94 protein-coding genes and 21 pseudogenes (1 of these 115 running past the window's edge) are annotated in these 113,704 nt (G+C 60.8%); 73 read left to right on the forward strand and 42 right to left on the reverse strand.

From position 1 onward, the window contains the following. Nucleotides 1–240 precede the first annotated feature (240 nt). From ACE10X_RS03465 to ACE10X_RS03475, 3 genes and pseudogenes are all read right to left on the reverse strand, one after another. Entirely contained in the window at nt 241–774 is a 534-nt protein-coding gene (locus ACE10X_RS03465; protein WP_011082845.1) for a transposase, read from the reverse strand. 334 nt (nt 775–1,108) lie between these two features. After that, nucleotides 1,109–1,492: pseudogene (locus ACE10X_RS03470) on the reverse strand (recombinase family protein); the annotation flags it as partial. 140 nt (nt 1,493–1,632) lie between these two features. Further along, on the reverse strand, nt 1,633–1,821 hold the full coding sequence (locus tag ACE10X_RS03475) for a recombinase family protein (RefSeq protein WP_231088716.1): 189 nt from the start codon (nt 1,819–1,821) through the stop codon (nt 1,633–1,635). Nucleotides 1,822–1,980: 159 nt separating this feature from the next. On the opposite strand from ACE10X_RS03475, the pseudogene ACE10X_RS03480 reads away from it, so the two are divergent. The 6 genes and pseudogenes from ACE10X_RS03480 to ACE10X_RS03505 form a co-directional block, all read left to right on the forward strand. Continuing rightward, nucleotides 1,981–2,184: pseudogene (locus ACE10X_RS03480) on the forward strand (ATP-binding protein); the annotation flags it as partial. 1,268 nt (nt 2,185–3,452) lie between these two features. After that, a complete protein-coding gene (locus ACE10X_RS03485; RefSeq protein ID WP_043900134.1) occupies nt 3,453–4,094 on the forward strand; it encodes an N-acetyltransferase in 642 nt (213 codons plus the stop codon). Between the two features lie 435 nt (nt 4,095–4,529). After that, nucleotides 4,530–4,676 (forward strand): annotated as a pseudogene (locus ACE10X_RS03490) (transposase); the annotation flags it as partial. A gap of 400 nt (nt 4,677–5,076) precedes the next feature. After that, a complete protein-coding gene (locus ACE10X_RS03495) occupies nt 5,077–7,020 on the forward strand; it encodes a ribonucleoside-diphosphate reductase subunit alpha (protein ID WP_014490246.1) in 1,944 nt (647 codons plus the stop codon). Continuing rightward, nucleotides 7,011–8,084, forward strand: a complete 1,074-nt coding sequence (locus ACE10X_RS03500; protein ID WP_014490245.1) for a ribonucleotide-diphosphate reductase subunit beta — start codon at nt 7,011–7,013, stop codon at nt 8,082–8,084. The genes ACE10X_RS03495 and ACE10X_RS03500 overlap by 10 nt, the downstream gene beginning before the upstream one ends. Nucleotides 8,085–8,371: 287 nt before the next feature. Then, complete coding sequence (locus tag ACE10X_RS03505; RefSeq protein WP_014490244.1) at nt 8,372–8,629, forward strand: hypothetical protein; 258 nt, start codon at nt 8,372–8,374, stop codon at nt 8,627–8,629. Nucleotides 8,630–9,373: 744 nt separating this feature from the next. Here ACE10X_RS03505 and ACE10X_RS03510 read toward each other — a convergent pair. The 3 genes and pseudogenes from ACE10X_RS03510 to ACE10X_RS03520 form a co-directional block, all read right to left on the reverse strand. Further along, nucleotides 9,374–9,967 (reverse strand): outer membrane protein, encoded by a 594-nt coding sequence (locus ACE10X_RS03510; RefSeq protein WP_011082835.1) that lies wholly within the window; start codon nt 9,965–9,967, stop codon nt 9,374–9,376. 1,293 nt (nt 9,968–11,260) lie between these two features. Continuing rightward, on the reverse strand, nt 11,261–11,512 hold the full coding sequence (locus tag ACE10X_RS03515; RefSeq protein WP_014490241.1) for a hypothetical protein: 252 nt from the start codon (nt 11,510–11,512) through the stop codon (nt 11,261–11,263). Between the two features lie 3,239 nt (nt 11,513–14,751). Next, a pseudogene (locus ACE10X_RS03520) lies at nt 14,752–15,048 on the reverse strand (integrase core domain-containing protein); the annotation flags it as partial. A 767-nt stretch (nt 15,049–15,815) separates the two neighbouring features. On the opposite strand from ACE10X_RS03520, the gene ACE10X_RS03525 reads away from it, so the two are divergent. After that, nucleotides 15,816–16,097, forward strand: coding sequence for a DUF3892 domain-containing protein (locus tag ACE10X_RS03525; protein ID WP_370057846.1), 282 nt, complete (start codon nt 15,816–15,818; stop codon nt 16,095–16,097). A gap of 597 nt (nt 16,098–16,694) precedes the next feature. Then, on the forward strand, nt 16,695–18,041 hold the full coding sequence (locus tag ACE10X_RS03530; protein ID WP_026191834.1) for an IS5 family transposase: 1,347 nt from the start codon (nt 16,695–16,697) through the stop codon (nt 18,039–18,041). Nucleotides 18,042–19,380: 1,339 nt separating this feature from the next. Here the strand turns inward: ACE10X_RS03530 and ACE10X_RS03535 are convergent. Then, nucleotides 19,381–19,789: pseudogene (locus tag ACE10X_RS03535) on the reverse strand (IS21 family transposase); the annotation flags it as partial. Between the two features lie 140 nt (nt 19,790–19,929). Between ACE10X_RS03535 and ACE10X_RS03540 the strand changes: the two are divergent. From ACE10X_RS03540 to ACE10X_RS03560, 5 genes are all read left to right on the forward strand, one after another. Further along, nucleotides 19,930–21,441, forward strand: a complete 1,512-nt coding sequence (locus ACE10X_RS03540) for an ISNCY-like element ISBj12 family transposase (RefSeq protein WP_011084703.1) — start codon at nt 19,930–19,932, stop codon at nt 21,439–21,441. 1,292 nt (nt 21,442–22,733) lie between these two features. Continuing rightward, nucleotides 22,734–24,110 (forward strand): group II intron reverse transcriptase/maturase, encoded by a 1,377-nt coding sequence (gene ltrA, locus ACE10X_RS03545; protein WP_028144467.1) that lies wholly within the window; start codon nt 22,734–22,736, stop codon nt 24,108–24,110. A gap of 574 nt (nt 24,111–24,684) precedes the next feature. Beyond that, complete coding sequence (ltrA, locus tag ACE10X_RS03550) at nt 24,685–26,010, forward strand: group II intron reverse transcriptase/maturase (protein ID WP_375763020.1); 1,326 nt, start codon at nt 24,685–24,687, stop codon at nt 26,008–26,010. 393 nt (nt 26,011–26,403) lie between these two features. Further along, nucleotides 26,404–27,750 carry an IS5-like element ISBj5_B family transposase gene (locus tag ACE10X_RS03555; protein WP_011084757.1) on the forward strand — a complete coding sequence of 449 codons (1,347 nt, stop codon included), beginning with the start codon at nt 26,404–26,406 and terminating at the stop codon, nt 27,748–27,750. 237 nt (nt 27,751–27,987) lie between these two features. Further along, nucleotides 27,988–28,266, forward strand: a complete 279-nt coding sequence (locus ACE10X_RS03560) for an HU family DNA-binding protein (RefSeq protein WP_011091019.1) — start codon at nt 27,988–27,990, stop codon at nt 28,264–28,266. Here ACE10X_RS03560 and ACE10X_RS03565 read toward each other — a convergent pair. After that, on the reverse strand, nt 28,263–28,418 hold the full coding sequence (locus tag ACE10X_RS03565) for a hypothetical protein (protein WP_018646329.1): 156 nt from the start codon (nt 28,416–28,418) through the stop codon (nt 28,263–28,265). The two genes, ACE10X_RS03560 and ACE10X_RS03565, sit on opposite strands and share 4 nt — an antisense overlap. A gap of 1,318 nt (nt 28,419–29,736) precedes the next feature. Between ACE10X_RS03565 and ACE10X_RS03570 the strand changes: the two genes are divergently transcribed. The 3 genes from ACE10X_RS03570 (at nt 29,737) to ACE10X_RS03580 (ending at nt 33,006) form a co-directional block, all read left to right on the forward strand. After that, nucleotides 29,737–31,212 carry a coproporphyrinogen-III oxidase family protein gene (locus ACE10X_RS03570; protein WP_016842696.1) on the forward strand — a complete coding sequence of 492 codons (1,476 nt, stop codon included), beginning with the start codon at nt 29,737–29,739 and terminating at the stop codon, nt 31,210–31,212. Next, nucleotides 31,209–32,420 carry a hypothetical protein gene (locus ACE10X_RS03575; protein WP_011091015.1) on the forward strand — a complete coding sequence of 404 codons (1,212 nt, stop codon included), beginning with the start codon at nt 31,209–31,211 and terminating at the stop codon, nt 32,418–32,420. Before ACE10X_RS03570 ends, ACE10X_RS03575 begins: the two co-directional genes overlap by 4 nt. Nucleotides 32,421–32,502: 82 nt before the next feature. Beyond that, nucleotides 32,503–33,006 carry a GNAT family N-acetyltransferase gene (locus tag ACE10X_RS03580; RefSeq protein ID WP_011091014.1) on the forward strand — a complete coding sequence of 168 codons (504 nt, stop codon included), beginning with the start codon at nt 32,503–32,505 and terminating at the stop codon, nt 33,004–33,006. 413 nt (nt 33,007–33,419) lie between these two features. Here ACE10X_RS03580 and ACE10X_RS03585 read toward each other — a convergent pair whose 3' ends face one another. Further along, a complete protein-coding gene (locus tag ACE10X_RS03585) occupies nt 33,420–33,797 on the reverse strand; it encodes a transposase (RefSeq protein WP_223154118.1) in 378 nt (125 codons plus the stop codon). Between the two features lie 126 nt (nt 33,798–33,923). Here ACE10X_RS03585 and ACE10X_RS03590 point away from each other — a divergent pair. Together ACE10X_RS03590 and ACE10X_RS03595 are read left to right on the forward strand one after the other, a co-directional pair. Beyond that, a pseudogene (locus ACE10X_RS03590) lies at nt 33,924–34,152 on the forward strand (ISL3 family transposase); the annotation flags it as partial. 174 nt (nt 34,153–34,326) lie between these two features. Beyond that, nucleotides 34,327–34,779, forward strand: a complete 453-nt coding sequence (locus ACE10X_RS03595) for an RNA polymerase sigma factor (RefSeq protein WP_018646330.1) — start codon at nt 34,327–34,329, stop codon at nt 34,777–34,779. Between the two features lie 324 nt (nt 34,780–35,103). Here the strand turns inward: ACE10X_RS03595 and ACE10X_RS03600 are convergent, their stop codons facing one another. The 7 genes and pseudogenes from ACE10X_RS03600 to ACE10X_RS03630 form a co-directional block, all read right to left on the reverse strand. Next, the gene (locus ACE10X_RS03600) at nt 35,104–36,033 is read right to left on the reverse strand and encodes a DUF2493 domain-containing protein (protein ID WP_011091010.1); all 930 of its coding nucleotides are present in this window, start codon (nt 36,031–36,033) and stop codon (nt 35,104–35,106) included. 723 nt (nt 36,034–36,756) lie between these two features. Then, nucleotides 36,757–37,659 carry a transposase gene (locus ACE10X_RS03605; RefSeq protein WP_018646331.1) on the reverse strand — a complete coding sequence of 301 codons (903 nt, stop codon included), beginning with the start codon at nt 37,657–37,659 and terminating at the stop codon, nt 36,757–36,759. Between the two features lie 361 nt (nt 37,660–38,020). Then, a complete protein-coding gene (locus ACE10X_RS03610; protein WP_011091007.1) occupies nt 38,021–39,088 on the reverse strand; it encodes a toprim domain-containing protein in 1,068 nt (355 codons plus the stop codon). Further along, entirely contained in the window at nt 39,088–41,148 is a 2,061-nt protein-coding gene (locus tag ACE10X_RS03615; RefSeq protein WP_354267522.1) for a strawberry notch C-terminal domain-containing protein, read from the reverse strand. The genes ACE10X_RS03610 and ACE10X_RS03615 overlap by 1 nt, the downstream gene beginning before the upstream one ends. Nucleotides 41,149–41,253: 105 nt before the next feature. Beyond that, nucleotides 41,254–43,414, reverse strand: a pseudogene (locus ACE10X_RS03620) (strawberry notch-like NTP hydrolase domain-containing protein); the annotation flags it as partial. 272 nt (nt 43,415–43,686) lie between these two features. Further along, nucleotides 43,687–44,100: a hypothetical protein gene (locus tag ACE10X_RS03625; protein WP_011091004.1), complete on the reverse strand. Its 414-nt coding sequence runs from the start codon at nt 44,098–44,100 to the stop codon at nt 43,687–43,689. Nucleotides 44,101–44,198: 98 nt separating this feature from the next. After that, nucleotides 44,199–45,935 carry a hypothetical protein gene (locus ACE10X_RS03630; protein WP_011091003.1) on the reverse strand — a complete coding sequence of 579 codons (1,737 nt, stop codon included), beginning with the start codon at nt 45,933–45,935 and terminating at the stop codon, nt 44,199–44,201. Between ACE10X_RS03630 and ACE10X_RS03635 the strand changes: the two genes are divergently transcribed. Together ACE10X_RS03635 and ACE10X_RS03640 are read left to right on the forward strand one after the other, a co-directional pair. Then, a complete protein-coding gene (locus ACE10X_RS03635) occupies nt 45,892–47,049 on the forward strand; it encodes an ABC transporter ATP-binding protein (RefSeq protein ID WP_223153799.1) in 1,158 nt (385 codons plus the stop codon). The two genes, ACE10X_RS03630 and ACE10X_RS03635, sit on opposite strands and share 44 nt — an antisense overlap. A gap of 112 nt (nt 47,050–47,161) precedes the next feature. Then, complete coding sequence (locus tag ACE10X_RS03640; RefSeq protein WP_016847010.1) at nt 47,162–47,458, forward strand: hypothetical protein; 297 nt, start codon at nt 47,162–47,164, stop codon at nt 47,456–47,458. Between the two features lie 401 nt (nt 47,459–47,859). On the opposite strand, the gene tnpB (ACE10X_RS03645) is transcribed toward ACE10X_RS03640, so the two are convergent. Both tnpB (ACE10X_RS03645) and ACE10X_RS03650 read right to left on the reverse strand, forming a co-directional pair. After that, a complete protein-coding gene (tnpB, locus tag ACE10X_RS03645; RefSeq protein ID WP_011091000.1) occupies nt 47,860–48,213 on the reverse strand; it encodes an IS66 family insertion sequence element accessory protein TnpB in 354 nt (117 codons plus the stop codon). Continuing rightward, a pseudogene (locus ACE10X_RS03650) lies at nt 48,194–48,309 on the reverse strand (IS66 family insertion sequence element accessory protein TnpB); the annotation flags it as partial. The gene tnpB (ACE10X_RS03645) and the pseudogene ACE10X_RS03650, both read right to left, overlap by 20 nt. Nucleotides 48,310–48,387: 78 nt before the next feature. Between ACE10X_RS03650 and ACE10X_RS03655 the strand changes: the two are divergent. Further along, nucleotides 48,388–49,340: pseudogene (locus ACE10X_RS03655) on the forward strand (IS481 family transposase). A 119-nt stretch (nt 49,341–49,459) separates the two neighbouring features. On the opposite strand, the pseudogene ACE10X_RS03660 reads toward ACE10X_RS03655, so the two are convergent. Beyond that, nucleotides 49,460–49,697, reverse strand: a pseudogene (locus tag ACE10X_RS03660) (transposase); the annotation flags it as partial. 241 nt (nt 49,698–49,938) lie between these two features. Between ACE10X_RS03660 and trbB the strand changes: the two are divergent. From trbB to ACE10X_RS03740, 16 genes and pseudogenes are all read left to right on the forward strand, one after another. Continuing rightward, on the forward strand, nt 49,939–50,937 hold the full coding sequence (gene trbB, locus ACE10X_RS03665; protein ID WP_011090996.1) for a P-type conjugative transfer ATPase TrbB: 999 nt from the start codon (nt 49,939–49,941) through the stop codon (nt 50,935–50,937). Further along, a complete protein-coding gene (locus tag ACE10X_RS03670; protein ID WP_011090995.1) occupies nt 50,934–51,275 on the forward strand; it encodes a TrbC/VirB2 family protein in 342 nt (113 codons plus the stop codon). The genes trbB and ACE10X_RS03670 overlap by 4 nt, the downstream gene beginning before the upstream one ends. Next, nucleotides 51,275–51,550 (forward strand): VirB3 family type IV secretion system protein, encoded by a 276-nt coding sequence (locus ACE10X_RS03675; protein ID WP_026312513.1) that lies wholly within the window; start codon nt 51,275–51,277, stop codon nt 51,548–51,550. The genes ACE10X_RS03670 and ACE10X_RS03675 overlap by 1 nt, the downstream gene beginning before the upstream one ends. A gap of 7 nt (nt 51,551–51,557) precedes the next feature. Continuing rightward, entirely contained in the window at nt 51,558–53,996 is a 2,439-nt protein-coding gene (gene trbE / locus ACE10X_RS03680) for a conjugal transfer protein TrbE (RefSeq protein WP_011090993.1), read from the forward strand. Continuing rightward, nucleotides 53,993–54,751 carry a P-type conjugative transfer protein TrbJ gene (trbJ, locus tag ACE10X_RS03685; RefSeq protein ID WP_011090992.1) on the forward strand — a complete coding sequence of 253 codons (759 nt, stop codon included), beginning with the start codon at nt 53,993–53,995 and terminating at the stop codon, nt 54,749–54,751. Before trbE ends, trbJ begins: the two co-directional genes overlap by 4 nt. 10 nt (nt 54,752–54,761) lie before the next feature. Next, complete coding sequence (gene trbK-alt, locus ACE10X_RS03690; RefSeq protein ID WP_011090991.1) at nt 54,762–55,082, forward strand: putative entry exclusion protein TrbK-alt; 321 nt, start codon at nt 54,762–54,764, stop codon at nt 55,080–55,082. After that, the gene (trbL, locus tag ACE10X_RS03695) at nt 55,079–56,440 is read left to right on the forward strand and encodes a P-type conjugative transfer protein TrbL (RefSeq protein WP_018646333.1); all 1,362 of its coding nucleotides are present in this window, start codon (nt 55,079–55,081) and stop codon (nt 56,438–56,440) included. The genes trbK-alt and trbL overlap by 4 nt, the downstream gene beginning before the upstream one ends. Nucleotides 56,441–56,443: 3 nt before the next feature. Next, nucleotides 56,444–57,133: a conjugal transfer protein TrbF gene (trbF, locus tag ACE10X_RS03700; protein WP_011090989.1), complete on the forward strand. Its 690-nt coding sequence runs from the start codon at nt 56,444–56,446 to the stop codon at nt 57,131–57,133. After that, nucleotides 57,130–58,209, forward strand: a complete 1,080-nt coding sequence (gene trbG / locus ACE10X_RS03705) for a P-type conjugative transfer protein TrbG (RefSeq protein WP_011090988.1) — start codon at nt 57,130–57,132, stop codon at nt 58,207–58,209. Before trbF ends, trbG begins: the two co-directional genes overlap by 4 nt. Next, nucleotides 58,200–59,402 (forward strand): TrbI/VirB10 family protein, encoded by a 1,203-nt coding sequence (locus ACE10X_RS03710; RefSeq protein WP_011090987.1) that lies wholly within the window; start codon nt 58,200–58,202, stop codon nt 59,400–59,402. Before trbG ends, ACE10X_RS03710 begins: the two co-directional genes overlap by 10 nt. Continuing rightward, the gene (locus ACE10X_RS03715) at nt 59,399–59,623 is read left to right on the forward strand and encodes a DUF2274 domain-containing protein (RefSeq protein ID WP_011090986.1); all 225 of its coding nucleotides are present in this window, start codon (nt 59,399–59,401) and stop codon (nt 59,621–59,623) included. Before ACE10X_RS03710 ends, ACE10X_RS03715 begins: the two co-directional genes overlap by 4 nt. A 122-nt stretch (nt 59,624–59,745) precedes the next feature. Next, nucleotides 59,746–60,687 (forward strand): alpha/beta fold hydrolase, encoded by a 942-nt coding sequence (locus ACE10X_RS03720; RefSeq protein WP_011090985.1) that lies wholly within the window; start codon nt 59,746–59,748, stop codon nt 60,685–60,687. Between the two features lie 8 nt (nt 60,688–60,695). Then, entirely contained in the window at nt 60,696–61,292 is a 597-nt protein-coding gene (locus ACE10X_RS03725) for a ribbon-helix-helix domain-containing protein (protein WP_161170741.1), read from the forward strand. A gap of 100 nt (nt 61,293–61,392) precedes the next feature. Beyond that, nucleotides 61,393–61,857, forward strand: a pseudogene (locus tag ACE10X_RS03730) (MFS transporter); the annotation flags it as partial. Between the two features lie 61 nt (nt 61,858–61,918). Beyond that, complete coding sequence (locus ACE10X_RS03735; protein ID WP_011090982.1) at nt 61,919–62,620, forward strand: MFS transporter; 702 nt, start codon at nt 61,919–61,921, stop codon at nt 62,618–62,620. A gap of 246 nt (nt 62,621–62,866) precedes the next feature. Beyond that, the gene (locus tag ACE10X_RS03740) at nt 62,867–62,962 is read left to right on the forward strand and encodes a hypothetical protein (protein WP_301309069.1); all 96 of its coding nucleotides are present in this window, start codon (nt 62,867–62,869) and stop codon (nt 62,960–62,962) included. Here the strand turns inward: ACE10X_RS03740 and ACE10X_RS03745 are convergent. The 5 genes from ACE10X_RS03745 to ACE10X_RS03765 all read right to left on the reverse strand — a co-directional run bounded on the left by ACE10X_RS03745 (nt 62,926) and on the right by ACE10X_RS03765 (nt 68,095). Next, nucleotides 62,926–64,047, reverse strand: coding sequence for a LysR substrate-binding domain-containing protein (locus ACE10X_RS03745; RefSeq protein ID WP_011090981.1), 1,122 nt, complete (start codon nt 64,045–64,047; stop codon nt 62,926–62,928). The two genes, ACE10X_RS03740 and ACE10X_RS03745, sit on opposite strands and share 37 nt — an antisense overlap. 683 nt (nt 64,048–64,730) lie before the next feature. Further along, nucleotides 64,731–64,949, reverse strand: coding sequence for a hypothetical protein (locus ACE10X_RS03750; RefSeq protein WP_125459388.1), 219 nt, complete (start codon nt 64,947–64,949; stop codon nt 64,731–64,733). A 41-nt stretch (nt 64,950–64,990) separates the two neighbouring features. Continuing rightward, nucleotides 64,991–66,544: a phosphomannomutase/phosphoglucomutase gene (locus ACE10X_RS03755; RefSeq protein WP_049801880.1), complete on the reverse strand. Its 1,554-nt coding sequence runs from the start codon at nt 66,542–66,544 to the stop codon at nt 64,991–64,993. A 196-nt stretch (nt 66,545–66,740) separates the two neighbouring features. After that, nucleotides 66,741–67,310, reverse strand: coding sequence for a helix-turn-helix transcriptional regulator (locus tag ACE10X_RS03760; RefSeq protein WP_016848068.1), 570 nt, complete (start codon nt 67,308–67,310; stop codon nt 66,741–66,743). A 359-nt stretch (nt 67,311–67,669) separates the two neighbouring features. Then, nucleotides 67,670–68,095 (reverse strand): hypothetical protein, encoded by a 426-nt coding sequence (locus tag ACE10X_RS03765; RefSeq protein WP_223153798.1) that lies wholly within the window; start codon nt 68,093–68,095, stop codon nt 67,670–67,672. Between the two features lie 483 nt (nt 68,096–68,578). Here ACE10X_RS03765 and ACE10X_RS03770 point away from each other — a divergent pair, with 483 nt between their 5' ends. The 6 genes and pseudogenes from ACE10X_RS03770 to ACE10X_RS03795 all read left to right on the forward strand — a co-directional run bounded on the left by ACE10X_RS03770 (nt 68,579) and on the right by ACE10X_RS03795 (nt 71,213). Further along, complete coding sequence (locus ACE10X_RS03770; protein WP_161170744.1) at nt 68,579–68,929, forward strand: hypothetical protein; 351 nt, start codon at nt 68,579–68,581, stop codon at nt 68,927–68,929. 21 nt (nt 68,930–68,950) lie between these two features. Then, nucleotides 68,951–69,085 (forward strand): hypothetical protein, encoded by a 135-nt coding sequence (locus tag ACE10X_RS03775; protein ID WP_016847164.1) that lies wholly within the window; start codon nt 68,951–68,953, stop codon nt 69,083–69,085. 291 nt (nt 69,086–69,376) lie between these two features. Then, nucleotides 69,377–69,607 carry a hypothetical protein gene (locus tag ACE10X_RS03780; RefSeq protein ID WP_016847165.1) on the forward strand — a complete coding sequence of 77 codons (231 nt, stop codon included), beginning with the start codon at nt 69,377–69,379 and terminating at the stop codon, nt 69,605–69,607. 762 nt (nt 69,608–70,369) lie between these two features. Beyond that, on the forward strand, nt 70,370–70,651 hold the full coding sequence (locus tag ACE10X_RS03785) for a hypothetical protein (RefSeq protein ID WP_011090974.1): 282 nt from the start codon (nt 70,370–70,372) through the stop codon (nt 70,649–70,651). 181 nt (nt 70,652–70,832) lie between these two features. Beyond that, nucleotides 70,833–71,022 (forward strand): annotated as a pseudogene (locus ACE10X_RS03790) (hypothetical protein). Further along, complete coding sequence (locus tag ACE10X_RS03795) at nt 71,019–71,213, forward strand: hypothetical protein (protein WP_011090973.1); 195 nt, start codon at nt 71,019–71,021, stop codon at nt 71,211–71,213. Before ACE10X_RS03790 ends, ACE10X_RS03795 begins: the two are co-directional and overlap by 4 nt. A gap of 724 nt (nt 71,214–71,937) precedes the next feature. Here ACE10X_RS03795 and ACE10X_RS03800 read toward each other — a convergent pair. From ACE10X_RS03800 to ACE10X_RS03810, 3 genes are all read right to left on the reverse strand, one after another. Beyond that, on the reverse strand, nt 71,938–72,180 hold the full coding sequence (locus ACE10X_RS03800) for a hypothetical protein (RefSeq protein WP_016847170.1): 243 nt from the start codon (nt 72,178–72,180) through the stop codon (nt 71,938–71,940). 232 nt (nt 72,181–72,412) lie between these two features. Then, a complete protein-coding gene (locus ACE10X_RS03805) occupies nt 72,413–72,649 on the reverse strand; it encodes a hypothetical protein (RefSeq protein WP_011090972.1) in 237 nt (78 codons plus the stop codon). Between the two features lie 1,766 nt (nt 72,650–74,415). Beyond that, nucleotides 74,416–75,545, reverse strand: a protein-coding gene (locus tag ACE10X_RS03810) for an IS3-like element ISRj2 family transposase (RefSeq protein WP_085967575.1) whose coding sequence is annotated in 2 segments (ribosomal slippage) — nt 74,416–75,293 and nt 75,293–75,545 — 1,131 coding nt in all. Because the reading frame shifts where the segments join, the coding sequence is not laid out codon by codon here. Nucleotides 75,546–75,648: 103 nt separating this feature from the next. Here ACE10X_RS03810 and ACE10X_RS03815 point away from each other — a divergent pair. The 10 genes and pseudogenes from ACE10X_RS03815 to ACE10X_RS03860 all read left to right on the forward strand — a co-directional run bounded on the left by ACE10X_RS03815 (nt 75,649) and on the right by ACE10X_RS03860 (nt 82,101). After that, a complete protein-coding gene (locus tag ACE10X_RS03815; protein ID WP_016846393.1) occupies nt 75,649–75,807 on the forward strand; it encodes a hypothetical protein in 159 nt (52 codons plus the stop codon). Nucleotides 75,808–76,041: 234 nt separating this feature from the next. Continuing rightward, entirely contained in the window at nt 76,042–76,260 is a 219-nt protein-coding gene (locus ACE10X_RS03820; protein WP_129964954.1) for a hypothetical protein, read from the forward strand. A gap of 76 nt (nt 76,261–76,336) precedes the next feature. Then, the gene (locus ACE10X_RS03825; protein ID WP_231088587.1) at nt 76,337–76,915 is read left to right on the forward strand and encodes a bifunctional DNA primase/polymerase; all 579 of its coding nucleotides are present in this window, start codon (nt 76,337–76,339) and stop codon (nt 76,913–76,915) included. A gap of 13 nt (nt 76,916–76,928) precedes the next feature. Further along, nucleotides 76,929–77,264 carry a hypothetical protein gene (locus ACE10X_RS03830; protein WP_161536874.1) on the forward strand — a complete coding sequence of 112 codons (336 nt, stop codon included), beginning with the start codon at nt 76,929–76,931 and terminating at the stop codon, nt 77,262–77,264. A gap of 14 nt (nt 77,265–77,278) precedes the next feature. After that, the gene (locus ACE10X_RS03835) at nt 77,279–78,706 is read left to right on the forward strand and encodes a phage/plasmid primase, P4 family (protein ID WP_011090968.1); all 1,428 of its coding nucleotides are present in this window, start codon (nt 77,279–77,281) and stop codon (nt 78,704–78,706) included. A gap of 401 nt (nt 78,707–79,107) precedes the next feature. Further along, the gene (locus tag ACE10X_RS03840) at nt 79,108–79,659 is read left to right on the forward strand and encodes a hypothetical protein (RefSeq protein ID WP_014498619.1); all 552 of its coding nucleotides are present in this window, start codon (nt 79,108–79,110) and stop codon (nt 79,657–79,659) included. Nucleotides 79,660–79,856: 197 nt separating this feature from the next. After that, a complete protein-coding gene (locus ACE10X_RS03845) occupies nt 79,857–80,390 on the forward strand; it encodes a hypothetical protein (RefSeq protein ID WP_011090966.1) in 534 nt (177 codons plus the stop codon). An 8-nt stretch (nt 80,391–80,398) separates the two neighbouring features. Continuing rightward, a complete protein-coding gene (locus ACE10X_RS03850; RefSeq protein ID WP_223153797.1) occupies nt 80,399–80,947 on the forward strand; it encodes a hypothetical protein in 549 nt (182 codons plus the stop codon). A 196-nt stretch (nt 80,948–81,143) separates the two neighbouring features. Next, nucleotides 81,144–81,634, forward strand: a pseudogene (locus ACE10X_RS03855) (HK97 family phage prohead protease). A 101-nt stretch (nt 81,635–81,735) separates the two neighbouring features. Further along, complete coding sequence (locus tag ACE10X_RS03860; RefSeq protein WP_014498622.1) at nt 81,736–82,101, forward strand: hypothetical protein; 366 nt, start codon at nt 81,736–81,738, stop codon at nt 82,099–82,101. Between the two features lie 3 nt (nt 82,102–82,104). On the opposite strand, the gene ACE10X_RS03865 is transcribed toward ACE10X_RS03860, so the two are convergent. After that, nucleotides 82,105–82,350, reverse strand: coding sequence for a DUF3892 domain-containing protein (locus ACE10X_RS03865; RefSeq protein WP_309248086.1), 246 nt, complete (start codon nt 82,348–82,350; stop codon nt 82,105–82,107). Here ACE10X_RS03865 and ACE10X_RS03870 point away from each other — a divergent pair. Continuing rightward, complete coding sequence (locus ACE10X_RS03870; RefSeq protein WP_011090961.1) at nt 82,262–83,668, forward strand: hypothetical protein; 1,407 nt, start codon at nt 82,262–82,264, stop codon at nt 83,666–83,668. The two genes, ACE10X_RS03865 and ACE10X_RS03870, sit on opposite strands and share 89 nt — an antisense overlap. Nucleotides 83,669–83,684: 16 nt before the next feature. Beyond that, on the forward strand, nt 83,685–83,888 hold the full coding sequence (locus ACE10X_RS03875) for a cold-shock protein (protein WP_011090960.1): 204 nt from the start codon (nt 83,685–83,687) through the stop codon (nt 83,886–83,888). 385 nt (nt 83,889–84,273) lie between these two features. On the opposite strand, the gene ACE10X_RS03880 is transcribed toward ACE10X_RS03875, so the two are convergent. The 3 genes from ACE10X_RS03880 to ACE10X_RS03890 form a co-directional block, all read right to left on the reverse strand. Continuing rightward, a complete protein-coding gene (locus tag ACE10X_RS03880) occupies nt 84,274–84,504 on the reverse strand; it encodes a hypothetical protein (RefSeq protein ID WP_014498624.1) in 231 nt (76 codons plus the stop codon). 551 nt (nt 84,505–85,055) lie between these two features. Further along, nucleotides 85,056–85,280 carry a hypothetical protein gene (locus ACE10X_RS03885; RefSeq protein WP_154694125.1) on the reverse strand — a complete coding sequence of 75 codons (225 nt, stop codon included), beginning with the start codon at nt 85,278–85,280 and terminating at the stop codon, nt 85,056–85,058. A gap of 871 nt (nt 85,281–86,151) precedes the next feature. Next, nucleotides 86,152–86,436, reverse strand: a complete 285-nt coding sequence (locus ACE10X_RS03890) for a DUF3892 domain-containing protein (RefSeq protein ID WP_011090958.1) — start codon at nt 86,434–86,436, stop codon at nt 86,152–86,154. A gap of 307 nt (nt 86,437–86,743) precedes the next feature. Here ACE10X_RS03890 and ACE10X_RS03895 point away from each other — a divergent pair, with 307 nt between their 5' ends. From ACE10X_RS03895 to ACE10X_RS03905, 3 genes are all read left to right on the forward strand, one after another. Beyond that, on the forward strand, nt 86,744–87,022 hold the full coding sequence (locus ACE10X_RS03895) for a hypothetical protein (RefSeq protein ID WP_014498626.1): 279 nt from the start codon (nt 86,744–86,746) through the stop codon (nt 87,020–87,022). A 542-nt stretch (nt 87,023–87,564) separates the two neighbouring features. Then, entirely contained in the window at nt 87,565–88,911 is a 1,347-nt protein-coding gene (locus ACE10X_RS03900) for an IS5-like element ISBj5_B family transposase (protein ID WP_011084757.1), read from the forward strand. A gap of 58 nt (nt 88,912–88,969) precedes the next feature. Further along, nucleotides 88,970–89,113, forward strand: a complete 144-nt coding sequence (locus ACE10X_RS03905; protein ID WP_196238411.1) for a hypothetical protein — start codon at nt 88,970–88,972, stop codon at nt 89,111–89,113. 3 nt (nt 89,114–89,116) lie between these two features. On the opposite strand, the gene ACE10X_RS03910 is transcribed toward ACE10X_RS03905, so the two are convergent. From ACE10X_RS03910 to ACE10X_RS03920, 3 genes are all read right to left on the reverse strand, one after another. Continuing rightward, nucleotides 89,117–89,356, reverse strand: a complete 240-nt coding sequence (locus tag ACE10X_RS03910; RefSeq protein WP_016846398.1) for a hypothetical protein — start codon at nt 89,354–89,356, stop codon at nt 89,117–89,119. Then, on the reverse strand, nt 89,353–89,586 hold the full coding sequence (locus ACE10X_RS03915; protein WP_223153795.1) for an AlpA family transcriptional regulator: 234 nt from the start codon (nt 89,584–89,586) through the stop codon (nt 89,353–89,355). The genes ACE10X_RS03910 and ACE10X_RS03915 overlap by 4 nt, the downstream gene beginning before the upstream one ends. Nucleotides 89,587–89,700: 114 nt before the next feature. Beyond that, nucleotides 89,701–89,943 (reverse strand): helix-turn-helix domain-containing protein, encoded by a 243-nt coding sequence (locus ACE10X_RS03920; protein WP_011090956.1) that lies wholly within the window; start codon nt 89,941–89,943, stop codon nt 89,701–89,703. Nucleotides 89,944–90,010: 67 nt separating this feature from the next. Between ACE10X_RS03920 and ACE10X_RS03925 the strand changes: the two genes are divergently transcribed. From ACE10X_RS03925 to ACE10X_RS03935, 3 genes and pseudogenes are all read left to right on the forward strand, one after another. Beyond that, the gene (locus tag ACE10X_RS03925; RefSeq protein ID WP_014498629.1) at nt 90,011–90,268 is read left to right on the forward strand and encodes a hypothetical protein; all 258 of its coding nucleotides are present in this window, start codon (nt 90,011–90,013) and stop codon (nt 90,266–90,268) included. Between the two features lie 647 nt (nt 90,269–90,915). Continuing rightward, on the forward strand, nt 90,916–95,241 hold the full coding sequence (locus ACE10X_RS03930; protein WP_178372642.1) for a Ulp1 family isopeptidase: 4,326 nt from the start codon (nt 90,916–90,918) through the stop codon (nt 95,239–95,241). 362 nt (nt 95,242–95,603) lie between these two features. Beyond that, a pseudogene (locus ACE10X_RS03935) lies at nt 95,604–95,925 on the forward strand (DDE-type integrase/transposase/recombinase); the annotation flags it as partial. 50 nt (nt 95,926–95,975) lie between these two features. Here the strand turns inward: ACE10X_RS03935 and ACE10X_RS03940 are convergent. Beyond that, the gene (locus ACE10X_RS03940; RefSeq protein WP_011084508.1) at nt 95,976–96,233 is read right to left on the reverse strand and encodes a WGR domain-containing protein; all 258 of its coding nucleotides are present in this window, start codon (nt 96,231–96,233) and stop codon (nt 95,976–95,978) included. A gap of 569 nt (nt 96,234–96,802) precedes the next feature. Between ACE10X_RS03940 and ACE10X_RS03945 the strand changes: the two genes are divergently transcribed. Continuing rightward, nucleotides 96,803–97,024, forward strand: a complete 222-nt coding sequence (locus ACE10X_RS03945; protein WP_014497999.1) for a hypothetical protein — start codon at nt 96,803–96,805, stop codon at nt 97,022–97,024. Nucleotides 97,025–97,548: 524 nt separating this feature from the next. On the opposite strand, the gene ACE10X_RS03950 is transcribed toward ACE10X_RS03945, so the two are convergent. After that, on the reverse strand, nt 97,549–97,893 hold the full coding sequence (locus tag ACE10X_RS03950; RefSeq protein ID WP_011084509.1) for a hypothetical protein: 345 nt from the start codon (nt 97,891–97,893) through the stop codon (nt 97,549–97,551). Nucleotides 97,894–98,169: 276 nt separating this feature from the next. Here ACE10X_RS03950 and ACE10X_RS03955 point away from each other — a divergent pair, with 276 nt between their 5' ends. Both ACE10X_RS03955 and tnpB (ACE10X_RS03960) read left to right on the forward strand, forming a co-directional pair. Then, nucleotides 98,170–98,424: a transposase gene (locus tag ACE10X_RS03955; protein ID WP_253574536.1), complete on the forward strand. Its 255-nt coding sequence runs from the start codon at nt 98,170–98,172 to the stop codon at nt 98,422–98,424. 19 nt (nt 98,425–98,443) lie between these two features. Then, complete coding sequence (gene tnpB / locus ACE10X_RS03960) at nt 98,444–98,800, forward strand: IS66 family insertion sequence element accessory protein TnpB (RefSeq protein WP_011090953.1); 357 nt, start codon at nt 98,444–98,446, stop codon at nt 98,798–98,800. Nucleotides 98,801–99,203: 403 nt separating this feature from the next. On the opposite strand, the gene ACE10X_RS03965 is transcribed toward tnpB (ACE10X_RS03960), so the two are convergent. Next, nucleotides 99,204–100,333 (reverse strand): IS3-like element ISRj2 family transposase gene (locus tag ACE10X_RS03965; protein WP_085967575.1). Its coding sequence is split into 2 segments (ribosomal slippage): nt 99,204–100,081 and nt 100,081–100,333, totalling 1,131 coding nucleotides; the frame shifts between segments, so codons are not numbered across the junction. 88 nt (nt 100,334–100,421) lie between these two features. Between ACE10X_RS03965 and ACE10X_RS03970 the strand changes: the two are divergent. Next, nucleotides 100,422–100,661: pseudogene (locus ACE10X_RS03970) on the forward strand (transposase domain-containing protein); the annotation flags it as partial. Nucleotides 100,662–100,790: 129 nt separating this feature from the next. Here the strand turns inward: ACE10X_RS03970 and ACE10X_RS03975 are convergent. After that, a pseudogene (locus ACE10X_RS03975) lies at nt 100,791–101,628 on the reverse strand (helix-turn-helix domain-containing protein); the annotation flags it as partial. 6 nt (nt 101,629–101,634) lie between these two features. After that, nucleotides 101,635–102,697, reverse strand: a pseudogene (locus tag ACE10X_RS03980) (IS630-like element ISRj1 family transposase). Nucleotides 102,698–103,117: 420 nt separating this feature from the next. Here ACE10X_RS03980 and ACE10X_RS03985 point away from each other — a divergent pair. The 5 genes and pseudogenes from ACE10X_RS03985 to ACE10X_RS04005 all read left to right on the forward strand — a co-directional run. Further along, entirely contained in the window at nt 103,118–104,170 is a 1,053-nt protein-coding gene (locus ACE10X_RS03985; RefSeq protein ID WP_016848546.1) for a KamA family radical SAM protein, read from the forward strand. A 7-nt stretch (nt 104,171–104,177) separates the two neighbouring features. After that, nucleotides 104,178–105,800 (forward strand): gamma-glutamyltransferase family protein, encoded by a 1,623-nt coding sequence (locus ACE10X_RS03990; protein ID WP_014498635.1) that lies wholly within the window; start codon nt 104,178–104,180, stop codon nt 105,798–105,800. Further along, a complete protein-coding gene (locus ACE10X_RS03995; protein ID WP_014498636.1) occupies nt 105,797–106,660 on the forward strand; it encodes a 7TM domain-containing protein in 864 nt (287 codons plus the stop codon). Before ACE10X_RS03990 ends, ACE10X_RS03995 begins: the two co-directional genes overlap by 4 nt. Then, complete coding sequence (locus ACE10X_RS04000) at nt 106,651–107,697, forward strand: ATP-grasp domain-containing protein (protein WP_011090946.1); 1,047 nt, start codon at nt 106,651–106,653, stop codon at nt 107,695–107,697. Before ACE10X_RS03995 ends, ACE10X_RS04000 begins: the two co-directional genes overlap by 10 nt. Before the next feature lie 552 nt (nt 107,698–108,249). Continuing rightward, nucleotides 108,250–108,501, forward strand: a pseudogene (locus tag ACE10X_RS04005) (IS5/IS1182 family transposase); the annotation flags it as partial. Here ACE10X_RS04005 and ACE10X_RS04010 read toward each other — a convergent pair. Further along, nucleotides 108,489–109,086: pseudogene (locus ACE10X_RS04010) on the reverse strand (transposase); the annotation flags it as partial. The pseudogenes ACE10X_RS04005 and ACE10X_RS04010 overlap by 13 nt on opposite strands. A gap of 524 nt (nt 109,087–109,610) precedes the next feature. On the opposite strand from ACE10X_RS04010, the gene istA reads away from it, so the two are divergent. The 3 genes from istA to ACE10X_RS04025 all read left to right on the forward strand — a co-directional run bounded on the left by istA (nt 109,611) and on the right by ACE10X_RS04025 (nt 112,824). Further along, nucleotides 109,611–111,161, forward strand: coding sequence for an IS21-like element ISBj11 family transposase (gene istA / locus ACE10X_RS04015; protein WP_080586188.1), 1,551 nt, complete (start codon nt 109,611–109,613; stop codon nt 111,159–111,161). Next, a complete protein-coding gene (istB, locus tag ACE10X_RS04020; RefSeq protein WP_016842034.1) occupies nt 111,158–111,967 on the forward strand; it encodes an IS21-like element ISBj11 family helper ATPase IstB in 810 nt (269 codons plus the stop codon). Before istA ends, istB begins: the two co-directional genes overlap by 4 nt. Nucleotides 111,968–112,497: 530 nt before the next feature. Further along, nucleotides 112,498–112,824, forward strand: coding sequence for a hypothetical protein (locus ACE10X_RS04025; RefSeq protein WP_162130962.1), 327 nt, complete (start codon nt 112,498–112,500; stop codon nt 112,822–112,824). Here ACE10X_RS04025 and ACE10X_RS04030 read toward each other — a convergent pair. Together ACE10X_RS04030 and ACE10X_RS04035 are read right to left on the reverse strand one after the other, a co-directional pair. Continuing rightward, nucleotides 112,733–113,367, reverse strand: a pseudogene (locus tag ACE10X_RS04030) (transposase); the annotation flags it as partial. The gene ACE10X_RS04025 and the pseudogene ACE10X_RS04030 overlap by 92 nt on opposite strands. Nucleotides 113,368–113,514: 147 nt before the next feature. Next, nucleotides 113,515–113,704: pseudogene (locus ACE10X_RS04035) on the reverse strand (integrase core domain-containing protein); its annotated part runs 56 nt beyond the window's last position; the annotation flags it as partial.

Here is a 113,704-nt window from a genome sequence, read left to right on the forward strand (position 1 = left end):
CGCCGCGCCCTTGACTTGGGGATGTTCCAGATCAACCGCTTTGACCATCCACGGTGCGCCTTTGCACAGCTGCTGCGCAGGCAAGCTCTGTTCTTCGATCAGACGGCGAGCCGTCGAAGGACTGACTTTCAACGCAGCTGGGCGCGCTCGTCCTCTCGGTAGGCCGCGATGGCGTGTTGGTTGCGCAGACTGCGAACGCGGACGCGGACGCGGGCCCAACTGTTGCCACGCCCTGTCGACCTACTGGCGCGGTTGAGAACCGCGGCGATGATGCTGTCGGGCATCTGACGCGCGAGGACACGAACGAGATCGACCACATCCGCCGCGGTGCTCGCCGGTGCGGTTCCTCCTCACCTGCAATGCCGTGTGATCGCCGCCATGCCAGTGGACAATCAAGTCCAGCACCTCGTCGCGCATGCGCACAACGATCTCATTGATGAAGCTTCGGATGATCCTGTTGCGCGTCGCAGCTGTTGCACCCGGACTTTCCCAAGCTCTCTTGAGTTCGGAATCAAGCGCAAGTAACCGATCGCGATCGATGTCGCTCAACGTCATCTCCGGCGTAGCCAACAACGTGTCGCGCTTGCCCTCAAGCTCGCGGACAGCGACCAGGCGTTCGTTCCAGCGCCGCTCCAGCTCGCCGGCAACAAGGCGATTGTCCGAATCGACAGCCTCGTATCGCCGAGGAGCGCGAGTTGCCTCGTAGCGTGCCTGCTCCAGAGTCAACTCGAGCTGACGCAGCTTGTCGGCGTGTTCACAGCCGCGCGCTTCCATGGCCGCCAGCGCTGCCTGTATACCCAGCGGCTGCAGCCGCGCGATGACCTCCGCGCTGATCGCGCGATCCGCGCGCAGACCGCCTAATGAGATGCACGGGTCTCCACCATGGTTGATCTGGCTACCGCGGCAATGATACCGCCCGACAGTACTGTGCGTACCGCTGTAGGTAACGTGAAGTTTGCGGCCGCAGTGGCCGCAACGAAGAACCCGCGAGCCGGCCTTCGCCGCTGCGAACCGAGCCTCGACTCATGAAGCGTTTTCCGTTGGCGTTGTCGGTGATCAGGCCCTGATTCTTCTCGAACTCCGCCCACGTAATGTAGCCCTCATGGTGGTCCTTGATCAAAACCTCCCAGTCGTTGCGCTCGCGCCGGAAGCCCCGCACGATCCTCTTGCGGCCGGCCTCGATCGTCACCCGACTGCCCGAGCGCCCGAAGACATAGGCGCCAGCATAGGCGGGATTGGTCAGGATGTGGTAGATCGTATTGTACACTGGTAACTTCCATTCGACGTGGCGGCCCTCGGGGCCATGGCCGCCCCCCGGGCAAAGTGATTCGCTCCTGCCGTAAGCAGAGGTGGACCTGGCGCGGTGTCTGCATCTCGGCAAACTTGGTGAACACGAGTGCGAGCGCCTCCTGAATGCGCCGATCAGGGTCCTTGTCGATCCGATCGTTGGAGACCTTGAGATAGCCGATGGCGACGTTGAGGAAGAGCTCACCCCTGCGTGCCTTCTGCTCCAAGGCTTCAAGCGAGCGTTGCCGAACGATAGACAGCTCCATCTCGCTCATCGTGCCTTTCATGCCAGCAGAAGGCGATCGTTGGGATGGCGAGGATCGTCGACGCCATCCTCATCGACGATCAGTGTTCCAACGAGCCCGTAGAACTCCAGGAGCGTATGCCAATCCTGCCGTTGCGCGCCAGCCGAGAGGCCTCACTCGAGACCACAGCGCCAACTTGCCCTTCGCAAATGGCGGCGAGCAGCTTCTCGAAACCGGGACGCGCGGTGCCGCCACCAGAGCGACCGAGTTCGTCGTCGATTGCGGCCACCTCGCTCCAGCCCAGCTGCCGGGCAAGGTCGGCCAAGCCGTACTAGCGGCGCTCGCTCTCGCGGTTGTTGATGACCTGGTCTGCCGTCGACTGGCGAACGTAGACGACGGCCTCAAAGCAGATCCGCCGCTTCCGGTGGATCGTCTACTGGAGGCGCGTCTTCTTGCCGCGATCCTCGACCGGCTCCTGCACCACCGCCACGTGCTGACGATCCGCGGCGACAGCTACCGACTCCGCGCCAAGAGTGGCTTCATCAAACCGCCGACCGCCGGTGACGGCCGTCCGGTCGGCTCCGCCTCCCTCCGTCCCGTCACCGGCGGAAGCGACCATCAAACGTCCGATGGTGGGGGCAGTTCTTCATGACGAAAAGGGGGCAGTTCCGGATGGCGTTCGACAGACTATGCTCAAGGTTGAACCCGGGCCAACTCAGCATCAAGGGCGGATAGATCCCTACCTATTCTGGGGAGGTCTTCGCTACATTGCCTTCTGATATGCTGCCCCGACGACTACAGTTTTCCAAGACAGAACGAAACAACATGACTCACCACGTGGATCTCGGACCTGGTGTGGCAAGCATACCAGCGCCAAGAAATCTTCCAAACCGTTCCGATCAGGGAGTGAGTTGGAACAAGTCCTACGAAGCCATCAACGCTTGTGGCCAAAAACCTCTTTTACGAGAGTTACTCACGCAACTACGTCAGCCTGCTGTCTTTCCCACTATGGCAAGGATCGCGGCGGATACAACTGACCTGGGCGTCAAGTACGACGAGGGCACGACAGCAACGTTTTCGCTCGATAGAGCTAACGCCGTTGTGCGAGCGATCGACACGCCTGACGATCAATCAATGCACGAAAGCTCTCGCGCGATCCCAAGTTGCGTTGTTCAGTAGGTCGACGGCGGCAGCGTCGTGGTATCCAGTCCCGTTGCCTTGATCCGACAATCGCGAATCGCGGCGATGATGCGCCGAGACAAGAACATCAAGGAGCGCGGACAACATGCGATAATTGGAAAGCCGCTGTACTACGCATATGAGTCTCGCAGACGAAAGCTCTCTCTGCCGGTGACCGCGGACACGACGTTGGCAATGGAGGTTTCGCACTTAGCATGTGTTTTGACCAAGAAACTTACGAGAACCGCTCAATACGAGACGAGGTGATGATTCCTTGCCTAGTCTGGACCTCGACGCGCGACACTTGGCTGGCTGTTTGCTCGTGCCGGAGCCCGGTTCAGGCAGCCATCGCCCGATGTTCGCCATGCCCTGACTTCTTCGCACTTGCAATATCAAAGGCGTCCTCATGTCATTCCCTTCGCGGACGGTTGCAGGCTGCCGAACCGTGTCGACCTTGAGAACGTCGGAGCTTCCTTGGGAAGGGCGGGGCGGGTTCCAGATAGGGCGTGGAAGCGCAGAAGCCCGCCAGGAATATGTAGATCCAAGCATTGCCTACCAAGGAGCCTTCGTCCGAAGTGGCCGTCAAAGTCAGCCGTCTGAGACAGGCGGAGATCTCGGAAGGGAAACCAAATGCACCCGGCGAGTCCCCGTCGGTGCATCCATTCCGCTCACCGTCAGATGTGTCGATGCCATGCTCCTCCTTGGAAGGCCAATGCCAAAACAGAGCCCCGAAACGACTTCATGACAGAAGAATCAGATATCAGATCTGCGAACGCAAACATTCGTGCAAGCACTGTCTGGACAATTGTGCTCGGCTTTGCCGCGGATCCGTTGATGCGTTGGAGCTGGCCTGACCCAAGGCAATACCTTAGAAGCATGCCTCAGTTCATTGACGCCTGTGGGGGCCGAGCATTTGCACATGGCACAGCCTACGTCGCGGGAGAGATTCGTGGCGCGGCCCTGTGGCTGCCTCCCAACGTGCAGCAAGATGAGGAGGCATTGGATGCAATCATGGCGCTATCCCTGCGCCCGGAGATTACCGAGGATATGGCACACTTGCGGCGGAGAATGGCCGAACATCGTCCCCACGAGCCACATTGGTATCTGCCACTCATTGCCGTCGATCCGAACTGGGTCGGAAAAGGGCTTGGCACGTTGCTGATGAACTACGCCCTTCAACGATGCGATGAGGACGGCATTGTTGCCTACCTCGAAAGTTCGAACCCTGAAAACATTCCCTTTTACCAACGTCACGGCTTCAAGGTCGTTGGTGAGATACAACACGGTTCTTCGCCGCCGCTCACGCCAATGTTGCGAACGGCTTCATTCCGACCCAGCAAGGCCGCGCCGCCGGATCGGCTCGTCACCCAGACTCAAGCATAGCTCCGCCTCATCCCGTTAGGATTGATTGCCAATAACCTGACATGACCGCGTTCGGTCAGGACGGCTTATGTTCGCGGCCAGACAACTGAGCACGTGAGGCGGCTCGCCGGGCCTGCGAAAAGCATACCAATCGTCTCTTCGGCAAAGTTGGCACGTCTGATGTGAGAGCTGGCGGGGTCAAATCCACTAAGCTGGGATATTGCCACGGGCGGCTGCATCGATTTGCGGTCGGGCTCCAGACAATTTTTGATCTAAGGCCACAGAAAGCGATGAATGGCGAGACGCGTATGGCTACCGAAACCCGATCCGGCCCAACTCAATTCGCGGACCGCGAACCGATCGATGCCAACATTCAGGATGTCCAGGGTTGCTGTTCCCCTGTTGGAGAATTTGCGACGCCACTTCCAAAGGTTTGAGCACATCTTGGCCGATCGCAGGCGCTGGGTCGTCGAGCGCACCTTTGCGTGGCTCGGCAGATGTGGGCATCTCTGCAAAGACTTCGAAGGTTCCGCCGCTACCGAGCTCGCCTGGCCGCTCGTCGCCCATCTGAGGCTCCTAACTCGCCGATTGGCCAGGCCTTGAGACATCTATGTTTTTTGAGTGAGGCTCTCAGGACAGGCGCTCGGCGAATTTCGAACCTCGACCTCGGGGCTGCTCCAACTGGTTAACTTGACTGTGCCGTCTTGACGAGTCTGGGCAAAGGCTTCTATATGTGGTGTCGTAGTGGTTTTAAATTCGCATATATGGTGGCACGGTGTTAGGGGGGAACCCATTGTGTCGGCAGCGGCTATTCCGAGGCATTAGCGCGACAGCGCTGGGAAGGCCGACAGCCGCAGCGACCCGCGAGCCAGGAAACCTACCGCGACAGAACCCATGTCCTCGGGCGGGGTGCCCGGTGGGTCGCTTGCAGCCGGGGACATTTGCCCGGTCCCCTCGCAAGTCGTCCGCACGGTCCCAGCCCCCAAATATCACGGGGTTGCCGATGTCGGCGTCTTACGATTTCGATCAGTATGGTCATCTCATTGAGCTGCCGAGTGTGCGGCAGCCCTCAGCGCAGGCAAAGCCTACCACACCTGAACTGTGTCTTGTGCAGCCCCCAGCATTGCCGGCTCCCCTGCCGAGGCCCCCCGCGCGATCGCCAACTCCGTCTGACCTTTCGCTCGATCGGTCGCGCGACGACCTGCTGACCTCGTTTGGTAGGCTGACGCTGACCGACCGCTATCTGCTCGCCGGCGAAGGCCTCCAGGACATGTTCGCCCGAGTGTCTTGCGCCTTCGCGGACAATGTTGCGCATGCCCAACGTCTATATGATGCGATGTCTCGGCTGTGGTTCATGCCGGCCACACCGGTGCTCTCCAACGGCGGCACGACGCGCGGCCTTCCGATCTCGTGCTTCCTTAACTCAGTGTCGGACTCGCTCGAAGGCATCGTCGGCACCTGGAACGAGAACGTCTGGCTTGCTTCCAATGGCGGCGGCATCGGCACCTACTGGGGTAATGTTCGCTCAATCGGCGAGAAGGCGAGGGGCGGCGTCACCTCGGGCATCATCCCGTTCATCCACGTCACGGACGGCCTCACGCTGGCGATCAGCCAGGGCTCGTTGCGGCGCGGCTCGGCGGCGGTCTATCTCGATATCCACCATCCCGAGATCGAGGAGTTCCTCGAGATCCGCAAGGCGTCTGGTGACTTCAACCGCAAGAGCCTCAACCTACATCACGGCATCAACGTCACCGACGAGTTCATGTGTGCCGTGGGCGCCGGCACCGCATTCGCTCTGCGCAGCCCGAAGACTAACGAGGTCGTCCGCGAGATCGACGCCCGCCAGCTGTGGCAACGCATCCTTGAGAACCGGCTGCAGACCGGCGAGCCTTATCTCTTGTTCATCGACACCGTGAACCGTGCGCTCCCCAAGCACCAGCGCGAGCTCGGCCTCGAGGTCTCGACCTCCAACCTGTGCAGCGAGATTACCCTGTCGACCGGCATCGATCATCGCGGCGAGGAGCGCACCGCGGTTTGCTGCCTGTCGTCGCTCAACCTCGAGACCTGGGACCAGTGGAATGAGGAGCCCGGCTTCATAGAGGACGTCATGCGCTTCCTAGACAACGTGCTCACGCACTTCATCACGGTGGCGCCGGACGGAATGAAGCGTGCCCGCTACGCCGCCCTGCGCGAGCGCTCCGTTGGCCTCGGCGTCATGGGCTTCCACTCGTTTCTCCAGGCCAAGGGCATTCCAATGGAGGGTACCTTGGCCAAGTCATTCAATCTGAACATGTTCCGAAAACTCCGTCGCGAAGCCGACGCCGCATCCGTGGCGCTCGCTCGCGAGCGTGGCCCGTGCCCGGATGCCCTGGAACGCGGCGTGATGGCGCGCTTCAGCCACAAGATCGCAATCGCGCCGACCGCCTCGATCAGCATCATCTGCGGGGGCACCAGCGCCTGCACTGAGCCGATCCCGGCCAACATCTACACCCACAAGACGCTATCCGGCGCCATCTCGGTGCGCAATCCGCACCTCGCTAAGGTGCTGGCCGCGAAAGGCGCCGACACCTCGGCGACCTGGGAGTCGATCATCGCGCACGACGGATCGGTCGCCCATCTCGACGTCCTGTCGGAGCACGAGAAAGCGATCTTTCGCACCGCCTTCGAGATCGACCAGCGCTGGATCGTCGAGCTTGCCGCCGACCGCGCCGCGTTGATTTGCCAGAGCCAGTCGATCAACCTCTATCTGCCGGCCGACGTCGATAAGTGGGACCTCCACATGCTGCACTGGACGGCGTGGAAGCGTGGGGTGAAGAGCCTCTACTACTGTCGATCAAAGTCGATCTCGCGCGCGGCGTTCGCCGGCAAGATTGCCGGGGATGCAACGCCGACGCAGCAGCCGGCGCGGCAGCGCACCGACTATGAGGAGTGCCTCGCATGTCAGTGATCGATCTATCGCGCGCCGATCCGCGCACGTTGATCGGCAAGGGACGCGTCGGCCTCCTTGACTCGACCGGCAGCTACGACGTCGATCGCTATGCCTGGGCTTACGAGTTCTGGAAGCGCCAGCAGCAGACCCACTGGATGGGCGAGGAGGTGCCGCTCGGCGCCGACCTCAACGACTGGGCTTCGGGCCGCGTCACCGACAGCGAGCGCGCGCTGCTCACCCAGATCTTCCGTTTCTTCACTCAGTCGGACATCGAGGTCGGCGACAACTATTTCAAGCGGTACATTCCGATCTTCCAGCCACTCACCGTCCAGATGATGATGGCCGCTTTCACTAACATGGAGACGGTTCATATCGACGCCTATGCCCTGCTACTCAAGACGCTCGGTATGCCTAAGACCGAGTTCGAGGCATTCCGCGGCTATGCGCAGATGCGCGCCAAGGCGGACTACATGCACGAGTTCGGCGTCGACAGCGTGGCGGATGTCGCCCGTACCCTGGCGATGTTCGGCGCCTTCACCGAAGGCATGGCCTTGTTCGCCAGCTTCGCCATGCTGCTCAACTTCCCACGCCACAACAAAATGAACGGCATGGGACAGATCGTAAGCTGGTCAGTGCGCGACGAGAGTCTCCACTGCGAGGGCATCATCAAGCTATTTCACGAATGGCACCGCGAAACCGGCGCGGTGACGCGCCCCGTCCGCGACGACATTGTCGACGTAGCCAAGACCATGGTGAAGCTGGAGGAGAACTTCGTCGAGCTCGCCTTCGGCCTTGGCAAGATCGAGGGGATGCTGCCTGAGCATATCCACGCCTACGTCCGCTACGTCGCCGACTGGCGACTGGCCCAACTCCGGATTGCCCCGGTCTTCGGCTTCTTCGAGGCGAAGGAGGGCGGGTTCACCCAGCTCAAGGCGCATCCGCTGCCGTGGCTCGTCGAGATTCTCAATGGCGTCGAGCACGCCAATTTCTTCGAGCAGCGCGCCACGGAGTACTCCAAGGCGGCGAGCCGCGGCAGCTGGGACGGCGAAGACGGGGTGTGGGCGACTTTCGGCCGTATCTAGCCCATTTTATTCATGCTAGCGGCATTGACAGCGGCAGGCGCCGATAGTCGTCGCCGTCACCCGCCAGCATGACAAAGGCATAGAACCGGACCTCCTCATCGTGGCGTCTTGATTGCAGCGCGACAAAGCCGGACACACAGATGGTTTGTTGGGTTAAGCCGGTACATGCGCTCCATTGCTGATGGCGGCTAGGGTTTACAGTATTTCCGCAGGTCGGTGAGGTGGGTCTCGTCAACCACCTTCATGAAGTCAATCAGCGCAACACGGCTACGCCCTTGAGCAGACGAATGTTCTCGATGATCGCCACGGCCGCCCCCCTCTTAGGGCTAGAGGGGATTACTATCACGCAATCGGAAGTTGTAAAGAGGGGCAACCCTGTCAAAGGGGGTCATCTTCATTGCAGCCCGGTCGGATCAGGCAAACCGATTTGTTCTTCATCCCCCTTCGCGTTTGATTTCGTCGCCGACCCACTGGCGGTCTTCCTCGGCCGTGGCTTCGCGGAGGTGATCTACTACGAGCAGACGCTGGCAATGCGGCTCGGATGACAGCCGCGTTTCTGTCCTAACACAAGAGTTCCGCTTCAGCGCTGCCGATCCACCTCTCGAGATTTTGCATCCGCTCTCCGAGGCGCTCCCAATTGATCCGCGCCAGCGGGGGTTCGGCAGGCTGATCGGGCGCAGAGATCGGCAGCGACGATGACGCAAGCCATCACGTCGTCGACGTTATGTCCCACCCTCGCACGAGCGCCGCTTCGACCGCTCGTCGGCCTTTCGTCCGAGGTGGCCAGTGCGGCCTCGACCTGGTCGACCAAGTCGTAGCACGAAGGTGCGCCCGGCTCGCACCTCGGCTCGCATTTCAGTGCGCTGCCTGTGCGATGAGCGTGCTGCGGCCGACCGGAACGATTGTAATCGATGACCTGTGTCTCCCTAAGCGAGGGCCGGGTTAACTACGACGGTCGACAAAACTATTTTTTGCCTCATCATTCTCCGACGGCCGGAAAGCCGACGGTGATGCAGGTGGAGGCACGGGGCCGGGAAATCGGCGCAGCCAGCCACTAAGCGGCTGGCGTTCGACCACGGCAGCACGCTTGAGTTCGCCGCGATCTCGCCGTGGCGCTGCGTCATAACCAGATCAGCCAGATTCCTTTGAACCACGCCTAACCAGCTCGAGCCGATGTACCGACAAGAAGCCGATAGCGCTATTGATGCGAGTCCCTGTTGCCAAGGTTTCTATGCCGCGATGCGGCTCAGGATATTGGTGCGAACCCGCGCCATTTTGGCGAAGATCGATCAATAGGTCGTGGCGATCACGCCACCCCACCGGTAGTTCACACGGACCAAGCCGATATCGACGTCCTGACCGATACGGGCAGTCCCTGCAAAAGTGCCCACCGGAACACCCACGAGTCCGGGTGAAAAAAAGAAATCCACATCCCGACGACCCATGAACAGGTGGTCGTATTCAACGCCGATGGACCAGTTCGGAGCAAAGCCAAATTCAAGGCCCGCCCCTACCGTGCCGCCCCAACGAGTTTCGCTGCCGTTGTCGATAGTGAGCCCGGTCGCAAAATCGGAGACCCGGTATTTGTCACGGACGACTGCAGCCCCACCTCTTACATAGAGCAGCACGTTATTCCAAGCATAGCCGACTTGGCCCGTGAACAGGCCGAATGCATCAAGCGTGGAGTCATCCCGGACGCCTGCGAAAGCAAGGTTCGCGTTGGAGCCCTTGAAATCGGCCCAATTGCCCTGCGTCTCCAGACCGAACACCGAGTTCGCTATTTGCCAGCGGTAGCCGATGTGACCGCCCACCGTGCCTCCCGTCGCATGATGGCGCCCCATGCCAACGGGCGGAGCGACGACCACGCCGCCGGCGTTGACCACGTCCCAGCACTGCCGACGTAGAAGCCGCTCCAATCATAGATCGGAATGACCGCCGGAGGCGCTTTGAAGTAAGGCCGCGCGGCCGGATCAACGGCAGAGGCAGGAGCAGCCAGCGTGTTGAGGGCTACCGTGCCCGCTAGCAATTTTTTTATTCTTCTGAATCCCAGTTTCGAATTCGACGCCCCCGACGGGATATTGACGACGATTGCCACGTTTCCGCCACCTCCATCAACTGCAAGGGTTGGTAGTTGACGGGGTCGCAAGCGCCGCCTGAGCGGCCGGTCGATGGGCAAAGTGCATGTCGGGTCGGTCGCGGATGCTGTCCGCCGACTGTTGATTAAGTGGCTTGACCCGAAAATGTCTAATCGCGGTTACCCGTCCTGCGCGGCTTCGAGCACATCAGCATGACAAGAGTCAGCGCATCGACAGCGAGTCAGTTTCCTGATTGCAGCTGCTCCGCGTGTCCTCGTTCCGCCCGTATCGACCGTTCGTCGGCCATTGGATGCAAGTGTTCCCGCTTACGGCGAAGCTTCGACGGACGAGCCGCATTCAATCCATTTCGTTCCGGGCGGACGATGCATCCGCAGTAAGACGGAGGCGTGTGTAGGGGCCGGCGATAAGGCTCGGCGCCGCATCGAGTTAAGAGTCCAGAATTTCTTGCTGCGGCTGGCCTTCTCGATCACGGCCAGTACCCTCTTCGATACATGAAATTTGAGCCGCGAAACAGGCCGAGCGACATCCCGAGAACTGGCTATTCCAGGAGCTCTCACAGAACTCCCAGCCGAGTTCGGTATTGAACGACTGCGCTCGGAGCGGCCGACTACGGCACCCATCTCCAACAGCCACGTGAGCCGGTTGCTGGAAGACCGGGCGCCGTGTCGTCTTCGCCTTCATCGTCACCGAGTTCGATGCAGAAGCTGCAACGGCGCAGTTCGGCAAGGTCGCCGATCCGCTCCGTCCCAAACTCGAAGCGGCGATGATCCCTGAGTGCGCTCTCGCGCATCCGAAGCTGAGCAAAGGCGTCAAACGAACGGCGCCTTCGAGAGCTATCGCACGCTCGATCCCGTGGCTCTGCTGGCGGAGATGAGGGACGCCAAGATCGAGCTCGGCACGCGTATCGGCGCCCGGCCGCCCCTTGCTTGCTGCCAACGGAGGGAGAGGCTACTGCGATAAGAAATATCATGTCTTGTCGATACGGGCTTAGTCGTGTCGCGTGATCATTTTCATTCACGACGCATCCTCGATTGTCGAATTAGCGAACCAGGTTCAAGGCATTCGCTTTTGCGGAAAATGCTACCCCCTGCGCCGAAATGTTACTGTCCGCTGCAATCGATTTGGTTCGGCTTGATACCCCGGAACTGTCCACGCAAGGCTGTGACTGTGATTTGTTTTGACGGGGTCTTCGTTGGCCCACCACGCATCATATTCATACGCTGATTTCGGGAGGGAGCGACCGATAAGCATCTCGATGTCGGCAAAGGTCATCTTGAGCGAGGCAGAGCTGTTTGCGACCAGCTTGTCTCTCAAAGGGTTATAGATCGACATCGGGCTCCCCCATCCAACGATCTCATATTATATAGCCAATCCGGACTTTTCGTCACCAATTGCGGATTTTGTCCGATATTTGTCGGTTTTCGTTCGCAGCGGCACTGACGCCGCCGCGACATCATGTCGAGCAGCAGCCACGTCTGCGCCGAAGGCAGGCGGACGTACCACCTTTTACGGCCCTGAACATCGGCCTGAGCGGCTCTCGAGCAATGAAGCTACCGAAACGATATAGCCTATCCGGAGACTTTCGTTCATCTCGATGTGTTAGGCCCGCTGGCATTGGCATATGTTCGAAGAAAAGCGCGAAGCCGTGCCTGCCATTGAGATGCCGGTTTCGGCTCTTGTGCTACAGCATCGCAAGTGGGCCGCCGGTCGGGTGGAGATATCCTCCGGTGGCCCTGACGGTCAGTTTCAATGCGCTGTCATGCTTTTAAGCGGCTAGCGTGGCCGCCATGGATCCGACAGGTGCATGCAGACGCTCGCCCCGCAGCACAGGGGAATTGCGGCTTTACCAGAATTAAGCAGCGCCTCGATGAGGCGACCCAAGCCCAGCAACAGGAACGCTGGTGCTTGAAATCGCCCTCAGGCCTCGGAGCTTCTCGGCGGCGCTCCAACTACTGAGAGCCTCGTGTGTTAGATACGTCGCGGCCAATTCATTCCAGGATCTCACGACCTGATTCCAGCTCTCTTTTCGGGCGGGCAAGAGCTCAAGCATCCTTTGCGCCTTGCGGGCAGCGGCAAACCTCCCGTCTCGCGTAGCGTCTTTCAGAATTCTCCGCACCAACACTTCGGTTCGCTTCCATCCGGCGCCCGTCGATCTATCCTCGGCCAAGGAAGCGAAGTACACTCGAAAGGTCAGGGCACGTTCGGCGGCGATGCCCGATGCCAAGCTTGGCTCGTTCAACCATCGGTAAAGAGACTCGAGCTGCTCCGAGTCGCCGAGCGTGAAAGTGTCATCATCCCCGAAAACCAAGAATGTCGCGAAACCGGCGATCTCAAGTTGCATGCCCAAATCTTGTGAGTCCAGCCAACGGGTGATTGCTTCTAGTGGAGACATAGCTTTGCTCTCCTGTGGGGTTGATCGCGATTCAGCCCGGAGGACACCGCGCGGGTCAACTACAAGAATTTGTAGCTGACGGAAATAAAGAGCTGTCAGGCGTGCCGCCGCTATGGTGTTTCTGCATTGAACGGAGGGATTTCCGAAGGACGGCTGAGCAGCGCCACCCCGCGCCGACGACTTGCAAATTCCGAGCCTCGTTACTCCAAGAGGCGCTTGTTCGATTGGAGAAGATTCGGCGGCTTGCGATATCCGTTGGAACATCAAGGACGAGCCCAACCCCGACCAGCTCGAAGGAATTGACGCTCTGAAGCACGGTCGCTAGGGCAAGGTTGTAATCTTTGAGGCGATCAGCGAACATGACGGATGTGCGGATTGACACTTCGACGTGGGAGCGCGAGTACGGGAAGAAGCCAAGCGGGCGCCGCTATCGGCGCTTCCGGATCATATCGCCCAGTATTGCAGTCAAAGACTATTAATTAAGAACGGAGATCCCAATGACGTTCCCCAGGGCGTGCAGGGGGGCAATAGAAAGGGCGCGGCAACGCGGTTCGGCTCAAATCGTGCTGCTACCGTGAGGGACCCTGACGAGTTTGACGATCGAACGCATGTTTTCCCGAGGGCTGAGACGGAACAAGAGCTTGGGATCACGGTCATAATGGAAAAGTGGATCGTCTCCCAATCCGTCATCAATCCAGCCTTTGACTCTAACGAGAGAGAAAAGACTGGCTAGCAGCTAGGCGACATCTCGCTCTCGACACTCGATCTCGCCGATTGCAGCCGCGATCGCTCGTGAATAAGGGAAGCGACCAAGGCCCGGCAGTTGGTCTCCCCGGTCACAGCAACAGTCCAGCCCTATCACTACAAGGCGCTGCTCCTTCCGAGCCCACCAAATTCGGTAGTTGAGGCGACCGCGGCAGATTTGCAGAGTAAGGCCATCTGTCGATCACAGGGGCGAGGCCGGAGCAAGCTTTATGGCTGGCGTTCAATACTTCGTGTCGCGCCATAAAGGCCGGTGGAAGGTTGCGCTCAATTTTGAGTACTCCGGCCCCTACGCCACTGAGGAAGAGGCGACCGCGTCGCCGTCGACGCCGCGGCAGGGCACGTCGCTCAGGTTCTCGTTCAAAGGGAAACCACCAATTTAGAATCGAGTGGACATATGGCCACGACCCATACCCCCACCAGCCAGCTAATCGCTGACCACATGAGATCGGCGCCGACCTTTCCCGCCACGCCCGCCCCGCAACACCAAAGCGCGTGGCATCAGCAGGGCGGAATCTCACACCGAACACTTATCCACTTTCCGACCGCGCTTCTGAGGCCGGCCCTGTCGAGCGCTGCCGTGCCAGGTTCTGCAGCGGGCGTGCCCTTGGTCTGCGTGGGGAACAAGGCGTTCGTCGCAGGTCAACAAGATCGGCGGCGTCAGCGACGCCAGCATCTACAAATGGAAGGCCAAGTTCTTTCAGCGTCGAGCCTTGCAACGGAAGCGCGCGGTTTCGTCGCGCCTAGAGTAGAATATTAACATTGCAACCGTCTAGGTTGTGTGCGACCATAGGCTTGGGTCTCAGAAACCGAAGACAGCATCAGTGGCCATCAATGGGCCAGCGTGCTAACAGCCCCGTTCGGCGGGGACGGTGCGCCCGTGTCCAAGGGCACCCCAAAAGCACATTGGCCGGTCACGATTACGGTTTCTGAACCCCGGCAGCCAGTCCGCTACCGGCATCAGAGCTAAAAGCAAAATCCATGAACCATCAGCGAATCTCGCGCCGCGTCGTGGCGATCGCTCGCGTCTGTAGTCTCGAAGTTCTGCACGACAACGAAACATCTCAGCAGAGGGCCGACCGGTTGATGGCACCGCACAAGCGGGGCAACCGTTGTCCGTTGTCAAATGATTTGAGGCTGATTAGGCGGCTGGCGAAAGGAGCGTCGGGCTCCTCAGGGGCTAGAGTTTAAGCGGCCTGCACTCGATGCTGCAAGCGAAGGTTGCGTCTCATCGGCGCTATCCTGCTCGAGCGGCGCCCAAGTTGAGCACCCGCAAGCAAGAGTCGCACGGGCGCATGTCCGTCGTCACGACGATACCCAAGGAAAAGGCGAAGGGGTTTGTTCGCAGGCTCGCTGAAGCTCTTTCCGGCAATCATAGTCAACGGCCCCGGGTTTGCCGGAGGCCATTTGGTTTAAGTTATGCCGCCTTGGCTGGTTGTTCCAGCATGGCGTAGTAGCGTTGCTCGGCTTCGGCCGGCGGGATGTTTCCGATGGGCTCCAGGAGCCGCCGGTTGTTGAACCAGTCGACCCATTCGAGAGTGGCGAACTCGACGGCCTCGAAGCTGCGCCATGGCCCGCGCCGATGGATCACCTCGGCCTTGTAGAGACCGTTGATGGTTTCGGCAAGAGCGTTGTCATAGGAATCTCCGACGCTGCTGACAGACGGCTCGACGCCAGCCTCAGCCAGGCGCTCGGTGTACTTGATGGATACGTACGTTAAAGTGCTGGTCAAGAAAGCTGACGTTTCATCGAAATGACTTTGGCTACCCTACAGGACATGAATTGCCGGAGAGCTGCCTAGTCGAACTCCTTCGCCGCTGATGTTCACGAGTTTAAGTAGGCCTTGTTGACCAGACCGTCGCCGAAGACCGGGGCTGACCGCCTTTGTCCCCGAGAGAGTCGTGCGGCACTCAACCCTCCCACTCTAGAAGCGCGCGTATGCGTGCAGCGATCCGCCGCGCGTCGTTCGGCCTAAGATTGGGCTTCACGCTGTCGAGGATGCCTAACACTGCCCGAGCCTCCTCGGCATCAAATGTCGCGACTTGGCGATCTGCCAGGCTCAAAGACTGATCGGCCGCCCGGGCCTGATTGGCTGTAAGCACCTCAAGCGCTTGCGACCGTAGGGCCGTGATGTGCCGCTCGAATATATGCATCCTTTGGCCCCATGGTTGGGAGTTAGCGGCCACGTGGCTCGGCGCTCAATCTGAGAGAAGAAGAAGCGCTGTCCCTACCACGCGCGCCGCTAACTCCACCGCCAGCTTCGGGAGGGAAGAAGGCTGTCGGTAGGATACATCCACCGCAAAAAGCCGTGGCACAACTACCAGAACTGGTTGCCGCATCACAGTCACGGTCGCCTGGCAATGGGGGCGCGACTCGGCGCCGAGAAGGATGCAAGGCAACCTACTGGGATTGGTCGGCACACTAACCCACGGCCGAGGTCCACACTGAGGCTCTTTTTTCTTGCAGATGGGAGAGACCCGAGTGACCAGCCGCATACGAATTCAATGCATCAACAAGACTGACAGGCAGAACCCTCACGAGCGAATCAAAAACGTTGGCGGAGTAAACCCGGACGGGTCTAGGTGGAAGCAATCCGTCGATCACACGATCAAAGAAATCGAAAACGGTGTATGGGAGTTCTATGTCGAGGAAAAGCGCACGGCCGATGTGATTGTGGCCGTCCACAACGGGCACAAGTACATCAAGACGAAGGCCGACGGCATTCAACCGGACAATTTGCTTTCACTCCCTGAGTGCCCCTAATTGTCGCAAGGATAAAGTTCATTGGCGATCCGGCTGATCAGTAGTATAATTTTGATAGAGCGCCTCCCGAGAGTCACTTGAAAAGGTTGGACGTGTACGCTCCTATCTGCCAGCCTTCCGTTCTGAGGTCAGCCAGGCTGGGAGCGGATCGCTCGATGCGGTCTCCCCGGTAGGCAGACCGGACGCCCGGTCCAGATACCAATCAATCGCCTTGCGATCCCAACGCTGAGTGCCGGGGATAGCCTCCGGTACCAAGCCCTTCTTAATCCACGTGTTGAACGCGTCCTTGGAGCACCCGCAATAGGCGGCTGCGTTGGCCTTAGTGAGGCCCCGAGGTGCGATCTGATCGGCGCGTAGTATCCGCTCCGAACGTCTCAGCTCTGCGGGCGAAGGTCTGTCACGCTGATGATCACCGTCCATTTGGACCTAGTCGTCCGTGAAGATCGGCTAAGCGATTGAGGCAGAATCGCATTTGCTGGTGTGGACTGTTTTTGGATTGCAAGGTTTTGATGTTTCGAGCCTCGGAACCTTGCAATTTCATTTTCAGGATTCAGTCGAATCGCCAGTCATGATTCCGTGGTCGCGTCGGAGGTGACGATGCGACCGAAGAAGCAAAGGACGACGGGATCTGGCGATCTGTTCCGGGCCAGGCTGGACCAGATCATCAACATGAAGCACGAGCTGGTTCAGCTCGCCGGCAAGGTCGATTGGGACTGGATCGACGGCGAGATCGCGCCGCTCTACAGCGAGAACGGTCGGCCGGGGATCGCGACCCGCTTCGTGATCGGGCTGCTGCTGCTCAAGCAGATTTACGGCCTGTCCGATGAGGGGGTGTGCGAGCGCTGGGTCCACGACCCGTATTTCCAGTACTTCACCGGCGAAGAGTTCTTTCAGCACGCGTTTCCGCACGAGCGCTCGGACCTGAGCCACTGGCGCAAGCGGCTCGGCGACAAGCTGGAGCTGTTGCTGGCCGAGAGCCTGCGGGTGGCGCACGAGGCCGGCGCGTTACGCAGCCAGGACCTCAAGCGGGTCACGGTCGATACCACCGTGCAGCCGAAGGCCATCGCCTTCCCGACCGATGCCAAGCTGCTGCACGCGGCGATCAGGGGGCTCAACCGCCTGGCGAGGAAGCACGGGGTCAGGCTGCGGCAGTCCTATCTTCGCATTGCCAAGACCGCGGCCATGATGGCGGGACGCTACGCCCATGCCAAGCAATTCAAGCGGCATCAGCGGCAGTTGCGTATCCTGCGCAGCCGGCTGGGCCGGATCATCCGCGATATCCGCCGCAAGATCGAAGGTCAGGCCGTGCTCGAGAACGCGTTCGCCCTCCCGCTCGGCCGGGCCTCGCAGATCCGCTCGCAGCAGCAGCGCCAGCGCGGCTGGAAGCTCTATTCCTTCCACGCCCCGGAGGTGGAGTGCATCGGCAAGGGCAAAGCAGCCGCGCCTTACGAGTTCGGTGTCAAAGCCTCCATCGTCACCAACAACCGCCGTGCTCCCGGTGGCCTGTTCGTGCTGCACGCCAGGGCGCTGCCCGATAACCCCTACGACGGTCATACCTTGCGCGACGTCATCGACCGCACCGAGACACTCACCGGCTGCGCGATCGAGCGGGCCTATGCCGACAAGGGATATCGCGGCCACGACGCACAGAACCCGCGCCGTGTCTTCATCTCCGGCCAGAAGCGCGGGGTCTTCGGTATCATCAGGCGCGAGCTGCGCCGCCGCTCCGCCATCGAACCCATCATCGGACACCTGAAGACCGATGGTCACCTCGGCCGCTGCTACCTCAAAGGCCGCGCCGGAGACGCCGCCAACGTCATCCTCTCAGCCGTCGGCCACAACTTCCGCCGCATCCTCGCCTGGCTGAGGGGTCTTTGGCGCCTCTTCCTGGCCACCCTCATCGCAGCCATCAGCGACCGTTCACCGCTGCAATCGGCTTCTTAACGGACGACGACCTATGGTAGAAGTTAGCGGCAACGTGACTCCGCGCCCGAGCTGGAATTAGAGGCGCTGTCCCTACCACGCCCCGCCAACTTCAACATGGCCAGCGTCAAGCGACTGAAGCTGACGGCGGAAAGTATCGTCCGGGAAAGCCCGTGGCGCAACTACCAGGACTGGTTGCCGCCAGACGCTTGGGCGATCAGTCTCAGCGACCGGAAGCAACGCGGGCACGGCTCGGCGCCAGGTCAGGATAAGAATCGGGCGTTGTCCCTACCGCGCCCGCGCTGCAATTGAGATTAGCGGTGACGTGACTCGGCGCTCTAGCCCCCTCGCGTACACCGGGGCACGCACTGTCCCTGCCACGCGCCGCTAAGCTCAATGGCTGAGTATTCGGGCTAGCTTTCCAAAAGCTGACAAAGATCCGCGCGGAAAATTTACAAACGAAAAGCGGCCCGCTTGGGCCGTTCAAAGCTCAATCTGTTGTGGGCAATCATGCAGCCACGCAAAGACGCTCGCTAGACTGTAAGGCCGTGCGACTTCATGGCCGTCAAGCTTAATGGGGTGATCTTCGATAAGATAGAATTGCCCGTCGGCTGTTCTGACCATCCGATCTCTTAGCTCAAACCACACGCCCGTCGGCCACCTTTTATAGGATACTCGCGTCGCGAAATGGACCGCTTCAGCAATGTCCCGCGCGCGCAAATGCCTTAAAGGCTTAGCCTTTGGTGCCATGATTTCCTCGTCGGCTCAAGAGCCGCGCGGATGCGACTCGGCGCCTTTATCGGCTGGGGGGCTTAGATAGAGGCGCTATCCCTGCGGCATCCGCACTGCCCCGTGAAGTTAGCCCCTCGGATCATAAAGGCTAACCCACACCCTGCTTTCCCATGAACCTTAATCCGCTGGGAGCTGAAGTGCGGTTTAGCGAGAAAGCCGCCGTGCGTGGCCTACCTAAATTGATAGGCCAGACTGAGCGACTTAACGCCGCTCAGCCTGCCAGTATTTCAGCCTCGGTCTTTTGCAGATCGATCAGGCCGCATTAAAAAGGCGTTCGGCCCGCTTACGATCAGTGGCAGCCGCATCACGACGGCGGGTCGGATTGGCGCTCAGCCAATCTATTGCCCGCTTACGGCCGATTGGCGTCACGATTTCAGACACTCCCGGCTCCCACGTCTCTTCGACCAAATAGACTCGCCCGCCCGCCCGCCCGACCAACGGATTCGTTCGGCCTAGAAGGTTCTTAGTGTTGTTTGAGAGTGTAGGGGCGACGGCGCGTGCGGGAGGCCCATCTATATTGGTCCCAAAGCCGTTGAGCTATGCTCTGGTGCGTGAAGACGCGTTCCCCGCTCTCGATCGAGCCGTTCTCATGTGCGATGCCCGCATTGTTGCGCGTTGGCGCCATGCCATAGTGGCCCATCAGCCCGGCGTAGCGCTGCGTCAGATCCTCCCGTGCGTCGGCGGCCAGATTGCGGAACGCTGCCGACAGGCTGTCGCTGCGATGCTCCCGCGGCACGCCGCCAAGCGCCCACAGCGCGTTCTGCAAGCCCGCCGTTGAGCGCCCGCCAGGCGTTGATGCGCCGCTCCAGCGTGCGGCGGATGTTCGGGTTCAGGTCATGATGCCGTCGGCGCAACTCGTCCAGCACGCCGATCACGCGGATGCCGGGCGCAGCCTTCAGGATCGGAACGATCTCGGCCTCCCAATACTGCGCGAGCGGATCGGACCGGCGCCGGCCCCTCGGCGTCTTCTTCTGCGCGCCTGGGTCTGTCCGACTTCACCGATGGCGGGCGACAATCGCCCTCGATTCCGCATTGCCTCGCCTTAATTGTTACCGGATCCTAAGCCGTTGCCTCACGTAAATTGCTCCCCTGGACCGGGAACGAGCGAGGGGCGGAGATGGGGTGGCTAAGCATGGCAACGCGGAAGGAACTGACGGCGGCGGCAGGCGTGCGCTATCGGCGGTCGGATCGCGCGAAGAAGGCGCGGATATTGGACGAGTTCGTCGACATCACCGGATTCCATCGGAAGCATGCGATGCGTCTACTTCGAAACCAGGAAGGCGTACATCCGGGCCGACGGGCGCGACGTCGGATATATAATGAAGCAGAACACACCGCACTCGTGCTGCTTTGGGAGGCGTCAGACCGCATCTGCGGGAAGCGACTGAAAGCATTAATGCCCGCGCTGATTGAGGCGATGGAACGGTACGGGCACCTCGACCTTGCCCCTGAGATTCGCACCAAACTTTTGGCGATGAGCGCTGCGACGATCGACCGCGCCTTGGTGCGGGTTCGAGAAAAATTGGGTCGCAAGCGCCGGCGGCACGCGGGGCATTCCCTGCGTCGCAGTATTCCAATACGGACTTCGGCAGATTGGAATGATCCGGCGCCGGGATTCGTCGAGGCCGACCTTGTAGCGCATAGCGGTCCATCTGCGCGCGGCAGCTTCATCCAGACCCTCGTGCTCACCGACATTGCTACCGGCTGGACAGAGTGCGCACCTCTGATCGTGCGCGAACAGACGCTGGTGAGCACGGTGCTGACGGAATTGCGCAAGCAATTGCCTTTTGCGCTGCTCGGCTTCGACACGGACAATGACACCGTGTTCATGAATGAGACGTTGAAGGCCTACTGCGAGGCGGCCAACATTGTCTTCACGCGTTGCCGTCCCTACCGGAAGAATGACCAGGCGTTCGTCGAGCAAAAGAACGGCGCCGTCGTGCGCAGGATGGTCGGCTATCGTAGGTTCGAAGGCCTGGAGGCGGCCAAGCTACTGGCGGAACTCTATCGGTCAGCGCGGCTGTTCGTAAACTTCTTCCAACCTTCGTTCAAACTGTTAGCCAAGCAGCGCGACGGTGCTCGTGTACGTAAGACATACAGCGCGCCGGCAACACCCCACCAGCGCCTGTCAGCGGACGCCCGCACGCCTGATGCGGTCCGCCACCATCTCCAGGAAATCTATACCGCTCTCGATCCGGTCACGTTGTTGCGCGACATCCGCGACGTGCAGGAGCGCCTCGCGGCGCTCGCGGATATCCAACCATCCGCCCATCCTGCTGCGGCATCACAATCGATTGATCGCTTCCTGGCAAGCCTGCGAACGGCCTGGAAGGACGGCGCCACGCGCCCGACGGATCGGCCAATCGTGAAGGCTAAAAGGGGCCGGCGTCGTCCCGATCCGCTTATCCGGGCAACGTCAGATTTGAGAAAATGGTTTGAAGCCGAGCCTTGGCGGACCGGCAGCGAACTGCTCTCGCGCCTGCAGGTGGAATATCCTGGAGACTATCCGAACAAGCTTCTTCGAACCCTTCAACGTCGGTTGAAATCCTGGCGCAGCGAGCAAGCGAATGCGCTGCTGTTTGCTTCAGAAAAAATGCCGCCAGGGCATGAGGTCACAACACCCCAATGACGTGCGAGGTGCCAGCGGAGGAGGCCGGGCGCTCCGAAACCCCGGCCATCTCCGCACCCGGCCTCCTCCTCAACTCAGGCCAGGAGCAAAATAAATGAGGCAACTGATCGCGCCCGGGAGCATCGATATGTGAGGCAATACGTCTTCCCACCCAGATCGTCGCGCTATACCGAGAGCCCGGCCCAACGAACTCAATGGTGATTGGCTCTCTGACCCGGCGATTGCGAATCTCCGCTTCCGCGATCAAGCCTCGGCAACACGCCGCGCTCACGAGAGTCGTTGGCCGTGTCTGTGATCCGCCGCCGCTTGGTCGATGCCCCTCACAATGACCGCCACGAACCTGCCTGTCTGCGATGATCGGTCGAGCCTCGACGCTTAGGTCGCTCTCAGTCCAGCTTCAAAGACGAGGACCGCGAGCACTCGGGGTGCCTGATCCAGTCCAGCCCCTTCGGTGTGACGCTAGCAGCTCCGCGGCAAGATCTGCCCTGTTGGCTAGGGCGCGGTCAGCCCGTGAAGTGGATGAACGCCGTGGTGCTGACGGCAATCGTGCAGACGGCCGCAGATATTGTGTACGAAGTCGGTGAAGGCATCGCCATCTGGACGATTCCATACGTGACGCCGTGCCGGCGTCGGTGGCGGGCTCGACGTAACCTCACGAATACCCTTCGTGACACGGATATCTTATACCGGACAGGGTGAACGCGCGGATGGAACAGTGTGTGATCGCGATTGATTGGCGCGACATTCAAGAGCGACGGCCGCAAAAGGTCACATTTTCTTTAAGAACCAAATGCAATCTGTCGCCTGATCGTCACGGCCGGATGTACGCCGTGGCATCACGGGGCCCCGGCTTTCATGCCGGGGTTTTTCGTTGTGTGCCGAGTATGAGCGACAGCTTGGAGGTGGAAGTCCTCTATCCAGCCTGATGGCGGCGAAGGATTAGCGAAGCGCAAGGGCGTCATCGTGAGGTGGGGTCTGAAGAAAGCGTGGAGCAAAGCCGCGGCCCGATGGACAAACACCGGATAACGAGGCCTACCCGGCCGGACGAGCGAGCAATTGATCGCGAAGTCCAAGGTCATCAAAGGTCGGGGTGGTAAATTCGGCGGGCGTGCGGTGAAGGCGGTCGGTCTTACCTCGGGAGGTCTGCGCTGTGTCTCGGCAACGAGACTGAGACCGTCGCAAGACGGCCTGACCGCAGCGCAGAAGTCAGCCGAGGGCGTAGTAGGCGGCAGCGCGCCGCTGAAGGCCTGAACGGTGGAAGTGGTCAGTAGAGCGGCGATCTCGTGCGAGCCATGCGGCAGAAGAATCAGGTCGAGCTGAACTTGAGCCCCGGAGCGGAGGGTGAAGCCCGAAGCGCCGGCGCCCGAGAGCCTGAAGCGCGTGCGGCGGAAGTCTGTCTCGAACGCCCGGCGGTCGCAGGACCGTCGATGGAAGACGTTGTCGAGAGTGAGAATCTGAAGGCAGCGTTGGCGCAAGTAAAGCGCAACAAGGGCGCGGCGGGCGTCGACGGGATGACCGTCGGCGAGCTGTCAGCCCACCTGAAGGAGCACTGGCCTGCGATCCGAGCCCAGTTGCTTGACGGCACCTACAAGCCACAGCCGGTGCGGCGGGTGGAGATACCGAAGGCGTCGGGCGGCCTGCGGCCGCTCGGCATTCCGACGGTGCTCGACCGCTTGATCCAGCAGGCGGTGATGCAGGTGCTGCAGGCGGATTGGGATAGGACGTTCGCCGAGACGAGCTTCGGCTTTCGGCCGGGGCGCTCGGCACATCGGGCGGTGGAACGGGCGCAGGCGTACATTGCGGCCGGCCACAGCATCGTGGTGGACATCGACCTGGAGAAGTTCTTTGACCGGGTCAACCACGACATCCTGATGGGACTGGTTGCCAAGCGGGTTGCTGACAAGCGCATCCTGAAGCTCATCCGCGCCTTCCTGAATGCGGGTGTGTTGGAAGGAGGGCTGGTCAGTCCGACGGAAGAGGGCACGCCGCAGGGCGGTCCGCTCTCGCCGCTGTTGTCGAACCTGATGCTGGATGTGCTGGACAAGGAACTGGAGAAGCGCGGCCACCGCTTCGTGCGTTACGCCGACGACTGCAACATCTACGTGCGCAGTCAGCGGGCGGGCGAACGGGTGCTGGCTGGCGTCGAGAGGTTCCTCGAAAAGCGCCTCAAGCTCAAGATCAACAAAGCGAAGAGCGCGGTTGCCAAACCGAGTGTTCGCAAGTTCCTGGGCTTCAGCTTCACCGGCGGGCAAGAACCGCGGCGGCGCATCGCGCCGCAGGCACTCGCCCGCTTCAAGGCGAAGGTTCGGGAGCTCACGCGACGCACGCGTGGTCGATGCCTCGTGCAGATCGCCAAAGAACTGTCGACCTACCTGATTGGGTGGCACGGCTACTTCGGCTTCTGTCAAACCCCGTCGGTGTTGCGCGTGCTTGACCAGTGGATCAGGCGACGGTTGCGCGCCGTTGCCTGGAAGCAATGGAAGTATGGACCCGCTCGCTTTGCCGAGTTGCGACGCCGCGGCGTCGGCCGGGATCTGGCGGCGCAAACCGCCGGCAGCCCACGTGGCCCTTGGCGGCTCGCGAACAGCCCCGCGCTCACCATTGCTCTGCCAAACGGCTTCTTTGCCTCACTCGGCTTGGCTTCCGTCGCGGCACGGCGACCCGCATAATCCGCTGAACCGCCGGATACGGACCCGTATGTCCGGTGGTGTGGGAGTTGCGCCTTGCAAGCGCGTTGAAATCTGCCGTCTGAGATGACGGCCACGGCAAAGCCTAGCGAGCGGCCGTGTACCAAGTCTTGCGTGGCGTCCGGTAACGGTCGCTACGAAGCGTAGACAGGGAGGTTGCAGGCCGGAATGAAGTGAACGGGAAGATAGCCCCGAAATCGAACGTGATCGGAGTAGCCGACCCTGTCTCTCAAAGGGGAAGGCGGAATCGCAACCCGCGTCATCGCGAGCGGGCTGAGGTGCTCCCGGGGTTCGTACCGCCAGCATGCAACCAAGGGGATTGACGTGAACAAGGGAGATCCGTCCGGTTCAAGCGCAAGCTTGTAGGACCTGCCAAGCCGATGAGGTGAGAAGGGTCTGATGACCGGGTGGAAGTCAGACTGACTGATAGTACTCGGAGGTCGGGAGAGCCGACTACATGGGGAAGCGGTCAGCGGTAGTTGAATTGTTCTTGGGCGACATGGGCTCCATTCAACGGGAGTCACGGCCTTCTATCCTAAGAGAAGATCAGCTGACCATGGAAACGAAACTTGAACAAATAGCAGTGAAAGCTCGGCGCGAGCCAAATCTTCGCTTCACCTCGTTGGCCCATCACATCACGCGCGACCGAGTGCAAAAGAATCTATTACAGATTCCGAAGCGCTCCGCCGCCGGGGTGGACGGACAGACGGTGGAGGCGGCGAGGGAGAGCTTCGACGGATGGATCGAGCCGATGCTCCAATCCATCCACCGACAGGGATATCGGGCGCCGAACATTCGGCGTGTCTATATCCCCAAGCCCGGTAAGACGGAGAAGCGCCCCCTCGGGGTTCCAACTGTCGCCGACCGGGCCCTCCAGCGCAGCACGGCTGAGGTGTTGTCCGCCATCTACGAGCAGGACTTCTTGCCCAGCTCGTTCGGCGGCAGGCCGAAGCTCAGCGCCCATCACGCCTTGGCGACCCTCAATGAGGTCATCGCCGGCGGCATGATCAGCTGGGTGTTGGAGGCGGACTTGAAGAACTTCTTCGGGAGTCTCGATCATGATTGGGTCCTCCGGTTTGTCGAACATCGAGTCGGTGATCCGCGCCTGATCAGCTTGATCCGGCGCTGGTTGAAAGCGGGTGTCTTGGAAGACGGAGCAGTGCATCCGAGCGAACAAGGAACGCCACAAGGCGGATCGATCAGTGTGCTTTTGAGCAACCTCTACCTTCATTACGTTCTCGACCTCTGGTTCGAACGCGTGGTGAAGGGTCGGTTGCGGGGCGAAGCCCGACTTTTGCGCTATATCGACGACTTTGTGATCTGCTTCCAATATCGATCGGACGCCATCCGCGTACAGGAGGCCCTGCGTCTTCGGTTGGGGAAGTTCGGCCTCACTCTAGAGCCGACCAAGACCAAGTTGGTCGAGTTTGGTCGGTTCGCGCAAAGACACGCGGGCAAACGCGGCAGAAACCGCCCGGAAACAATCTACTTTCTGGGGCTGACGCTCTATTGCACGCGAAACCAAAGAGGCAACTTCAAGGTTGGGATGCGTACCGAGAAATCTCGGCTAAAGCGCAGCCTCATGTCTCTGCAGGAGCTGATGCGGCGAATACGGCATTACAAGATCAGTGACCAGGCCGATGAAATCAACGTCGTCCTGCGCGGCCACTATGGCTATTACGGCGTCGCCGGAAATCTCCGGAGCCTCGTAAAAGTTTATCGGGCAGTGGAGCGTTACTGGCGCGGAATGCTGCGCAGCCGCAGCTGGGCAGGCCGACGCCTCACTTGGGACGCCTTCAACCAAATCAAAGAACGGACACCGTTGCTGAAGCCTAAGCTGCGCCTCCCTTATCGGGAGCTGCAGGCGCTTGCGGTGCTGTGAACCAACTGTCGAAGAGCGTCGGTGCGGGAAATCCGCACGCCACGTTCTGTGGGAACCGGGGGCGGGCGACCGCCTCCGGTGACCCGGTGGGCGGAGCCGCGAGGCTTCCCCCTATCCCGATTTCAGGGAGTTCGAAAGTCTGCCACTGCAAGACATTTTGGATTGGCCGTTGAAATCGAACTCGCCGATGCCAAACGCGCGCTACAAAAGAGCCGCGCTAATTAGTCGTCCGTGAAGAAGGACTAAGCCACTGATCGGGAATCTCGATTTGGGCTAAGGGGCATTTCCAGATTGCAAGGTTTTGATGCTTTGGGCGTCAGAACCTTGCGATTTGGTTTTCGTGGATTCCCTCGAAGCGGGAAGCATGATTCCTTGTCTGCATCGGAGGGAACGATGCGGCCGAAGAAGCACAAGACGACGGGATCGAACGATCTGTTCCGGGCTCGGCTCGACCAGATCATCAATATGAAGCACGAGCTGGTTCTGCTCGCCGGCAAGGTCGATTGGGACTGGATCGACGGCGAGATCGCGCCGCTCTACAGCGAGAACGGCAGGCCCGGGATCGAGACGCGCTTCATGATCGGTCTGCTGTTGCTCAAGCACATTTACGGGCTGTCCGATGAGGAGGTGTGCGAGCGCTGGGTCCATGACCCATACTTCCAGTTCTTCACCGGGGAAGAGTTCTTTCAGCACACGTTCCCGCACGAGCGCTCGGACCTGAGCCATTGGCGCAAGCGGCTTGGCGACAAGCTGGAGTTGCTGCTGGCCGAGAGCTTGCGGGTAGCGCACGAGGCCGGTGCATTACGCAGCCAGGACCTCAAGCGGGTTACGGTCGACACCACGGTGCAGCCGAAGGCCATCACCTTTCCGACCGATGCCAAGCTGCTGCATGCGGCCATCAAGGGGCTCAACCGCCTGGCGATCAGGCACGGCGTCAGGCTGCGGCAATCCTATGCTCGCATCGCCAAGGCCGCCGCGATGATGGCCGGCCGCTACGCCCATGCCAAACAGTTCAGGCGGCATCAGCGGCAGTTGCGTATCCTGCGTAGCCGGCTGGGCCGGATCATCCGCGACATCCGCCGCAAGATCGAAGGCCAGCCAGCACTGGAGCAGGCGTTCGCCCTCCCGCTCGGCCGGGCCACGCAGATCCGCTCGCAGCAGCAGCGCCAGCGCGGCTGGAAGCTCTATTCCTTCCATGCCCCGGAAGTGGAGTGCATCGGCAAGGGCAAGGCCAGCGCGCCTTACGAGTTCGGCGTGAAGGCCTCCATCGTCACCAACAACCGCCGGGCTCCCGGTGGCCTGTTCGTGCTGCACGCCAGCGCACTGCCCGACAACCCCTACGACGGTCACACCTTGCGGGACGTCATTGACCGCACCGAGACACTCACCGGCTGTCCGATCGAGCGGGCCTATGTCGACAAGGGATACCGCGGCCACGACGCACAAAATCCCCGTCGCGTCTTCATCTCCGGCCAGAAGCGCGGCGTTTTCGGTGTCATCAAGCGCGAGCTGCGCCGCCGCTCCGCCATCGAGCCCATCATCGGACACCTGAAGGCGGAAGGCCACCTCGGGCGCTGCTACCTCAAAGGCCGCGCCGGCGATGCCGCCAACGTCGTCCTCTCAGCCGTCGGACACAACTTCCGCCGCATCCTCGCCTGGCTGAGATATCTCTTGTGCCTGTTCCTGGCCCAGCTATGGCGCACGCTCGCCCGGCCAGCCTCGATCAATCCGGCTTCTTAACGGACGACTAATTATGACGAGTTCGCTCCGGCCATCACCCAGAAGAATGCAGCCAATCGCCGGCTTGCGCGCCAGACCCGTTCGCGAAAGCTGCTCACGTAAGCCGAATCCATGGGATAATTCGCGCAAGCGGCCAGGCCGCGTCTTGACGTGGCTGCGATGCGCGCTCCTCTATGCTTAGAGCGCCGAGGCTGCGCGCAGCCAATTGCAACCGACATCCCCGAGGAACGTCACACCATGACCACCGCCACTGAAATCGCCGACGAGATCGCCAAGGCGTACAATCTGCCAAAGGCGCAAGCCAAGGCCATCGTGGACGGTGTCTTCAAGTCTATCGCCGATGCAGCAGCGAGCGACGCTGAAACCAATGTGCCGGGCTTTGGCAAGTTCAAGGTGAAGCACACCCCGGAACGCGAAGGCCGCAATCCCTCGACTGGCGCGACGATCAAGATCGCGGCGGCGAAGAAGCTGACGTTCGCCCCGGCCAAGGCCCTCAAGGATGTGCTGAACGGCTAAAGGCAGGAGCGCAGGCCGGCCCCCTTGTCCGAGGGTTCTCGATGCGAGACGGGCCGTGCCTTGACGTTGAAGGCGAGCGTGCGGATCGGACCGGTCAACTCGTTGTTGCCGGTCTTCCGGAAGATGCTGATGGTCGCCACGGTGTCCTCCATGATCTCTGTTTCCGAGCTCGCACCATCGGCGCTAAAGCCGCGGTTAGCGCAGGCTCGATGATGAAGGCTTGGTGCCAGTCTGGATGCCTGGAGCGGCCCCACCGTCCTACCGATATCAGCCGCGCGTCAAGCGGTGTTTGGCTGGTCCGCCTGCGGCCATTCCGGTGAGTCGGACGAAGGCCGTGATGCTGACGGCAATGGCCCCGACGACCGAGAAAATCGTCTGCGAGGCGGGTGAAGGTATCGCTATCTGGGCGATTCCACGAGGCCCACCGCGATGCCGCCGTGCAGCGCTTAGTGGCGTCCGGGTCAGGGGATGATTGGAGCGATCTCGTCATCCTGTATAGCTATCAGCTCATCGGGCCCAAGCCGAGCCTTTGCAACTGTTCCTCTTCGATCGGGCAGTTTAGGGTTGCAGCCTTGGCGCCGCAGTCTTTCATGGTCAACTTCCCGGCTGCCAACGGATCGGTGGCCGCAACCGCGCAAGTTACGTGCCTGAATTCCTCTTCGTCGTCGTCGCTGCCTTCCTTGAAGATGGCGACCGTCGGATTGAGAGAGACTAGTCGCCGTCAGTCACGATAGGCGCTGCACAGGTGTGTCTGGTTCAAGCTCTTTTGTTCGAGACTGGACACCGAAGCGCAAGCCTCACCTCCTCGCGGTCCGGAGCGCGTGTTTGCGCCTGTTTTCAAGCAAGCGTTGCCCATCTTTGATGGCACGTCGCTTGCTGGAACACGGTGACCGATCCGCCCGACCGTGGCGGTCTCTCCGTCGTCGGCCCAGGGATTTAGATGAGACTTGCTCGACTGATCAGAATAAGTGCAATTGCCGCGACAACGTGGAGTTGGGGGCGGCCCGAACTTTGCCGGGCGCAACGCCGGAGTCGTTGCCGTCATCCAAATTGGCTGACGCTCAAGACGATCGGATCGACCTACCATTCGGCTCAATTAGTCCCGAGCAGGCCCGAACCAGTGTGGCTGGCTGGAGCTGTCATGCGGCATGCGGAGGATCCTGCAGGGGCAATCTCGGCATCGCCCAAGAGGCAAACGAGGTTTGGCGCCCTGCGAAAGTGGCGGCTGCGGAGAAAGGAGCGAAGGGAGGTCGCGCGAAAGCTTCGTGGCTCGGAGCGAATTCGCCGAGACCACCTCCGCTTCCAACACGTCTGTGGGGAGCGCATCATTCTCTCGACGAATGCTCGCGCCCGTCGGCGCCGCCGCGCGCACAATGTTCGCACCGACAGCGACATCCTTACGTCGTCGCCGAACGAACAGAACTGCCATCGCACCTTTGCCTTAACGCAAAATCCTAAGGAGCACGAAAGATGAGTACGCCGACCTATTCCGAGGCCCTGGAATTCGCGATCGACCGCTCGTACGACATCAACATTGACATGTTAAGGTCGCGCAATTTGCACCTCGACACGTTTAACGATTACCTGGTCGGCACATATCCCCCCCTTAAGGCCATGGGGGAGATCAATCCAGACATATTGTTGGATCGCATTGCGCCGTCGATTGACCTCTATTTCCACATCCCCTTCTGTCATCAGAACTGCACCTTTTGCCACTTCGGCAAGGAGATCAATCCTCCTCCCCGACGAGTCGAACGCTACTTGGCGGCCCTGGATAAGGAGATGAGTTGGTCAGACGCGGCGCTGGCCGGCAGCGCAATTGAGACAGCCTTCATTGGAGGCGGCACTCCCTCATTCTTGACGAACAATCAGCTCAAAGCATTGTTCGGTATGATTGGGAAGCGCTTTGACTTGTCCAATTCGGAGGTGAGTTTCGAGTTACATCCGTCTCTTGCCAAGCAGGCAGACGCTGCCGATCGCATATCTACTCTCCTTAAAGGCGGCGTAAACCGCTTCGTGCTGGGTGTTCAGACTCTAGATCGAGATATTTTGCGGATACTCAACCGCGGGCATGGTGTGGACGAGGTGATGCAAACCGTAAAGTTGCTGAAGGGGATGGGTGTCGAGAACCTGTCGCTCGACCTGATGTACGGATTGCCGCAGCAGACGCTCCGGAGCTGGTACGGCTCTCTGATCGGCCTCCTCGATATGGAAGTTGAAAAGTTCAATATATTTCCATTGATGTTCAAATCGACCGACCCCATAGCTCGTCACTTGGCGCGCGGACGATATCAATTCGCCGGGGCGAAGGAGCGCGTCATGATGCATTTTATGGCCGAGCATATGCTCACGAGTCTCGGCTACCGCCATGGACCGATTTTCTATTGGACTAAGATGTCGCAACCGCACTCCTTTCAACAAGCCCGAAAATACGATTCCTGGAACGATAATAATCTGGTCCCGTTTGGGGTCAGCGGATTTGGTTTCATGAGCGAGTGTCAGTTCTACAACGAAGTGGATTTGGATCGCTACTTGTCCAGGGTCGAAGCGGGCGAGAAACCGGTGTGGAAAGGCGTCGTCCTATCGCAGGATGATCTCATGCGCAGGACGTTAATGTTCGCCCTGCGAAGCAGCGGCGTGTTGCTCTCCCGCTTCGAACGGGAATTTGGCGTATCCCTTGAAGTATACTTTGCTCGCGAGCTAAGGGCCTTGAAGGAGGCAGGACTCATCTGCATTTCGAAGGATGGCGTCCTTTCGTTAACTGATGCCGGCACTATCAATTCGGGTGCAGTGTCACTGCTGTTCTTCTCGAATAATGTGCTTGAGCAGGTCGCATACAATGACGGTCGGATAGCAGACAAACGAACGGATCTTATCGAAAAACATGATTACTCGCCGGCGGCGAGATACGGCTCAAGTGTTCAGATGAAAGAGGTCTTTCAATGACATCGGTGGTGCGCCCGACTGCGGTCGATAGTGGTTCGCCAGTCGCCCCTGAACGGTCGCCCAACCGTTCGGAGGACATTTTTTCTCATCTAACTGATAGCATTGATCGAAGTGAACGAAAGCGTCCGCTTGGACCAGTGAGCAACTTTACCGTCGAACAACTGCCGCATTGTGTTGCGGAGATCCAACGTAGTGAACGACCAAATGGAGCGATAAAGGCGTTCGGGCGTAGCGTCAACGCAATGATTGGTGAGGCAGACTACAGCGGGCTGCTGTTGAGGCTGCCGCAGTGCGATTTCGAAATAGCCAAAACAGACATCCAGTATCTCGTCAATTGCACTTATCAGATGTCGGCCTTTGCCGGCCTCGATCCTTCTGACGCCGAATTGACCGTGGGAGCGGAATTAAGCCGCCTGGCGAGCTTGACGTGCCAGCGTCAGCCTAGCGTTGGTGTCCTCTCCTACGAAGACATGATCCTTACGAATCCGGTACAGAGCGACCCCCGCCTGTATTGCCTTGGCGCAGTTGGCGTCGAGGAGCGTGATTTTTGCGCCGGCCATCAACTGATCGAGAGCGAATTGCAGTCAGCAATGGATGCGCTGCTCGACTTGCGAGACTTAGGTGGCGCGGATGCTTCTCGATGTCTTACGCAATGCGTGGCGCGGCTTGAGTCCGCACAAGATGTTTTGACGCGTTTCGAGGACCATATGTCGCCAGAACTGTTCAGCCAGTTTCGCGCGTTCTACGGAAAAAATCCTTATAGGAATACGCTTGGTCCAAGCGGCCGTTTCTCGGCTCGCGTTGTCGCGGTCTCGGTTTTGCTGGTCGGCGAAGAGCTATTTCGTCAAAAACCTCAATTTTATTGGGATCTATATCGGCTGTCCGAATACTATCCGCAGACGAGCATTGGCAAGGTGTTCTGTTGGCTGTCGCCAGACAACAGGGATGCATGGCTCAAGCCAGCCTGGCTCGAAGGGAAAGCGGACTTTCCAAGGTCTGCAACCATTTCGCCCGTGGTCGAGCGCGGCGGCCGTGAAATCGAGAGACTACACGAGGCCTGTGTTTGCGCGCTGGACCGATTTACCCGGATGCATCGTCGTGCGGCCCTGAAGCACACGGTTGAGCCAGGTCGACCACTTGTCGGAGTTGAGGCGTCGGAGAGTATTGAGGTCGTGCTTTGCCAGCGGCTATTGACACTGCCTCCGTAGGCCGAGGATTAGTATCTGCTCGGAAGAACCCGGGATCGTGTCGGAGCACCGGCGTCCGATGCCAAAGGATAAAGTATCATAGATGTCTAAGGACGAAGTGATCTTTCGTCGGTTCGCGCCAGCGGACACCGATAATGTCTGGCATCTGCATACAACCGCGTCGCAGGATGTTGGTGTATGTAGTCCGGAAGGGACATGGGGCGATGATCTACGGAATATCGGGGAGGTCTACATCAAGTCAGGCGGCGACTTCATGGTTGCGCATATCGGTTCCGATTTCGCTGCCATGGGTGGCTTGAAACCGCTTGACAATGACGTCGTAGAATTGAAGCGCATGCGGGTCCATCCCTCCTTTCAACGACGGGGGCTTGGAAGACGGATTCTTCGTGAGTTGGAATCGCGAGCCGTTGCGCTGGAATTCAAGCAGATCGTGCTCGACACGACAACGATCCAGGTAGGGGCTCAAAGACTCTATGAGAGCACTGGCTATGTTCGCCGCAGAGAAGGGATACTGGACGGATATGCGGTGATCTTTTACGAGAAGCGGCTCACCGGTCGGGACGAGTTCTCTATGCCAGGTAAGTAAGGCTGGCAGGCGCGCCGGCCCCCAGTGCTATCGACGGCTTCCTAGCGCAATACTATCATTCGGCCCTTTAATTTGCAGTTCAATGTCAAGCAATCCTTCTGGATTCGCCTGCGGCACGACGGTAGCGCTCGCGCCGTTGGCCGGGGTTGTGGAGATGGTGCGAGCGCAGCTGATACATGATCGTCGGCCAAGCATTGCACGCGCCCTGGACCTGCGGATGCCATCGCTGAGATCATGGTCCTTTCCGAGGTCGCGCAGCACCTCATGATGAGGTCCGGGGCGGACGCCTCAACGTCTGCAGCGGAGTACGGTCGAGCCGCCACCAGCCGAATGAATGAACGAGGTCGTCACAAGCACCGTCCCAGCGGGACATCGCTAGTTCGGCGGACCGTACCAGGAGCTGACAAACCGGGTCAGGCTTCCTTCGCCTGACCCCAGTCGAACGATGTGCCATTGACCCAGATGCAGTGAAGAACTATGGCGATCTTCCGCGCAATGGCGACCTTTGCCTTCCTCATGCCGATCCGCTTTGCGAGCTTCATGCCCCAGGCGTTGAGGGAGGACCATTTCTTCGTTCGATAAAGCAGGACGGCCGCGGCTTCAAACAAGTAGGTTCGGGGAAGCCGGCCACCCCATCGAGAGATCTTGCCAATGGTTGCGCCGGGCTGACTGCGCCGCGGTGTAAGGTCCAGATAAGCGCCGACGGCTGATGCCGATCGAAGGTGGGATGGGTCATCAATCGTATGTCGGATCTTTAAGGCCGTCACCACGCCGACACCAGGAACCGTCATCAGGCGGCGTGCGGTCTCGTCCAGTTTTGCCAGTCCGCGGACTTCGTCGTCGATCTTGTGGATCAACAGCAGCGGGGATATCACGCCGAGCAGTGGATGATCGCCACTCAAGATCTCGCGACCTGATACGCCAGCATCATCTGTAACCTGGAAAGGCACCGGATCGTCACCCTGCTGCCGGATCCAAGCCCGGCTCGCCCTCATCCCACGATCGCGATCGCGGCGGGGGATATGGCGAAGCTGCGGCAAAGGCCCTGCCGCACGCGGTTCAGGTCGCAGATCGTTGATGGAGAACGCCAGTCGAGCCTTCCTCGATGCCGTCCACAAATCGATGCGCCAGATCCGCAGCGCAATCGGGGTCACCGTCTCCGAACACCATAGGCAATTACCGCGGCAAAAAGAGAGCCTCGGATTTGTGAGGCTTGCCCTGATATTATTCAGGAATTGCGATTCTTACGGTAGCTGACTTCCCGCCTACGACTGCAGCCTCGAGGTCGTCACGATTGTGCGAGCCTCAACAAAAACACGCATGCTGCCGGGAGGAGTTGGCTGGAACGACATCCTCCACGAGGCGATCGCACGCGTTCTCGACGGCTCGCGCCCCTGGCCGCCAGACGTACCCATTCTTGCGTTTCTGTCGGGTGTCATGCGCAGTATCTGCAACGACCATTGGCGGCGTGCGCGGCTCGAGCAAAGGCTGCTTGTGAGCCGAGATGATCCGGACCAGAGAAGCTGGCCCGGTGACGAGGCCGATGAGGAGCCCGATCCGGAGCGGATCCTGGCCGCCGCCCAGAAGTTGGCCAACGTCTATCGGCTGTTCGAAGCCGATCCCCGGGCGCTGAAGATCATTGCGGGCATGGCCGATGGCCTGACGGCCAGAGAAATCTGCAAGGTCCATGATATGTCCGAGCTCGACTACGACACGACGCGACGGCGGATGCGGCGCACCCTGCTGCGCCATCAACAAAACTGGAGTAAGTGACACGCTAGCACCCCAGTCTCGATCTGGCCCGCCTGCTCGGAGCGCTGAGCGAGGAAATCCTCGCCGCGAGCGATGAGGAGGTACGGCAGACCTCCGCTCTGCAAGGATGGACAATTACCAACACCGCCCTCGACGTCGGAGAGGTGATCAAGGCCGCGCGCGGGGACGAGAGTGGGGGCCTTGCTCGAAATTGTGATCTGAACGAAGATCCGAGCAAACCCGGTGCAAGGCTGCGGCCGACGCGTCGGGGCCGCAGCTCAAATCGCACAATCAGCCGCATTGAGCGAGCCGCAGGCTTCTAGCCGTTAGTGTTTGCGGCAGCGCTTACGCGCCGCCAAACCTCCAGACCGGGATGCCGAGCTTCTTCGCCTTGTCGGCCAGATTGTCCTGGATACCGGTACCGGGGAAGTGAATCACGCCGATGGGTAGCGTCTCCAGCATCGCATCGTTGCGCTTGAACGGCGCGGCCTTGGCATGCTTCGTCCAGTCGGGCTTGAAGGCGATCTGCGGAACCTTGCGATTGCCGGCCCACTTGGCGGCGATCAACTCGGCGCCCTTGGGGGATCCGCCGTGCAGCAACACCATGTCCGCATGCTTGGCGTGCACCTGGTCCAGCTTGGCCCAGATCAACCGGTGATCGTTGAAGTCGAGACCACCGGTCAGCGCGACTTTCGGTCCGGGCGGCATGAGCACCTGATTGTCGGCGCGCTTCTTCGCGACCAGGAAGTCGCGGCTGTCGATCATCGCGGAGGTCAGATTGCGGTGGTTGACCCTCGACCCGTTGCGCGGCCGCCAGACGGAATGGGTGTGGCGTTCGAACTCGTCGGCGGCCTGGTCGCGCATCAGCTCGAAGGCGTTGCGTCGCTCGATCAGTGTTTGACCTTCCGCCGTCAGGCGCTCCAATTCGACGGATTTCACCTCGCTGCCGTCCTGTTCGCGCTGGGAGCGCTGCTGGGCCAGTTCATTGCCGTCGAGCTCTCGTTCGATCCTGTCGCTGGCGCGGTGGAAGACGTTCACCGTCGACCAGAGCAGGTCCTCGAGGTCGGGCTCAAGACGGGTATCGGACAGCTCCACCACGAGGGCATCGAAGATGTCGACGATGCTGCCGGCGAGGACTCGCGCTTCAGGGAGCCGCCGGGGATCGGGCTCATCGTGGAAGGGACGGTAGCCAAAGAGCTGGAGTTCCTGGAGCACTTGGTCGGTTGGGGATGAGCTTTGGTGCGGCTCGAGATCGTCGTCGTGGTCGGTGGTCATTGCGGCTTTCCCTGGTCGGATCGACCGCGCCCATCGCGGCCTCACATGAGAGTTGTTTGGTCAAGGCAAGAATGAGCGGTGGTGAACTCGAGATTATTGTGGAGTACAAATCGGACGCTTGGTGCCGGTGTAGGAGCCATCTTCGCCGTGATTGAACGTACCGATCTGAGCCATTTTCGTTTCTCCTGACTGTTCCTCGAAGCCACCCGATGCGGTCTCGATGGCGGTCGAGAGGCGATGGACGGCCGGCTTGCACCCGGAGGGCCGCAGCACAGCGGAGGACGGCGATAGCCGAGCTTCTTGTCTCGCGAGGAAGGCGTGGCACACGCCGGGGAAGAAGGTCGGCGAAGCCGTTGCTGGCATAGGCCGGACAGCGCCAGACCAGCCAAGAGAGAGGCCGCACGGTGGCTTCGTCGGCAAGTCTGCCGAGAACGACGCTGGCATTGGGCGCACCTCGATATCGTCGGCGCTGCCCCTTACCGGCCTGCTTCCCGCTCTCGAACCCAAGGTCTGAGCCGATCTGCTGATCCGCGCCAATGCACGTATCAACCTCACATCCGGTCGCCGCGCATGCGGCCGCACCAAAATCCCGCCTACGGCGGCAAAGGCTCAAGAGGACGAGACCATTCTTCGTGACGGCGTGCGAGCCAAGCCGCGATCCGGTCGTCCACCCTGGTTCCGGGCGAGCTGATTAGGCCCGGACCGAACTGGGAAGCGATGTTGTCATGGCCGAACGATGGCGCCTTCGATCACAACTCCGGCGCTAACGTATTTCCACAGAGCCACGATGAGCTTGCGCGCCAATGCCGTGATCATGACTTTCTTGAAGCGGCCGCCATTCTGGGCGACACGCTCGTTGAACCATCGGCTGAGCGCCGAGCCGGGCTGATGACGCAACCAAAGCCAAGCCATCTCCAGCAGTGTGGAGCGCAGGCGCGTGTTTCCGGACTTTCCGATTCCTTGATCCCGGTCGAACTGGCGCTTCATATGCTGCGGGAGATCTCGTCCATCACCGGTTCGCACAGCCTCGAACCGCTCGCGCCGACCACGCCGGAGTGGATCGTAATCGGTGACGCCCTGCGAGAAGAGAAGGCCCTTGATTCGGTTGCTATGCTGGATTCGCTCCTGCATCAGCACCATGCGTTCGCGTGTTATGCGGCGACGGTCCTCGTCGTCGGGCGAGGGCACACGCAGCATCGAGCAAACACGCGGCTCGCCTCGCTCAAAGGCCAGCAAGGCTCGGATGAGGGTCTCTCCATCCAGCCGGTCTGTCTTGATCCGGCGACGACGCCGCGAAACTGCGATCGAGGCGGCGTCAACAATATGGCTCTCGTGCCCTTGGGCCTGCAGAACCCGATGGACCCAAAAGCCGTCGAGTCCAGCTTCTTGAATGACGATGATGGGATAGGATTGGTCGGTTCTGTCCAATGCCTTCTGCTTCAGTCGGGCGAGACGTTCCAAAAGCCCCGCAATGTCACCACCCATCACTGTGTGACGTGACAGCTTCTCCCCCGTTCCCGGCACCAGCGATGTGACGAGCCAAGTCTTCCGGCTCAATTCGACAGAGACGAAGATTGCGTTCAGTACTTTGTTCGTCGTCTTGTTAGCATCTCCATTTAATTTCATCTGATCGCTCCCTTTTCGACGATTGGCAATGCCGATCGTATCGAAACGGACCGCCGTCGCCACTCATAGGATCTTCATGGCGACGAAAGCGGCGGGCGGAACGGACTTGCACCCGCAGCGCAGCGGAGGGCCGGAGCGTTAGCGGAGGAACGAAGGGGGCCGACTATTTTGCCTCGCGATGTAAAGGCGGCTCTGCCGCCGACGGAAAATAGTCGGTCCACGAGGTTGCCGGTCCGGGCCGCTTGCCGCCCGATCGCCCTCTCGGAAGGCCGTGGGGCGGTCCTCTCCGGCGCCGAGGGGAAGCAGGACCACCGGCCTCGCGATAACGAAGCGGCTGCGTCGCACCTCATCCCCGTTCCGGCTATGCCGCCAGCTCGATAAAGCGCGCGACGTCCTGCGCCGCGATCTGCACGCGGCTCGCGGCCCGAAGGGCGTCAAATCCGAGCAGACGAAGATCCTCGTTGAAGTCGCCAAGCCGTGGCGAGATCACGATCGCCTCGATCCCGGCCTCCTGCGCCCGATCGATCAAGGTCGCCATGGCGCCGTCACCGGCAGGATCGTCATCGCGGGCGATGTAGAGCCGGCGGAGCGTGTCCGGGAGAAGGATGGCTGAGAGATGCGCCGCCGATAGGGCCGCGACCATCGGCATGGTCGGCAGCACGCTGCGGAGCGACAGCATCGTCTCGATGCCCTCGCCGGCCGCCATGACCTCACCCGCTAGGCCAAATCGAACGGCGTGACCAAGCAGGTCGCCCATCGCCCGTTTCGGCGTGTCGATCAGCGCCTTGCCGAGCGTCGTCTCGCTGAAGCCTCCGGGGTCAAGCCAGGTGCGATGCGCGCCGGTCAGGTGGCCGCGGAGATCGGTGACGGCGGCGATCATCGCCGGCCAGGTCTCGGTCGCGCTGTGGTCGTCGGGCCTGTAGTAGCAACGTGGGTGAAAGCGCAGACTTCCGGTTTCGTGCAAAGCCGTAATGCCGCGATTGCGGAGATACGCTTCTACGAGTGTGCCTGCGATCGACTGAGACACGCCGAAGAGCCGCCGCGCCGCCTCTGGCGATCCGAGGGGCGCGGGCGACGTTCTCGACCGGAGGCGATTTGGCGCAGGCTCCGGTTCTGGACGCGGCAGGCTCAGAAAGCGTCGTGCCTCATTGGCGACGTCGCGAAAGTTCGTGAAACAGCAGCTCTCGCGGATCACGTCGAGGAGATCGCCATGCTCGGCCGAGGCAGCATCTCGCCAATGCCCAGCGGCGCCGGGTCCGGATTCCGGTCCGCTGAGCCGGACGAACATCGACCGGCCGGGCGTATTGCGGACGTCGCCCACCGTCCAATATCGGCCCTGGCGCCGCCCGTTGGACAGGTAATGGCGGCACACGGCCTCGGCGTCACGCGCAAGACGGCGGGCCAGTTCGGAGGCGTTGTCGCGGGCCATCAGGCGGCCTCCCGCTCGCCGATGCGCACGATCGGATAGTGGTCGAGCACCTTTGCCAACACGGCGGCGCCGGTCGCATCTGATGGCACGAACATGCGCAGCTTCCACGAGATGATTTCGCTGAAGAGGCCGTATGCGCGCAACCGGTCACGCATCACATCTGTAAAGCCGGACAGTTCGAAGCGATGGGCGCCCATCACGCGGACACGACGGAGCTGCAGATCCTCGGCGAGCTCAAGGACGGTGCGCCCCTCCATCAGCGCCGAGAAGGCTTCGTTCGGGGTCAAGCTGCAGGTCGCGGTCATGCAAGCGCTCGCGGCCCAAGCTGGCGAGACCCTGCGACCGATGATGCGCTCGCCAGCATCGGTCTGGAGCCGATAGACGCGCGTCGACTCGTTCGGCAACCGCTTCCAGATCGGCAGCAGCAGACCTGCGACGATGTGGAGCGTGCTCTCAGCGAACTCGGGAACGTCGACGACTTCGCCGTTCCATGCCGCGGCGAATGTCTCGCGATCCGTAGGCTGCCAGTGGCTCTCGTCCATCATCTTCATCGAAGCATGATGGTGCTCCATCGGACGAATCAGCCGCACCCGACTTTCGATCTCGCCGTCATCGAGCATGAAGCTCGGCGCCGGAATCTGCACCGCGGCGCGACCCGAGCGCTCGTTGACCAGCAGCACCGCCCGAGCATCGGCGAGATAATCGAGCGCTTGATCCAGCGTCATGGGACGGTTGCGCCGGCGTTCGGTGATCGTGAGCAGCCGGGTTTCCGCGCCGGTCGCAGGGTGCGTGTAGATCGGATGCCGACCGGTGACGACGAAGCTGTCGGCCTGTAGCGTCTCCAGGCCAATGTCGTAGACGCCGCTAGCAATGGCGCCTTCGACCTTGGCGTTCAGCAATTGCTCGAAGGCCGTGAACAGCAAAGCTTGCAGGCCTATCGTGAGCGCGAGCAGCCGGTTCAGGAACGTCGTGATCGGCGGTAGCTCGTCCTTGATGCCGTTTTCGTCGACGAGCTTCAGGCCCGTGGCGTCCTCGAACATCTCGAGCGAGCAGCCTTCGACCTTGCCGCGCACGAGCAGCAGGTAGAGCTGGCGCAGCGCATCGCGGGCGTAGTGGCTCTCGAGATTGTCCTCAGGCCGAAACAGGCCTTGGCCGCCGGTCTGGCGCTGGCCGCGCGTGATGGCACCCAGCGTGTCGAGCCGGCGCGCGATGGTCGAGAGGAAGCGCTTTTCCGCCTTCACGTCGGTCGCAATGGGGCGGAATAGAGGCGGCTGCGCCTGGTTGGTGCGGTTCGTTCGGCCGAGACCCTGGATCGCGGCATCGGCCTTCCAGCCCGGCTCGAGCAAATAATGGACCCGAAGCCGGCGATTCCGCGCCGAGAGTTCGGCATGGTAGCTGCGGCCTGTGCCGCCAGCCTCCGAGAAGACACGCACGCGCTTCAGGTCATCCATGAAGGCGGCGGTCTCTGCGAGATTGGCGGAAGCTGCACGGTTCTCGACGGTAAGGCGGTCACATCTGCGCACCACGCGCCGCGAACGGCCGGTCACTTCCGCCACGAGGTCCGTGCCGAAGCGCTGCACGATCTGGTCGAGCGCGCCGGGAACAGGCGGAAGCGACGCGAGCCGCTCGATCAGCTCATTGCGGCGGGCGACGGCCTCGCGGCTCTCGACCGGCTGGCCGTCGCGGAAGACGGGCCGCGACGAGAGATTGCCCTCGGTGTCGGTGAAGGGCTCATAGGCCTGCACCGGGAAGGAATGGGCGAGGTAATCCAGCACGTATTCGCGGGGCGTGATGTCCACGCGCACGTCGTTCCATTCCTCAGGTGGAATCTCGGCGAGCCGACGCTCCATCAGCGCCTCGCCGGTCGATACGATCTGGATCACCGCGGCATGGCCCTCGGCCAAGTCCCGCTCGATGGAGCGGACCAGGGTCGGCGTCTTCATGCTGGTGAGCAGATGACCGAAGAATCGCTGCTTGGCCGATTCGAAGGCCGAGCGCGCGGCCGACTTCGCCTGGCGGTTGAGCGTGCCGTTCTCACCGGTAATGTTGGCGGCCTCCATTGCCGCGTCGAGGTGATTGTGGATGACGCTGAAGGCAGCGGCGTAGGCATCATAGATCCGGCGCTGCTCGTCGGAGAGCTGGTGCTCGACCAGTTCATACTCGACGCCGTCGTAGGAAAGCGAGCGGGCGGTGTAGAGACCGAGCGAACGAAGATCGCGAGAGAGCACCTCCATCGCAGCGACCCCGCCCTCCTCGATCGCCTCGACGAACTCGGCGCGGGTGGCGAACGGAAAATCCTCGCCGCCCCACAGCCCGAGGCGCTGGGCGTAGGCGAGATTGTGGACGGTGGTGGCGCCGGTCGCCGAGACATAGACGACGCGGGCATTGGGCAGCGCATGCTGAAGACGCAAGCCTGCACGCCCCTGCTGCGAGGGCGCGACATCGCCCCGCTCGCCCTTGCCGCCACCGGCATTCTGCATGGCATGGCTCTCGTCGAAAATGATGACGCCGTCGAAGTCGGAGCCCAACCATTGAACAATCTGCCGGACGCGCGAAAGCTTCTCGCCGCGGTCGTCGGACCGCAGCGTAGGTTAAAAATAGGACGCCCTCGGCCAACCGGATGTCGTACCCTTGAGGGAAGCGCGAGAGCGGCGTGACCAACAGACGCTCCATGCCGAGCGCCGACCAGTCGCGCTGCGCGTCCTCGAGCAGCTTGTCGGACTTAGAGATCCAGACCGCCTTGCACCGGCCCTGGAGCCAGTTGTCGAGAATGATGCCGGCGGACTGGCGACCCTTGCCGGCGCCGGTCCCGTCACCGAGCATGAAGCCGCGACGGAAGCGGACGGCGTTCGGTGCGTCGTCGCGGGCGGCCGCGACGAGGTCGAAGGTCTCGTCTACCGTCCAGGCGCCAGCGAGATAGTTACCATGCGCCTCGCCAGCATAGATGACCGTCTCAAGCTGGGCGTCGGACAGAATGCCATCGCTGACGAGGTTTGCCGGCAGCCGTGGCCGATAGCTCGGCTTCGGCGGCGCGACCGAGGCCATCGCGGCCGACTGCACCAGCTTGGTCGGATGCGCCTGCGCACCGTGGATCCGGATCGATTGGAGCCGGTATTCTTCGTAGATGGCGTCGCTGAGGCGCGCGCCCTCGGGCGGCGCCCAATCTGTCGCCTCATAAGCGAGGTCGACGGCTTCGGGATCGGCGACCGACGCCTTAACCGGCTGTGCAGCGGCGCTCGCGAGATAGCCGCGCACGGTGCGACGCGCCGGCGAGGCTGACACGGGAAGCACACCGGTCGATGCGACGCTCAGACGAGGTGGAACGTGTTCGCCGATCCAGCGGAGCAGTGTCGCAACGTCGGGCGCCATTCCCGGCGACGCCGGGAACGCGCTCGGATCCGCGGCAGGCACTTTGTCGATGACGGTGAGACGCGTCTCGATCGTGGTGCCGTGCTTGGCATAGACCGCGCCGGCGATCGCCGCAGTGAACACCACGCGGCCGCGTTCCTGCAGTCGGGCGAAGGCGTCATGCCAGGCTGAGGCTTCGGGTGAGACGTTTGCGCCTGATATCGTGACCAGCCGGCCGCCATCGGCGAGACGCGCCAGGGCCGAGGCGATGTGACGGTACGCGGTGTCGGCCATCCGGCCCGAAACGTTTGCCATCGCCGAGAACGGCGGGTTCATCAGCACGAAACTCGGGACCACCGTGGGATCGAGGTGGTCGTCGATTTGGGCCGCGTCGAAGCGCGTGACGGAAACGGCCGGAAAGAGAGAAGAAAGTAACACGGCCCGGGTCTTGGCCAGTTCGTTCAGCACAAGCCCGCTGCCGGCAATCTCGGCGAGGATGGCGAGCAGCCCGGTGCCGGCGGACGGCTCCAGCACGCGATCCGCCGCAGTAATGGCGGCCGCAGTCAGCGCAGCCAGGCCGAGCGGAATCGGGGTCGAGAATTGCTGGAAGATTTCGCTCTCGGCAGAGCGGCGCGTGTGGGTCGGCAGAAGCCTTGCGATCTTTTCCAAAGCGGAAAGTCGTGAAGCCGCAGAATCAGCTTTGCGGAAGAGCGCCTTTCCGTATTTGCGTAAGAACAGGACGGTGGCGACCTCACAAGTGTCATAGGCCATCTTCCAGTCCCAGGCGCCCGTCGCATCGGATGCGCCGGAGGCCACTTCCATTGCGGCGCGGAGAAGCGCGGCGTCGATGCGTCGGCCACGCTCGAGATGCGGAAGGAGATGACTCGCGGCAGCGATGATGATACTGGCGCCCTCGGGAGCGCGAACAGGCGAGATCGGAGCGGCCGGGTCGGCCGCGATCGGGGAATGGTCATTCATGGAGGAAGCCTTCAGGAGAGCGGGAATGGGCGAGCCGATCGGCGCTCTCTCTGACCGCGCCGGCTCAAACCCGTCCCGGCCGTCCTCTCCCTCTCAGCATCAAGGCGGTGCCCGACATGAGAAACGGCGCCCCACCGGGTTGGCGGCGCGCCGTGTACAAAGCGTTCGTCAGTATCCGAACTGCCAGGACGGCTACGCCTGGCCTTCGTCAGCGGCGCCCGCTTCCGCGAGGTAGCTCGCATCGCCTTCGACGACGGTGACGGCGTATTTCGTCACGACGCAGCTCCTTCGATCGGATCATTTTCGCCCGCGAGAATGGCCTCGGCCTTCGCGATGGCGGCGTCTGCCCGCCGGCGCCAAAGCTCGACATCCATTGAGCCTTCCTCCGGAACGTGGATGAGTATTTTGAGCAGACCGAGCAGCAACTCGAAATGGCCGGCCTTGCGCTGGACCTGCTCGCCGAAACGTGAGGGAAACGCCAGGCGTGGGCCGCTATAGGCAGCGTCGCGGCCTTCCCAGGCACCGGTAACATAGGTATCGCCAGACGTTTCAACGTCCGACCTGTTGTCGTCCCAGCCCTCGTCGGCGATCGCAAGATCGCAGGCTTGGTCGAGCGTTTCGGCTTCGTAGGTTCGCTGCCGATAGATCGGCAAATGATAGGTCGTCTCGATGGTGAAGAAGGGCACGATAGCCTCCAGAATGCAAAAGCCCGGCTCGCGCCAGGCTTTGGTGTGAATGGCAGTGAAAAGACGCGGGACGGCCGAAGCCGCCCCGCGTGCTCGAGCTATTCGGCCGCGATCATGCGCGACTCGTCTGCTTCATCGGCCGGAGTTTCCTCGTCGTCGCCGGCGAGGAATTCCGGCAGCGCCTCGCCATCGCCCTCGGGCTCCGCAGCATCGACAGCCGCCGCCAATTGGGCGTCGGGCATCCGCAGGGGCTCGGGCAGCCAGCCGGCCTCGGCGAGGAGGCGCTCGGCCTCCTTGGCCATGTCGCCCTTCTTCAGATGATCGATGAGCTGCGCGGCCCGCTCGCCGGCCCCCTCCCGCACCGCTTCCAGGATGCGGAGCTTCGGGACGCGGCCGAGATAGTTCTCGACGGTCGGGCGCCAACCGGACTCCACCATGTCGAGGTCGACGGCCCGGGCGATGCGATCGGCCTCAGTGATCCGGTGCTCGACGGTGTGCGGCGTGATGCCGCCGCCGTAGCGGTCGCCCTTCTCGTAGAGCGCGTTGATGCCGAATGAGGCGCAGTGCGCGAAGAGCGCCGCCTGCTCGTCGCCGGTGAGGCCGGTCAGCCAATCCCAGAGTTCGGTCTTCTCCTTGGGCAGGCGCTCCTCCCACGTCTTGTGGCGCGCGTCGATCGCCTTGGCCGCTGGCGTGTCCTTCAGCCCTTGCGCTTGCACCGGGAAGCTGACGCTGCGCACCGAGACCTCCATCGCCGTCCCGTAGGAGGAATAGCGGGAGAAGACGTCGAGGCAGAATTTGTGCAGCACCGCCTGGAAGGCGACCGAAGGCGTGATCGCCAGCCTGTCGCGCAGCGCCAAAGTCCGCTCCGCCGTGAGCTCGGTCAGCAGGCGATCGGGGAGCGGCTTCACCGCATCATCATCCTCATCCTCTGCCTCCGCGAGCTGCCCGCCGATGGTGATGACGGCGCGCTGGATTCCCGGCGCTGATGGTTCGGCGCCGTCGAAGGTCGCGGCAGCGGGTTCGCCATCGCTGCCCTGCTCTGGCTCGGCCACGGGTAGCTCGTCCTCAGGGCGGACGTAACCGCGATCAACCAAGAGCGTGCCTTCGGCGTCGATGCCGACGAACACACCCGCGCGGGCGATGTCGGCAAGCTGATAGTTGATGGGTCGATCGTCAAAGACGGCGAGAGCCGTCTCGATTTCGCCAAGTCGCTGGTCAACCTCGTCGGGCAGCTCATCCGCGCCGTCATGCTCGGCTTCCAGCCTGGCAAATTCGGCCTTGAGCGCCTCGATGGTCGCCTGCTCTTCGGCGGTGAGACCGGCGGATACGCTGTCCAGCTCGCGCAAGCCACGCGTGTGGCCGTAGGGGAAGTCGATCGCGACCTCGATCCACTTCCAACCTTCGGCAGCGATCGTTTCTGCCTCCGCCTTCAACTTCTCGGCGACCAGGCGGTCGAGCAGAGCGACGTCCTCGAGCCAACCGCCGTCGTCGGACTGGAACAGGTCGCGCAGCACCACACCGCCAGCCGCCTCGTAGGCGTCGAGGCCGACAAACACGGCCCTCCGGTCGGAGGCGCGCGCCGTCTTCTCCGTCAGCATGCGGCGGATCTGATAGGGCTCCTTCTGCCAGGAGCCGGAGATGGCCTGCCAGACCTGTTCCTGGCGTCCATGATCCGCGGTGACGGTGAAGGCCATCAACTGCTCAAGCGACATGCCGTCCTCGGCATAGATGTCGAGCAACGCGGGCGAGACCGAGGCCAGGCGCAAGCGCTGCTTCACCACATTGACCGAGGTGAAGAAGACCGCAATCGCGATTGCATTGACCTGGAGTTCCACGCGTCAGGCACGCGCGCTCCTGGATGCGGCGATCGAAGCCGGACAGGAGAATGCTCGGTTCGTCGGCAACGTCATGAACGCGATGGACACGTTGCGCCATTTCGGCAGTCACTCCTGGATCAACGAGTGCTTTATGATAAGGGCGCGGGAGGTGCGTGATAACTGGCGAGCCTACGTGTTGCAACGACTGGCCTACATCGCCGTGCTCGGCCTTGCCGTCGCGCTGCAATTTGCGGTCACGCTTCTCCTTCTTATACCTGAATATCACGCCGGCGCGATCACCATTGGCGATATGGTGCTATTCAATACGCTTCTGCTTCAGCTCAATATGCCCTTTGAGACGGTCGCGAGGGCGATCTCTGACGTGGCGCGGTCGCGAGCCGACCTCATCCCTCTAGGTAGACTGTGGGCCGCACCAGAAGAGCGGCAAGCATCTCATGCTCACGATTTCAAGCCCTCCGCTGACCAGCTCTCTTTCGAGAGCATTGGTTATGCCTACGACAACGGTCGCGGCGTTACCGACGTCTCGTTTAAGGCCGGGCGCGGCGGGATTACTTTTCTTGTCGGTGAAACCGGATCGGGGAAGTCCACGATCTTTAAGCTCGCCCTGAAATCGATTGAGCCCGACTACGGCCGAATTCTCGTCGATGGAACGGATATAGCGAGCGTCGATCGCGCGGATTGGTATGCCGCAGTTGCTCTCGTGCCGCAGGAGGTGATGTTGCTCAATGAGCCGCTAGCTGACAACATTTTGTTAGGACGGCCCCGCGACGAGGTACGCCTTCGCGATGCGTCGAAAGAAGCCGCTATTCTCCCGTTGATTGAGGCGCTACCGGAAGGATTTGAAACAACCGTTGGAGAACGCGGCTTGAAGCTTTCCGGCGGGGAGCGACAGCGCGTTGCTATTGCCCGCGCGCTCTATGGACAGCCGGCGATCCTTCTTCTCGACGAGGCTAGCTCCGCGCTCGACGAACGAACCGAACGGGACGTTATGGACCATATACGCACGCTAGCTGAGGATGTGACTGTGCTAGCGATCACTCATCGGAGAGGTGTCATCTCCACGAGCGACGTCGTGGTCGATCTGACCGACTGCGCCTTGTCAGTGACTTAGACGAAGAGTGCCGCAGCCGTTTCGTAAGACGCCCAGTTTCAGGCACCCGGCATGCCCACGAGCACGACCGGCCGCTCGCCGTGCGCTGTCGGATGCGATCATTGTTGTCGTAGTGAATCTGTCTGTAGATTTCAGCGACAAACTCGCCGAGGGAAGAGAAGCGGACCGGAATCGCGAGGTCGATCTTGAATTTGTCGTAGAAACTCTCCCGGTACCCATTCTCCCAGTGACGGTCTTTCTTCGAGCGGGAGATGGCGATATTGAGCGACACAAGGAAGGCGCGGGCGGCTTTCGCGTTGTACTCGGCACCGTTGTCGGGGCGGAAGATCGCGGGACGGCCGTGCGCAAGGAGCGCATTGCCGAGAGCGGGTCGCGCAAGAATTCCTCGATCTGCCGCCGGAGCGCATGAGCGCATGGTCGCGCTCCGGCATCTTGCGTTTGTAGTACAGCGCAGGGGCTGAAACGGCGAGCGATTGCGCGCGCCTCGCGTGCGGCCACGCCGGCGTCTCTCATCTCTTTTTGGGCCTCGTTAAGCTTCAGGGTGACGAGGCGGACCATCCTCAGGAGCTCGTCGTTCTCCCCTCGGAGCTTGGCAATCTCCATGACGGAACGGCCACTTGATACCGTGCCCGCGATTAAAGAACGGGCCACTCATCGAGCTAGGCTCGAAAGGTGAAGCAGTAAAGAACGCGCAAAGGGCGTTGATTGAGCGTAAGCACGATTTTCCTCGCACGTTGACGCGCGGGCTTTTGACGGATGGCGTTCGTATCTGGCGATACTGGGCTGTTCAGGCCGTGGCGGCTTTGGGGCTCAGCCGGCAACCTGATATTGCCGCACCGGATGGCGGACCATCGCATCGATATCGATGCCGTCAAGGATCGAGTGCAATTGCTCGGTCGTCAGCGTGACGACCGCCTCTTGGCGGCGCGGCCATCGGAACTTGTCCTCGGTTAGCCGCTTCAGGACCAGCACAAAGCCGGACCGATCGAAGAACAGCAGCTTCATCCGGTCGCAACGGCGATTGCAGAACGCAAAAACCGCAAGAGCGAACGGATCGAGCGCCATCGTCTCCTGGACCAGAACCGCAAGGCTGTTGATGCCAGCCCGGAAGTCGATCGGCTCACGGTGCAGATAGACCTGAAGCTCACCGCCCAGTCTGAACATGGCCCAGTGCTCCGATGATCGCCGTCATGCATCCACATCGCCGCATTCCAGCGCAAGCTTCACGCCGTTCGGCAGGGACGCGCTCACTTGGGCTAGATTTGGTCTCTCAGGAGGTTGTCCATCTGGTCTGAACCGAGGAAGCTGAGGTTGCGAAGCTTCAGTGTTCCAAGGCAGATGAACGTCCACAAGAATGCGCCTTTGACGCTCAAAGGTCGAGAGGCGATGGTGCGAGGCGTGGTCGAGGGCGGGCTGAGCCAGGCTGATGCGGCAAATCAGTTCAACACGACACCGAAAACCGTGGCCAAATGGGTCAAGCGGTTCCGCGCAGAAGGCGTGGATGGTTTGCGCGACCGCTCGTCGCGACCTCGTTCATCGCCGAGCCAAACCCCGCCGGCCACGTGCGCCGCCGTCGAGACGTTGCGCCGGCAGCGCCACACCGGCAAGCAGATTGCTGCCGAGGTCGAGGTGTCACCGGCCACCGTCAGCCGTATCCTTCGCCGCTTGGGATTAAGCCGGATACGCGATCTGGAGCCCGCCGAGCCGGTGCGCCGGTACGAGCGCGAGCACCCCGGCGAGCTCATCCATATCGACATCAAGAAGCTCGGCAGGTTCGTAAGACCAGGCCACCGCATCACACACGATCGCCAGAAAGGCGAAGCCGCGGCGCCGGCCACGAGTTCGTCCACGTGGCCATCGACGATGCATCGCGCTTGGCCTTCTCCCAGATCCGGCGGGATCAGAAAAAGGAGAGCGCCATCGCCTTCCTCAAGGAGGCCGTCACTTACTACCGCAGCCTCGGCATGAAGGTCACCGGCATCATGACCGACAACGGCTCCTGCTACCGCGCCAAGGCCTTCGCCAGAGCGTGCAGGAAGCTCGGCCTCAAGCACATCTTCACCAGACCCTACAGACCGCAAACAAACGGCAAGGCCGAACGCTTCATCCAGACAGTGCTGCGCGAATGGGCCTACGCTCGCGCCTATGACACCTCAGACCAGCGCGCCAAAAACCTGCCAATCTGGCTTCATCACTACAACTGGCATCGCCCGCACGGCAGCCTGCAGGCCAAACCACCCATCAGCCGCCTCGGCCTCCCGAAGGACGACCTGTTGAGATTCCACAGCTAGAGAACAAAAAGCTGTAGTCCCCTTGGGTTCCGACCCGCGCACTTCATCGCAAGTCGCCGGCAAATCAACCGTCGCCACGCTGTCTTGTCGCGACAGGGCTCGATCGGCGGTCTCCTCAAGCTGAACCCGGATGAACGCCGATGGTGAAGATGGCGGCAGAGACCTGGTCGCGGTGTGCTTCTTGATCCACTTCCGAAGCAGGTTCGCGTTGACCCCGTGTTCGAGCGCAAGTCTCGATACCGAAACCCCAGGCTCAAGACAGGTCGCGACAAGACGCTCCTTCGATGCCGCCTCGTAGCGCCGGCGACCGTTCCGGCCAACAAGCCTCACTCGCAATTTCTGATCATCGTCTGCCATCACAAGGTGCCCACCTATTTTGGTGGACACCTCATGCATCAGAGTACTCAAAAGCAAAAGGTGGAGGGAAATTCGCGCTTACTGTCGATCAGCATGCTTCGACGCAGCAAGTATTTTTTCGCCGCTCTACGCCCGCTTCCTACGACGCCTGAATACTTGTTGAACTAACCCGTTTCCTGCCTTTTCTATCCATCCCCGTTGCTGATCGCTTGCCGCGATTGGTACTCGACGGGGGACGATCGTGGCGGGCACTTCACTCCATTCGGAAGCCTTCTCGCGTGGCGCGCGCATGCTGCGCACCGCGCTTGGTCCCGCGATCGCCACCTTCCTGGAAGACCCCTCGATCGTCGAGGTGATGCTCAACCCCGATGGTCGGCTCTGGGTCGACCGGCTGTCCGGCGGGCTGGAGGATAGCGGACGAACGATGTCCGCCGCCGACGGCGAGCGGATCGTGCGCCTGGTCGCGCACCATGTCGGCGCTGAGGTGCATGCCGAAAAGCCCCGCGTCTCGGCCGAGCTTCCCGAGACGGGGGAGAGGTTCGAGGGGCTTCTCCCGCCTGTCGTTGCGGCGCCGGCCTTTGCGATCCGCAAGCCTGCGGTGGCTGTTTTCACCCTGGATGACTACGCGGCGGCCGGCATCATGACGGCCGGGCAGGCGGGCATGCTCCGCGAAGCCGTCGCGGCCCGCAAGAACATCCTGGTCGCCGGCGGCACGTCGACCGGCAAGACCACCCTGACAAACGCGCTGCTGGCGGAGATCGCCGGCACCACCGATCGCGTGGTCCTGATCGAGGACACGCGTGAACTGCAGTGCCGCGCGCCGAATCTGGTCGCGCTGCGCACCAAGGACGGCGTGGCGTCCCTGTCGGATCTGGTTCGGTCTTCCCTCCGCCTACGCCCCGACCGGATTCCGATCGGCGAGGTACGGGGCAGCGAAGCCCTGGAGCTCCTCAAAGCCTGGGGCACGGGCCACCCCGGTGGGATCGGAACGATTCACGCCGGCACGGCTCTGGGCGCGCTTCGCCGCCTCGAGCAGCTCATCCAGGAAGCCGTCCTCACTGTTCCCAAGGCGCTGATCGCCGAGACCATCGATCTCGTCGCGGTTCTGCGCGGCCGCGGCAGCGAACGCCGCCTCGCTGAACTTGCTCTCGTCGCCGGCCTCGATCCCGCCACCGGCGACTACCGCGTCAACTCTGCCGCGGCGGGCGGCCCATCCTCACTTCCCGGAGACCCCTCATGATCCAGTTTCCTCCCGCGATCCGTCGCGTGCGACTCCGCTTCACGGGCCTCGCCGCAATTGCCGTCATCTCCATTGCAATCGCGCCCGCGGCCTACGCCTCCGGCTCGTCGATGCCGTGGGAGACGCCGCTCAATCAGATCCTGGAGTCGGTGCAAGGGCCGGTCGCGAAGATCATGTCGGTCATCATCATCACCGTGACCGGCCTGACGCTTGCGTTCGGCGATAGTTCCGGTGGCTTCCGCCGGCTGATCCAGATTGTCTTCGGTCTGTCGATCGCCTTCGCCGCGTCGAGCTTCTTCCTGACCTTCTTCAGCTTCTCCGGCGGAGCGCTGGTGTGATGGCCGGCATCATCGATCTAGACGTGCCGGGCTTCTTCGCGCCGGTTCATCGCGCGCTCACCGAGGCAATCCTGATGGGCGGCGCGCCCCGCACGGTTGCGATCGCCAACGGCACGTTGGCCGCGGCAATAGCGCTCGGCCTCCACCTCTGGATCCCCGGCGCGCTGATTTGGGCCGTGGGCCATGCCGCGGCGGTCTGGGCGGCCAAGCGCGACCCGCAGTTCGTGGACGTCGTTCGACGCCACCTCCGCTATCCTTCTTACCTCGGCGTGTGAGACTTCCATGCTGAACCTCGCCGAATACCGCAACCGGCCCCACAGTCTTGCCGACTTCCTGCCCTGGGCCGCTTTGGTCGAGAAGGGCGTCGTCCTCAACAAGGACGGCGCGTTCCAGCGCACGGCGCGCTTCCGCGGGCCGGATCTCGACAGCGCGACGCCTGCCGAACTGGTCGGCGTAACGGCCCGACTCAACAACGCGCTCCGCCGTCTCGGCTCAGGTTGGGCGATCTTCGTCGAGGCCCAGCGCATCGCCGCCCAGACTTATCCGCACAATACTTTTCCTGACGCCGCATCAGCGCTGGTCGATTTGGAGCGGCGGGACGCTTTCGAGGAGGCGGGCGCGCATTTCGAGAGCCGCTATTTCCTGACCTTCGTCTGGCTCCCGCCGGCTGAGGACGCCTCGCGGATCGAAGGCTGGCTCTATGAGGGCCGCGCGCAGAGCGGCGTCGATCCCCACGAGCTGCTGCGTGGTTTTGTTGATCGGACCAACCGCGTCCTGCAACTTGTCGAAGGGTTCATGCCTGAGGTGGCGTGGCTCGATGATGGCGAGACGCTGACCTACCTGCATTCGACGATCTCGACCCGGCAACAGCGCGTGCGCGTCCCCGAGACGCCGATGCATCTCGACGCGCTGCTCGCGGACGAACCGCTTGCCGGTGGCCTCGAGCCGCGGCTCGGCAACCATCATCTTCGTACACTCACGGTGGTCGGCTTTCCGACCGCGACCTATCCCGGAATCCTCGACGAGCTGAACCGGCTTGCCTTTCCTTACCGCTGGTCGACCCGCGCGATCCTCCTCGACAAGACCGAGGCGGTGAAACTCTTGACCAAGATCCGCCGGCAGTGGTTCGCCAAGCGCAAGTCGATTGCAGCCATCGTCAAGGAGGTGATGACCAACGAGGCCTCGACACTGGTCGATAGCGATGCGGCGAATAAGGCCACTGACGCCGATCTCGCCTTGCAGGAACTGGGCACCGACGACGTCGGTCAAGCCTACATCACCGCGACCGTCACCGTCTGGGACGAGGACCCCGGTCTCGCCACTGAGAAGCTTCGCCTCGTCGAGAAGGTGATCCAGGGGCGCGACTTCACCTGCATGCCGGAAGGGGTGAACGCGCTCGAAGCCTGGCTCGGCTCTCTGCCGGGTCACGCCTACGCCAACGTTCGCCAACCGCCGCTCTCGACACTGAACCTCGCTCACCTGATTCCGCTTTCAGCGGTCTGGGCCGGGTCAGATCGGGATGAGCATTTCCGCAGCTCCCCGCTCTTCTTCGGTAAGACCGAAGGCTCGACGCCGTTCCGGTTTTCGCTGCATGTCGGCGACGTCGGCCACACCCTGATCGTCGGCCCGACCGGCGCCGGCAAATCCGTGCTGCTGGCGCTGATGGCGATCCAGTTCCGGCGCTACCGGAAAAGCCAGATCTTCGCCTTCGATTTTGGTGGCTCGATCCGCACGGCGGCCCTTGCCATGGGCGGCGACTGGCACGACCTCGGCGGAAGTCTGTCCAACAGCGCCGAAGATTCAGTCTCCCTTCAACCCCTCGCACGTATCGGCGATGCGGCCGAGCGCGCCTGGGCGGCCGAATGGGTGACGGCAATCCTCGCCAAGGAGGGCGTCACCATCGATCCGACCGTGAAGGAGCACGTCTGGTCGGCATTGACGTCACTGGCGTCCTCACCGGCCGAGGAACGCACGATCACCGGTTTGACGGTTCTGTTGCAATCGACCGCACTCAAGCAGGCGCTGCAACCTTATTGCGTCGGCGGCTCCTCCGGCCGTTTGCTCGACGCGGAGGCCGAGCAGCTCGGCTTTGCGTCGGTGCAGGCGTTCGAGACCGAGGGCTTGATCGGCGCAGGCGCGGCGCCTGCCGTCCTCACCTACCTCTTCCATCGCATCGAGGGCCGGCTCGACGGCCGGCCGACCCTCCTCATCATCGACGAGGGGTGGCTCGTCCTCGACGATCCAGCCTTCGCGCAACAGCTCAGGGAATGGTTGAAGACCCTGCGGAAGAAGAACGCTTCCGTCGTCTTCGCCACTCAATCGCTTTCCGACATCGATGGCAGCAACATCGCGCCAGCGATCGTCGAGAGCTGCCCGACGCGGATATTCCTGCCGAACGAGCGCGCGATCGAACCGCAGATCACCGCCATCTACCAGCGGTTCGGCTTGAACGACCGCCAGATCGAGATCATCGCGCGGGCGACGCCGAAGCGCGACTACTATTGCCAGTCTCGTCGCGGCAATCGGCTGTTCGAGCTCGGCCTTGGGCCAGTTGCGCTCGCCTTCTGCGCCGCCTCCTCCAAGACCGACCATGCCGCAATCGAACGGCTGCTTGCCGAGCACGGCCGTGACGACTTCACGGCCGCCTGGCTCGCCGATCACGAACTGCTGTGGGCCGCCGATCTCATCCCTGACCTGACAAACCTGGAGGTGCAATCATGACCGCTCTCGAAGTGCGGCGCGCTGGCTTGGCCGCTGCGACGGCTCTCTCGCTCGCCTTTTCGATCTCGCCGCTTTCGACGACCTCGGTCCTTGCGCAGTGGATCGTCTACGACCCCACCAACTTCAGCCAGAACGTGCTGACCGCGGCGCGCGAGCTGCAGCAGATCAACAATCAGATCCAGATGCTGACCAATCAGGCCCAAAGCCTGGTGAATCAGGGAAAGAACCTCGCCAACCTGCCGTTGTCGACGCTGACCCAGCTTCAGTCATCGATTGCCAAGACCCAGTCACTGCTGAGCCAGGCCCAGAACATCGCCTTCAACGTCGAGCGCGTCCAGACGATGTATTCCAGCACCTACGGCACGGCGGCGGCGACGGGCTCCAATGCAACAATGTTTGCCGCGGCTCAAAGTCGTTGGCAGAACTCGGTGGGCGCTTTCGAAGACTCGCTGAAGGTGCAGGCCGGCGTCGTCGGCAATATCTCGACCAACTCCAGCGCAATGAGTACGCTGGTTACCGCCAGTCAGTCGGCAAGTGGCGCTTTGCAAGCCGCTCAAGCCGGCAACCAACTCCTCGCGCTGCAATCCCAGCAGCTATCCGATCTCGTCGCGGTGCTCGCCGCGAAGGGACGGGCGGATGCGCTGGAGCAGGCGCGCGTAACGGCGACCGAGTCGCAGGGCCAGCAGCAATACAAAATCTTCTCGACACGCAGCGGCTATCAGCCGGGCAACGTCACCATGTTCAGCGGCAACTGAGGCACCGATCATGGAGCGCTCGGATATCTTTCGCGCAGGCGCGATGATCGTCGTGTTCGTGATTTTCCTCGCCGCGCTGCACGTCATCCATCGGCGTCCAGCCGAGCGGCCGGTATCCGACGCCCCCTCTGTCTCCGCTCCCGATGACCTCTCGGCCGAGCTGCTCCGCTGCGCCGAGCTTGGACCCCAGGATGCCGAAGATCCGCACTGCCAGGCGGTTTGGAAGGAGAACCGCGCGCGCTTCTTCGGCAGGCCGGCGCGGCCACGTCTGCCGCAAGCCGCGCCGGCCACTCAGCCGATGACGGCTGTTCCAAAGGGAGAGAAGCCGTGAACAACGTCGGCGTCATCGACACCTTTCTCAATACTTTCACGACCTACATTGATTCGGGTTTCGGCCTGATCAAGGGCGAGGTCACGTATTTGTCGTCGACGTTGATCGTCATCGACATCACGCTCGCGGGCCTGTTCTGGGCTTGGGGCGCAGACGAAGACATTCTCCAGCGACCGGTGAAGAAGACCCTCTACATCGGCTTCTTTGCCTTCATCATCACTAACTTCACCAAGCTCTCAGGCATCATCTTCAACAGCTTCGCAGGCCTCGGCCTGAAGGCCGGCGGCTCGTCGATCTCGACGGCGGACTTCCTGCGGCCCGGCCGGCTTGCGCAGGTCGGCCTCGACGCCGGGCAGCCGTTGCTCGACTCCGCAAGCCAAATGATGGGCTTCACCAGCTTCTTTTCCAACTTTGTACAAATTGCCGTGCTGATGGTGTCCTGGCTGCTGGTGCTGATCGCCTTCTTCATTCTGGCGGTGCAGCTCTTCGTCACGCTGATCGAGTTCAAGCTGACGACGCTCGCCGGCTTCATCCTCATTCCGTTCGCGCTCTTCAACAAGACCGCCTTTCTCGCGGAGAAGGTGCTGGGCAATGTCGTTGCCTCCGGCGTGAAGGTCATGGTGCTCGCCGTCATCGTCGGCATCGGCACCGGGCTCTTTTCGCAGTTCACCACCGCCTATGCCGGCGGCCAGCCGACGATCGAGCAGGCGCTCTCTGTCGTGCTCGCGGCGCTCGCTATGCTGGGCCTCGGCATCTTCGGGCCCGGCATCGCGACCGGGCTTGTTTCCGGCGCGCCGCAGCTTGGTGCGGGCGCTACCGTCGGCACGGGTCTGGCTGTTGCCGGTACAGCGATGGTCGGCGGCGCGGCGCTCGGTTTGGCCGGAAGGGGAGCGATGGCAGCCAGCTCTGGTGCTGCGGCTGCCGCGCGCGGCGGTGCGGCGATGGCGGGCGGCATGTCCTCCGCCTACAGCCTCGCATCAGCCGGTCGGTCCGGCGCCGGCGGCGTCGCGTCCGGTCTCGGCGGTGCAGGCCGTGCGGCGGCTAGTCACGCGGCAGCTCCCGTCAGACGCGCCGCTGCGCAAGCGGCAGGGACAATGACGGAGAGCTTCACTTCTGGCGCCCGTGCCGGCGTCGCCAACACGGGTGGCTCCTCGACGATGGGGACCATTCGGAGCGGCGCGGCCGCAAACGATGGAGCCGCATCTCAAGTGCCGAGCGAGAGCGGTCCGCCCGCCTGGGCCCAACGCGTCAAGCGCAATCAGACCGTCATTCACGGCGCTCAGACCACCGCGCAAGCCCTCAAATCCGGCGACAGCCATGGCGGCGGCCACTCCGTCGACCTCTCGGGAGGAGAATAACGAATGTCAGTCTTCCGGCGATCGTCGGTTCGTTACGGCCGCACGCCCGAACCAGAAACCCCCTACCAGCGCGCAGCGCAAGTTTGGGATGAGCGCATTGGATCCGCCCGGGTGCAGGCCAGGAACTGGCGGCTGATGGCCTTCGGTTCGCTGATGCTGTCCTGCGGCCTTGCCGGTGGACTCGTCTGGCAATCCACGCACGGCACTGTCGTTCCCTGGGTGGTGCAGGTCGACAAGCTCGGCGAAGCGCAAGTCATGGCGCCCGCTACCGCCGACTACAGGCCGAACGACCCACAGATCGCCTGGTATCTCGCCCACTTCATTCAGATCGTTCGCTCGCTTCCGGCCGACCCGATCATCGTGCGGCACAACTGGCTGCAGGCCTATGATTTCACAACCACGGCGGGCGCGGCGGCGCTGAACGACTACGCCCGCGCCAACGACCCCTTCGCCAATCTCGGCAAGCAGCAGGTCGCGATCGACGTCTCCAGCGTCATCCGCGCCTCGCCCGACAGTTTTCGCGTGGCCTGGGTTGAGCACCGCTTTCAGGACGGGGCGCTCGCCGGCACCACGCGTTGGACCGCGATCCTCACCATCGCGATTCAGCCGCCCACCGACGCCGATCGGCTGCGCAAGAATCCACTCGGCATCTACGTCAACGCCATCAACTGGTCAAAGGAGCTGGGACAATGACCCCGCCGATTTTCGCAAAAGCCGGCGGTCCGGCTTCGCGTTTTTCCATCGTTCATCAAAACCGGAAGGACGGCGATACGTCTTTCCGTAAATCCGCTTTGACGGCTTTGCTGATATCCGTCTCAGCCCTTGGCGGCTGCGCGCACAATTTCATCCCACCCGACATCAGCTACGACACTGCGGAGCCTGCGACGCTCACCGTCGACCCGGCGCCGCCCGTCAAAATCGTGGAGTTGCCCCAGCCGCTGCCACTGCCCGGGCAGTTGAAGCCGCTCGCCGCCGGCAAACGCGTCCCGGAAGCCGCCGATCCAAAGGTTCGCGTCAAACAGGCCAACGCCGCGGCACGGGTGCAGCCGGTCCGCAATGGTTTCATCAACGCAGTACAGGTCTATCCGTTCTCCGGCGGAGCCCTCTACCAGGTCTACACGGCGCCCGGCCAGATCACAGATGTCGCCCTCCAGGAGGGTGAGCAACTCGTCGGCTCCGGTCCGGTTGCCGCCGGTGACACTGTGCGCTGGATCATCGGCGATACCGAGAGCGGCGCGGGCGCGACCAAGAAGATTCATATCCTCGTCAAGCCGACGCGGCCGGATTTGGTCACCAATCTCGTGATCAACACCGATCGGCGGACCTATCTCCTCGAGCTGTGCTCGACGGAAAAGACCTATATGGCCTCGGTCTCCTGGCAGTATCCCGAGGACCAGCTGATTGCGCTTCGGCGGCAGAATGCGGCCGCTGAAACTGCGGCGCCAATTGCGGCTGGCGTCGATCTCGCCTCGATCAACTTCCGCTACTCTATTGAGGGCGACGACCCGGCCTGGCGTCCGCTGCGCGCCTTTGATGACGGCAACAAGGTCTACATCGAGTTCCCAAGCGGTATCGCCCAGGGTGAAATGCCGCCGCTGTTCGTGATAGGTCCAGCCGGCGGCTCCGAACTGGTGAACTACCGAGCAAACCGTAACTACTACATCGTCGACCGCTTGTTCGCCGCCGCCGAATTGCGTCTTGGCGACAAGGATAGTGAGCGGCGCGTGCGCATCGTCCGCACCGACGGAAGGCCGCGCGCATGGCGATAGACAGCGAAGACGAACGTCAGGGCGACATTCCGCCCGTCGCGCCGCCGGACCTGCGGCTCCGAGGCGAGCGGCCCCGTGTCACACGGCTCTCGCGCAAGGTCCTTGTCGGCCTCGGCGCGCTGTCTGCCCTCGCGGTCGCGGGCGCGCTCGGCTACGCGCTCCAGACCGGCAACAAGGCGCAGAGCGGCCAAGAACTGCTCAGCACCCAGAACCGGCCTTCGGCCGAGGGTCTGGCCGGGTTGCCGAAAGACTATACCGGCCTGCCGCGTCAAGCACCGCCGCTCGGGCCGCCGCTGCCCGGCGATCTCGGCAAGCCGATCCTCAACACCGGCGCTGCACCGAACACGATGGCGGCGACGTCAGATCCCGAGACGCAGCGCAGGGGCCAGGAAATCGAGGCGGCGCGGGTCAGCCGCCTCTTTGCCCAAACTGCTCAGCAACCGCAGAGCGTCGGCCAACTCATCCCGAATGCCTCCGCTGGCGCCACGGCCACTCCGGCCGCGACACCGCCCGTCGATGCCGGATCTGCCCAGAACATGCAGGACCGCAAGACGGCCTTCCTCACTGCTCCGACAGACAAGCGCACGGTCAGTCCGGAACGGCTCGAAGCCAAGGCCTCACCTTACGTCGTGCAGGCGGGCACCGTGATTCCGGCTGCGCTCATCACGGGCATTCGTTCCGATCTGCCCGGCCAAGTCACCGCACAGGTGACCGAGGCGGTCTGGGACAGTCCGTCTGGCAAATATCTTCTGATCCCGCAGGGTGCCAAACTGATAGGTCAGTACGATAGCTCCGTCGCGTTCGGCCAGTCCCGCATCCTCCTGGTCTGGACCCGCATCATCATGCCGGATGGCAACTCGATCGTGCTAGAGCGCCAGCCCGGCGCCGACACCGGTGGTTATGCCGGTCTCGAGGATGAGGTCGACAACCACTGGGGCATGCTGTTCAAGGCTGCCGTCCTCTCGACCATGCTCAGCGTCGGAGGCGAGGCGGGCACGAGCCAGAATGAGAACAACCTCGTTCAAGCGATCCGTAGCGGCGCGTCCAACAGCATCAGCCAGACCGGCCAGCAGATCGTGCAGCGCCAGCTCAACATCCAGCCGACGCTGACCATCCGGCCAGGTTTCCCGGTGCGGGTCATCGTTACGCGGGATTTGGTGTTGGCTCCCTACCGCCAGGAGGCAAGCCGATGAGCAAGCTGAAGCTCGGAACCATCCTCGACGATAAGCCGGTGAAGATCGCCGTCGAGTTGCCGGCTGCCGTCCATCGCAATCTCCTCGCCTATGCCGAGGCGATCGCGCGCGAGAGCGGACAGCCGGCACCCGATCCCGCCAAGCTCATCGCTCCGATGATCCAAAGATTCATGGCAACAGACAAGGGGTTTTCAAAGGTGAAACGCGCGGCAACAAATTGATAAGGGGACGATCGTTCAGCGTTGCCTTGCAGAAACGGCCGGGACGAAAGCCCATCAAGTCAAATCCGGTCATAGACCAGCATTTTGCTCACGTAGACGCGTTCAGGTGAACAGGAAGTCAGATGCCATATATCGATGCCACGGGTGTGAAGCTTTATTTTGAGGAAGCCGGGGAAGGTCATCCGATCATTTTCCTGCACGAGTTCGGCTCAGATAGCCGCGGATGGAAAACCCAGGTTCGCTACTTTTCTCGTGCCTATCGCTGCATCACTTTCAACGCTCGCGGATATGCCCCCAGCGACGTTCCTGACGATCCGACGCTATATGGCTGGGAGCTCGCTGTGAACGACATCGCCGCCGTCATGCGTGGCCTCGCTGTCGAACACGCACACCTGGTCGGATTGAGCATGTGCGGATATGCCGCCTTGCAGTTCGGATTACGCTATCCGAAGAGAGCCAGCGCGATTGTCGCGGCCGGTGTGGGATCCGGATCGGCTCCTTCCCAGCAGGACGCCTGGTCGAGAGAAACCTCCATTCTCGCGCGGGCTTTCATCGAGCGCGGGATGGACGCGATGGCCCGGAGAATGGCGCATGGTCAGACTCGTATTCAACTCAAATACAAGGACACACGGAGCTGGGAAGAGTTCCAGGAACGCCTGCGTCACCACTCACCGCTAGGTATGTCGAATACGATGGCGCGCTGTCAGGGGGTGCGACCGCCATTGCATGATCTGGCCGATCAGTTCTCAACGATGCGAACACCGGTATTGCTGGCCCTGGGCGATGAAGACGCGCCCTGCCTTGAGACTAACCTGATGCTGAAAGCAGTGCTTCCCAACGCCGGTCTTTGGATCTGTCCCAACACCGGCCACACCATCAATCTGGAAGAGCCGACAGCATTCAATGCTCAGCTCGACAGCTTTCTAGCCGCCGTCGAGCGTGGGAGCTGGCGCCGCGGGCATCCGGAAATTGAGGCTGAATCCGATCTGAAACTTGAGATGACGTGCGATACACGCACGAAGGCAGTGGCCCGTTACTGCAACACTCCAGGCGCTTCACAGTGAGTCCTCTCATGAAATCCCGGACCGGCGTTCATCTCAGCGAATCCATGTCAACGCGGTTGACCGCCGCGGCTACACGCACGGGAGTCACAAAGTCAGAACTTATTGAAGCCGCGCTCGATAGCTTTCTCGAATCCGATAACGCTGCTGAACATTTCGCGATCGTGGCAGGCCGCCTCACTGAGTTGAACGATCAGATCGGGCGTCTCGGTGCCGATCTCAAGATGGTGAATGAGGCCGTCGCCCTTCACGCGCGCTTTCACTTGGCTGTTACGCCCTCGTTATCGGCGGCAGAGCAGCATATGGCGACTGTGGTGGGCTCAGAACGCTTCGATGAGTTCGCTGCGCAAGTAGGACGTCGTGTTGAGCGGGGGACATCCCTCCTCCGGGAGACGATGAACCGGCGCCTCGTGACGAATAAGAACCGCTGGGCGAGCCACCTTGCGGCAAGCGCGGATCGCCGCACGAATTGCAGGTCTTCAGAACCAGACCGTCGTCTGTCCGACACGGTTGATGGCGGGTCAGAGCCGAATGCTGCCGTGCGGGAGGGCGGCAGCATTCGAACCTTTCCAGACCGGACCAACATCCCGCTACAGCGAGAGATCTAACGGCGCTGAAACCACGCCTTATTCGCGGCCGCCTAGCCCAAGCCGCACCTACGTGCCGCGACGATCAGTTGCAGACGTGATGGGTGTCTCCGCACTTGTCATGCGGGTGTTTCTACCTTTTGCTGTCGGTTATTACCTCTCGTACCTCTTCAGGACAATCAACGCTTTGATCGCCGCTCCCCTGACATCGGAATTGGGGCTCGACGCTGGTGATCTTGGCTTGCTGACTTCGGTCTATTTTCTCACCTTCGCGGTAGCGCAGATACCCGTCGGCATCCTTCTGGATCGATATGGTCCGCGGCTGATCCAGAGCGTGCTGCTGGTTGCTGCTGCGGTCGGCGCCGCATTGTTTGCTACGTCAGACAATTTGCTCATGCTGCTTCTAGGCCGGGCGCTACTCGGTCTCGGCGTCGCCGCGAGCCTGACCGCCGGATTGAAAGCCCTCGTTCTCTGGTTTCCGAAGGACCGTCTTCCGTTTCTCAACGGCCTGATGGTCATGCTCGGTGCATTGGGAGCAGTCACCACGACCTCGCCGGCGCAGTGGTTGCTGGCTTGGGTTGGGTGGAGGACGCTCTTCGCATTGTTAGCTGTCTTCACGGCCGGCTGTTCGGCGATGATCTATCTCGATGATCTATCTCTTGGTGCCGGAGAGTGCATCGGCAACGCCGGTCCTGCGTGGAACAGCCGTGGCCAGCTTGAAGAAGATTTATACCGATCCGCATTTCTGGCGTCTGGCGCCGCTATCAGCGACTTCCGTCGGCACCGCCTGGGCGCTGCAGGGACTTTGGGCAGCGCAGTGGTTCACTGACGTCGAGGGACTTGATCGCGCTGCTTTGGTGCAACATTTGCTTGTCATGACCGTCGCGCTCAGCCTGGGTGCGCTCCTGCTAGGCGTTCTGGCTGATCGGCTGCGTCGCTATGGCATTGGAACAGAGGCGCTCCTCGCGGTCGTCGGCCTTATGTTCATTGCCGTGCAATTCGCGATTATCCTGCGATGGCCGTTGTCATCATACGTCCTGTGGGCCGCTGTGGCCGCCGTCGGCGCAGCTACGGTGCTTAGCTATGCGATCCTGGCTAGTTATTTCCCGAAAGAGCTTGCCGGACGGGCCAATGCTGCGCTGAACGTGTTCCATATCGGTGGAGCGTTTGTCCTGCAATATGCCACTGGCGTCGTCCTTGAACATTGGACGCCTCAGGCGGGGCATTATCCGGAGATCGCGTACCAGATAGCCTTTTTCCTCAATCTTGTCCTTCAGATCATCGCATGGGTCTGGTTCGCTTTCCCGTGGGTGCTTCGGCCGTCGACGAGCGCTAGGTTCAGCGATTAGGGGCGCGAGTCGGCGGCAGCCAAGGTTCAGCCTGCCGGGACTGTGAGCGATCACAGCAAGCACCGGCGAATGTTCGACACCGCGACGCACCTCGTCCAGGAAATGCCGCCCCCCAGGGGTGATCGTGACACCCCGATGCCGATGCTCGAACAGATGCTGCAGTCTTCAGGGATCTCAAAGCTATGCCGATTCTGACGCGTAGCGGCGGCGCGACGACGCCGACCAAGGCTGCCAAGTTGATCGCCAATGGTTGGGCGCTTTATCGCAACCGACCGCGCCTTTGCGAAGGCCCGACGAAATGCTGTTCAGCTCGCATCTGGGGCAGCGGAAATATCAGGATAGCGCTCCCGAAGCAGGTCGAGCAACGGACGCAGCGATGGATTAGCGTTGTCCTGCCGCCAATAAGCGCGCAAGCTCAGCCGCGTCGGCCCCTCGGCATCATGCACCTCGCGGAAGGTGACACCCGGATAGACTGCGCCCGTCGCACTTTCCAATACCAGTAGAATGCCCCAGTCCACGCCGACCAAGGAGAGAAGACGGTCGAGCACCACATCATGGCGAACCAGCGGGCAAGGATCGGAAGACCCCAATTTGCTGTCAAGGAGCTTCAGGAATTCCGGTCCCGGGCCTCGCTGCGACATCAAAAGCGATTCGTGCCTCAGTTCGCCCCAGTGAATTACGTCACGACCTGTCAGCGGATGGTTCGCGGGGAGGGCGGCAACGACACGCTCGCTCCAGAGCAACAATGACCTGTCGCTCCACCTTGGACTGAGGCCGGCCACAAAGGCGACGTCAATCGCGGAGCTGGCGAGATCCGAAATCAGATGGTCGCTCGCTCCGTCAACCAGTTGTCTGTCGACATCGGGGAAGCGGTGCCGGTGCTCGATGAGAGTGGCCCGGAGATTGCCGGCTGACAGGGAAGTGTGGATGCCGATGGTCAATCGGCCGCTCTCACCACGCGAGCGGTTCTTGCCACGAACCGTGATTGCTTCCGTCTCATCAACGAAACGCCGGGCAGCTTCGAGGAATTCCTGCCCTTCAACGGTAGGTCGTGTGCCGCCATTGGTACGCTTAAACAGAGTGACGCCCAACCTGTATTCGAGATTGCGCAGGCCGCGACTAAGAGTGGGTTGCTTGATTCTGAGCGCCTCTGCCGCTTGGCGGAGGCTTCGGTGCTTGGACGCGACGATCGCCCAGCGCAGGTCTCGAAATTCCACAGGCACGGTCGAAACCCTAGGGTAAGTTGCCGGTGACCAATTGACCAATTTTTGTCTTGAATGGCGCACGCCATTTGCTTGCGCTGCTTCTGGATCTTCCAATTTGGCAAGCGCAAAAATGGGCGAGGCTGGAGCCAAAAAAGTTTGGCAAGTTTGCCTTTCATTTGCTTGCGCTGCTTCAACCCGCCAATTCGGCCTCGAAAGGGCCATCAAAAGACATCCGCCCTCCGGGCCGGTTAAGACCCTGCCGCCATTTGCTCGGTACCTAGGCTCGCTGGAGGCACGAGAAGCGCAAGCTCTTCTAACTTCATGTTTCGGGTAAACTGCTATGATTCCAAATGACAGTGAACCAATCGCCAACCCAACCCGATCATGAAAAAGCCTCCCGAACGACCCGAGAAGCAGTCTTTTCGATTGAAATGGGTAGAACGGGGAAAATCCGTTTTTGTGACCGAGCGTGTGATCCTACACGAGGTAATTTTGCGACAGGGCAACAGAAACCGACTGAGCTTCAGGTCAGCTTGGTTGTCCGCCTAAATGCTGTCCGCCAACGGCGCGCAACTGAGGATCGAAGTCGACAGGTTTTTGACGACAGTTCAGGCGGCCTGAGCGAACTAGAAGTATAACTGAATCATCGGGATGAAAGCCTCCCACCTATCCAAGTTAAGGCCTAGCTGCCCGCCTTGCCTTTCTTCTAATCCGCAATTCCTTTTCTGCTACCGATTTTCGGGGTAACTCAATCTTACCCAACTTCAGCGTGAAAGGGCGCTTGAGACCAAAAAATGGCGATTAGCCTTTCAGTACTACGGCCCCTGGAAGAGGAGGGGCGCGCGGATTACGGGTCGAAGAGCCCAGGAGGGATTAATGCCAAGGACGCACGCCGTTTTTCGCGGCTATTCGATGAATCTTGCCCGAAACGCTCTCATCTGCTCCACCCTTCTGGCGCGAACGGTTGGATACAGCGACTGGGGCGGTGTCATCCCCGCTAGGGATTGTCCCGGAAGCATGACGCTGGCAGCAATTACAAGCGCGCCAGAACCATAGACGAGATAGTTGTTGGAGGAGTTTGAACTGAGCGTGGTCGTGCCTGAAGAAACAAGATTGGTTGTCACGGCTTGCTCCAAATAGATTACGGAAACTTGGACGAGCTTAATTAGTCAAATTCGGTATCGGTCCTCGCCTGCCGGATCGGCCCAGCAAGGCCACCTTGGATCCTCTGATTGTATTCCCCAACCGCGGCATGCGTGCGCAGCACGCTGTTCACCATCTCGAACATGTCGTGCATGCGCTGCTCGGAGACCGGGCTCTCGACCACGACGACGAGCTCGGGCTTGTTCGAGGACGCGCGCACCAGGCCCCAGCTGCCGTCCTCGACCGTGACGCGTCCGCCGTTGACGGTGACGAGATCGCGGATCGCCTGGCCGCCGATCCTGGCGCCCTTGGCCTGCAAGCCTTCAAAATGCTTCACCACCTGGTCGATGACGCCGTACTTGGTCTCGTCGGCGCAATGCGGCGACATGGTCGGCGACGACCAGGTTTTCGGCAGCGCGTTCTTCAAATCGGCCATCGACTTGCCCGGCGCGCGGTCGAGCATGTCGCAGATCGCGAGCGCCGACACCAGGCCGTCGTCATAGCCGCGCCCATACGGCTTGTTGAAGAAGAAGTGGCCGGACTTCTCGAAGCCCGCGAGCGCACCCGTCTCGTGGGTGCGGCGCTTCATGTAGGAATGGCCGGTCTTCCAATAAGCGACCTTGGCGCCCTGCTTCTGCAGCACGGGATCGGTGACGAACAGGCCGGTCGACTTCACGTCGACGATGAACTGCGCGTCCTTGTGGATCGCCGACATGTCGCGGGCGAGCATCACGCCGACCTTGTCGGCGAAGATTTCCTCGCCGGTGTTGTCGACGACGCCGCAGCGATCGCCGTCACCGTCGAAGCCGAGACCGACATCGGCCTTGTGATGCAGCACCGCATCGCGGATCGCGTGCAGCATCTCCATGTCTTCCGGATTCGGATTGTATTTCGGGAAGGTGTGGTCGAGCTCGGTGTCGAGCGGGATCACCTCGCAGCCGATCGCCTCCAGCACCTGCGGCGCGAACGCGCCGGCCGTGCCATTGCCGCGGGCCGCGACGACCTTGAGCTTGCGGGTCAGCTTCGGACGGCTGGTGAGGTCGGCGATGTAGCGCGCCGGATAGTTCTCGTGGAACTGGTAGGAGCCGCCGGCCTTGTTCTTGAATTCGGCGTTGAGCACGATTTCCTTCAGCCGCGTCATCTCGTCGGGGACGAAGGTCAGCGGGCGGTTGGCGCCCATCTTCACGCCGGTCCAGCCATTGTCGTTGTGCGAGGCCGTGACCATGGCGCAGCAGGGCACGTCGAGGTCGAACTGCGCGAAATAGGCCATCGGCGTCACCGCGAGCCCGATGTCGTGCACCTTGCAGCCCGCAGCCATCAGGCCGGAAATCAGCGCATATTTGATCGAGGCCGAATAGCCGCGGAAATCATGGCCGGTGACGATCTCCTGCTTGACGCCGAGCTCCGCAATCAGCGCGCCCAGCCCCATGCCGAGCGCCTGGATCCCCATCAGGTTGATTTCCTTCTGGAACAACCAGCGCGCGTCGTATTCGCGAAAACCCGTGGCCTTCACCATCGGCTCGGATTCGAAGGCATAGGTGTTGGGCAACAAGACGGATTTCGGCTTGGGGAACATTGAGACAATCTCAGAAATGCGAGGAATTGACCGCCGCCATAGCGAATGCCCAGGCCGAGGTATCGCGGGCATCACACAATGGACAAGGTAGGCTTGTTGGCTAAGTCTTGGTCAGCTTTCCGTCATCGAAAACCAGGAAACGTTGACCTGCACAGCGAGAAGAATGCAGCCGGCCGGCCAGTTTGGATGGGCGGGGTTATAGAAGCCGGGACAATAGCGAGACTAGCTCAGCTTGCCGCCTGGTCCCGGTTCGCAAAAAGACAGCTTTCAGATGGTTTCGCGCTGTCCCCGACGAAATGTTCATATAAAATGCAATTTCTTCCAGCGACTTTCCCTCCACCAGCAGCGATGCGAGACGAGCCTGCGCGGGAGTCAATCCAAAGATCTCCATGACAGAGCTCTGCGAGACGCGAGGTATTTCATTCAGATCAGTCAGGATCAGAAGGGCGCCCATGTCCGGGAGGAGGGGATCGCCTGCACTTTCCCAGTCCTGAACGATGGCATCAATGACAATCGGCCGGCGCTGACTCCGGGTGACAACTGTTTGCAAGGTGCTACGGCCCGGTTTGCCAGACAAAAAGCGGACCTGAGTGATCAGTCGGTCCAGCCTCAGTCGTGACTGAGCATCCGCTGCAAACAGACGCCGTCCCTTCACCGATAGATCGTCATCGAAAAGCTTCGACGCGTTGTCGTTGACAGCCGCCACGAAGCCATTCTGATCGATCAAAATCGCAGGCCGGCCCAATAGATCAAGCGTACCAATCATACTGGGCCGTTCCCCACGAGCGATGCGCAATTCACTCGGGCAAAACAAAGCTCCTTTCGGACCTGCCCCCGTTCTCTCGTCACCCTCAAGCATAGCAACAGTTCAAAAAATGGTTCGCATAACTAATGCTGAAAACGCCATCGTCCCATGTCTCAACTTATAGCTGCGTGCGTCAAAGTGGACAGTCCCATTTGAGATATGTTTCGCACTAATTTCTAGAGTTTCAGACTGAGTCCGTAGGCTACGGACCTTTCGGGCGCGCGATGAATAAGCGCTCGCTGCGTTTGCCCGTTCGAATTCAGCGCTTCTTCGCCGGCATTCGAGCTGCGCGATCGATGCAAAAGTGAAAATCTAACTAGTCATAGGAAGAAGCCGCTGATCTTCGCAGTCCTGCCTGCACAAATCCGGCGAACTTTCCCATTTTTGTGCTGAATTTGATCACGGCAGGCTCTCTTGAACGCGCCTCCTGATTTTGCCTCGCGCCGCGAACCCTCTAACGCAGAGCGGGCTTCACCCTGAGTGGCTCCGGGCTCTGGTACGCCACTGCTTTCGATCTCCCTAGGAGGCGTAGATGCCTTTGGGAACTTGAAAACCAAGGGAAAAATAGCCGAGACTAGCGCGTCGAGAGCACATCGCTCCTCGGACAGACGTCTTTCGACATACTGGCGGTCAAGCCCCGCGACCTCTGTTTCAAGCAAACGGCGATAGCGGTGGATGCGGTTACGGTGGGTTCGCATGGCGGCGAGCGTTTCGCTGATCATCGGCAGAATCTCATTCGAAATCAAATCCTCTCCTCCTTAACCGCGTGCCTGCGGTGGAGCATAGCTGACTCCGCGGAGCGCTGTGATTTGATGTCCTTTCTCTAGGGACAGCCCTGAAGGGTCAATTGGGTTCGTAACGCGCCGCTTCTGTACGTAACGTACAATGAATCCAGCGGGCGCCGTCCGGACAGTGAATATGGCAAGCCAGATGTTGCGCCCTGTTCTGCCGAAAGCAAGACATTCTGAGGGGCGCGCAAAGCCCGATCGCTAGCTGAGAGCTGTTCGTTTGCCCGAGGCACTCACGGGCCCTGCTCGTCATCGTCGCCGCTAGCCGATGAAGCTGAAGCCGACCTTGCTGACCTGTACGACGAGCGCGGCGACCTCAAGCCCATAGACGCTTGGCCGGAAATTTGGCGGCAAGGCCTCGTTGCCGGTGTCGAGATCGACGCGCTATACGAAGGGGCGGGCGAGGAGCGTAGGCAAGTCGGTCACGTCAAGAAGATCAGGTTGAGTGATCGACTGCGCCGCCTGGAGCTGATCGGCAAGCATGTTCGCGTCAATGCGTTCCAGGAGCGGGTTGAGTTTAGCCTGTTGGAAGGACTGGGAGAGCGCATCGATCGCGCCAAGGCTCGCGCAGCATCTCTTCCAGCGCTTCCGGCTCCGCCGATCGTGAAGGTCGCGTCTGCTCCTCTCCCTTCGCGTGTAGAGCAGCCAGCGCCAGCCGCACCACCTGCGCCGCCGTCACCACCACCGCCGCTGCCGAAGCCGGCTTACAAGCCGATCATGCCCGCGCCTGAACCCGCAGCACCGTGGCCGTCGTTCGGCGGCTTCGCTGCGACCGACTACGATCCCACCTAGCAAAAAACGAAATGCTCCATCATGGCAACAATCGCTGCCAACATCGCCACCATCCAAGCCCAAGCCGCCGTTCTCGACACGCTAATTGGGCAATTTGCCGCCGCCAAAGCGTTGATCGACGCGGCCGAACTCGACATTCGCAGTCAGCAAGCCTAAGCGTGGACTTGCACAGGTTTCGCTGCGCTGTCTGCAATCACGCACTTACGACATTCGCAGCGCATGAAGATTCCATGCATTCCAATGGCCGGTGGCTTCAAGGCGATTTGCGCCCACCGAAGTAAGCCGCGCTGCAAGTCGTGACCGAAGGCGAGACGCCGCGGCTGCCGGAAGGTTTCAGGGTCGAGCTCGACAAGGACGGTTGGCGGCACTGATTCGCGCGAAGCGCCGATGGCCTCAATGCATCTGCCGCTCTGACTGATCTTCACTAATCCGCCAGCCGCGTAGGGCATGACCATGTCCGATGACTGGACCAAACGAGCGACGAACATCCTTCGAGAACTTCATGCTGCCGAGACGGAGCTAATCGGCAGGGGGGCTATCCTGACCGACGGTAAGGCGGGGACGGTTGATCACGTCTTCCTTGACGAGGTGCACGGGCTCCGGATCTCGATCGGTGGCCACGACGGCAAGTGGCCGATTTCGACTCTGAAGCTTCTAGACTCCGGTTTCGCCAGATAGCGCAGGCGGTGTCAGCCCGTGGCAATGACCGATCAAGGCTGGGGCGCCCGTTCGAGGATGATCCGATCGAGGTAGACGGGCGCAAGCTGGGGGGTGGCATCATGTGGGCCTTGCACCTCGGAGGGCCGACACCAGATGGCGGGCCACTGCGCAAGAAGGGCAAACCGTGCAGGGTGATCCGATGAGCCAAATAAACCAGACCGGCCGTAGGATTATCTACGTCATGATGGTGGTCGTGGTGCTGGTGGTCATCTGGCAGATTCTCACGCCGCTTTGAGAAGGCCCGCCAGATAGCTTGTCCGCCCGGTCACCGTCCGCGGTGATCACTCGGTGACCGGGCGCCCAGCGCGGTGCGCGGCAGCGAGGCGGAGCCTGGCCGAGTAAGCCAGTCACAGTTTACCTGGAGTGGCAGCCATGATGCAGAACGTTGTAGCCGGATGCGTCGCAGTGGCTTTGATTATCCTGGCCTTGATTGGCTTCGCCCAAACGCACCGTGAATGTTGGCACGGGCACGTGCTCCTAACCCATGAGCCCTGCGGATCCGTCAGCCCTTCAATATAGGAACAACCATTTTCCGCTGATCTGGGCGCGGGACCGAAGCCCCGCGCTCTCGTCGTTCACCGCCTCGGCCGGCGGGCGCAAAACCGCTGTCGATCGCAGTGAGCGCTTTTCCACACCCACGACGCGCAGTAGCTCGCGCGCGGTCCGAGCCACCAGTAATCGATAATTTGACTGTCGCCCGCGCAGCGGTTGGATCTCGGCATGCCTCACCCTGCCCGCCGCCACACGCCCACGCACGCCGAGGGTCGGCCAATCAAGATCACCTTTGGCGAGATGCGCGAGATGGGCTTGCGCGGCGTCCTCATGTATTGCCCCTGCGGCCGTCACGTTGCGCTCGGCACCGATCGCTGGCCCGACGATGTTCGGCTGTCAGATGTCGAGCCGCGCTTCGTCTGCACCGCCTGCGCCGGGCGCGGCGCAGACGTACGACCGGATTTCAACTGGAACGCAAAAGGGCCGATCGGCGACATGGGCTATCGGTAGCCACCTTAAAAACGGCCCCGGCCATGGGGGCTTTTGAAGTGTGGAGGCCGGGGCCGTTGGAGGTGACCTTGGCGGTAATGGGGTCGCCAGGTGGTGACGAGCATAGGAAAAACCGGCAATCAGTTCTGTCCACTTGTGCCCAAAGCGGTATAGTTCCTCATCGGGAACGGAACCGGTCGCAATGAAGGACATGCAGGCTCAGTTAGAAAAGCTCCGCACGGATGCTGCCGAGTGCGCCTTGATCCGCGATCTTGCTACTGAACCCAAGAAGCGAGATGTTCACAAGGCTGGCCGAGCATCTGACAGTTCTGGCCGACGAGGTTGAACGCGCCATTGCTGCCGCGAGACCTGAGCTGAAGCGGAAGGAATGACGGAACGAGGCTGGGGTCGGCGTTTCGAGGATCCGATCACGATCGGCGATCGCATACTGGTGACGCAGCTCGACGCCGGCGAGTACATCGCCGCGTCGCCGAAGAAAGAGCACGCCGCATCGGAATGGCAAGCCGCGATGAAGGTGGAGGCCCGAGTATGTTTGCCAGCATCGGGGTCATGCGGGCATTGAACCGCCACCACGTCCCGGAGTTTAACCCGAAGGGCAAAGAGCCTCACTGGGGCCGGCGCAAGCTGAAGAGGGACCAATAAGGCGCCGCCAACTGAGGCGGCCTTACTCTCTCACAGGATGCAAGTCGGACGGCTGTACGGCGAGCCGATAAGCAATCTCCCGGGAGCCGTCGAAGACCTCTAGGACGCGCTCACAGATCAGGCACTTGTAGTGCCCGGCGTTGCCCTTGCGGGATTCAAGTTCGATCCGGCGAGATCCCGCCGAACAATCAGGGCACGTCACGTCGCCTTTCTTCATGTGACAGTTATGATGCAGGCTACCGCAGGGGTCAAAGGTTAGTGTTTGCCCGACGGAACGCAGCTGGGACCAGTACGCCCCGAATGGGAAAAGCCGCAGCGTGGTTCCAGCCCCACTGCGGCATTCCCGGAATAACAAAAAAATTAGTGCTCAAATCGCGCCGGTGTTCCTTCAGTAGAACACCCCGTTCCGAAAATGGAGTCCGGACAACTACCGGACTTCGGTTTTCTACGTATTGTCACTTGGAGGGCCGACATGGCTGGGCATGGCAATTCCAGCCCCAATGCTCCCGGTTGCCGATCCAATTGCGGATTTGAGCGCCGGGAGTGCTAGGCCCACCAGCGTGAACCGGCGCCCACCGTAAATTTCCCAAGGTCAAAAAAAAGAACCGCCGACCTTGGTAACTAAGGCCATCAGCTGAGGCTGCTTACCTCTGCTCGTTCCTCGCACGGGAAGCCAGTCTATCCAGCTGGCCAGCCAAACCCACGAAACTTCGGGCGATGTTTTTCAGGGCGGCGGCGCGATCCTTGGAAATGCCGCTCACGCCAGAAAGTCTCTTGTAGTGGTTAGCCTGCTCGCGGCACTCAGCAATGTTGATCAATGGCTCAGCCTTCCTGTTGCCCGCGCGGGACGTGGGATCGCCTTTCCCCGCTGGCTTGCCTTCTACCATGTTAGGCCCTTAAATCAGGTTCGGACACTGGGTTAGATACGGACAGCGCCGGCTCGAGTTTTGAAAAGGAACACAACGGTGGGCGTCTATGTGAACACCGCCAAGCAGGTCGGCGACGTCGATCACATCAAGTCTTCGCGACGGTGGACGCCGCGGAACGATGGTTCGAGGAGAACGACCCGGAGGGCGTCGCCTTCGAATACGATGTGATCGAGTGATGTGGAGCGGATAATCAGCGCCACATCGTTGGTGGGTTCAAGGCCTTGCGACCCGCCGCTTTCAACGCGTCGGTTGAGAGCTGTCCATGTGCCGCAGCATCGAGCAGCTTCGAAGCAACGTACGCTCTGGCGCCCGTTTCGCTTACAGGAATATTTTCGCAAACTTCGTCGAGCACCGCCCTGAGCAGCGCAGTCATTTCAGCATCAAACACGCCGAACTCCCGAAATTGAGAGGATCCTGAACGCTGCACAAGCGGAATATATTCGCTTGGCAGCGTTCGCCGCGTATTCCGGTCTGGGCTCCGAAATCCCAGCGCCTACAAAATTGGCACCTGTACGTCAAAGTAATGTGACAGCTTCCTCGGCCACATCAACGGGCGTTTGCAGGGCCTCCCCAAAGGCCCTTACCAAGGAGGATAGAGCGCGACGAACAGCCCGAGGCCGGCAAGAAGTATTGCCCACGCGACGGCCTGACGATTGCGAAGCGAGCCACGGTTCATTTGCGAGCCTTCTTACGAGACTTTCGCGTAACCGAGGCCGCAGGATTTGACCCGTCGAACACAATGACGTCGAAGAGCGTCTTCGCGTCATCGGATAGGATCCCCAACCAACATCGCTTCTAATTCGGCGGCTGTCGTTGGGACAATCCCACCATTCGGCCGAACAGGCATAGTCGACACTTCATCTCAGAAAAAACCAAATAGCCTCCCATAGGCCCGGGCGACGGGCTCGGTGCCAGGCGTCGTGCGTCGCTCGCTGTCGGGGCGTCATCGCGGCCAGGCGCTCGGCGCGCTGTTTGGCATATCTCTGTTGCTGCCGAACCTTGCGGTTGAACCGCGTCGCGCCGGCAGGTGTTGAGGCGTCCCCGTACTGTGGCAGATGCCAAGCCTTTCCGATCCGAAACGACAGATACGCATGCCCCTTGACGACGTTGCGCTCGACGTTTGGTGGCAGTTTGCGAGGCATGGCCTACCTCTCCCAACCAACATCGGCGTCAACGCCGGTCGCGTGCTCTTCCCCGTGGTGAGGCAGAGCGTCGATCGCGCTCGAGTTCGCGAACGTCCCAAGCCAGTCGTCTCGTACCCGGAATGACCCGCGGCTTGGGCATGCTTCCCGCCGTCACGAGAAGGTCAAACGTGTTCGGGCTAACCGAGGCATATGCTGCGGAGGCCTCACGATCGATTAGGCGCGGCGGCAGAGTTGGCGGCAATGCAGCTTGACGTGCCACTACCGCTTCTCCCCATCCTCCATTTCGAGAGCGACTGCCCCAACTCGGAGATCGGCTGCTTTTAATGGCGGCATTCCGCCGCTTCGCGGCGCTGACGACAGAAAGAGCATTGCGGTCATCATGCCAATGATGTGCAAACAGGTGTGTAATATGAATGGCCCTCTGGGGCTATCTAGCTGATTTTATTGTATTATTTTCTTTAAATGGCGCTCCCTAGCGGAATGTAACCACAGGTAATGATGAGATTTCCTATTATATTTCAATATGTTAAAATCTTGCCGTTTCGACGTGTATCTACGCGGTGTATCTACTTTTTGGGTCGGTAGCCGACTCGGCTACCGAAACTAACGAGTCGATGAGGGGCGGTAGAGCGCAAACCCATAACTATACAACTTGTAACAAAACTTGATTTGACTTTTCGTATTGCGGTTGAGGTCCCGTTCTGCTATGTACCACTCATGGCGACGTTGCGCGATTCGAGGGCGCGCCCGTGACTGCCTGACGGACACCTTGTCCGTCATCGGCTCATAGCCGAGGTAATGCAGCCGCTCAGCGGCAACGCTAACCGAAAATTCCCACACCCATGACCACTTTAAATGCGTCTGCGGTTACCGCTGATCGCCTTGACGCGGCCCTCGACCTCAGAGCTGGCCCCGGTTGTTTGGACAGCGCCGCGCTGGATTTAAGTGGATTCCTGCCGGGTTATGCTGAACGCGGGGCTTTACGATTTTGTCGTTGCGTCGGGAGGGCGTAGCCCGACCAGAGCGACGACAAAATCGTCGGCGACGGTCATGCGGCCATCACCATAGCTTGCGTGCCGAAGTAAGCCTCGTCGGGCGTGCGCCCGTCAAGGCTCGAGTGAGGGCGTCCCTGATTGTAGAAGGCCAGATACTTGGCAATTGACGCTCGCGCCTCGGACACGCTGTCGTAGGCGCGGAGATAAACTTCTTCGTATTTGACCGTGCGCCAGAGCCGCTCGACAAACACGTTGTCGCGCCAGGCGCCCTTGCCGTCCATGCTGATGGCGATCTTCGCGTCCAGCAGCACATCGGTGAACTCGAGGCTGGTGAACTGGCTGCCCTGATCCGTGTTGAAAATCTCGGGTCTGCCGTGCTTCGCCAACGCCTCCTGGACCGCTTGGACGCAGAAGGCCGCCTCCATTGTGATCGAGACGCGATGGGCCAGGACCCGTCGGCTGAACACATCGACGACCGCCGCGAGATAGACGAAGCCACGCCGCATCGGAATGTAGGTGATGTCCATTGCCCACGCATGGTCGGGCCGCTCGATCTTCAATCCGCGCAACAGGTACGGGTAGATCTTGTGACCCGGAGCCGGCTTGCTCGTGTTCGGGCGACGATAGACCGCCTCGATCCCCATGCGCTTCATCAGCGTCGCGATGTGGCGGCGACCGGCGTATACGCCCTCCCGCCGCAGCAACGATCGCAGCATACGCGCTCCCGCGAAGGGATAATCGAGATGCAGCTCATCGAGCCGACGCATCAAGGCAAGGTCCTCGGCCGAAACTGGCCGAGGTTCATAGTAGACCGTGCTGCGAGCCAGCTTCAGGACCTTCGCCTGGCGCACGATAGAAAGATCATGACCGCGGTCGATCATCGCTTTGCGCTCAGCAGGCCCGCCTTGGTGAGCGCGCCGGACAAAAAATCGTTTTCCAACGCCAGCTCGCCGATCTTGGCATGTAACGCCTTCAAATCGACCGGCGTCTCGGCCGATGTCTTGTCATGCCCAAACACGCCGGCGGCGCCTTCCAGGAGCTGGTTTTTCCAGATCGTGATCTGGTTCGGATGAACATCAAACAGTTGCGCCAGCTCCGCCAGTGTCTTGTCTCCTTTGACCGCAGCCAAAGCAACCTTCGCCTTGAATGCCGGAGAATGCGTCCGGCGGCTCTTCTTCGTCATCTTCGCTCCTGATTCGCAGCAAGAATCCTCGCCGCTGTCAGGCAGAAAATCCACTCAAGCTACTGTCCGAATTTGCGAGGCCAGCTCTCTCATCGCCGAGGTGATGGTGCTGCACGACCGGCCGGGCTTCGCGCCCTACGTCGAACGCCTGGAGCGGGAGCTTGCCGCTATGCAGTCGAAGGATGACGTGATGACACGCGCGCGGCGGCGGCTTGCTGCCCGCGGCGCAAACGATAACGGCAAGTCCAAGGTAGCTGCGTGAACAACAGCCCCGCGTCGCCCGCCAAATATCTGCAGCGCGACCTTTAGTGTCACGCCCGAAAAATCTCACTACTCATCACACACTACGAACGGAGGAATTGTGTGCAGCCACAACTCAATTTCCACCACAACTTCAGAGAGCCGGTCAAGATCCCCGGCTCGTTCAACCTGTATTACGATCCGGTTCAGGTCGACCGGCAACTGACTAAGCTTCTGATCGAGGGAGACCCGGAATATGAAAATCCTCGCCACTCATTCGCCGCTCGGTGCTGACGTTGCCCTTGCGGACGTCGAAGTCTGCGAAGGGGTGAAGTTGTTCGGCGTGCGCATTGTGCGTGCGGCCGATGGATCGCATCGAGCTTACGCGCGCGGGGCTGCGCTTTCGCCCGCGATGGTCGAATCAATTTCATCTCTCGTTTTAGAGGGCGATTGCCAACATGCGGGCCACGCTTAAGCGCATTATCCACCTTCGTCGCAGCCTTATTGCTTACGGATACCGTCCCGTCGCGTGTAGTGGCAAAGCCGCTGTCATGGGTAACTGGCAGCGCTCGCGGTGGTCCGCTGCGCAAATGGAAGGCATCGCTCGCAACTATCCGGACGCCACAAATACGGGTCTGCTCTGCGGCGAACTTGTGGGGCTTGATGTCGACACGCCGGACGCTGAGACTGCCGACGCTATCCGCGCGATGGTGATGGAGTTGCCGGGGTCGGACAGAGCGCCGTATCGGATGGGCAAGGCACCGAAGACCCTGTTCGCATTCCGCGCCACCGAGCCTCGCGAGAAGCGCGCAACAGGCGCCTACCTGATCAACGGCGCCAAGTGTCAGGTCGAGGCGTTTGGTGAACGCACGCAATTCGTGGCGTTCGGAACGCATCCCGATACGGGCCGACCTTACGAATGGTTCAACGGTTCGCCGGCCGAAACACCGTTGGCCGAGCTTCCGGAAATCACACCAGAGGCGATCGACGAATTGTTGGCTCGGGCGGAGGCGTACTTCGCCGAGCGCGGGACGCTGATTAAGCCAGCCAGCAAAGCCAGTGACCGCGGCCCGGTGGTAGTCGATAGTGACCACCCGTGGGCTGACACATCAACGCCGCGCGTTGGCTAGCCTCGATGCATGGGTGCCGGAGCTTGGACTCGAAGATCTGCGCAAGTACCAGGGCGGCTTCCACGCTGTTGCATCCTTCCGCCCCTCGATCAACTCGAAGGTGAAGAAGCGAGGCCGCGCGCTGAATATCCAGCCCAGTGGTATTGTCGATTATTCGGCTGGAAACGCCGGCTACTCGCCGATCAACATGGTTTCAGTCAGCCTCAGCATGTCCGCGTCAGAGGCCGCCGAGTGGCTGCGTAAACGAGTTGGCGGCGGCGATGACACCAAGCCAGTCAGCGTTGCTCGTCTTCTTACTCAACCCGCCAGGCGTGCCGCAGCGCGTCGATCAACATCAACTTTGTCCTGAAGGGCGATTGCTGAATGCAAAATGCAATTAAAACCGACGCGTCCAATTCAACCGTTGAAGCCCGCGATGAGGAGCCTGTCGCAGCCAACGACAACAAACCCGCATCTAATCCCGGCACTTCGGTAACCGAGGATAGTGTTGCGTATATATTCGCGAGCACCTATCGAGACACGCTGCGCTTCTGCCACTCCACTGGCGCGTGGTTTGAATGGGATGGTTCGTACTGGCGCAGGAACGAAGTCGGCCTTGCGGCTCACCATGTTAGGGTGATGGCCCGCGATATGTCACAGGGCCTGTCTCCGAAGGCGCTCGCGACTATACGAAAGCGTTCATTCGCTTCAGGAGTCGAGGGGTTCGCTCGCAATGACCCAACCTTCGCCGTCACGATCGAGGCTTGGGACCGCGACCCGTTTCTGCTCGGAACGCCAGACGGCACCGTTGATCTGCGTACAGGGAAAATGCGCGCTGCCGACCCTGCAGATGGCATTACCAAACTAACGTCCACCGCGCCGTCTGCCCAGGCAGACTGTCCACTTTGGTTGCGATTTCTTCAAGACGCGACTGGCGGCGACGGTGAAATGATCCGCTTTCTGCAGCAGTGGTGCGGCTACTGCCTTACGGGCGACACGCGCGAACATGCACTTGTCTTTGTGCATGGCGACGGCGGTAATGGGAAATCGGTTTTTCTCAACACCACTAGCTATATTCTGCACGATTATGCGACTACGGCGTCAATGGACACGTTCGTTGCCAGCCGCAGTGACAGACACCCGACAGACTTGGCGATGTTGCGCGGTGCGCGTCTAGTCAGCGCCAGCGAGACAGAGGAGGGCAGGGCTTGGGCCGAGTCGCGAATAAAACAGATGACGGGCGGCGATGCGATTTCAGCGCGCTTTATGAGGCAGGACTTCTTTACGTTCCAGCCGCAATTCAAACTGTTTGTGGTTGGAAACCACCAGCCAGCACTGCATAGCGTCGACGCCGCAGCCCGGCGGCGATTCAACATCGTGCCGTTCACGCGAAAGCCGACGAAGCCGGATCGTGAACTTGAAGCAAAGCTTCGCGGTGAGGCGCCCGCCATTCTGCGGTGGATGGTTGATGGGTGCCGGGACTGGCAGCGCAATGGTTTGGTGCGACCTGCATCTATTGTTGAGGCGACCGAAACGTATTTTGCCGAGCAAGACACGTTCGGCCAGTGGCTGAAGGATGCTTGCCGAGTTGAGCCGGACAATCGTAGCATCTCAGACTTCGTCGCGGATCTGTTCAAATCGTGGACCGATTATGCTGAAGCATCTGGCGAGCGCCCCGGAAGCCAGAAGGGATTTGTCCAGTCGCTGACCAAGAGTGGCTTCAAGAAGGGGCAAAGGGTACGCGGCGGACAACTCTATATCGGACTGCAACTGCTTAGGCAGGCCGAGAAAGAACCTAGCGTGCGCGATTGAGCACGGATCGCGCACGGGAAAACGAAATGATTTCAATGGTCGGTGCTACGTGTGCGACATGTGCGCGATTTTTCCATTATAGGCGCTTCGCGCGCGCGTGTAGAGAGTCATACGTGAAAATCACGCACATCGCGCACACCGCGCACGGCGGCGGGGTCTAGCTGATCTCTCCCGCCGTTCACATAGGGACCCGCGCCCCCAGGAAAACATCTCCGAGTGCAAAATGAAAACCAAAACATGGGGCGGGGATATAGCAAATCCCTTGGATCCCGCGAGCCGCCCGAACCAGTGGCCGAGTTACGTATAACTTTTTTTGATTGTTTGATTATTCGATCGGCACGCAGATGCCGACGCACAAGACCGCAGAAGCGGTCAGGTACGCTCGTCACGAGAGACAACCAATGCAACACGCAAACGACAACGACCAACCCATAGCAGCCGACCATGTTACCGAGGTCCGCCCGCGCCCTGGCGAGCTGAACCGCATTCTACACCGCCGCTTCCCCGGTATGGGGCCGGCCCATGGCTGGCAATTGGATGCGGCGGCGAGGGCGACGTTTAATGCGGATATGTCCAAGTGGTTTGGTTTGGACGGGCGATGGCATTCAACTGCCGAGCAATATCGCCAGAGCAAAGGCAAGCGCCGCACCAAACAGGCGGCCACCCCCAACAAGCCCGGCAAGCCCGCCAGGCCAGAGCTACTGGATTGGCAGCAGGACGTGGGCGCACCGTACTCCAGGTGGTCGCATGCAGTTGCGGAGGGCGCTGAATTTCTTGCGGGCCGCACCGCCCCGGCGACAAGCGGCATTCGGCTCATGCAATTCGGTGCCGTTGAGGACGCCATGATCCGGGCAATCGACGCCAAGCGATTCCTGACGCAGGTGGCCAATGATAATGAGCCCGACATTCGCAGGAACAGGCCGCGCCGGAGGAAAATCGCGCTGGCGGCTTAAAATCCAGTTTTCGCCATAGTTGGGAACGTATCACCTTGAAGACCACGATTTGTGGTCTGACGTGACGTGCACTCGGCGCGCTGGCCACCACCCGGCGTCGCCACTTTTTCCCGGCCCTGAGCCGCGAAGCCGCTGCATGCGGCGTTTTATTTAACCCTCCAATCGCAATTTCCAATCCTGAAAGGAGAGCGGCCCCAATGGCCACTTGGAATCACGTGCTCGACGCGATCGAGCGTCATCTTGATTTCCCGCGCTCGCGAAGCACCGGAATCGCCAGGCGTTTGCAGGAAGCCGGAATCTTGCCTTCCGGCGCACCGGGCGTTGCGCCTGAGCTAGACGAGGACAATGTTCTCGACCTCGTTGTTGCGCTCGCCTCTGACACCGAGTTGCACACCGCTGTTGACGCGGTCCGCGCCTACCACGCGATGACACCCGGTAGTGTCAACCTGGATGGGGCCCCGCAGTCGATTCCCAACGCGCCGATCGCTGTTGCGATTTTGGTCGAGGACGCACGCACTGGCGTCGCGGAGGCGCGAAAATCTCAGGTTGCCGTATCCTGCAATTGTAGAGCCGTCGCGATTCACAAACCTGATGGGTCGGTCAGTCGCTTCAGTCAGCCGGGCGCTCATTGCGCTCACTGGCAATCCAATGGCCATCACAAGTCAGTCACCATCAACGTCGCCGCTGTGGCCGGTATCATTGATGCATTGTTTGGAAAGGTTGTTGCCTAATGGCTCCGTTGAAGACGAAGACCACCGACGAATTCCGCGTCCCCAGCCTCGCGGAGGCCGACAGCTCGTACGCCGACCTGATCGCGAAACGCGTGGAATTGGAGCAGAGAGACTCTAAGCTCAACAGCGAGCGCTCGAAACTGCGCGGTAAGATCGAGGCGGGCAGGGCGGCTTTTGGGAAACATATCTCGCCCGGCGTGGCCGCGCTGCTTGGTGACGATCCTACTGACAGCATTGCCGATCTGTCGCGGCAGCTCCGCGAAGTCACCACGGAGATAGCAAACATCGAGTCAGCGCGGGAGGTCCTGCATAGGCGCACAGACGAAGCGCGGAACGTAGCCTCCAAGCTCGTGTGCTTCACCGTGATGCCAGAGTACCAGCGCCGTTTGGGTGCGGTATGTGAGGCCGCTCGCGCGTTGGAAGCAGCCAAGCCCGAGAAAAGCACGACGCGCTGCTGGACGATCTGGAGCGCGAGGATGTGCGCCTCGGTTATCTGCGGCCAGTGCGCGCGCACTTCTTGGGCGATCGGCGCGAAGGCCGCGCTTTTTACTTTTTGAAGGAAGTGAAGGAGGCGGGCCACAATGTCTAAGGGATCCGAACGCACTTCCGATGTGGCCGACCGAAAGCCAGTTCGGCGCCGTGTAAAGATGCCTGGCGAAAGCCGACACTCCGAGTGCTCGGACTCACCAGCCGTGATTGCGCGCAAGTTGATGCAAGCGAAACGCGAGAAACGATTGCGGGTGACGCAACGCAATGGCTGAAACCATCTCAGGATTCGCGATTTCCTGGAATCGGCCGGCCATCATCGCGGGGCTCTTCGAGGAACGCTTCGCGCGCGGCGCATTCGACAAGCACATCGCGCAAAATCCAGACGTCGCCGCGCTTTGCAGTCATGATGTCAGCAGGCCTCTGGGGCGCATCAGCAACGGCACCCTCAAACTACGTTCGGATAACGTCGGACTCTACTACTCGTTAGAGCCGCATCCTGATGCGCCTTTAGGGCAGGAGGCCTTGGCACTGTCAACGAGGTGAGCGTGTCGTTTACTCCAGTTGTCGAGGAGTGGGACGACGGTGGCGACATTCCGAAGCGCCTCATCACCGAGGCCAAACTTTTCGAGATCAGCTTGGTCCTGTGGGGAGCCTACGGCAAGGACACCTCAGCTCAGATCAGTCGAGCATCCAGCAACAACCAGGCAGCACGACGGCGCGTTGAAGCGAAGATGCGGGCCCGCGGCATCCTTTAAGCGCAGGGGGAGGGGTGGGTCAGATCCCTCCCACTGCCGCCACTAGCTACCGGCGGCCCCCCATTTCACGCGCATCTGCAATTCGGACCCCCAGGGGCAAAATGCCACGACCAAGAAAGCCGGCCGCCAAGGCGCTGGTTGAAGGCCGGCACATCATCAATGCTGGCCGCTATAAACGCAACGATCCAACCGGTGCCGAAATCGGCGCTCCACCCACTTGGCTAAACGAGCAACAGGCCAATGCATGGCGTGAATTCGCCAGCGAGTTGCCATGGCTCAATGCATCTCACCGTTGTCTTGTCTCCATCGCATCAGTCTTGCGCGCTCGCCTGCAAAGCGGCGCGGAGATGGGTACAAAATCGCTCAGCCTACTGAGGCTGTGCCTAAGCAGTATGGGCGCGACACCGGCCGATGCGAGCAAGATCAGTTGGGCGCCGGCAGAGGAGGCGGACGATTTACTTGACTAAAACTCACGGACACTCCGGCAGAGCTAGTAGGTTATCGTTGTAGTAGCCGTCAGCGTGAGTTCGAACATATTTTCCGTTCGGGCCGCTAACGACGCCAACGTCCGCGCGCTTACCGCCGACCAACGTAAAGAATGTATTGGTCCCGTTCTCGATCGATCGAATGACCTCCGATCTCGGCCACACCAACCACACGCCTCCGAATGCGACATACTGGCAATTGCTGGCGTCGAAGGGGGATGCTGGCGCCACGGGCTCAACCGGTGCTGCGGGGGCCAACGCCCCCACGTATGGCGGCACTTCGACCACGTCGCTCGCTATCGGCACCGGATCCAAAGCGTTCACCACGCAGGCCGGCCTCGCCTATCAGAATGGCGCTCGCGTGCGGGCTAGCTCGGCGGCGAACACGGCGAATTGGATGGAAGGCCTCGTCACCTACAGCGGCACGACGCTGACCATGACGTCCGACAAGACCGGCGGCAGCGGCACGCTCGCGGACTGGAACTTCAACGTGGTGGGCCAGCCTGGGGCTGGTGATCTGTCGAGCGCCAACAATCTGTCGGACGTGGCGAGTGCTCAAACGTCACGTGGCAATCTCGGGGTTCTGTCTCCGCCGCAAGGTCGCCTGACCCTGGTGAGCGCAACGCCCGTGATGACGACGACGCAGAGCGCCAAAACGACGCTGTACTATGCGCTCTACAACGGCAATCAGGTGCCAATCTATGACGGCACCAAACTCACGATGACGACATTTGCCGAGTTGTCGATCGCGACGACCGACATCACCAAGAACCCCGCGGCGATCGGCGCCAGCAAGGTCAATGACTGGTTTGTCTGGAACGACAGCGGTACGCTGCGGCTGCCTCACGGTCCCGACTGGACAAGCGACACGGTGCGCTCGGCTGGAACGGCGTTGGGCCAGGTCAATGGTATCTGGCTCAACAATCAAGCCATCACCAATGGGCCGGCAGCGTGGCGCGGAGGCACCACGCGCAGCAATGCATCGTCGCAACTTGATTGGATTCTTGGCGGTTCGGGGTCTGGCGGTGTGGCTGGGTACCTCGGCGTGTGGAATGCCTATAACCGCGTGACGGCATCCGCAGCGGCGATCGATAGCGGCCTCGCATACACCTATTCCAGCGCGACCGTGAGGCAGGCGAGAGCGTCCGCAGGCAATCAGGTGTCGGCTGTATTCGGGCTGGCCGAAGATGCGACGCAGATTTCGTATGCATCACGCATTGGTCTGGTCACGAACTCAGCAGCCGCGGTTTCCGGTATTGGCGTGGATGCGACCAACGTTTTCATTGGTCAGGGGGTTCTTGCAGGCGGACGAATACTACTCAGGTCGGTGGAGCAGCCGCGTACGCGGCTCCGCCACTATTGGGTTTGCACGTGTTCTCAGCCAACGAACAGGGCGATGGCACCAACGCCAACAACATCAACGTGGCAGGTCAGAACGCGCTTAGCGTCCTGGCGAGGATGTAAGATCGGTGCCACCCGTATGGCCTGCGGACGCGCGTCGCGACAAGCCATTCTTTTGTCGGAGTCGCGCACTACTTTTCATTTTTGAAAAATGGAGAAGTAAGGTGGCAATTGGGACAGTGAAGTGGTTCAACCCAACAAAGGGGTATGGGTTCATTCAACCGGATTCCGGCGGCAATGACGTCTTTGTCCACATCTCCGCGGTTGAGAAGGCTGGTTTTACTTCGCTCGCAGAGGGCGCAAAAGTCAGCTTCGACATCGTGAAAAATCGCGGAAAGGAGTCGGCGGAAAATCTACGAATCGAGTGATGCACCACCCATTGTGTTGCTCAACAGAAAGGCCGCAGTGGTACGCCGCTGCGGGCGGCCGAGGAGATCGATCGGAATCGGCCGATGGATAAGGCGCTATTGTTCGCGTGGGCGTGCGCTCTAATCCTCTTGGTACTGTTCGTCGCGCTGTACCTTCCTTGGTAGTAAGTTGCCGATGGCGACTCGCCACGGCGCTGCCTGCGATCCGAGACTGATTGCCAAGTCACCGCCCACAATCCTGGTAGTTGCTCTAGGGCATTCGTCCGGAGGATACGTTGCCCGGTCAGCTTCTCCCTCCCTTGAGGCTGACCGGGCGAAGTTAGTGGCGCGCGCGATAGGGACAGCGCTTTATCGGTCCACCCCAAAGCACCGAGTCACGTGGCCGCTAACGTTCCCGCTGTTTAGGTCGCGCGGCTGCCACCGTGAGCCCGGTGTGATCCTTGAGGCTATCGATTACCTTGAGCGCGGCTTCGAGTTCATCTCGAAGACGCTTCGTAATCCGCAGAATGCCGCTCGCGAGCTCCTCGCGGCTGATTTCTGCACCGTGAGCAACTTTTTCTTCGAGGTCGCGTATAGCTTCGTCGATCTTGTGCAGCGAGAATGTGCTAGGCATCATCCGGCTCCGTCCTGATTAAGGGGCCGGCATCCGCCGACCCGCAGCGTAAAAATGCGTCCGCTACACGGTTTAGTAAAGCGGGTGGTGTTGCGGGAAAATCTGTCCCCATCTCGCGTCTGAGCGCCTCGAATTCGGATAAGGTCGAAAGAGGGCAATCCGCCACCGCGTCCATTTTTGAGCAGATAACTTCAACCCGGGATCGCCAATCGGCCAGCTGTTCTTCAGTTCGCTGTGGCGCGTACGTGTCTTCTGCCGGTGTATGGCTTGGCCTACGGACGTAGTCCGTGAATGCTTGGATTGCCGCTACCACTTCGGTCCTAGGCACGGCGGTTACTCCTATGAGCGGAGCCAGCTCGAACATTTGCAGGCCGAGCACTTTGATATGGCATGCACGCGGGGGCGCGACAACCCACTGGTACTGGTAGGTGCTTCCAGTCCTTCTCAGCGATACTCCTTGGTGGCACCAGGGGGGAATTTTGGGCCCCTCGGGAGCAAAGGTGGCCAGCCCTGCCAATCCAAGGGGCGAAGGCTGGCCACCATCGCTTGCGACGTCACCACACAGGGTAGCTACAGGCCAATGGATGCACATATTCGAGCAGCAAATCACGTCCCTGCGGTCCCAAGCGCTTGCGGTGTTTGCAGCCAATCAGGCCAGCGCGGCCGATCAGTCTTTGAGCCAAGCAGATCGCCAAATCGCGACGTCTAATGCCGAGGAGGCTCGACAGCTTGAAACCCAACCTCGGGCCGAAGGAGGCGCGGAAGATCGCTGCACGCATACGCGCTCTTCTAGGAGAGCCGCGTGTGTGCCAACCGGTTCGGGTGGCATGCCTGTGAGACTTTCGCCAGCGCGCCCGCGCTGCTTGCGGTGTGCGGGTTAGTCATAAAAGGCACTGGGTGCGCTCGCGATAGCTGACGAAAGGGTGACGGACTGTCTTGCTTCAATCACGACCGACAGGCTGCCAGGACTCCAAGTCAGTCTCCGAAAGAGAGACCCCAGCACGGGCAGCATGCTGGGGCGAGACGTTGGGCTGACGCGAGCCAGAAATCGAGCCACGACTCGATCATTATGACCGTGTAAATGTAGAGCAGCATCACGCACCGGTCAAAATCGCACTGCATGACAGTAATCGGCGGTAGGATCTTCGTTCGCGCTTTGAGGTGCAATCCGAGCAAACGCGAGAAAACGGCAGTTGCTAATCGCGCATAAGCAAATCTCACGTCCTGAAAAACGACCAAGTTGCTATCGCAACCAAAGGCTGTCCACCGGAAAGAGACGGCTTCGCTCTCCGCAAATGTCCGGTGGTTGGCTAGGTGCGAGAGGTTTTACATCAAGCGACGTAAGGAGATTTGGGAGCAGGTGCAGGCAGAAATGGCCGTTGGAGAAAGTGCGAGAATTTCTCGCACTTTATCGAAGCCGAAACGGGCCGAGGGAATAAACAATTCGCATCTGCAGCAGGCCATCTCCACTGGTGCCGGTGCGGCGAGTCTCCGCGCCGTAGCCGATTGGAACGAGCGCAAATCGTTTGACGAGCGCCGCCGCGCTGGCGGCCCTGAAGCTCCGTGTCGGGATGCGCAGGGCGGCCGGAAGGAAAAAGCGTTAGCTCGCGGAAGGGGGGTCTTAGCCGTGGAGGCCGTCGCTAGTGGGGATCACGGGCACTCAGCCAGTGAAAGAAGATTGTCTGGCTGAACGCCGTCCGCCGTTGTCTTGATGTATTTGTGCCCGTTGTGTTCGGCCACGACCACGCCAGCCATGAGTCCGTCTTCTTCGACATAGAACTCCCATTCGCCGCTTTCAATGTCTCTGATCGTCTGAACGACAGACTGCTTCCATTGACTTCCGTTTGAATATTCACCTCCGACACTTTCAATCCTCTCGTGGGGATTCATCCTGTCGGTCTTATTGATGCAGCGAACGCGTGCGAGTTTAACCACAGGGCTCTCTCCTTCGTGCTGCAAAGGCTGGGTGACCAGTTTAGCGTTCAGTGGCGGCCCAGGCAGCCCAACCAATCCTGGTAGGGGCCCGGGAGGCTTTTCGCCGATACAACGCGAGGGCCCCCCGCGGGTTGATGCCCCCCCTCGGGGGCGGGGCGGTCAGTTTTGCAGCTCAAGGCGGTAAGGCTGACCACGGAAGTTAGTGGCGCGCGCGATAGGGACAGCGCTTCTTCGGTATGGAGGCGCCGAGTCACGTGGCCGCTAACTTCACCGCGGCGCGGGTGTGGCAGGGACAGCGTCGTTTCGCATGTTTCGCGACGCCGAGTCGCCCCCGCGCCCCCCCCAGGACTGTTGGGCTCAAAAGGCCGATGAGCGCCGCGAGGAACGATTCTACTGGATATGCGCGCGCATTACGCTAATTGATTTGGCCACATTTCCCCACTTAGGATTTGTGGCCGTCATCTGCATTTTTCTGATTCAGATAGTCGCACTTGCCGCCCTGGCCAGAAAATATGCTGATGAGAACATCGCGATAGCGATCGACAAAATCATCGCATCGATTTGCGACAGGTTCGGGTGGAAGTAGGGCGGCGAGATCCTATCCGTAAAAGCCAATCAAAAAACGGATAGCAAAAAACGCCCCTGCGACTACGGCTGCCGTGATGGCTATCGCGAAACCAACCCTAAAGCTTTCGCTCATCAGTTCCCCCTAGGCCGCAGGCACATCCCCCTCCGAAATTGCGTCTGCGGCCTCCGCTGCGACGGTCCGCAATCATGCCGGTCACTGCGGTAGGTGTGCGACTACAAATTCTTGTAGTTGACCAGTTCGTGTTCTCTGGGCTCGAATTGCTGTCGAGCGGACCCTACGCCAGTCGCGAGCCCAATCGCCGGATGGATTGTAGCCATGACGAATGAACCGGATGATCTCATCGGACGTATTGCTGAGATCGAACTAATTGGTCGTCCGTGAAGAAGGACTAAGCCACTGATCGGGAATCTCGATTTGGGCTAAGGGGCATTTCCAGATTGCAAGGTTTTGATGCTTTGGGCGTCAGAACCTTGCGATTTGGTTTTCGTGGATTCCCTCGAAGCGGGAAGCATGATTCCTTGTCTGCATCGGAGGGAACGATGCGGCCGAAGAAGCACAAGACGACGGGATCGAACGATCTGTTCCGGGCTCGGCTCGACCAGATCATCAATATGAAGCACGAGCTGGTTCTGCTCGCCGGCAAGGTCGATTGGGACTGGATCGACGGCGAGATCGCGCCGCTCTACAGCGAGAACGGCAGGCCCGGGATCGAGACGCGCTTCATGATCGGTCTGCTGTTGCTCAAGCACATTTACGGGCTGTCCGATGAGGAGGTGTGCGAGCGCTGGGTCCATGACCCATACTTCCAGTTCTTCACCGGGGAAGAGTTCTTTCAGCACACGTTCCCGCACGAGCGCTCGGACCTGAGCCATTGGCGCAAGCGGCTTGGCGACAAGCTGGAGTTGCTGCTGGCCGAGAGCTTGCGGGTAGCGCACGAGGCCGGTGCATTACGCAGCCAGGACCTCAAGCGGGTTACGGTCGACACCACGGTGCAGCCGAAGGCCATCACCTTTCCGACCGATGCCAAGCTGCTGCATGCGGCCATCAAGGGGCTCAACCGCCTGGCGATCAGGCACGGCGTCAGGCTGCGGCAATCCTATGCTCGCATCGCCAAGGCCGCCGCGATGATGGCCGGCCGCTACGCCCATGCCAAACAGTTCAGGCGGCATCAGCGGCAGTTGCGTATCCTGCGTAGCCGGCTGGGCCGGATCATCCGCGACATCCGCCGCAAGATCGAAGGCCAGCCAGCACTGGAGCAGGCGTTCGCCCTCCCGCTCGGCCGGGCCACGCAGATCCGCTCGCAGCAGCAGCGCCAGCGCGGCTGGAAGCTCTATTCCTTCCATGCCCCGGAAGTGGAGTGCATCGGCAAGGGCAAGGCCAGCGCGCCTTACGAGTTCGGCGTGAAGGCCTCCATCGTCACCAACAACCGCCGGGCTCCCGGTGGCCTGTTCGTGCTGCACGCCAGCGCACTGCCCGACAACCCCTACGACGGTCACACCTTGCGGGACGTCATTGACCGCACCGAGACACTCACCGGCTGTCCGATCGAGCGGGCCTATGTCGACAAGGGATACCGCGGCCACGACGCACAAAATCCCCGTCGCGTCTTCATCTCCGGCCAGAAGCGCGGCGTTTTCGGTGTCATCAAGCGCGAGCTGCGCCGCCGCTCCGCCATCGAGCCCATCATCGGACACCTGAAGGCGGAAGGCCACCTCGGGCGCTGCTACCTCAAAGGCCGCGCCGGCGATGCCGCCAACGTCGTCCTCTCAGCCGTCGGACACAACTTCCGCCGCATCCTCGCCTGGCTGAGATATCTCTTGTGCCTGTTCCTGGCCCAGCTATGGCGCACGCTCGCCCGGCCAGCCTCGATCAATCCGGCTTCTTAACGGACGACTAATTGCTGAGATCGAACTAAATGAATCGGCGGCGATCTGTGTTGAGCAGATGGACGACGAAATCACGCTCGTCATTGCAAGCATTGTCGGCGTTCACTTCCAAGTGACAGTGGAGCAGGCGCTTGAGTTGTCGCGGGCCTTAGCTGTAGCTGCGGAGAATGCGGAAAAATTCCGTAAGTCAGCCAAGACGTAGCGGCTACTTCTTAATCGAGTGCTCTTGCATAAACCGCGCGGCCCTAACGCGCGCTCGCTCCATCATGTCTTCCTTCGCTTTCGCAGTGGCAAGCTCTGATTCAAGCCGCTCGAAGATCGGGAGATAGACTTCACCGCCTTGTGGCGACTGATCCATTAGGATCGCAAGACAATCCAAGCAACGCTCCAGTGTATCGACCGTGATTGGTTCGTCACTGCGGATCGCGAACCGTTTGGTCATCATTCGCCTACGCTGTCCGCGTCAATAGGGAGCTTGCTCCGCTCCCACTCCAATAACTCGGATAGAAGCCAGAACCTGGTGCGGCCACCGAGGCGCGTCGACGGTTGCGGAAAGGCCGCATCGCGCATGCGCCGGAATAGCCAAGTGTTCGATACGCTGCCGTAGCGCTCGCGAACTTGCTTGGCGTTGAGATACTGATCTGTCGCGAGGGCGTTGAGATCAACGGTCGACACGGGCGCCACCGAATCGTTGCTGCCGCCGCACGCTGGAATGGGAGTGTGGCTTTACAATAGGGCAGCACCCACATCCCTATGGACGCGCCGAAGCGCCCCGATAGGTGTGGGCAGCTAGGCCTTCGGTTTCGCCAGCCTCACACCAGGGCCGCCATCGATCGATTGACCATCTGCCAGGAAGATGGCGCCGGCAGATTCGAGGGCGGCGCGGATGGCGGCTATCGAATGACCCGGTGCCGTCGCGTCGGTCTCAACCCTCGTCACGGTGTTTCTGTGCACACCCGATTTCTCCGCAAGGTCTCGAACGGTCCAGTTCAACAAACCGCGCGCCGCCCTAATTTGTGCACTTGTCACCATGGTTAATTCCTGTATAGTGCATTTGTCACCATAGAGGTGATAGATGCACAATAAAGGAACCCGCCCAATGCTGCAAGCCGCCTCATTTCCGTCCGCTGAACGACCCACCACCCTTTCGCAGTTTCTCTACACCCATCGCCGATTGACCGACCTGGCCCGTGGGCCGCTTCCCAGCGAGATCGTTGAGGAGATGACCCACACCGCATGCGGAATTGCGGAGAGGATCCTTGAGGCGCCCGCCGCAGACTGGCGGGATCTGAGCAAGAAAGCCCTGCTGCTGCTCGACGAATTGCCCTACGAGCAGGAGTGGCTCGATCGTATGTGAATGCGGATCGAAATTTGACCCCTCAATCAGTCTATCTCGTGGGCTAACGTCTTGATTTTTCAAGTGCCGGAAAAGTGACCCCGGCGCCGATCGGCGTCGGACCCCCGCGCCGATTCACAGAAGCATGCGAAAACCATCGAGGCTCGCGGCGAAGACGTTGTCCAGCCGCATCAAGAAGCCGGATATACGTCAGTAGTTGTGGCCGTCGATCCTGATCAAGTCGGTCGTTGCAATCGGGCGGGGTCCATATGGGGTCCGGACGCCGATCGGCGTCCCAAGTGCTTGATGGGTCAATGTTCAGCGTCGATTCACAAAGATGTTGGCTGGAGATAGTCCTCGCCGCGAAAGCTGGCCGTACGCCTCACCGATGAGGAGCAGTATTTTGTCTCTGAATCTTCGGTCTATCGGCTGTTGACGGCGAAGCGCGCAGGCACATGCGCCATGCTGTCTTGGCGCGGCAATTGTCGTCATCAGGTTCTCGACAGCTTCCCCATTTAAGTTTAACAAACATACAGGGCTGATCCCCTTGGAAGAACATCCGCTGCCGATGCTCACGGTGCGTGCCTGCCGGCGCTGTAAAGGGCGGTTTGTTGCTGATTGCCCGGCATGTCAGATCGATAGCCCAGGTTCATATTTGAAGAGGACGGATGGATTTCCCCTTGACCAAGTCGGTGCATGAACAATCGGGCAGCACGGGTCCGCAAGAGAGCTCACCCGCGGCTCCGTCTGCAGCCGCGGCGACCTTTGAGCGGCAATTGAGAGAGATCAGCAGTTCAGGTGTGGGTGGTGGAGCAATGCCGGCCGCCGCTGCGCTGCAGCCGGCTCAATCAACGGAGGTTTTGATAGGGAGGCAGTGCAATCAGATCCTTTACTCCGAGGATGCTCGCCTTATCTCGGGGCTTGAGAAGGCCCTTACGAAGGGCGGGGCCGCCAAAGGCACCACCAATAACTATTTACGTGTTCTTCGCGGCTTTGGCCATTGGCTCTCCGCAAATAACAAAAAGGGCATCTCTGCTCGGCTCGACGACAAAAAATCGCTGTCTCAAGATGCGCGCGAGTTCAGCGGAGAGGGTGAGCCCTGGAAACTTCTTACAGCAATAGGTCATCTCCGAAATTCGCAGTCGACCGGCGAAGTCGTGCCGATCACACGCCACGTTGAGGTAAATCCTTATCAGCAGGACGCGGAACTCATCAAAGAGTACCAAAACGAAGTAGCGTCAGAGATGGGCAAGAGGGATGCAACCGCTCTTCGCAATTTCAGCGACTACCTGCGTGACAACAACAAGAAGGGTATTGTTGGTCGGCTTCGCGGCGAGTTGTTAAATGAAGATGTTAAGAGCTATAAGAAAGTCTCCGCTTTTCGTTCGAAAATCGGTGTCGCGCTGGATCGTCTCCGAAAATCGTCGGCCGGCGCTAAGGCGATGGATCTCGAGCGCAATATTGATCCCGAAGACGCGGCCCTGAAGGAGTCGAGGCAGGTCGGCGACGCCGCTGCGCAGCACAGTTCGTCGCAGAAAGCTGGCAGTTGGCCAGAGGAATTGCTTCCTGCGGAAGGCCATGATCAGAATTTGCTTTTGGGGCCGATGGACGAACCCGGCGCGTCGTCCTCGGCGCCGCAGCCGACTCAGTCAACTGGGATTTTGAGAGGGAGGAGGAGACGGCCTCTTTATCCCGAGGATGCTGCCCTTATTTCGGGGCTTGAGAAGGCCCTCATCAAGGGCGGGGCCGCCGAAGGCACCGCCAAGGACCATGTACGTACTCTTCTCAGCTTTGGCCAGAGGCTCTACGCAAATAACAAAGATCCCATTGCTGCTCGGCTCGACGACGAAAAGTCACTGACCGCTGATGCGCGCGAGTTGTTCGAAAAGCGTCCCGCGACACTCCATAGGGCAATAGACCATCTCAGGACCTCGCGGTCGACGGGCGGAATCGTGCCGATCGCAGGCCGCACTGAGTTGCATCCTTATCCCCAGGACGCGGCACTCATCAAAGAGTACAAAAACGAAGTAGCGACAGATGCCGGCAAGAGGGATGCAACTGCTCTTCGCAATTTCAGCGACTACCTGCGTGACAACAACAGGCCGGGCATTGCTGCTGGGCTCGGCACGTCGTTTGATGGAGATGTCGAGAGCTATAGGAAGGTCGCCGGTGCTGATTCCAGGATTGGTGCCGCACTGGCTCGTCTCCGAAAATCGCAGGCCGGCGCTGAGGCGATGGAGCACGAGCGCCATATTGATCCCGAAGAGGCGGCCCTGAGGGAGTCGAGGCGGGTCGGCGACGCCGCTGCGCAGCACATTGCGTCGCAGAAGGGTGGCAGTTGGCCAGAGGAATTGCTTCCTGCGGAAGGCCATGATCAGGATTTGCTTTTGGGGCTGATGGATGAACCCGGCCCGTCGTCCTCGGCGCCGCAGTCGGCTCAGTCAACTTGGATTGTGATAGGGAAGAGGAAGCAGCCTCTTTATTCCGTGGATGCTCCCCTTATTTCGGGGCTTGAGAGGGCCCTCATCAAGGGCGGGTTCAGCAAATCCGCTGCCGAGCAGCACGGAGGTTCCCTTCGTAGCTTTAGCCGTTGGCTTTTCGCAAAAGAAAAACCGAGCATTCGTGATCGGCTCGACAATAAGTCGCTGACCGATGGCGGTGAGGTGCTCGAGTTCACCGGAGAGGGTAATCCAAAGAGACTCGTTCAGGCAATCGACTATCTCCGGACCTTGCGGTCGACGGGCGAAGTGCCGATCTCACGACGCGCTAAGCTGAATCCTCACCCCCAGAACGTGGCCTTTATCAATCCCGAAGACACGGTACTGATGGAGCCGAGGCGCGTCGACGCCGCCGCTGCGCAGCACAGCGCGTCGCAGGAAACTGGCCGTCGGCCAGAGGAGCTTCCCGCGGAAGGCCGCGATCAGGATTTGCTTTTGGGGCTGATGGACGAACCCCGCTCGTCGTCATCTCTCGAGCCAGCCGCGCGCCATGACCAGGCACCGGATCCCGGAGAGCCCGACCGCCAGCAGTCCCCGGACGAGCCGATGGCTGCGCTTGCCAGGAGCAACCGCCTGCCAAGCGAGGAGGTCCTCATCAACGATGAGCATGACACAGCTGAGTTGAGGCCAGCGAAGAGGCAGAGGACCCTAAACAATCCGCAAGGCGTTGCCGGCGAGCGGCAGCTGAGCGAGATCGCCAATTCAGGCGGCCAGCCGACACCGGCGCCTACCCATCAACAGGGTACGTCGTCATGGGAGACGCAGCCGATGCTGCTGCGGAGCGGCTACGAAGATGTCACGGCGCCGCATGCGGTCGCGATGTACGTCGGGGGCGCCGCTGCGCAGCACAGCGCGCGGCAGCGAGCTGTCAGTCGGCCATTGGTCCTCCCGGAAGGTTACGATCAGGATCTGCGCTTAATGGTGGAAGACGGCCCATCGTGGCCCGAGGTTCCTCCTGAGCAGGCGCAGGACATAGTCCAAGCTGGGCAGGAACCTGCCCGGCCGACCGTGGAAGCAGCGCCAACGCACTCTGCCAGGGCTCGCTCAAATACCTACGGCGGTATTGAGGTGTCGTTTAATCCGAATTCGCCCGCATCATTTGAGTTGCGTGACAATGCTTGGAGCCCGGCGCCTGGCTTTCCGCCGCCGTTTGCCGGGCCGGTACCGGGGCATCACCAGGGCGCTCAACAGCTCGGCTCGCCGCAGGGGCTTTCTCCGGTGTCCGCCCACTCGGACGATGACGCTTTGGCGTGGTTGAGCGAGGAGCTTGCGCGGCAGATGCAAGAACCGGCATCACCATCAACTGCCAGGGCTCAGGATCTCTATCGTGGATTTGAGGCACTCCTTGATCCGGATGTGGCCGAGTTGGATGACAGTGCTCACTTTGCGCCAGCGCCTTCTGCCAGGGCTTGCTCAGACACCTACGGCGGTCTTGAGGTATCGTTTAATCCGAATTCGCCCACATCATTTGAGTTGCGCGACAATGCTTGGAGCCGGGCGCCTGGCTTTCCGCCGCCGTTTGCCGGGCCGGTACCGGGGCATCACCAGGGCGCTCGACAGCTCGGCTCGCCGCAGGGGCTTTCTCCGGTGTCCGCCCACTCGGACGATGACGCTTTGGCGTGGTTGAGCGAGGAGCTTGCGCGGCAGATGCAAGAACCGGCATCACCATCAACTGCCAGGGCTCAGGATCTCTATCGTGGGTTTGGGGCACTGCTTGATCCGGATGCGGCCGAGTTGGATGACAGTGCTCACTTTGCGCCAGCGCCTTCTGCCAGGGCTCGTTCAGACACCTACGACGGTCTTCCATTGGTTGATCTGACCGCGCCCGCACCGTCCCCATTGCGCGACGATATCGTGCGGCGGTTTCCGATCACCTCCTCCGATGCTCAGATCGGGGCGTTGAATCCGATAGCCTTGTCCCACAACCGCGGGCTGGTGCTCGAGGACACGGAATGGCTGGGCGACGAGCATATCCTCAGGGATTACCAGCTTCAGGAGCTGGATTTGCAGAGGAGCGATTCGGATCTCGCCGCCCGGACGCGGTTCGTAGATCCCCTCGAAGCGCTGCGGCTGCGCCTGGGCGCGGAGAGCGACGTGCTACGCGTATTCCATCGCATCGTCCATGATCGGCGTGATAACGATACAGCCGACTTCCTGTTGCTGCCAGTGAACGATGCCAGTGCTACGGACCGCGGCAGGCATTGGTCGCTGCTGTTCGTTGATCGCAGCAACCGGCAACGGCCTGTCGCCTATCACTACGATTCCTACGGGAGATACAACGAGACGCATGCAAGACAACTCGCAGAAAGGCTGAACCTCGCCCTGCAGCCCGCCGGCATGGCCCAGCAGCAGAACACTTATGATTGCGGCGTCTTTGTCGTGGACGGCACGCGGGAGCTGGTTAGGCAATTGGCGCAAGGACGGGAGCCAGACCAGCTGAACCTCAGCAACGTCGTTGCCAATCGGCAGGCACTGCAAGCGCGACTCAGGGGTTGATGTCGCCGTGGGCGGACCCTCGCGGCGCTTCTCTTTGAGCTTGAATGACGGCTGGAAGAAGTTCACCAGCAGGCGCGCCGCGGCGTAGAGACGTGCCATCACGCGGGCCGTCTCGCCCCCGTCGAAGCGCCCGTATCCGACGAGCCGCCGGACCACCGACAGCGCGATGCGGTTGTCGGCAAGGGCGAGCGCGCGACGCTGCGCTTCGGAAAGACCGGTCAGCTGACCGGCGCCTCGAGGAGACCGAGCTTTCGCGCGGCCAGGTATCGGCCTTCGCCCGCGATGATCGTGCCATCGCTGTCGACGAGCAGCGGGTACCGTCAAGTTAACGAATTGGAGCGGCCGAGGGGTAGACGACCGGCATGCCGACCGCCCGGGACCCTCTTTATCGCCGCCATCGCTTCCCATCGGAAGTGATCAGCTATGCCGTTTGGTTGTATTTCCGGTTTCCCAGCGGCTCATGAAGAAGCTCTTGAAATCCGCCGGCACGCCGCCGCGCGTGATGATCACGGACAAGCGTTCGCACGGCGCTGCGAGGGCGAAGATGGGCTTTTTCGTCGAACATCGCCAGCACAGAGCTCTCAACAATCGGGCTGAGAATTCTCATCAGCCGACGCGGCAACGCGGCGGATCATGAAGCGTTTCAAATCGTCCCGTCAGGCTCAACGGTTTCTGTCACTTCACGTTCCAGGCATCGTAAGTGGATCCGTAATCCCCGGGAAATTGACGAAACCTCAGACTCTCTCCTCAGCAGAGGTGTATCCGCGCCTGCGCTTGGCGCGCTCCAGCCGTCCGAATGCTTCGCCCGCTTCAGCGCTGGCATCGAAAGTCTGCACCATCGTCTGGCCGGTCGTGCCGATCCGGCCCCAGTCGCGGATCAGCGAGACCCCGCCGAACAAGGTCGGTTGGATCGAAAGCAAGTAAAACCGCCGCATGTTGCGGGTGGTGTCGATGCGGCGAAGGTGAAGCGGCCCTAGCTTAAGGTTCGGCATGCATGGATTCTCGCTTCCTGTGGAAGCGAGGTCCAATGCTTTCTATGAATCGATCAGGGCCAAACGATTCATTCTCTCGCTACATCAATTGCACCAGGCGGGTGTCTTCGGACTGTGGCGATGATGTGGAGGCTCCACGGCCCGATTTGAACCCCACCGTCTCGCGGCAAAACCGAGACCGCAGTCTGAACTGATCGAGAAGCTCACTGAATCGCGCCGGAGCTCGGTCCAAGCATTGTCGATCCAGCAGCCTCAGCAAGGTTTGAAAGCTGACTAGGTGACATCGGTGCAGCCGTTGAGCGATCGACGGAGCAATTGCGGACGAACGGGAAATCGAAGTCCGGACACGGGTGAATTATGGAATGACACCCGGGCACTTCTTTGCCGGTGCTGCTGCAGAGAATCAAGCGCGCGATGTGGTCGGACATCGCCGACCTGCGTCTGGCAGCCCGACCAACCTTATGGGGTGTTGAAGAAGCGCGCGGCCTCTTAAAGGCCGCATTCTCTGTGGTAGGGCAGTATCTGAAAGCGCGTATGGCCGCGCAACCTGAGGCGAGAGGAGGATTCCGATGTTCGAGGCTAAAGACTATCGCGTGTGCTGCCATCACTTTGTCACCCCGACCGACCGCGCCGTCTACCCGGCGCAAGAGCCCTTACTAACCTACTCTGAGGCCCTCCGGCAGGTGCAGACCGAGCAGGCCAAGGGCTACATGGTGGCCTGGGTCATCGATCGCACCGGAGCAGGCGCCACCAATGAGATTGGTGGTTCGAACGCATCGGTTCGACGTTGATCGTAAGCGCAGCTCTGGCCCTTGGATTGGCGCTTGACGTCTGTTTTGATTACGGTGTGAGCCGGCACGGCTTCCACTTTTCCGACAACGTTGACGCTGGCCTCAAGCGCCTGCCTGTCGTCGAACCACTTTTTAGAGCTTGATCACATGATCGCAGCCGCGCCGAAGATCGAAGAGGCTGCAATGCCGTTTCCACGCCGAGTCACAAGCAGAAGAAACTCAACCAGGACTCGCGCTGGTCAGCGTCATCAGAAACTGTGCACGCTCGACAGGACGATCGAGCCAGTGCGTCGAGGTCTATTCCTGCATAGGAGGACGCGGCGAGGCGGCGGGAAAGTTGGAAGGTTGGGATCCAGCAAGGTCCCGATTCGCGCGCTGTACCTCGGCGGTCCCAAACACGAGGACGCAGAGAGGTCTGTTTTGGGCGCGGGATTTTGGCTGGGACACGAGCCCGTCAGAGCGTTGCCGCCGTCGCTCTGAAATGGTCGGGAAACCTTCCGATCGTGCGAGACTCTTATCTAACCTCACTTGTGATCCGCTCCCCTCGAGACTTTTGGAAGATATCCCAACTGCCGTTCCAGAGCAGCTAAGGTTCGACGGGCCGAATCCAATCTCGCAGTCGCCTCGACCAGGTCGGCCCATGTTTTATCCGACCGTGCAACCGCCGTGGAGCCGGTCTCAAACAGGTTGTTGTTGAGATGCGGGGCCGCTTCGCCTCGCAGGGCACGCTCCAAATCGAGCAGGGTGCTCGTCAGCGCTCGATGCGCGCACGCGTCCTCTCGTTCCAGGTTTTCCGCCACGTCGAGCGCCGCACGATAGTGTCGTATCGCTGCAACGACTCTGCTCTCGAGGTCGGGCTCATCGCTCATCTGCTTTTCTCTCCACGAATCTTTGAGCAATTTGTGTCGGTCTGAACGAGCAAAAATTGTAAGCGGAGCTTTTCTCCCATTTGATTGACTGGTTTCGCTTCGGCTTTCGCTCTGCGATCCTTGGCTTGTCAGAGAGCCGAGAGGAGACTGAAGGCGATGGAACAATCGGGGGAGGAAGCCGAAGCTGATGGCTTTGTGGGGAAGCTTACGCGCCGGACGCGTTCTGGATGCCGGTTATGGTCTGCGGAGATCAAGGGGCGCGCTGTTTTCGAGAGCATGAAGCCCGACGCCCGGGTATGTGATGTCGCACGGCGTTATGGTGTGAAGGCCCAGCAGTTGACGACGTGGCGCAGATTGGCGCGTGCTGGCCGGCTCGCATTGGTCACGGACGACGCGGCGGATTTCGTGTCGATCGAGCTGAGCGATCCAGTGGCGCCAGGCAAGAGCGAGGGCCCGTCGAGATTACGATTGGCAAGGTTTCGGTCCGCCTGGATGCGGACGTGTCGGCGGTGCGGATCGCGGAGATGGTGACTGCGATCGAGCGCGGCGCATGATCATTCCGGCGCAGGGACTGCGGATTGTGCTTGCTGTGCGTCCTGTTGACTTCCGGTGCGGGCACGACGCGCTGGCCGGTCTTGTGCAAAACACACTTGGGCTCGATCCGCATTCGGGCCTGATCGTGGTTTTTCGTTCGAAGCGCGCCGACCGGCTGAAGATTTTGCTATGGGACGGCACGGGCCTCGTTTTGGTCTACAAGCGCCTTGGCCGCGATGGTCGTTTCGAGTGGCCGCAGATCAGCGACGGCGTCATGCATCTGACGCGCGTGCAGTTCGAAGCGCTGTTTGAAGGGCTGAACTGGAAGCGAGTGGGCGAACGGATTGTCGCGACGCCAGCTGCGGCGAACTGACTCAGACCCGACAACCTGTTTCGCGCGGGGCTTTGGGATGATAGCTTGCGGATGTGCCGCCGTCCCCCATTGATCCCGCCCGTCTTGCAGCGCTGCCCGCCGATTTGCGCGCGCTCTTCCGCGCGCAGGAAGCGATGATTGAAGCCGAGCGTCGTCGCGCAGACGATGAATGCTCGGCGCGCCTTCATGTCGAGAGTGAACTGGCTGCGTCCAAAGAGAGCGTCGAACGCCTCGAACTGCTCGTGAAGGAGTACGAGAGAGCTGGCCCCGGTTGTTTGGACAGCGCCCCGCTGGATTTAAGTGGATTCCTGCCGGGTTATGCTGAACGCGGGGCTTTACGATTTTGTCGTTGCGTCGGGAGGGCGTAGCCCGACCAGAGCGACGACAAAATCGTCGGCGACGGTCATGCGGCCATCACCATAGCTTGCGTGCCGAAGTAAGCCTCGTCGGGCGTGCGCCCGTCAAGGCTCGAGTGAGGGCGTCCCTGATTGTAGAAGGCCAGATACTTGGCAATTGACGCTCGCGCCTCGGACACGCTGTCGTAGGCGCGGAGATAAACTTCTTCGTATTTGACCGTGCGCCAGAGCCGCTCGACAAACACGTTGTCGCGCCAGGCGCCCTTGCCGTCCATGCTGATGGCGATCTTCGCGTCCAGCAGCACATCGGTGAACTCGAGGCTGGTGAACTGGCTGCCCTGATCCGTGTTGAAAATCTCGGGCCTGCCGTGCTTCGCCAACGCCTCCTGGACCGCTTGGACGCAGAAGGCCGCCTCCATTGTGATCGAGACGCGATGGGCCAGGACCCGTCGGCTGAACACATCGACGACCGCCGCGAGATAGACGAAGCCACGCCGCATCGGAATGTAGGTGATGTCCATTGCCCACGCATGGTCGGGCCGCTCGATCTTCAATCCGCGCAACAGGTACGGGTAGATCTTGTGACCCGGAGCCGGCTTGCTCGTGTTCGGGCGACGATAGACCGCCTCGATCCCCATGCGCTTCATCAGCGTCGCGATGTGGCGGCGACCGGCGTATACCCCCTCCCGCCGCAGCAACGATCGCAGCATACGCGCTCCCGCGAAGGGATAATCGAGATGCAGCTCATCGAGCCGACGCATCAAGGCAAGGTCCTCGGCCGAAACTGGCCGAGGTTCATAGTAGACCGTGCTGCGAGCCAGCTTCAGGACCTTCGCCTGGCGCACGATAGAAAGATCATGACCGCGGTCGATCATCGCTTTGCGCTCAGCAGGCCCGCCTTGGTGAGCGCGCCGGACAAAAAATCGTTTTCCAACGCCAGCTCGCCGATCTTGGCATGCAACGCCTTCAAATCGACCGGCGTCTCGGCCGATGTCTTGTCATGCCCAAACACGCCGGCGGCGCCTTCCAGGAGCTGGTTTTTCCAGATCGTGATCTGGTTCGGATGAACATCAAACAGTTGCGCCAGCTCCGCCAGTGTCTTGTCTCCTTTGACCGCAGCCAAAGCAACCTTCGCCTTGAATGCCGGAGAATGCGTCCGGCGGCTCTTCTTCGTCATCTTCGCTCCTGATTCGCAGCAAGAATCCTCGCCGCTGTCAGGCAGAAAATCCACTCAAGCTACTGTCCGAATTTGCGGGGCCAGCTCTCTCGACGATGGTTGCGTTGAGTTGGACACCAATCCCGTCGAAAATCAAATCAGGCCGCTGACTCTGACGCGTAAAAATAGTTTATTTGCTGGTCACGACGAAGGTGGTCGTTCATGGGCGCGCATAGCTTCGCTCATCGCCACCTGCAAAATCAACAGCGTGGAGCCCTACGTCTGGATGAAAGCGACGCTCAAAGCGATCGCAACCGGTCACCCGCAGTCCCGGATCGACGAGCTGGTCGTTCGGCCGCACCTCGTAATTCTCCGTCGTTGCCGCCTCCATACCCCCCGCCAACGATTTGCAAACACGTTGATCAACAGACTGCAATCCCCACGCCAAACCTTTGCGAATGGGACGCGAACGTCGCTTACGGTTCTTCAGCGTCTGATGCCAGCGCTCGATCTTTCCCTGGGTCTGAGGATGGTACGGAGCGCCGCGCACGTGCTGCATGCCCTTCTGGTCGAGCCACTCGGCCAGATCATCCGCCACGTAACTCGAACCATTGTCGCTGAGAAGCCTTGGCCGGTGCGCGACGGCGCCGTCGTCTTGTCCTTGATCTCGTTCGCGGCCTTGATCACCACATAGACCGGGCTGGTGATGAGGTCATGCGCCTTCAGCAGCCGATAGACCGACGCCTCGGATACAAAGTACTTTCGTTCGTCGGTGAACCGCACGGCCAGCTCGCGTGGCGACAGCTCAGGTAACTCCAGCGCCAGGTCGATGATCTAGCCCCGCACATCGTCCGGGATGCGGTTCCAGACCCGGTCTGGTCGAGACCGATGATCGGCCAGAGCGGCGATGCCGCCCTCGCGGTAACGATCATGCTAGCGATAGAATGTGGCGCGCGGGATCCCGAGCTTGTCCAGCGTGCGCTTGGCCGGAGGTGCGATTGCTCGACCAAATGGATGAATCTCGGCCTTCTCTGAGGCGGGATACCTCATGCCTCGTCCTCCCCATCTCCGTTCATACTTTTTTTGAGCAGACGGTTCTCCAGCGTCAGATCGGCGACGGCCTCCTTCAAGGCGCCGGCCTCCCGGCGGAGGTCCTTCACCTCGCCGGAGGTCGCAGCTCGTGCCGTGTCGCCGGCCAGGCGGCGCTTGCCGGCCTCGAGAAACTCCTTGGACCAGCCGTAATAGATCGAGGCGGCAATGCCTTCTCGGCGACAAAGCTCGGAGATGTTCTCCTCGCCGCGCAATCCTTCTAGTACCCGGAATCAGAGCTGAGTGATACGGCGGCCTTTGAAACGGCGTTGACGGACCTTTTTCTTGGTCCAGACGAAGGGCTCGGCTCTGTCGTTGTATGCGTTGACGTAGGCATCGATGTGTTCCTGAAGCTGCTTGAGGCTCGTGAAGGAGGTGCCGCTGAGCGACTGCCCCTGCAAGGGAAAACCATACTTCGACCTGATTGAGCCATGACGCACTTGTCGGCGTGAAATGAAATTGCACGTTGGGGTGGGCCTTGAGCCAGTCCTCGTTCTTTTTATGGGTGTTGAGGTTGTCGAGGATGACGTGAAGCTTGCGGTTCGGAAAAGCCGCGGTGACGCTGTTCATGAAATCGAGAAACTCGACGCGGCGCCGGCGTTTTGAATGGGTCGCGATGATCTTTCCGGTGGCGACTTCGAGCGCCGCAAACAATGTTGTGGTGCCATGCCGCTTGTAATCGTGGCTTTGGCCGGTCAAGGCGCGGCCATTGGGCAACTTCAGATAACCCTGCGCTCGCTCCAAAGCCTGGATCGAGGGCTTCTCGTCCACGCACAGCACAATGGCCTTCGCCGGCGGCGCGACATAGAGGCCGACAACATCGGCGGCTTTGGCCGTAAAGTTCGGGTCGTTGCTCTCGCACCAGGACTTGCGAGCCACCAGGTCAATCTTGTGGCTGCGCAGGAACCGCCAGACATATTGGACATCGACATCGCCCAGCGCCTCGGCCAGCAGGGGGCCGGTCCAGCGCGCAAACCCTTGCGGTGGCGGCTTATCCAGCAGCTTCAGAATCCGCTTGTCGGTCGTCTTCGTATAGATCGGCTGCTTGCCAGGCCGCGGCTTGTCTTGCAGCCCTTCAAGGCCATGGTCGGCATAGCGATGCCGCCAAAGGCTGACAATCCGCGGCTGGACCCCAACTTCCTTGGCGATCGACCGGGTGCTGCGCCCATCCGCCGCCAACAGAACTATCCGCGCCCGCTTCAAATCGCGCTGCAACGTCACCGGTGAGCGACAGCACGCCTCAAGCACCTTGCGATCTTTCCTCGAAAGGTGGACTTCTCTTGCTTCGGGTATCATCCCGACCTTGAATCACGACTCACGTTCCAAGAAAAGTGGGTACTAGTATTCACTCGCGTCCGGCTGGTGACACAATGTCGGCAACCCGACTCTGCGTCTCGTGCTGCGCAGAAGAGACGCATCATCCTATTGTCATTGAAGCTTAACTACACAGAGTCTCTGGTGGCACATCAATTGCTAGTCCAGACTTTGCCCGGGGATCAGTTCCGGTCCACGCGCTGGGGAGAATCAGCTATGACGAACAAGATGCTAGGCCGATCTGCGCAAGCTCGCGTCGCCACCGGAAGACGTCCGGTGGTCGAGATACCGTCCTCATCACAAGATCAACAAGGAGTTGTTCATGCTGACAACCCCGGAGGCGCGGGTTTGCGCACCTCATCACGGCCTATCGCGCACGGCCTGCGGCCGCACACCGCGGTCATGAATTTCATCGAGGGCGCGCGCGCCATTACCGAGAGTGAGCTGCAAGCCAACAACATCACGCAGTATCACGCCACAAATTTTTATCGCGATCAGATCACCAACAGTGGCTACTACGACCAGCTTAAATACATTGTAGAGCCCACAATTGCTGAGTTCAAGAGTCCCGGAAGTCTTGACACCAGCGGCGAGCATGACAATACCGTCGTGCCCGGGCTTCAGCACAAATACGCGCAGACCGGTCTGCTGCTGGTAACGGACCGTTGCGCGTCCTATTGCCGTTACTGCTTTCGCAAACGCATCGTCGGCAAGGACTCCGATGAGATCGCGCCCGATTTCGCCCGGGTCGCGCAGTATATCGCCGGCCATCCTGAGATGACGAACGTGCTGCTATCTGGAGGCGACCCGTTCGTGCTCAGCACCGCTAAGCTCGGCAAGATTCTTGATCATCTGCTACCGATCCCGCACTTGGAGTCAATTCGATTCGGCACAAAAATAGTCGCCTTCGCACCCAGGCGGTTTGAGGATCCCGCACTCCCGGCGTTGTTCCGGCGGATCAGTGAAGCGGGAAAGACCGCAGTGATCGTCGCGCATTTCGACCACATCGGCGAGATCTCGGTCGATGCGGAGCGCAACATTCGCGCGCTACGCGCACAGGGCGTGCAGTTTCTGAATCAGTCCGTGCTTCTGGCGAAAGTCAACGACGATCCCGAAATCTTGGCGGCGACCTTTGCAAAGTGTCACCAAATGGGCGTCCGCCCTTATTATCTTTTTCAAGGCAGGCCGGTGAAAGGCGCATCGCACTTTCAGGTCTCGCTGCGGCGCGGTATAGAGATCGCGCGCGGCATCAACCGACGTCTCAGCGGTATCCAGAAGACGTTCAAATACATCATGTCCCATTACACGGGGAAGATCGAGGTTCTCGACCTTGGTGCCGATGGCCGCGTGTATATGCGATATCATCAAAACAAGATTCCCGAAGAACTCGGAAAGGTCTTTTCCCGGCGGCACGTCGAGGGCGCCTGCTGGTTGGACGATTTGCCCGAAGGCTGAGATCGAAATGCGCGCGATGCTGATGCCCAACTTGGAGCGCGTGGAGCTCGACGGCCCTGCCGCTTCCGTAGGGCAGCGCCACGAGGCTGTGGTGACGGCTTTCCCGAACGCTACCGAAGCCGGGGTGGAAATCCTGCGCGCCGGCGGAAACGCGATCGACGCCGCTGTGGCCGCCGCCTGGGCGCTTTGCGTGTGCGAACCCAGTGCATCGGGTCTGGGCGGGCAGACCGTGTTGCTCGTCCGTTTTGCGGATGATCGAATTCGGATCATCGACGGACATTCCCGTGCGCCCGCAGCCGCTTCGCTCGACACGATCAAAGCGGGCCAGCAGCGGCGCGGGTATCGCTCCTGCACGATTCCATCGACTCCCGCGACGCTGGACTGGGCGCACAGGAAATACGGCGTGCTCAGCCGCGAAACTGTGATGGCGCCAGCGATCCGCATTGCGGAAGAAGGCTATCCGATCACGCCATTGCAGCACCGACAAGCCCGATGGGTGGCCGATGATCTGCGAGCATCGCCGGCCGGTGAGCTGTTTCTCCAAGACGGTCTGCCACCGGAAATCGGCCACATGTTTCGACAACCGGAGCTCGCGGGCACGCTTCGCCGGTTGGCCGATTTCGGCACCGAGGACTTCTATCACGGCGGAATTGCCCGGCAGATCGCAGCCGATATGCGAGCGGCCGGCGGTCTCATCACCGAAGAAGATCTAGCAAGCTGCGGTCCGCCCGCACAGGTGGAGCCGGTTTCGACGTCCTATCGCGGCCATCGGATTCTCAGCATCCCGCCGCCTAGCGGCGGACTGCAACTCTTGTTTGCACTTAACATCATCGCGCAGATATCAGCGACAAACTCGGAGTCATCCGACGATAGCTGGCACGAAGCGATCGCGCTCGCGTCATCCGCCGTCTTTCGCGAGCGGGAGCTCCGCCCGTTGCTGCCCGATGATCTCATTCCGCAATCGCGTCAAGGGCGGTTGAGCGAAGATTACGCGCGGCAAGTCGCAGATAGCATCCTGGCGCCGCAAAGTACCAAAGAGCTCGCGACCGACAGTGCCGAAGAACCGGGCGATACGACCCATCTTTCGGTCTGCGATCGAGATGGCATCATTGTAGTGCTGACACAGTCTATCCAATCGGTGTTCGGCGCCAAGGTGGCACACCGGGATCTGGGTTTCCTCTACAACAATTATCTGTGCACGTGTCCCCGCCTTTCTCACCCCTATGAGCTCGGACCAGGTTGTCGACCGCGCTCGAACATGGCCCCAACGCTGGTGTTACAGGGCGCCACCGGCCGCCCGCTCCTGGCACTGGGCGCCGCCGGCAGTCGACGGATCATTTCGGCAATTCTCCATGTCCTAAGTGGAGTCATCGACTTGGGCTTGGATATCACGGACGCTGTGGCGGCGCCTCGCGTACATGGACTGGTCGGTCGCAAAGTCTGGATCGAGCGGCCGGCAGCCAGCAATGCCCTGTTGGCAAGATTGCGCGCCCGTAACCGCATCCCAATCGTCAAATCACGACTCAATTTTGCGATGGGTTCGGTCAACGCGCTCCAACTCATGACTGACGGAAGCGCGAAAGGCGCTGCCGATCCCCGGCGTGATGGCCTGGTGGAGGTGCTCTCTTGAGTGAAACGTGCAGAAATAAGAATGCCTCGGCGGACGCCGCGCCAAAGACCGATTGGTTGCTCGTGGGCCTCTTTGTCCTGCCGCTCGGCGTAGCGCTCGCCAAACTGCCGATGCTATCGACTTCGTCCATCAGTGCGAGTTTTGTTTCGCTCACAGAGTTACCGGCCCAGTTCCACAAGTCAGCCGAGAGCGTGGTGTTCGTCTCCTTGGGAGCTGTCTTCGTCGTACTCTTTCGCCTCACTCTTGGCGTCAGGGTGCTGGGGCTTCTTCGGCCGATCTTGTTGGCGATGGCTTTCGATACCGTCAGCATCCCGATCAGCCTTGCCTTCCTGCTGTTCGTACTCCTCGTCGTTGTCGCCTTGCGGCCGCTGCTCAAGACAGACCACAGTTACGCGCGAGTGGCTGTGCTGTTGAGCTTGGCGGCAGCGCTGCTGTTTGCGCCTTTGACCGCGGGGGAATGGTGGCATATCGCCTGGCTTCGTGAGATTGCGTTCTTTCCGGTTATCGCCTTGTGTTTGACCTGCGAAAGCTTCGCAAAAGTGCTCGACCAAAATGGAGTCCGTGAAGCGATCTGGCGCGCCTTCACGACGGTGTTGGCCGCCCTCATCATCGTGGCTCTATCGAGTTTGCCAGGCACGTTGGAACTCTTCCTGCGATTCCCGGAACTGCTGTTGGTGCAGGCCGGGTGCATTTTGCTAATCAACAAGTATCTCGATTTCCGCTTGTTGGAAGGAGTGAACCCGCTCGTCGCCTGGCCTTGGGGCGCGGGCACTCCAGGCGAGCCGTCCCTCTCGATCTGCCAAATCCAGGCGAATGAACGTGAAAGCCGGCAACATACAGGGAGCAGCTCATGCGGGTAGCCGTCGTGTGGAACGATGATCATAGGGGCGTGATCAACCACTTCGGTCAACCTTGCCCGGAGAAATACGGCCGCAAGACGGTCGAAAGCGTGGTGGCGGCACTGCAAGAGGGTAACCACGACACGCTGCTGTGCGAAGGTGATAAAGGACTGCTCGCGACGCTTGAGCGGTTCATGCCACCCGATTCGCAAGCCCGCCCTTCAGGGATCGTTTTCAACATGGCGTACGGAATTCAGGGCGAGTGCCGCTACACGCACGTTCCGGCCATGCTCGAGATGGCTGGCGTTCCGTACACCGGCTCCAGCCCGCTCGGGCACGCACTGGCGCTCGACAAGGCCATTACCAAACAGCTCATCCGCGATTGCGGCGTGCCGACGCCGAACTTTCGTGTGATGCGTAGGGGCACCGAGAGTACCGGCGATCTGTGCTTCCCGTTGGTAGTAAAGCCGCGTCATGAATCCACGAGCTTCGGATTGCAGCTCGTATATGAGCCCGCCCAGTTGAGACAGGCCGTAGAAGTGATCGTCACGCAATATGCGCAGGATGCACTCGTAGAAGAATACATCGAAGGGCGGGAGATCTGCGTTGCCCTGCTGGGAAACGGAGAGCTTGAGGCGTTGCCTCTGGTGGAGCAGGACTTCGGCGAGCGCGAGACGCGTCTTATCACTTGGGAAGACAAGATGCACATGGCGGTCGTGGAGCCCCAGAAGATTTGCCCGGCGCAGGTCGGGAGCAATCTCGCGACAATACTGCGGGATATTTCGGTTGCGACCTTCCGCGCCTGCCGCTGCCGGGATTACGCCCGCGTCGACATCCGGATCGACCGCTCCGGGCACCCCTTTGTCCTGGAGATCAACTCGATGGCCGCACTCGGTATCGGCGCGTCTTATGTCCTGGCCGCGAAAGCCGCCGGGTACACCTTCTCGAGTTTGGTCAACGGTATCCTCGACGTCGCCCACGCGCGGTATTTCGGAACTGGCATTTCCCAGGCCGAACAACCGTCAAATCGCGAGCGGATTTATTATGCCGCTGGGTAGTGTGTTGAGAGCTGTCACTTTTTGTCGATCGTATGGTTCGGCGGAGCAACAATAGCGATGTTTGCACAGGCAAATGGAGGGCGGTTTTCCTGCCGGACTCGAAACTGATGATGCAGACGATCGCTGAAGCTGTGCGCTCGGGTTGTTGGTGCCGGCACTTCCGGAGGGATGGGCGGAAACGGCTTGCGTGCGCGAAAGGACCTGGCGGGAAATGCGGCGACATATGCAGACCGCGATAACGACCGGTACCGACTGCCTCGTTATCTTAGCTTTACAGTTGGTGCGCCGGGAGACTGGCAAGGTGCATGGCTCGGATGTTTCAGGAGTCGTCATCTTTCGCAAGACGCTGCGACGAGATCAGCTCCTCAAATTCTTCGCTAGCCGCCCGTGAAGAATTCGGAAGCGATTGATACGTCGCGATGATTTAACCTGAGCAAGTATTCGATTTTGCAAGAAAGCCGGGGGGAGGGTCGGTTTCTTGCGTTTTGGGATACCGGATTTTGGTGGATCGTGATTCCTTTGACGGCAAGATTCGCTGTTGGAGAACGGGCCGTGAGTCAGCCGCGCGACGATCGCCAGGACGACCTATTTCGGGCTTCTCTGGATGCGATCATCAACCTTCGTCATCCGCTGGTGCGGCTTGCGGCGGAGATTGATTGGGATTTTCTGGCGAAGCGCTTCAGCTCGGTGTGTCGCACCGGGCCGGGCCAGCCGCCGCTGCCAACGAGGCTCGTGGCCGGGCTGTTCATCCTCAAACATATGCACAATCTGTCTGACGAAGCGCTGTGCGGGCGGTGCTTGGAATGGATGCCGTCGGCCCAGATGTAGATGTAGCGCTTCGCCGACAGATCGCGCTTCTGCCACGCGGCGTGCTCGTCAATCCGACGTCCTGCAGCCGGCCGATCGCGGATGCCGACAACCCGCCAGCATCGTTGCCGAGCAGCGCCGGCAGCGCCTCGGAGAAGTCGCCGGTCGAGATCCCTTTCAGGTAAAGGATCGGCAGCAGTGTCTCGATCGACTTGGAGTGGCGCATGTTGGCCGCAGCATCGACGGAGAGAACCGGCGCCCAGGTAGCGGCCGCCTCGCGAGCGCGTACACGCGGCCGGCGGACGGCGACCGGACCGATGCCGGCCATCACCTCGCGCTCCGGCAGGTGACCGTGGCGCGCGATGCGCTGGTGGCCGTCCGCGGTCTTCAAATCGGCATGCTGGCCGAGAAAGTCTGCGACTTTGGCCTCGACCGCCTTGGCGAGAAGGCACGTGCCCCGTTGCGCAAGACTTCTGTGAGTTGATCGTCAACGATTCCTGGCTGAATCGGCTGGATGACGTTATCGTTGGACACGGCATATCGCTCCTTCGGTGGAGAAGTGGAGGCGTCAAGCCCCCCCACGGGGTGCCGCCTTTGCGATTCCGCCGTCACCAACTTTCAGCGATAGCTCTCTTGCGCTTCCCGCGCACCGGCCGGTTCAATTCCAGAGGTGGCGCTACCTCACACCGATCTCATCCACCGCGTCCGCCAGCGTCCTCAGAAACGATTGGTGCCAATCATTTTCATCAGACAGCAGCCAAGCCGGTAGGCTGGCTACGTAGCGGCTCAGGGCGATTACGCCCGCAAGCGTAGTAGGCTTGGAGTGGATGAGCACGTCTGCATACTCCTCGAGAGCCAACCCTCTTTCCTCGCTGATCGCGTCGGCGGCATCAAACTCGGGACCTGCGACAAGTTTCGAGGATACCGATGCCGCGGCGGCGTGCTGTGCCGCGCGGCGAACAGGATGGAAGTGGAGCGTCGACCATGATGAGAGGGCTACGCCGGGCTCGTGACGCAGGGAGGGCGTAGCCCGACCGGAGTTACGAGCCCGGCGTCGGCGCGATCCACAGCGGACCGCGCCGACTGGTGATCGCGGCCGGCTGGTTATGCAAGTGGTTCTTCCGCCAAGAGGAATCACTCGCGTGCCAGGCCGACACATTACCGATCACCAAATGAGGCTCTACATGAAGTACCGTCAGACCGATAGCCCGCCCGTGGCCGCCGCCAAGGCGTCGTTCAGCACCTCGACCGCTTACCGGATCGAGCAGGATCGACGCCTTCCGTCGCAGAAGAAGGCTCCTCGCGGCCGTCGCCGGCCAGATCCCTTGGCCCGCGTATTTGAGACAGAGATCGTGCCGATGCTGAAGGCCGCCCCCGGTGTGCGGCCGGTCACGATCTTCGAGGAGTTGCTCCGACGCCATCCTGAGCTCGGCGCCGGCATCCGTCGCACGCTGGAGCGCCGGATCCGGGCCTGGCGGGCGATCCACGGCGAGGAGCAGGAGGTCATCTTCCGGCAGACCCACGAACCCGGTCAGCGCGGCCTGTCCGACTTCACCGACATGGGCGAATTGGGTGTCACGATCGCGGGCGTGCCGCTCGACCATCGTCTCTATCACTTCCGGCTGGCCTATTCCGGGTTTGAGCACGCCCATGTCGTGCTCGGCGGTGAGAGCTTCATCGCTCTGGCCGAAGGCCTGCAGAATGCCTTGTGGTCACTCGGTGGAGCGCCACGGGAGCATCGCACCGACAGCCTGTCGGCCGCCTTTTGCAATCTCGACCGCGACGCCAAAGACGATCTGACGCGGCGATACGAAGACCTCTGTGCCCATTACGGCATGCGCCCCTCCCGCAACAATCGTGGCATCGCCCACGAGAACGGGGCGATCGAGAGTTCGCATGGCCATCTCAAGCGGGCGGTCGGCGACGCGCTGTTGCTGCGTGGCACCGCCGACTTCGACGATCTCGCTGCCTATCGTGGCTTCATCGATGAGATCGTCAGCCGCCGCAATGCCCGCAACGCCAAGCGGATCGACAGCGAACGTACCGCACTTCAGGATCTGCCGGACCGCCGCACGTCGGACTATGAAGAGGTGATCGTCCACGTGACATCGTCCGGCGGCTTCACCTTGCGCAAGGTGTTCTACACGGTGCCGTCGCGCTTGATCGGCCATCGGCTGCGGGTGCGCCTGTATGACGATCACCTCGACGTGTTTGTCGGCGGCACGCATCTCCTCACCTTGCCGCGCGGGCGGCCGCATCCCAATGGCAAGCACGATCAGGTCGTCGATTATCGGCACGTGATCCATTCCTTGCGGCGCAAGCCGATGGCGCTCCTCAACCTGGTCTACCGCGACCAGCTGTTCCCCCGGGAAGCTTACCGCCGAGCCTTCGACGTCTTGCGCAAACGCTTACCGGACAAGAAGGCCTGCCGGATCATGGTCGATCTCCTCGCACTCGCCCATGAGCGCGGTTGCGAGGCCGAACTCGCCGATCAGCTCACGGCCGACCTGAACGACGGCCGGCTGCCCGACCTCAACCGGCTACGTACTCACTTCGCCCCGGATCCCGCCCAGATGCCGAACGTCGTGGTGCGCCTCGCACCGCTCGCCACCTATGAATGCCTCATCGGTACTGCCGAGATCGGAGGTGCCGCATGAGCACAACCAACGTAGTCGACACCGCGCGCCTCAATCTGTTGCTCAACGAGCTGCGGCTGCCCGCCATCAAGGTGCTGTGGCCGCAATTTGCCGAGCAGTCCGATAAGGAAGGCTGGCCGGCGGCGCGCTTCCTCGCCACCATTGCAGAGCACGAGATCGCTGAACGCAGCCGTCGCCGCATCGAGCGCCATCTCGTCGAGGCGCGGCTGCCCACCGGAAAGACCTTTGACAGCTTCGACTTCGAAGCCGTACCGATGATCTCCAAGGCGCAAATGACCGCGCTCGCCGCCGGCGACGGCTGGTTGAACAAGGGCGCCAATCTGCTGCTGTTTGGTCCGCCCGGTGGCGGCAAGAGTCACTTGGCAGCAGCAATCGGCTTGGCTCTCATCGAGAACGGATGGCGCGTCCTCTTCACCCGCACCACCGATCTCGTGCAGAAGCTCCAGGTGGCGCGCCGCGAACTCAACCTCGAGGGTGCCATCAACCGCCTCGATCGCTTCGATCTCGTTATCCTTGACGATCTTGCCTATGTCACCAAGGACCAGGCCGAGACCAGTGTGCTGTTCGAGCTCATCAGCGCACGCTACGAGCGACGCTCTTTGCTGATCACCGCCAATCAGCCCTTTGGAGAATGGAACAAGGTCTTTCCGGACCCAGCTATGACCCTCGCGGCGATCGATCGCCTTGTTCACCACGCCACCATCGTCGAGATGAACGTCGAGAGCTATCGCAGGCGGACTGCCCTCGAGCGAAAGCGTGGTCCAGGGCGGCCACCGGAGCACGCGACACAAAAAACGCTCGCTTGATTGACGCTCCGCGACAATCAAAGCAAACAAAACTCTTGCGCGCGACAATCATCGCGGCGATCATCATCGCGCCGCGACACTGACTCGCCATCCTGATCGCCGCGCTCTTCCGACCCAGATCGTCGCGCTATAGTGCTGCGCGGAAAGCTCGCGGTGACGCTCAATCACATCAAAAATCGTATCTAATTCAGTCGCCATGGCGCATTTGCCCCAGGCCACATCAGATCGGCACCAACCAATCTTGGTAGGTGCTTCCAGTCGTTCTCAGCGATACTGTCTGGTAGCGCCCTTGGAATTGAGCCTCTCGGGGAGGTGGTCGGTCTCGCTAATCCAAGGGCGAAGGCTGGCCACCGAAGTTTGCAGCGCGTGGTGGGGACAGCGCTTCCGGAGCCGTGAGCGCCGAGTCACCGCCGCCAACTTCACTGGCAGCGTGGGCGCGGCAGGAACAGCGGCGGGTTTTCACTCTCCACGGCGTCGAGTCATGTCCGCGTGCCTCCAAGTCCGCGTGTGCGCCGCAGAGTGGAGCAACCATGATGCCCACATTTATTGCCTCGTACGATCTAAAAGAGGCTAGGCCAGACCCGCACGAACACTTTCTTACAAATGCGATCGAGTACGGCTGGTTTCCCTGGATTCTGGACCATGACGACACTCTATTTACTCTTCCGAACACCACCTTGGAGGGTTCGTTTGTCGACCAAACGCAAGCGGTCGCAGCACTCAACGCAGCAAGGATAGAGACGGAAAAAGAGCTTGGGATCACGGTCATGATGGAAAAATGGATCGTTTCCCTCGGATGCGTTTTCGTTCTGCGAGGATCGCCTCGGCCCTGCCGAAGTAGGCATCGGCTGCTGTGAGGTTGTCGATGCTCTCATGATAACGGACGTGATTGTAGTGTTCGACGAAGGCCCGTACCTGACGTTCGAGATCACCGGGCAGGTAGTAGTTGTCGAGCAGGATGCGGTTCTTCAGCGTCTGATGCCAGCGCTCGATCTTTCCGCTCGATCTTTCCCTGGGTCATGGTACGGAGCGCCGCGCACATGCTGCATGCCCTTCTGGTCGAGCCACTTGGCCAGATCGTCCGCCACGTAACTCGAACCATTGTCGCTGAGAAGCCTTGGCCGGTGCGCGACGGCGATGTGGTCAAGGCCGGATACAGCGAGTGCCTGGTCGAGGGTGGCTGTGACGTCGGAAGCGCACATGGTGGGACCAAGCCTCCAGGCCACGATGTAGCGCGAGAAGTCGTCAAGCACGGTCGAGAGATAGTACCACCCCCATCCGGTGATCTTGAGGTAGGTGAAGTCGGTCTGCCAGAGCTGACTGACGGCCGTCGTCTTGTCCTTGAACTCGTTCGCGGCCTTGATCACCACATAGGCCGGGCTGGTGATGAGGTCATGCGCCAGAGCTGGCCCCGGTTGTTTGGACAGCGCCCCGCTGGATTTAAGTGGATTCCTGCCGGGTTATGCTGAACGCGAGGCTTTACGGTTTTGTCGTTGCGTCGGGAGGGCGTAGCCCGACCAGAGCGACGACAAAACCGTCGGCGACGGTCATGCGGCCATCACCATAGCTTGCGTGCCGAAGTAAGCCTCGTCGGGCGTGCGCCCGTCAAGGCTCGAGTGAGGGCGTCCCTGATTGTAGAAGGCCAGATACTTGGCAATTGACGCTAGCGCCTCGGACACGCTGTCGTAGGCGCGGAGATAAACTTCTTCGTATTTGACCGTGCGCCAGAGCCGCTCG

Origin of the sequence: Bradyrhizobium sp. Pha-3, assembly GCF_042258325.1 — a bacterium.
Taxonomy (GTDB): domain Bacteria; phylum Pseudomonadota; class Alphaproteobacteria; order Rhizobiales; family Xanthobacteraceae; genus Bradyrhizobium; species Bradyrhizobium elkanii.

What these genes read in the sequence shown, in the direction of transcription:
- ACE10X_RS03570 (WP_016842696.1), top strand. Translation starts at nt 29,737, where the DNA reads ATGAGTACGCCGACCTATTCCGAGGCCCTGGAATTCGCGATCGACCGC.
- ACE10X_RS03555 (WP_011084757.1), top strand. Translation starts at nt 26,404, where the DNA reads ATGCGGCCGAAGAAGCACAAGACGACGGGATCGAACGATCTGTTCCGG.
- ACE10X_RS03560 (WP_011091019.1), top strand. Translation starts at nt 27,988, where the DNA reads ATGACCACCGCCACTGAAATCGCCGACGAGATCGCCAAGGCGTACAAT.
- ACE10X_RS03985 (WP_016848546.1), top strand. Translation starts at nt 103,118, where the DNA reads ATGAATTTCATCGAGGGCGCGCGCGCCATTACCGAGAGTGAGCTGCAA.
- ACE10X_RS03885 (WP_154694125.1), bottom strand. Translation starts at nt 85,280, where the DNA reads ATGCGTGCAGCGATCTTCCGCGCCTCCTTCGGCCCGAGGTTGGGTTTC.
- ACE10X_RS03585 (WP_223154118.1), bottom strand. Translation starts at nt 33,797, where the DNA reads ATGACGGTTCCTGGTGTCGGCGTGGTGACGGCCTTAAAGATCCGACAT.
- ACE10X_RS03900 (WP_011084757.1), top strand. Translation starts at nt 87,565, where the DNA reads ATGCGGCCGAAGAAGCACAAGACGACGGGATCGAACGATCTGTTCCGG.
- ACE10X_RS03950 (WP_011084509.1), bottom strand. Translation starts at nt 97,893, where the DNA reads ATGAGCGATGAGCCCGACCTCGAGAGCAGAGTCGTTGCAGCGATACGA.
- ACE10X_RS03610 (WP_011091007.1), bottom strand. Translation starts at nt 39,088, where the DNA reads ATGGCCCGCGACAACGCCTCCGAACTGGCCCGCCGTCTTGCGCGTGAC.
- trbJ (WP_011090992.1), top strand. Translation starts at nt 53,993, where the DNA reads ATGACCGCTCTCGAAGTGCGGCGCGCTGGCTTGGCCGCTGCGACGGCT.
- ACE10X_RS03540 (WP_011084703.1), top strand. Translation starts at nt 19,930, where the DNA reads ATGGGGTGGCTAAGCATGGCAACGCGGAAGGAACTGACGGCGGCGGCA.
- ACE10X_RS03945 (WP_014497999.1), top strand. Translation starts at nt 96,803, where the DNA reads ATGTTCGAGGCTAAAGACTATCGCGTGTGCTGCCATCACTTTGTCACC.
- ACE10X_RS03675 (WP_026312513.1), top strand. Translation starts at nt 51,275, where the DNA reads ATGGCCGGCATCATCGATCTAGACGTGCCGGGCTTCTTCGCGCCGGTT.
- ACE10X_RS03840 (WP_014498619.1), top strand. Translation starts at nt 79,108, where the DNA reads ATGCAACACGCAAACGACAACGACCAACCCATAGCAGCCGACCATGTT.
- ACE10X_RS03500 (WP_014490245.1), top strand. Translation starts at nt 7,011, where the DNA reads ATGTCAGTGATCGATCTATCGCGCGCCGATCCGCGCACGTTGATCGGC.
- ACE10X_RS03755 (WP_049801880.1), bottom strand. Translation starts at nt 66,544, where the DNA reads ATGTTCCCCAAGCCGAAATCCGTCTTGTTGCCCAACACCTATGCCTTC.
- ACE10X_RS03530 (WP_026191834.1), top strand. Translation starts at nt 16,695, where the DNA reads ATGCGACCGAAGAAGCAAAGGACGACGGGATCTGGCGATCTGTTCCGG.
- ACE10X_RS03495 (WP_014490246.1), top strand. Translation starts at nt 5,077, where the DNA reads ATGTCGGCGTCTTACGATTTCGATCAGTATGGTCATCTCATTGAGCTG.
- ACE10X_RS03785 (WP_011090974.1), top strand. Translation starts at nt 70,370, where the DNA reads ATGCCTCACCCTGCCCGCCGCCACACGCCCACGCACGCCGAGGGTCGG.
- ACE10X_RS03955 (WP_253574536.1), top strand. Translation starts at nt 98,170, where the DNA reads ATGAAGCCCGACGCCCGGGTATGTGATGTCGCACGGCGTTATGGTGTG.
- ACE10X_RS03595 (WP_018646330.1), top strand. Translation starts at nt 34,327, where the DNA reads ATGCTGCCGGGAGGAGTTGGCTGGAACGACATCCTCCACGAGGCGATC.
- ACE10X_RS03575 (WP_011091015.1), top strand. Translation starts at nt 31,209, where the DNA reads ATGACATCGGTGGTGCGCCCGACTGCGGTCGATAGTGGTTCGCCAGTC.
- ACE10X_RS03580 (WP_011091014.1), top strand. Translation starts at nt 32,503, where the DNA reads ATGTCTAAGGACGAAGTGATCTTTCGTCGGTTCGCGCCAGCGGACACC.
- ACE10X_RS03795 (WP_011090973.1), top strand. Translation starts at nt 71,019, where the DNA reads ATGACGGAACGAGGCTGGGGTCGGCGTTTCGAGGATCCGATCACGATC.
- ACE10X_RS03860 (WP_014498622.1), top strand. Translation starts at nt 81,736, where the DNA reads ATGCCACGACCAAGAAAGCCGGCCGCCAAGGCGCTGGTTGAAGGCCGG.
- ltrA (WP_375763020.1), top strand. Translation starts at nt 24,685, where the DNA reads ATGGAAACGAAACTTGAACAAATAGCAGTGAAAGCTCGGCGCGAGCCA.
- trbE (WP_011090993.1), top strand. Translation starts at nt 51,558, where the DNA reads ATGCTGAACCTCGCCGAATACCGCAACCGGCCCCACAGTCTTGCCGAC.
- trbG (WP_011090988.1), top strand. Translation starts at nt 57,130, where the DNA reads ATGACCCCGCCGATTTTCGCAAAAGCCGGCGGTCCGGCTTCGCGTTTT.
- trbF (WP_011090989.1), top strand. Translation starts at nt 56,444, where the DNA reads ATGTCAGTCTTCCGGCGATCGTCGGTTCGTTACGGCCGCACGCCCGAA.
- ACE10X_RS03465 (WP_011082845.1), bottom strand. Translation starts at nt 774, where the DNA reads ATGGAAGCGCGCGGCTGTGAACACGCCGACAAGCTGCGTCAGCTCGAG.
- trbK-alt (WP_011090991.1), top strand. Translation starts at nt 54,762, where the DNA reads ATGGAGCGCTCGGATATCTTTCGCGCAGGCGCGATGATCGTCGTGTTC.
- ACE10X_RS03515 (WP_014490241.1), bottom strand. Translation starts at nt 11,512, where the DNA reads ATGTCGATCTATAACCCTTTGAGAGACAAGCTGGTCGCAAACAGCTCT.
- tnpB (WP_011091000.1), bottom strand. Translation starts at nt 48,213, where the DNA reads ATGTTCAGACTGGGCGGTGAGCTTCAGGTCTATCTGCACCGTGAGCCG.
- ACE10X_RS03760 (WP_016848068.1), bottom strand. Translation starts at nt 67,310, where the DNA reads ATGATTGGTACGCTTGATCTATTGGGCCGGCCTGCGATTTTGATCGAT.
- ACE10X_RS03505 (WP_014490244.1), top strand. Translation starts at nt 8,372, where the DNA reads ATGTTCTCGATGATCGCCACGGCCGCCCCCCTCTTAGGGCTAGAGGGG.
- ACE10X_RS03745 (WP_011090981.1), bottom strand. Translation starts at nt 64,047, where the DNA reads ATGGCCCTTTCGAGGCCGAATTGGCGGGTTGAAGCAGCGCAAGCAAAT.
- ACE10X_RS03820 (WP_129964954.1), top strand. Translation starts at nt 76,042, where the DNA reads ATGAAAATCCTCGCCACTCATTCGCCGCTCGGTGCTGACGTTGCCCTT.
- ACE10X_RS03910 (WP_016846398.1), bottom strand. Translation starts at nt 89,356, where the DNA reads ATGATGACCAAACGGTTCGCGATCCGCAGTGACGAACCAATCACGGTC.
- ACE10X_RS03990 (WP_014498635.1), top strand. Translation starts at nt 104,178, where the DNA reads ATGCGCGCGATGCTGATGCCCAACTTGGAGCGCGTGGAGCTCGACGGC.
- ACE10X_RS03740 (WP_301309069.1), top strand. Translation starts at nt 62,867, where the DNA reads ATGGTTGGGCGCTTTATCGCAACCGACCGCGCCTTTGCGAAGGCCCGA.
- ACE10X_RS03605 (WP_018646331.1), bottom strand. Translation starts at nt 37,659, where the DNA reads ATGAAATTAAATGGAGATGCTAACAAGACGACGAACAAAGTACTGAAC.
- ACE10X_RS03720 (WP_011090985.1), top strand. Translation starts at nt 59,746, where the DNA reads ATGCCATATATCGATGCCACGGGTGTGAAGCTTTATTTTGAGGAAGCC.
- ACE10X_RS03825 (WP_231088587.1), top strand. Translation starts at nt 76,337, where the DNA reads ATGGGTAACTGGCAGCGCTCGCGGTGGTCCGCTGCGCAAATGGAAGGC.
- ACE10X_RS03715 (WP_011090986.1), top strand. Translation starts at nt 59,399, where the DNA reads ATGAGCAAGCTGAAGCTCGGAACCATCCTCGACGATAAGCCGGTGAAG.
- ACE10X_RS03940 (WP_011084508.1), bottom strand. Translation starts at nt 96,233, where the DNA reads ATGCCGAACCTTAAGCTAGGGCCGCTTCACCTTCGCCGCATCGACACC.
- ACE10X_RS03925 (WP_014498629.1), top strand. Translation starts at nt 90,011, where the DNA reads ATGCTGCAAGCCGCCTCATTTCCGTCCGCTGAACGACCCACCACCCTT.
- tnpB (WP_011090953.1), top strand. Translation starts at nt 98,444, where the DNA reads ATGATCATTCCGGCGCAGGGACTGCGGATTGTGCTTGCTGTGCGTCCT.
- ltrA (WP_028144467.1), top strand. Translation starts at nt 22,734, where the DNA reads ATGCGGCAGAAGAATCAGGTCGAGCTGAACTTGAGCCCCGGAGCGGAG.
- ACE10X_RS03845 (WP_011090966.1), top strand. Translation starts at nt 79,857, where the DNA reads ATGGCCACTTGGAATCACGTGCTCGACGCGATCGAGCGTCATCTTGAT.
- ACE10X_RS03485 (WP_043900134.1), top strand. Translation starts at nt 3,453, where the DNA reads ATGACAGAAGAATCAGATATCAGATCTGCGAACGCAAACATTCGTGCA.
- ACE10X_RS03725 (WP_161170741.1), top strand. Translation starts at nt 60,696, where the DNA reads ATGAAATCCCGGACCGGCGTTCATCTCAGCGAATCCATGTCAACGCGG.
- ACE10X_RS03710 (WP_011090987.1), top strand. Translation starts at nt 58,200, where the DNA reads ATGGCGATAGACAGCGAAGACGAACGTCAGGGCGACATTCCGCCCGTC.
- ACE10X_RS03735 (WP_011090982.1), top strand. Translation starts at nt 61,919, where the DNA reads ATGATCTATCTCTTGGTGCCGGAGAGTGCATCGGCAACGCCGGTCCTG.
- ACE10X_RS03870 (WP_011090961.1), top strand. Translation starts at nt 82,262, where the DNA reads ATGACCTCCGATCTCGGCCACACCAACCACACGCCTCCGAATGCGACA.
- ACE10X_RS03670 (WP_011090995.1), top strand. Translation starts at nt 50,934, where the DNA reads ATGATCCAGTTTCCTCCCGCGATCCGTCGCGTGCGACTCCGCTTCACG.
- ACE10X_RS03895 (WP_014498626.1), top strand. Translation starts at nt 86,744, where the DNA reads ATGTTTCGCGACGCCGAGTCGCCCCCGCGCCCCCCCCAGGACTGTTGG.
- ACE10X_RS03600 (WP_011091010.1), bottom strand. Translation starts at nt 36,033, where the DNA reads ATGACCACCGACCACGACGACGATCTCGAGCCGCACCAAAGCTCATCC.
- ACE10X_RS03780 (WP_016847165.1), top strand. Translation starts at nt 69,377, where the DNA reads ATGACCATGTCCGATGACTGGACCAAACGAGCGACGAACATCCTTCGA.
- ACE10X_RS03905 (WP_196238411.1), top strand. Translation starts at nt 88,970, where the DNA reads ATGGACGACGAAATCACGCTCGTCATTGCAAGCATTGTCGGCGTTCAC.
- ACE10X_RS03930 (WP_178372642.1), top strand. Translation starts at nt 90,916, where the DNA reads ATGGATTTCCCCTTGACCAAGTCGGTGCATGAACAATCGGGCAGCACG.
- ACE10X_RS03920 (WP_011090956.1), bottom strand. Translation starts at nt 89,943, where the DNA reads ATGGTGACAAGTGCACAAATTAGGGCGGCGCGCGGTTTGTTGAACTGG.
- ACE10X_RS03800 (WP_016847170.1), bottom strand. Translation starts at nt 72,180, where the DNA reads ATGGTAGAAGGCAAGCCAGCGGGGAAAGGCGATCCCACGTCCCGCGCG.
- ACE10X_RS03815 (WP_016846393.1), top strand. Translation starts at nt 75,649, where the DNA reads ATGGTGCTGCACGACCGGCCGGGCTTCGCGCCCTACGTCGAACGCCTG.
- ACE10X_RS03615 (WP_354267522.1), bottom strand. Translation starts at nt 41,148, where the DNA reads ATGGAGGCCGCCAACATTACCGGTGAGAACGGCACGCTCAACCGCCAG.
- ACE10X_RS03775 (WP_016847164.1), top strand. Translation starts at nt 68,951, where the DNA reads ATGGCAACAATCGCTGCCAACATCGCCACCATCCAAGCCCAAGCCGCC.
- ACE10X_RS03880 (WP_014498624.1), bottom strand. Translation starts at nt 84,504, where the DNA reads ATGATGCCTAGCACATTCTCGCTGCACAAGATCGACGAAGCTATACGC.
- istA (WP_080586188.1), top strand. Translation starts at nt 109,611, where the DNA reads ATGCAAGTGGTTCTTCCGCCAAGAGGAATCACTCGCGTGCCAGGCCGA.
- istB (WP_016842034.1), top strand. Translation starts at nt 111,158, where the DNA reads ATGAGCACAACCAACGTAGTCGACACCGCGCGCCTCAATCTGTTGCTC.
- ACE10X_RS04000 (WP_011090946.1), top strand. Translation starts at nt 106,651, where the DNA reads ATGCGGGTAGCCGTCGTGTGGAACGATGATCATAGGGGCGTGATCAAC.
- ACE10X_RS03565 (WP_018646329.1), bottom strand. Translation starts at nt 28,418, where the DNA reads ATGGAGGACACCGTGGCGACCATCAGCATCTTCCGGAAGACCGGCAAC.
- ACE10X_RS03835 (WP_011090968.1), top strand. Translation starts at nt 77,279, where the DNA reads ATGCAAAATGCAATTAAAACCGACGCGTCCAATTCAACCGTTGAAGCC.
- ACE10X_RS04025 (WP_162130962.1), top strand. Translation starts at nt 112,498, where the DNA reads ATGATGCCCACATTTATTGCCTCGTACGATCTAAAAGAGGCTAGGCCA.